At 64.2% G+C, this 111,247-nt stretch carries 107 protein-coding genes, 1 tRNA gene and 1 pseudogene (1 of these 109 cut by a window edge); 59 read left to right on the plus strand and 50 right to left on the minus strand.

The window, feature by feature from the left end; all coding sequences use genetic code 11:
• Positions 1 to 143: 143 nt before the first annotated feature.
• The 3 genes from GBJ34_RS06795 (at position 144) to GBJ34_RS06805 (ending at position 3,929) form a co-directional block, all read left to right on the plus strand.
• Positions 144 to 956: a TIGR00282 family metallophosphoesterase gene (locus GBJ34_RS06795; RefSeq protein WP_151718518.1), complete on the plus strand. Its 813-nt coding sequence runs from the start codon at positions 144 to 146 to the stop codon at positions 954 to 956.
• Between the two features lie 142 nt (positions 957 to 1,098).
• Entirely contained in the window at positions 1,099 to 2,883 is a 1,785-nt protein-coding gene (locus GBJ34_RS06800; RefSeq protein ID WP_151718519.1) for an SLC13 family permease, read from the plus strand.
• 302 nt (positions 2,884 to 3,185) lie between these two features.
• Complete coding sequence (locus GBJ34_RS06805) at positions 3,186 to 3,929, plus strand: YebC/PmpR family DNA-binding transcriptional regulator (protein ID WP_151718520.1); 744 nt, start codon at positions 3,186 to 3,188, stop codon at positions 3,927 to 3,929.
• 196 nt (positions 3,930 to 4,125) lie between these two features.
• Here the strand turns inward: GBJ34_RS06805 and uvrB are convergent, their stop codons facing one another.
• Positions 4,126 to 6,303, minus strand: a complete 2,178-nt coding sequence (gene uvrB, locus GBJ34_RS06810; RefSeq protein WP_151718521.1) for an excinuclease ABC subunit UvrB — start codon at positions 6,301 to 6,303, stop codon at positions 4,126 to 4,128.
• A 336-nt stretch (positions 6,304 to 6,639) separates the two neighbouring features.
• Positions 6,640 to 9,966 carry a carbamoyl-phosphate synthase large subunit gene (gene carB, locus GBJ34_RS06815; RefSeq protein ID WP_151718522.1) on the minus strand — a complete coding sequence of 1,109 codons (3,327 nt, stop codon included), beginning with the start codon at positions 9,964 to 9,966 and terminating at the stop codon, positions 6,640 to 6,642.
• Positions 9,967 to 10,195: 229 nt separating this feature from the next.
• On the opposite strand from carB, the gene GBJ34_RS06820 reads away from it, so the two are divergent.
• The 8 genes from GBJ34_RS06820 to GBJ34_RS06855 all read left to right on the plus strand — a co-directional run bounded on the left by GBJ34_RS06820 (position 10,196) and on the right by GBJ34_RS06855 (position 18,321).
• Positions 10,196 to 11,308: an aminodeoxychorismate synthase component I gene (locus GBJ34_RS06820; protein WP_151718523.1), complete on the plus strand. Its 1,113-nt coding sequence runs from the start codon at positions 10,196 to 10,198 to the stop codon at positions 11,306 to 11,308.
• On the plus strand, positions 11,269 to 11,886 hold the full coding sequence (locus GBJ34_RS06825; protein WP_226341076.1) for an aminotransferase class IV family protein: 618 nt from the start codon (positions 11,269 to 11,271) through the stop codon (positions 11,884 to 11,886). The genes GBJ34_RS06820 and GBJ34_RS06825 overlap by 40 nt, the downstream gene beginning before the upstream one ends.
• Before the next feature lie 136 nt (positions 11,887 to 12,022).
• Complete coding sequence (gene aspS, locus GBJ34_RS06830) at positions 12,023 to 13,804, plus strand: aspartate--tRNA ligase (RefSeq protein WP_151718524.1); 1,782 nt, start codon at positions 12,023 to 12,025, stop codon at positions 13,802 to 13,804.
• A 105-nt stretch (positions 13,805 to 13,909) separates the two neighbouring features.
• Positions 13,910 to 14,419, plus strand: coding sequence for a DUF1993 family protein (locus GBJ34_RS06835; protein WP_192931130.1), 510 nt, complete (start codon positions 13,910 to 13,912; stop codon positions 14,417 to 14,419).
• Between the two features lie 106 nt (positions 14,420 to 14,525).
• Positions 14,526 to 15,911: a DUF1800 domain-containing protein gene (locus GBJ34_RS06840; RefSeq protein WP_151718526.1), complete on the plus strand. Its 1,386-nt coding sequence runs from the start codon at positions 14,526 to 14,528 to the stop codon at positions 15,909 to 15,911.
• Between the two features lie 12 nt (positions 15,912 to 15,923).
• The gene (locus GBJ34_RS06845) at positions 15,924 to 17,198 is read left to right on the plus strand and encodes a DUF1501 domain-containing protein (protein ID WP_151718527.1); all 1,275 of its coding nucleotides are present in this window, start codon (positions 15,924 to 15,926) and stop codon (positions 17,196 to 17,198) included.
• Between the two features lie 62 nt (positions 17,199 to 17,260).
• Positions 17,261 to 17,968 (plus strand): GNAT family N-acetyltransferase, encoded by a 708-nt coding sequence (locus GBJ34_RS06850; protein WP_151718528.1) that lies wholly within the window; start codon positions 17,261 to 17,263, stop codon positions 17,966 to 17,968.
• Positions 17,965 to 18,321 carry an MliC family protein gene (locus GBJ34_RS06855; protein ID WP_151718529.1) on the plus strand — a complete coding sequence of 119 codons (357 nt, stop codon included), beginning with the start codon at positions 17,965 to 17,967 and terminating at the stop codon, positions 18,319 to 18,321. The genes GBJ34_RS06850 and GBJ34_RS06855 overlap by 4 nt, the downstream gene beginning before the upstream one ends.
• A gap of 43 nt (positions 18,322 to 18,364) precedes the next feature.
• Here the strand turns inward: GBJ34_RS06855 and GBJ34_RS06860 are convergent, their stop codons facing one another.
• A complete protein-coding gene (locus GBJ34_RS06860; RefSeq protein WP_151718530.1) occupies positions 18,365 to 19,138 on the minus strand; it encodes a response regulator in 774 nt (257 codons plus the stop codon).
• 231 nt (positions 19,139 to 19,369) lie between these two features.
• On the opposite strand from GBJ34_RS06860, the gene mce reads away from it, so the two are divergent.
• A complete protein-coding gene (gene mce, locus GBJ34_RS06865; protein WP_151718531.1) occupies positions 19,370 to 19,774 on the plus strand; it encodes a methylmalonyl-CoA epimerase in 405 nt (134 codons plus the stop codon).
• A gap of 1 nt (position 19,775) precedes the next feature.
• A complete protein-coding gene (locus GBJ34_RS06870) occupies positions 19,776 to 20,069 on the plus strand; it encodes a DUF1467 family protein (RefSeq protein ID WP_151718532.1) in 294 nt (97 codons plus the stop codon).
• A gap of 19 nt (positions 20,070 to 20,088) precedes the next feature.
• On the opposite strand, the gene GBJ34_RS06875 is transcribed toward GBJ34_RS06870, so the two are convergent.
• Together GBJ34_RS06875 and GBJ34_RS06880 are read right to left on the minus strand one after the other, a co-directional pair.
• Entirely contained in the window at positions 20,089 to 20,823 is a 735-nt protein-coding gene (locus GBJ34_RS06875; protein ID WP_151718687.1) for an EI24 domain-containing protein, read from the minus strand.
• 25 nt (positions 20,824 to 20,848) lie between these two features.
• Positions 20,849 to 21,427 (minus strand): annotated as a pseudogene (locus GBJ34_RS06880) (nitroreductase family protein).
• A gap of 183 nt (positions 21,428 to 21,610) precedes the next feature.
• Here GBJ34_RS06880 and GBJ34_RS06885 point away from each other — a divergent pair.
• From GBJ34_RS06885 to GBJ34_RS06900, 4 genes are all read left to right on the plus strand, one after another.
• Positions 21,611 to 22,078 (plus strand): lytic transglycosylase domain-containing protein, encoded by a 468-nt coding sequence (locus GBJ34_RS06885; RefSeq protein WP_151718533.1) that lies wholly within the window; start codon positions 21,611 to 21,613, stop codon positions 22,076 to 22,078.
• Positions 22,079 to 22,082: 4 nt separating this feature from the next.
• Entirely contained in the window at positions 22,083 to 22,346 is a 264-nt protein-coding gene (locus GBJ34_RS06890; protein ID WP_151718534.1) for a DUF167 domain-containing protein, read from the plus strand.
• A 161-nt stretch (positions 22,347 to 22,507) separates the two neighbouring features.
• A complete protein-coding gene (locus tag GBJ34_RS06895; protein ID WP_151718535.1) occupies positions 22,508 to 23,149 on the plus strand; it encodes a GcrA family cell cycle regulator in 642 nt (213 codons plus the stop codon).
• 70 nt (positions 23,150 to 23,219) lie between these two features.
• On the plus strand, positions 23,220 to 23,666 hold the full coding sequence (locus GBJ34_RS06900; protein ID WP_151718536.1) for a PaaI family thioesterase: 447 nt from the start codon (positions 23,220 to 23,222) through the stop codon (positions 23,664 to 23,666).
• Between the two features lie 10 nt (positions 23,667 to 23,676).
• Here GBJ34_RS06900 and GBJ34_RS06905 read toward each other — a convergent pair whose 3' ends face one another.
• From GBJ34_RS06905 to GBJ34_RS06930, 6 genes are all read right to left on the minus strand, one after another.
• The gene (locus tag GBJ34_RS06905; protein ID WP_151718537.1) at positions 23,677 to 24,630 is read right to left on the minus strand and encodes a sensor histidine kinase; all 954 of its coding nucleotides are present in this window, start codon (positions 24,628 to 24,630) and stop codon (positions 23,677 to 23,679) included.
• Entirely contained in the window at positions 24,630 to 25,301 is a 672-nt protein-coding gene (locus GBJ34_RS06910; protein WP_151718538.1) for a response regulator transcription factor, read from the minus strand. The genes GBJ34_RS06905 and GBJ34_RS06910 overlap by 1 nt, the downstream gene beginning before the upstream one ends.
• Positions 25,298 to 26,752 carry a DUF4153 domain-containing protein gene (locus GBJ34_RS06915; RefSeq protein ID WP_226341088.1) on the minus strand — a complete coding sequence of 485 codons (1,455 nt, stop codon included), beginning with the start codon at positions 26,750 to 26,752 and terminating at the stop codon, positions 25,298 to 25,300. Before GBJ34_RS06915 ends, GBJ34_RS06910 begins: the two co-directional genes overlap by 4 nt.
• Positions 26,753 to 26,905: 153 nt before the next feature.
• On the minus strand, positions 26,906 to 27,871 hold the full coding sequence (gene glpX / locus GBJ34_RS06920; protein ID WP_151718540.1) for a class II fructose-bisphosphatase: 966 nt from the start codon (positions 27,869 to 27,871) through the stop codon (positions 26,906 to 26,908).
• A 376-nt stretch (positions 27,872 to 28,247) separates the two neighbouring features.
• The gene (locus GBJ34_RS06925) at positions 28,248 to 29,543 is read right to left on the minus strand and encodes a homoserine dehydrogenase (RefSeq protein WP_151718541.1); all 1,296 of its coding nucleotides are present in this window, start codon (positions 29,541 to 29,543) and stop codon (positions 28,248 to 28,250) included.
• 113 nt (positions 29,544 to 29,656) lie between these two features.
• Positions 29,657 to 29,935, minus strand: coding sequence for a hypothetical protein (locus GBJ34_RS06930; RefSeq protein ID WP_151718542.1), 279 nt, complete (start codon positions 29,933 to 29,935; stop codon positions 29,657 to 29,659).
• Between the two features lie 237 nt (positions 29,936 to 30,172).
• Between GBJ34_RS06930 and GBJ34_RS06935 the strand changes: the two genes are divergently transcribed.
• Positions 30,173 to 30,766, plus strand: a complete 594-nt coding sequence (locus GBJ34_RS06935; RefSeq protein ID WP_151718543.1) for a TetR/AcrR family transcriptional regulator — start codon at positions 30,173 to 30,175, stop codon at positions 30,764 to 30,766.
• A gap of 38 nt (positions 30,767 to 30,804) precedes the next feature.
• Here the strand turns inward: GBJ34_RS06935 and GBJ34_RS06940 are convergent, their stop codons facing one another.
• From GBJ34_RS06940 to GBJ34_RS06955, 4 genes are all read right to left on the minus strand, one after another.
• Positions 30,805 to 31,725, minus strand: a complete 921-nt coding sequence (locus GBJ34_RS06940) for a pirin family protein (RefSeq protein ID WP_151718544.1) — start codon at positions 31,723 to 31,725, stop codon at positions 30,805 to 30,807.
• Positions 31,726 to 31,897: 172 nt separating this feature from the next.
• Positions 31,898 to 32,482 (minus strand): TadE/TadG family type IV pilus assembly protein, encoded by a 585-nt coding sequence (locus GBJ34_RS06945; protein WP_151718545.1) that lies wholly within the window; start codon positions 32,480 to 32,482, stop codon positions 31,898 to 31,900.
• A gap of 12 nt (positions 32,483 to 32,494) precedes the next feature.
• Positions 32,495 to 33,043, minus strand: a complete 549-nt coding sequence (locus GBJ34_RS06950; protein ID WP_151718546.1) for a TadE/TadG family type IV pilus assembly protein — start codon at positions 33,041 to 33,043, stop codon at positions 32,495 to 32,497.
• Complete coding sequence (locus GBJ34_RS06955; protein WP_192931131.1) at positions 33,040 to 34,620, minus strand: VWA domain-containing protein; 1,581 nt, start codon at positions 34,618 to 34,620, stop codon at positions 33,040 to 33,042. The genes GBJ34_RS06950 and GBJ34_RS06955 overlap by 4 nt, the downstream gene beginning before the upstream one ends.
• Positions 34,621 to 35,026: 406 nt before the next feature.
• Between GBJ34_RS06955 and GBJ34_RS06960 the strand changes: the two genes are divergently transcribed.
• Together GBJ34_RS06960 and GBJ34_RS06965 are read left to right on the plus strand one after the other, a co-directional pair.
• Entirely contained in the window at positions 35,027 to 35,434 is a 408-nt protein-coding gene (locus GBJ34_RS06960; protein ID WP_151718548.1) for a hypothetical protein, read from the plus strand.
• Positions 35,435 to 35,436: 2 nt separating this feature from the next.
• Positions 35,437 to 36,579, plus strand: a complete 1,143-nt coding sequence (locus GBJ34_RS06965) for an amidohydrolase (protein ID WP_151718549.1) — start codon at positions 35,437 to 35,439, stop codon at positions 36,577 to 36,579.
• Between the two features lie 56 nt (positions 36,580 to 36,635).
• Here GBJ34_RS06965 and GBJ34_RS06970 read toward each other — a convergent pair whose 3' ends face one another.
• Complete coding sequence (locus tag GBJ34_RS06970; RefSeq protein WP_151718550.1) at positions 36,636 to 37,520, minus strand: CHAD domain-containing protein; 885 nt, start codon at positions 37,518 to 37,520, stop codon at positions 36,636 to 36,638.
• 241 nt (positions 37,521 to 37,761) lie between these two features.
• Here GBJ34_RS06970 and GBJ34_RS06975 point away from each other — a divergent pair, with 241 nt between their 5' ends.
• A complete protein-coding gene (locus GBJ34_RS06975) occupies positions 37,762 to 40,047 on the plus strand; it encodes a glycosyl hydrolase family 28-related protein (RefSeq protein ID WP_151718551.1) in 2,286 nt (761 codons plus the stop codon).
• Positions 40,048 to 40,098: 51 nt separating this feature from the next.
• Here GBJ34_RS06975 and GBJ34_RS06980 read toward each other — a convergent pair whose 3' ends face one another.
• Complete coding sequence (locus tag GBJ34_RS06980) at positions 40,099 to 40,596, minus strand: HugZ family pyridoxamine 5'-phosphate oxidase (protein WP_226341077.1); 498 nt, start codon at positions 40,594 to 40,596, stop codon at positions 40,099 to 40,101.
• A 504-nt stretch (positions 40,597 to 41,100) separates the two neighbouring features.
• On the opposite strand from GBJ34_RS06980, the gene acs reads away from it, so the two are divergent.
• The 3 genes from acs to GBJ34_RS06995 all read left to right on the plus strand — a co-directional run bounded on the left by acs (position 41,101) and on the right by GBJ34_RS06995 (position 45,665).
• Positions 41,101 to 43,068 (plus strand): acetate--CoA ligase, encoded by a 1,968-nt coding sequence (gene acs, locus GBJ34_RS06985; RefSeq protein ID WP_151718552.1) that lies wholly within the window; start codon positions 41,101 to 41,103, stop codon positions 43,066 to 43,068.
• A gap of 3 nt (positions 43,069 to 43,071) precedes the next feature.
• A complete protein-coding gene (locus tag GBJ34_RS06990) occupies positions 43,072 to 43,761 on the plus strand; it encodes an adenylate kinase (RefSeq protein WP_151718553.1) in 690 nt (229 codons plus the stop codon).
• Positions 43,762 to 43,889: 128 nt separating this feature from the next.
• Positions 43,890 to 45,665, plus strand: coding sequence for an MFS transporter (locus GBJ34_RS06995; protein WP_226341078.1), 1,776 nt, complete (start codon positions 43,890 to 43,892; stop codon positions 45,663 to 45,665).
• 256 nt (positions 45,666 to 45,921) lie between these two features.
• Here the strand turns inward: GBJ34_RS06995 and GBJ34_RS07000 are convergent, their stop codons facing one another.
• Positions 45,922 to 46,200, minus strand: coding sequence for a hypothetical protein (locus GBJ34_RS07000; RefSeq protein WP_151718554.1), 279 nt, complete (start codon positions 46,198 to 46,200; stop codon positions 45,922 to 45,924).
• Positions 46,201 to 46,352: 152 nt separating this feature from the next.
• Between GBJ34_RS07000 and aroA the strand changes: the two genes are divergently transcribed.
• From aroA to GBJ34_RS07020, 4 genes are all read left to right on the plus strand, one after another.
• On the plus strand, positions 46,353 to 47,699 hold the full coding sequence (gene aroA / locus GBJ34_RS07005) for a 3-phosphoshikimate 1-carboxyvinyltransferase (RefSeq protein WP_151718555.1): 1,347 nt from the start codon (positions 46,353 to 46,355) through the stop codon (positions 47,697 to 47,699).
• 196 nt (positions 47,700 to 47,895) lie between these two features.
• Positions 47,896 to 48,522 (plus strand): (d)CMP kinase, encoded by a 627-nt coding sequence (locus GBJ34_RS07010; RefSeq protein ID WP_151718556.1) that lies wholly within the window; start codon positions 47,896 to 47,898, stop codon positions 48,520 to 48,522.
• Positions 48,519 to 49,148 carry a CatA-like O-acetyltransferase gene (locus GBJ34_RS07015; protein ID WP_151718557.1) on the plus strand — a complete coding sequence of 210 codons (630 nt, stop codon included), beginning with the start codon at positions 48,519 to 48,521 and terminating at the stop codon, positions 49,146 to 49,148. The genes GBJ34_RS07010 and GBJ34_RS07015 overlap by 4 nt, the downstream gene beginning before the upstream one ends.
• Positions 49,149 to 49,224: 76 nt before the next feature.
• Positions 49,225 to 49,611 carry a DUF2237 family protein gene (locus GBJ34_RS07020; protein WP_151718558.1) on the plus strand — a complete coding sequence of 129 codons (387 nt, stop codon included), beginning with the start codon at positions 49,225 to 49,227 and terminating at the stop codon, positions 49,609 to 49,611.
• A gap of 26 nt (positions 49,612 to 49,637) precedes the next feature.
• Here the strand turns inward: GBJ34_RS07020 and GBJ34_RS07025 are convergent, their stop codons facing one another.
• From GBJ34_RS07025 to trpB, 4 genes are all read right to left on the minus strand, one after another.
• Positions 49,638 to 50,222 (minus strand): helix-turn-helix transcriptional regulator, encoded by a 585-nt coding sequence (locus GBJ34_RS07025; protein ID WP_151718559.1) that lies wholly within the window; start codon positions 50,220 to 50,222, stop codon positions 49,638 to 49,640.
• Positions 50,222 to 50,623, minus strand: a complete 402-nt coding sequence (locus GBJ34_RS07030) for a hypothetical protein (protein WP_151718560.1) — start codon at positions 50,621 to 50,623, stop codon at positions 50,222 to 50,224. The genes GBJ34_RS07025 and GBJ34_RS07030 overlap by 1 nt, the downstream gene beginning before the upstream one ends.
• A 177-nt stretch (positions 50,624 to 50,800) precedes the next feature.
• A complete protein-coding gene (locus GBJ34_RS07035) occupies positions 50,801 to 51,220 on the minus strand; it encodes a hypothetical protein (protein WP_151718561.1) in 420 nt (139 codons plus the stop codon).
• Positions 51,221 to 51,416: 196 nt separating this feature from the next.
• Complete coding sequence (trpB, locus tag GBJ34_RS07040; protein WP_151718562.1) at positions 51,417 to 52,649, minus strand: tryptophan synthase subunit beta; 1,233 nt, start codon at positions 52,647 to 52,649, stop codon at positions 51,417 to 51,419.
• Positions 52,650 to 52,917: 268 nt separating this feature from the next.
• Between trpB and GBJ34_RS07045 the strand changes: the two genes are divergently transcribed.
• Positions 52,918 to 52,992 (plus strand) — tRNA-Gln (locus tag GBJ34_RS07045).
• 110 nt (positions 52,993 to 53,102) lie between these two features.
• Here the strand turns inward: GBJ34_RS07045 and GBJ34_RS07050 are convergent.
• The 6 genes from GBJ34_RS07050 to GBJ34_RS07075 all read right to left on the minus strand — a co-directional run bounded on the left by GBJ34_RS07050 (position 53,103) and on the right by GBJ34_RS07075 (position 57,706).
• The gene (locus tag GBJ34_RS07050) at positions 53,103 to 53,549 is read right to left on the minus strand and encodes a GNAT family N-acetyltransferase (RefSeq protein ID WP_151718563.1); all 447 of its coding nucleotides are present in this window, start codon (positions 53,547 to 53,549) and stop codon (positions 53,103 to 53,105) included.
• The gene (locus GBJ34_RS07055; RefSeq protein WP_151718564.1) at positions 53,543 to 54,214 is read right to left on the minus strand and encodes a phosphoribosylanthranilate isomerase; all 672 of its coding nucleotides are present in this window, start codon (positions 54,212 to 54,214) and stop codon (positions 53,543 to 53,545) included. The genes GBJ34_RS07050 and GBJ34_RS07055 overlap by 7 nt, the downstream gene beginning before the upstream one ends.
• 4 nt (positions 54,215 to 54,218) lie before the next feature.
• On the minus strand, positions 54,219 to 54,572 hold the full coding sequence (locus tag GBJ34_RS07060; protein ID WP_151718565.1) for a LapA family protein: 354 nt from the start codon (positions 54,570 to 54,572) through the stop codon (positions 54,219 to 54,221).
• Between the two features lie 99 nt (positions 54,573 to 54,671).
• Positions 54,672 to 54,956, minus strand: coding sequence for an integration host factor subunit beta (gene ihfB / locus GBJ34_RS07065; protein ID WP_151718566.1), 285 nt, complete (start codon positions 54,954 to 54,956; stop codon positions 54,672 to 54,674).
• Positions 54,957 to 55,148: 192 nt separating this feature from the next.
• A complete protein-coding gene (rpsA, locus tag GBJ34_RS07070; RefSeq protein WP_151718567.1) occupies positions 55,149 to 56,834 on the minus strand; it encodes a 30S ribosomal protein S1 in 1,686 nt (561 codons plus the stop codon).
• 242 nt (positions 56,835 to 57,076) lie between these two features.
• Positions 57,077 to 57,706 carry an NAD(P)H-dependent oxidoreductase gene (locus GBJ34_RS07075; RefSeq protein ID WP_151718568.1) on the minus strand — a complete coding sequence of 210 codons (630 nt, stop codon included), beginning with the start codon at positions 57,704 to 57,706 and terminating at the stop codon, positions 57,077 to 57,079.
• A 102-nt stretch (positions 57,707 to 57,808) separates the two neighbouring features.
• Here GBJ34_RS07075 and GBJ34_RS07080 point away from each other — a divergent pair, with 102 nt between their 5' ends.
• Positions 57,809 to 58,222 carry a winged helix-turn-helix transcriptional regulator gene (locus GBJ34_RS07080; protein WP_151718569.1) on the plus strand — a complete coding sequence of 138 codons (414 nt, stop codon included), beginning with the start codon at positions 57,809 to 57,811 and terminating at the stop codon, positions 58,220 to 58,222.
• A gap of 19 nt (positions 58,223 to 58,241) precedes the next feature.
• Here the strand turns inward: GBJ34_RS07080 and GBJ34_RS07085 are convergent, their stop codons facing one another.
• From GBJ34_RS07085 to GBJ34_RS07105, 5 genes are all read right to left on the minus strand, one after another.
• Entirely contained in the window at positions 58,242 to 60,425 is a 2,184-nt protein-coding gene (locus tag GBJ34_RS07085) for a 3-hydroxyacyl-CoA dehydrogenase NAD-binding domain-containing protein (protein WP_151718570.1), read from the minus strand.
• Between the two features lie 64 nt (positions 60,426 to 60,489).
• Positions 60,490 to 60,963 carry a cupin domain-containing protein gene (locus GBJ34_RS07090; RefSeq protein ID WP_151718571.1) on the minus strand — a complete coding sequence of 158 codons (474 nt, stop codon included), beginning with the start codon at positions 60,961 to 60,963 and terminating at the stop codon, positions 60,490 to 60,492.
• Positions 60,963 to 62,174 (minus strand): acetyl-CoA C-acetyltransferase, encoded by a 1,212-nt coding sequence (locus GBJ34_RS07095; RefSeq protein ID WP_151718572.1) that lies wholly within the window; start codon positions 62,172 to 62,174, stop codon positions 60,963 to 60,965. The genes GBJ34_RS07090 and GBJ34_RS07095 overlap by 1 nt, the downstream gene beginning before the upstream one ends.
• Before the next feature lie 195 nt (positions 62,175 to 62,369).
• Complete coding sequence (locus tag GBJ34_RS07100; RefSeq protein ID WP_151718573.1) at positions 62,370 to 63,044, minus strand: glutathione S-transferase family protein; 675 nt, start codon at positions 63,042 to 63,044, stop codon at positions 62,370 to 62,372.
• 68 nt (positions 63,045 to 63,112) lie between these two features.
• On the minus strand, positions 63,113 to 64,372 hold the full coding sequence (locus GBJ34_RS07105) for a lytic murein transglycosylase (protein WP_151718690.1): 1,260 nt from the start codon (positions 64,370 to 64,372) through the stop codon (positions 63,113 to 63,115).
• 465 nt (positions 64,373 to 64,837) lie between these two features.
• Between GBJ34_RS07105 and rnr the strand changes: the two genes are divergently transcribed.
• From rnr to GBJ34_RS07145, 8 genes are all read left to right on the plus strand, one after another.
• Entirely contained in the window at positions 64,838 to 67,075 is a 2,238-nt protein-coding gene (gene rnr, locus GBJ34_RS07110; protein WP_151718574.1) for a ribonuclease R, read from the plus strand.
• A 549-nt stretch (positions 67,076 to 67,624) separates the two neighbouring features.
• Positions 67,625 to 68,170 (plus strand): DUF721 domain-containing protein, encoded by a 546-nt coding sequence (locus GBJ34_RS07115; protein WP_226341079.1) that lies wholly within the window; start codon positions 67,625 to 67,627, stop codon positions 68,168 to 68,170.
• Between the two features lie 10 nt (positions 68,171 to 68,180).
• Entirely contained in the window at positions 68,181 to 68,861 is a 681-nt protein-coding gene (locus tag GBJ34_RS07120; protein ID WP_226341080.1) for a DsbA family protein, read from the plus strand.
• Positions 68,862 to 68,874: 13 nt separating this feature from the next.
• Entirely contained in the window at positions 68,875 to 70,008 is a 1,134-nt protein-coding gene (locus GBJ34_RS07125; RefSeq protein ID WP_151718693.1) for a CaiB/BaiF CoA transferase family protein, read from the plus strand.
• A 459-nt stretch (positions 70,009 to 70,467) separates the two neighbouring features.
• The gene (locus GBJ34_RS07130; RefSeq protein ID WP_151718575.1) at positions 70,468 to 70,713 is read left to right on the plus strand and encodes a DUF4170 domain-containing protein; all 246 of its coding nucleotides are present in this window, start codon (positions 70,468 to 70,470) and stop codon (positions 70,711 to 70,713) included.
• Between the two features lie 24 nt (positions 70,714 to 70,737).
• Positions 70,738 to 71,922, plus strand: coding sequence for a 3-deoxy-D-manno-octulosonic acid transferase (locus GBJ34_RS07135; RefSeq protein WP_151718576.1), 1,185 nt, complete (start codon positions 70,738 to 70,740; stop codon positions 71,920 to 71,922).
• Positions 71,922 to 72,884, plus strand: a complete 963-nt coding sequence (lpxK, locus tag GBJ34_RS07140; RefSeq protein ID WP_151718577.1) for a tetraacyldisaccharide 4'-kinase — start codon at positions 71,922 to 71,924, stop codon at positions 72,882 to 72,884. Before GBJ34_RS07135 ends, lpxK begins: the two co-directional genes overlap by 1 nt.
• Before the next feature lie 152 nt (positions 72,885 to 73,036).
• A complete protein-coding gene (locus GBJ34_RS07145) occupies positions 73,037 to 73,378 on the plus strand; it encodes a hypothetical protein (protein WP_151718694.1) in 342 nt (113 codons plus the stop codon).
• Between the two features lie 18 nt (positions 73,379 to 73,396).
• On the opposite strand, the gene GBJ34_RS07150 is transcribed toward GBJ34_RS07145, so the two are convergent.
• Positions 73,397 to 74,383, minus strand: coding sequence for a Hint domain-containing protein (locus tag GBJ34_RS07150; protein WP_151718578.1), 987 nt, complete (start codon positions 74,381 to 74,383; stop codon positions 73,397 to 73,399).
• A gap of 261 nt (positions 74,384 to 74,644) precedes the next feature.
• Here GBJ34_RS07150 and dapE point away from each other — a divergent pair, with 261 nt between their 5' ends.
• The 4 genes from dapE to GBJ34_RS07170 all read left to right on the plus strand — a co-directional run bounded on the left by dapE (position 74,645) and on the right by GBJ34_RS07170 (position 78,049).
• Positions 74,645 to 75,802 carry a succinyl-diaminopimelate desuccinylase gene (dapE, locus tag GBJ34_RS07155; RefSeq protein ID WP_151718579.1) on the plus strand — a complete coding sequence of 386 codons (1,158 nt, stop codon included), beginning with the start codon at positions 74,645 to 74,647 and terminating at the stop codon, positions 75,800 to 75,802.
• Complete coding sequence (locus GBJ34_RS07160) at positions 75,799 to 76,221, plus strand: GNAT family N-acetyltransferase (RefSeq protein ID WP_151718580.1); 423 nt, start codon at positions 75,799 to 75,801, stop codon at positions 76,219 to 76,221. The genes dapE and GBJ34_RS07160 overlap by 4 nt, the downstream gene beginning before the upstream one ends.
• 266 nt (positions 76,222 to 76,487) lie before the next feature.
• Positions 76,488 to 77,426, plus strand: coding sequence for a DMT family transporter (locus GBJ34_RS07165; protein WP_151718581.1), 939 nt, complete (start codon positions 76,488 to 76,490; stop codon positions 77,424 to 77,426).
• Positions 77,426 to 78,049, plus strand: coding sequence for an HAD family hydrolase (locus GBJ34_RS07170; protein WP_151718582.1), 624 nt, complete (start codon positions 77,426 to 77,428; stop codon positions 78,047 to 78,049). The genes GBJ34_RS07165 and GBJ34_RS07170 overlap by 1 nt, the downstream gene beginning before the upstream one ends.
• 119 nt (positions 78,050 to 78,168) lie before the next feature.
• On the opposite strand, the gene GBJ34_RS07175 is transcribed toward GBJ34_RS07170, so the two are convergent.
• The 5 genes from GBJ34_RS07175 to GBJ34_RS07195 form a co-directional block, all read right to left on the minus strand.
• On the minus strand, positions 78,169 to 78,636 hold the full coding sequence (locus GBJ34_RS07175; protein ID WP_151718583.1) for a YaiI/YqxD family protein: 468 nt from the start codon (positions 78,634 to 78,636) through the stop codon (positions 78,169 to 78,171).
• A complete protein-coding gene (gene fghA / locus GBJ34_RS07180; protein WP_151718584.1) occupies positions 78,633 to 79,466 on the minus strand; it encodes an S-formylglutathione hydrolase in 834 nt (277 codons plus the stop codon). Before fghA ends, GBJ34_RS07175 begins: the two co-directional genes overlap by 4 nt.
• Before the next feature lie 10 nt (positions 79,467 to 79,476).
• Complete coding sequence (locus GBJ34_RS07185) at positions 79,477 to 80,403, minus strand: AEC family transporter (RefSeq protein ID WP_151718585.1); 927 nt, start codon at positions 80,401 to 80,403, stop codon at positions 79,477 to 79,479.
• 279 nt (positions 80,404 to 80,682) lie between these two features.
• Entirely contained in the window at positions 80,683 to 81,474 is a 792-nt protein-coding gene (gene trpA, locus GBJ34_RS07190) for a tryptophan synthase subunit alpha (protein ID WP_151718586.1), read from the minus strand.
• 125 nt (positions 81,475 to 81,599) lie between these two features.
• Positions 81,600 to 82,010: a VOC family protein gene (locus tag GBJ34_RS07195; protein WP_151718587.1), complete on the minus strand. Its 411-nt coding sequence runs from the start codon at positions 82,008 to 82,010 to the stop codon at positions 81,600 to 81,602.
• Positions 82,011 to 82,138: 128 nt separating this feature from the next.
• Between GBJ34_RS07195 and ychF the strand changes: the two genes are divergently transcribed.
• Positions 82,139 to 83,236, plus strand: a complete 1,098-nt coding sequence (gene ychF / locus GBJ34_RS07200; protein WP_151718588.1) for a redox-regulated ATPase YchF — start codon at positions 82,139 to 82,141, stop codon at positions 83,234 to 83,236.
• A 261-nt stretch (positions 83,237 to 83,497) separates the two neighbouring features.
• Positions 83,498 to 83,674: a CTP synthetase gene (locus GBJ34_RS07205; RefSeq protein WP_151718589.1), complete on the plus strand. Its 177-nt coding sequence runs from the start codon at positions 83,498 to 83,500 to the stop codon at positions 83,672 to 83,674.
• Between the two features lie 7 nt (positions 83,675 to 83,681).
• Here GBJ34_RS07205 and GBJ34_RS07210 read toward each other — a convergent pair whose 3' ends face one another.
• Positions 83,682 to 84,458 carry an alpha/beta fold hydrolase gene (locus tag GBJ34_RS07210; RefSeq protein WP_151718590.1) on the minus strand — a complete coding sequence of 259 codons (777 nt, stop codon included), beginning with the start codon at positions 84,456 to 84,458 and terminating at the stop codon, positions 83,682 to 83,684.
• Positions 84,459 to 84,584: 126 nt separating this feature from the next.
• Between GBJ34_RS07210 and GBJ34_RS07215 the strand changes: the two genes are divergently transcribed.
• Positions 84,585 to 84,956 carry a hypothetical protein gene (locus GBJ34_RS07215; protein ID WP_151718591.1) on the plus strand — a complete coding sequence of 124 codons (372 nt, stop codon included), beginning with the start codon at positions 84,585 to 84,587 and terminating at the stop codon, positions 84,954 to 84,956.
• Between the two features lie 46 nt (positions 84,957 to 85,002).
• The gene (locus tag GBJ34_RS07220; protein ID WP_151718592.1) at positions 85,003 to 85,542 is read left to right on the plus strand and encodes an isochorismatase family protein; all 540 of its coding nucleotides are present in this window, start codon (positions 85,003 to 85,005) and stop codon (positions 85,540 to 85,542) included.
• Positions 85,543 to 85,641: 99 nt separating this feature from the next.
• Here GBJ34_RS07220 and glyA read toward each other — a convergent pair whose 3' ends face one another.
• Positions 85,642 to 86,934, minus strand: coding sequence for a serine hydroxymethyltransferase (gene glyA, locus GBJ34_RS07225; protein ID WP_151718593.1), 1,293 nt, complete (start codon positions 86,932 to 86,934; stop codon positions 85,642 to 85,644).
• 216 nt (positions 86,935 to 87,150) lie between these two features.
• On the opposite strand from glyA, the gene GBJ34_RS07230 reads away from it, so the two are divergent.
• The gene (locus GBJ34_RS07230; RefSeq protein WP_151718695.1) at positions 87,151 to 87,906 is read left to right on the plus strand and encodes an NAD kinase; all 756 of its coding nucleotides are present in this window, start codon (positions 87,151 to 87,153) and stop codon (positions 87,904 to 87,906) included.
• 493 nt (positions 87,907 to 88,399) lie between these two features.
• Here GBJ34_RS07230 and GBJ34_RS07235 read toward each other — a convergent pair whose 3' ends face one another.
• From GBJ34_RS07235 to GBJ34_RS07255, 5 genes are all read right to left on the minus strand, one after another.
• Entirely contained in the window at positions 88,400 to 88,801 is a 402-nt protein-coding gene (locus GBJ34_RS07235; protein ID WP_151718594.1) for a DUF1398 domain-containing protein, read from the minus strand.
• Positions 88,802 to 88,846: 45 nt separating this feature from the next.
• A complete protein-coding gene (locus GBJ34_RS07240; protein ID WP_151718595.1) occupies positions 88,847 to 89,290 on the minus strand; it encodes a MarR family winged helix-turn-helix transcriptional regulator in 444 nt (147 codons plus the stop codon).
• Positions 89,291 to 89,480: 190 nt separating this feature from the next.
• Entirely contained in the window at positions 89,481 to 91,373 is a 1,893-nt protein-coding gene (gene prpE / locus GBJ34_RS07245; RefSeq protein WP_151718596.1) for a propionate-CoA ligase PrpE, read from the minus strand.
• 228 nt (positions 91,374 to 91,601) lie between these two features.
• Positions 91,602 to 92,345 (minus strand): hypothetical protein, encoded by a 744-nt coding sequence (locus tag GBJ34_RS07250; protein ID WP_151718597.1) that lies wholly within the window; start codon positions 92,343 to 92,345, stop codon positions 91,602 to 91,604.
• A 4-nt stretch (positions 92,346 to 92,349) separates the two neighbouring features.
• Positions 92,350 to 94,638 (minus strand): NADP-dependent malic enzyme, encoded by a 2,289-nt coding sequence (locus tag GBJ34_RS07255; RefSeq protein ID WP_151718598.1) that lies wholly within the window; start codon positions 94,636 to 94,638, stop codon positions 92,350 to 92,352.
• Between the two features lie 240 nt (positions 94,639 to 94,878).
• Between GBJ34_RS07255 and GBJ34_RS07260 the strand changes: the two genes are divergently transcribed.
• The 6 genes from GBJ34_RS07260 (at position 94,879) to GBJ34_RS07285 (ending at position 100,877) form a co-directional block, all read left to right on the plus strand.
• Positions 94,879 to 95,283, plus strand: coding sequence for a cytidine deaminase (locus GBJ34_RS07260; protein ID WP_151718599.1), 405 nt, complete (start codon positions 94,879 to 94,881; stop codon positions 95,281 to 95,283).
• Positions 95,280 to 96,590 carry a thymidine phosphorylase gene (locus tag GBJ34_RS07265; protein ID WP_151718600.1) on the plus strand — a complete coding sequence of 437 codons (1,311 nt, stop codon included), beginning with the start codon at positions 95,280 to 95,282 and terminating at the stop codon, positions 96,588 to 96,590. Before GBJ34_RS07260 ends, GBJ34_RS07265 begins: the two co-directional genes overlap by 4 nt.
• Positions 96,587 to 97,798: a phosphopentomutase gene (locus GBJ34_RS07270; RefSeq protein ID WP_151718601.1), complete on the plus strand. Its 1,212-nt coding sequence runs from the start codon at positions 96,587 to 96,589 to the stop codon at positions 97,796 to 97,798. Before GBJ34_RS07265 ends, GBJ34_RS07270 begins: the two co-directional genes overlap by 4 nt.
• A complete protein-coding gene (locus GBJ34_RS07275) occupies positions 97,795 to 98,784 on the plus strand; it encodes an adenosine deaminase (protein ID WP_151718602.1) in 990 nt (329 codons plus the stop codon). Before GBJ34_RS07270 ends, GBJ34_RS07275 begins: the two co-directional genes overlap by 4 nt.
• Positions 98,781 to 99,413 (plus strand): uracil phosphoribosyltransferase, encoded by a 633-nt coding sequence (gene upp, locus GBJ34_RS07280; RefSeq protein WP_151718603.1) that lies wholly within the window; start codon positions 98,781 to 98,783, stop codon positions 99,411 to 99,413. Before GBJ34_RS07275 ends, upp begins: the two co-directional genes overlap by 4 nt.
• A 66-nt stretch (positions 99,414 to 99,479) precedes the next feature.
• Positions 99,480 to 100,877, plus strand: a complete 1,398-nt coding sequence (locus GBJ34_RS07285; protein WP_192931132.1) for an SPOR domain-containing protein — start codon at positions 99,480 to 99,482, stop codon at positions 100,875 to 100,877.
• Between the two features lie 81 nt (positions 100,878 to 100,958).
• Here GBJ34_RS07285 and GBJ34_RS07290 read toward each other — a convergent pair whose 3' ends face one another.
• From GBJ34_RS07290 to GBJ34_RS07300, 3 genes are all read right to left on the minus strand, one after another.
• Positions 100,959 to 101,984 carry a hypothetical protein gene (locus GBJ34_RS07290; protein ID WP_151718605.1) on the minus strand — a complete coding sequence of 342 codons (1,026 nt, stop codon included), beginning with the start codon at positions 101,982 to 101,984 and terminating at the stop codon, positions 100,959 to 100,961.
• Between the two features lie 88 nt (positions 101,985 to 102,072).
• On the minus strand, positions 102,073 to 102,564 hold the full coding sequence (locus GBJ34_RS07295) for a GNAT family N-acetyltransferase (RefSeq protein WP_151718606.1): 492 nt from the start codon (positions 102,562 to 102,564) through the stop codon (positions 102,073 to 102,075).
• On the minus strand, positions 102,561 to 104,198 hold the full coding sequence (locus GBJ34_RS07300) for an AMP-binding protein (protein ID WP_151718607.1): 1,638 nt from the start codon (positions 104,196 to 104,198) through the stop codon (positions 102,561 to 102,563). Before GBJ34_RS07300 ends, GBJ34_RS07295 begins: the two co-directional genes overlap by 4 nt.
• A gap of 100 nt (positions 104,199 to 104,298) precedes the next feature.
• On the opposite strand from GBJ34_RS07300, the gene GBJ34_RS07305 reads away from it, so the two are divergent.
• Positions 104,299 to 105,231 (plus strand): DMT family transporter, encoded by a 933-nt coding sequence (locus tag GBJ34_RS07305; protein ID WP_226341081.1) that lies wholly within the window; start codon positions 104,299 to 104,301, stop codon positions 105,229 to 105,231.
• 236 nt (positions 105,232 to 105,467) lie between these two features.
• Positions 105,468 to 106,847 (plus strand): DEAD/DEAH box helicase, encoded by a 1,380-nt coding sequence (locus GBJ34_RS07310; RefSeq protein ID WP_151718608.1) that lies wholly within the window; start codon positions 105,468 to 105,470, stop codon positions 106,845 to 106,847.
• A 105-nt stretch (positions 106,848 to 106,952) separates the two neighbouring features.
• Here the strand turns inward: GBJ34_RS07310 and GBJ34_RS07315 are convergent, their stop codons facing one another.
• Positions 106,953 to 107,408 carry a hypothetical protein gene (locus GBJ34_RS07315; protein ID WP_151718609.1) on the minus strand — a complete coding sequence of 152 codons (456 nt, stop codon included), beginning with the start codon at positions 107,406 to 107,408 and terminating at the stop codon, positions 106,953 to 106,955.
• Between the two features lie 344 nt (positions 107,409 to 107,752).
• Here GBJ34_RS07315 and GBJ34_RS07320 point away from each other — a divergent pair, with 344 nt between their 5' ends.
• From GBJ34_RS07320 to sucD, 4 genes are all read left to right on the plus strand, one after another.
• Positions 107,753 to 108,331, plus strand: a complete 579-nt coding sequence (locus GBJ34_RS07320; protein WP_151718610.1) for a thymidine kinase — start codon at positions 107,753 to 107,755, stop codon at positions 108,329 to 108,331.
• 202 nt (positions 108,332 to 108,533) lie between these two features.
• Positions 108,534 to 109,211, plus strand: a complete 678-nt coding sequence (locus tag GBJ34_RS07325; RefSeq protein ID WP_151718611.1) for a class I SAM-dependent methyltransferase — start codon at positions 108,534 to 108,536, stop codon at positions 109,209 to 109,211.
• A 202-nt stretch (positions 109,212 to 109,413) separates the two neighbouring features.
• A complete protein-coding gene (gene sucC / locus GBJ34_RS07330; protein ID WP_151718612.1) occupies positions 109,414 to 110,607 on the plus strand; it encodes an ADP-forming succinate--CoA ligase subunit beta in 1,194 nt (397 codons plus the stop codon).
• Positions 110,608 to 110,611: 4 nt separating this feature from the next.
• Positions 110,612 to 111,247, plus strand: partial view of a succinate--CoA ligase subunit alpha gene (gene sucD, locus GBJ34_RS07335; protein WP_151718613.1) — the 5' portion only. It continues 249 nt past the right edge of the window; the window shows 636 of its 885 coding nt (coding positions 1–636); it begins with the start codon at positions 110,612 to 110,614; the stop codon falls past the right edge of the window.

Genomic DNA, 111,247 nt, shown 5'->3' on the forward strand with positions numbered 1-111,247 from the left:
CCCCCCCCCCCCCGCGGCAAGTGGCAGGCGCGGCTGCCTGGCCCCGGGGCGCTGCCCCGGACCCCGGAGTATTTGGACAATCAGCAAAGGGCAGGTCGGCCAAGGGTCTTGCGCCGCAGGCTTTGCGGTTCTAGTGCAGGGGCATGAAAATCCTGTTTCTTGGCGATGTGATGGGGCGCGCGGGGCGTGCGGCCATCGTGGAGCGGCTTCCCGGACTTCGTGCCGAATGGGGCCTTGATTTCGTGGTGGTCAATGGTGAGAACGCCTCGTCGGGCATGGGGCTGACCGCGGAACATGCCAAGGTCTTGCTGGCGGCAGGGGCGGATTGTCTGACCTTGGGCGATCATGCCTTTGACCAGAAGGATATGCTGCCCTTCATCGAACAGGAAAACCGCATCTTGCGGCCACTGAACTTTTCGAAGGTAGCTCCGGGCAAGGGCGCGCGGCTGTTCAACGATCATCGGGGGCGCAAGGTTCTGGTGGCGCAGGTGCTGGGGCAGGTCTTCATGAAACGCCCCTTTGACGATCCGTTCTCGGCCATCGACGCGGCGCTGAAGACGCATCCGCTTGGGGGCGCGGCACAGGCGATCATTGTCGACATGCATTGCGAGGCGACATCCGAGAAGATGGCGATGGGCCATTGGTGTGATGGCCGCGCCTCGCTGGTGGTGGGCACCCATACCCATGTGCCGACGGGGGATGCGCAGATCCTGACCGGCGGCACCGCCTATCTCACCGATGCCGGGATGTGTGGCGACTATAATTCTGTCATCGGCATGGAGAAGCTGGAGCCGCTGCGCCGCTTCATAACCGGGATGCCGAAGGAGCGATTCACCCCCGCCAATGGCCCCGCCACCCTGTCGGGGGTCTATGTGGAGACCGATGACCGTTCTGGCCTTGCCACCAAGGTGCGGATGATCCGCATCGGCGGCAGGTTGGAGGATGCGCGGCCATAACCCGCCCATCCTGAGGCGGCTGTGGCAGCATGGCAGCAGATTTTTCCGTTTCTGCGCTATGCTGCGGGGCGGTTGGCACGAATCCTTTGCCATAAGGGGAAGGATTATCTAGTGGTTCAGTCGAGTTTGTTCAGGAGAATCCATGCTCGGCTTGCAAATGGCGCAGGACACCCAGGCCTATGTGTCGCTGGGGATCCTGTTCGTGATGTTCGTCCTGTTCGTGCGCGAGACCTTTCCGGTTGAGGTGACGGCGATCATCGGGGCTGCCGTGATGATCCTGATCGGCATCATGCCGGAAAAGGACGCGCTCAAGGTCCTGTCCAACAACGCCCCCTGGACCATTGCGCTGATGTTCATGGTCATGGGCGGGCTGGTGCGCACCGGCGCGGTAGAGATGATCATCGGCATGGCGGAAAAGCATGTGGGTGACCGGCCCAGGACGACGATCGCCGTGCTGTTTCTGGCCGTCGGGGTGCTGTCTTCGGTGATGAACAACACGCCGCTGGTGGCGGTGATGATCCCCGTTGTGATCCAGATGGCAGCGCGGATCGGCCTTGCACCCTCCAAGCTGCTGATCCCGCTCAGCCATATGACGGTGATGGGGGGGATGATCTCGCTCATTGGCACCTCGACCAACCTGTTGGTCGATGGTGCGGCGCATGACGCCGGGATGGCACATTTCGGCCTGTTCGAGATCGCGCCCTTGGGCCTGGCAGTGACGATTGTGGGGGGGCTTTATCTGGCGATCTTCGGAAAATGGCTGCTGCCCGACCGGCAATCCATGGCCTCGCTGCTGGGGGACCGCAAGCGGATGAAATACTTCACCGAAGTGGCGATCCCGGAGGATTCCGTGTTGGTCGGCACGCCGGTGCTGGAAGTGCAGCAGTTCAAACGTTCCGGCGTGCGGGTGATCGACGTGTTGCGGGGCGATCTGTCGCTGCGCCGCGATCTGCAGGCCGCCATCCTGCAAGGTGGGGATCGGGTGGTGCTGCGCACCGAGATGACCGAACTGCTGGACATGCAGAACCGCACCGATATGCGCATCGTCGACAAGCTGTCTTCGGTCGCCACCGAGACGGTGGAGGTTCTGATCACCCCCGGCTGTCGTATGATCGGCCGCACCCTGGGCGAGTTGCGTCTGCGCCGCCGCTATGGCGTCTATGTGCTGGCGGCGCACCGGCGCAGCCAGAATATCGGGCGCCAACTGGATGAGCTGGTGGTGCAGGTCGGCGATACGCTCCTGCTGGAAGGCGCGATTGAAGACATCAAGCGTCTGGCCGATGACATGGATATGGTGGATGTGAGCCATCCCAAACAGCGCGCCTATCGCCGTGACAAGGCACCGATTGCCATCGGGGCGCTGATCTTTGTCGTGCTGTTGTCATCGCTGGATGTGGCACCGATCTATACCCTTGGTTTCCTGGCCGTCGCCGCGATCCTGCTGACCCGCTGCATCGACAGCGACGAGGCGCTGGAATTTGTCGACGGCCGGTTGATGGCGATGATCTTTGCCATGCTGGTGGTGGGCGAGGGGCTGGATCGGTCTGGCGCGGTCGAGATGATCGTGATGGGCGTGAAGCCCTGGATGGAAGGGCTGCCGCCCTTCGCGATGATCCTTGCGATCTATCTTCTGGGCCTGATCCTGACCGAGTTCCTGTCGAATAATGCGGTCGCGGTGATCTATACCCCGATTGCAATCCAGCTGGCGCATCAGTTGGGCGTCGATCCGCGGCCCTTCGTGGTGGCGGTGATGTTCTCGGCCACCTTGGCCTTCGCCACCCCTATCGGTTATCAGACCAATATGATGGTCTATGGCCCGGGCGGCTACAAGTTTACCGATTTCACCAAGGTGGGCGTGCCGCTCAATATCATCACATGGCTGCTCTGCTCGGCGCTGATCCCGCTGATCTGGCCGCTCTATCCGTAAGGAAAATGGCTGAGGCCATCGCCGAGGTCATGCGGCACGGTTTCCGCGTTTGGGCCGGTGGCCCAAAGCCACCGGCCAGCGCCCGCCCTGCGGGGGGCGGGTGCTTCGCACCTACCGGGCGGGCGATGGCCTCTCGGTCTTCGGGTGATGCGGTCTGGCGGGGCGGTTCCCACAGGGCCGGGGAAACGCGATGCGTTTCCTGATCCGGCCTCCCGCGCCTTTCCCCGCAGGGGTTGCCCGCGCCCCCTTGGCTAGTGTAAGGGCCAAGGCATCACCGTAAATCGGACCGGAGTTCAGGGGTCATGGCAGGCCATTCCAAATGGGCGAATATTCAGCATCGCAAGGGCAAGCAGGACAAGCTGCGCTCCAAGATGTTCTCGAAGCTGGCGAAGGAGATCACCGTCGCCGCCAAGATGGGCGACCCTGACCCCGACAAGAACCCGCGTCTGCGTCTGGCGGTAAAAGCCTCCAAGGCGGTGTCGATGCCGAAGGATGTGATCGACCGCGCGATCAAGAAATCGCAGGGCGGCGACGCCGAGAACTATACCGAGATCCGCTATGAGGGTTACGGCGTCGGCGGCATCGCGCTCATCGTGGAGACGATGACGGATAACGTGAACCGTACGGCCTCCAATGTGCGCAGCTATTTCTCCAAATGCGGCGGCAATCTGGGCACCAGTGGTTCGGTCGCGCACAGCTTTGATCGCGTTGGCGAAATCTCTTACCCGGCTTCGGCGGGCGACGCCGATACCGTGATGATGGCAGCCCTTGAGGCTGGTGCGGATGATGTGGAATCCGATGAGGAAGGCCACTGGATCTATTGCCAGGTCGAGGCGCTGTCGGAAGTGACCGAGGCGCTGGAAAAGGCATTGGGCGAATCCGATGAGGCCAAGCTGATCTGGAAGCCGCAATCGCGCACCGAGGTCGATCTGGAGACGGCGCAAAAGCTGATGCGTCTCGTCGATATGCTGGAAGAGGATGACGATGTGCAGACCGTCACCCATAATTTCGACATGTCGGACGAGGTTGCGGCGCAGCTGGGCTGAGCGCGTGGCTTGAGCGGATTTGAAAAACCCCGCCATTGGCGGGGTTTTTCGTTCTACGGCGGTATTCGGGCGGTGATCTTCAGGGAGCGGTCTTGAGTCAGTGCCCTTCGGGCTGTGGTCTTCAGGTGCGGGTAATCTTTGTAGGGCAGGCTGGGGCGTATGTGGACACCGCTTCGCCCCGTTTTCCTGTTCTTGATCAGCGTCGCCGCTTGGTGCCGCCGCGCTGGCCTGCACGACCTGCGGTTGATCGCCCTGCCGATTTTACCGCCACCTCCACCGCCTCGTCGATCTCGGATTGCCGCGCCAGCGGGTCGTCGCCCACAGCCAACTCGACCGCCTCCAGCCGCTTCACCTCATCGCGCAGCCGCGCGGCCTCCTCGAATTCGAGGTTCTCCGCCGCCTTGCGCATCTGTGCCCGCAACGCATCGAGATGGGCGGCAAGGTTCTGGCCGACCAGCGGCTTGTCGACCTTGGCGGTTACCCGGCTCATATCGGTGTCGCCTTGCCACAGGCCCGCCAGCACGTCCTCGACATTCTTCTTCACGGTCTGCGGCGTGATGCCATGGGCCTCGTTGTAGGCCATCTGCTTTTCCCGCCGCCGATTGGTCTCGGCCAGCGCGCGTTCCATGCTGCCGGTGATACGGTCGGCATACATGATGACGCGGCCATCGGCGTTGCGCGCGGCCCGCCCGATGGTCTGGATCAGCGAGGTGGTGGAACGCAGGAACCCTTCCTTGTCGGCATCCAGAATGGCCACCAGCCCACATTCCGGGATGTCGAGGCCCTCGCGCAGCAGGTTGATGCCGACCAGCACGTCAAAGGCACCAAGCCGCAGGTCGCGCAGGATCTCGATCCGTTCAATCGTGTCGATATCGCTGTGCATATAACGGATGCGGATGCCCTGTTCGTGGAAATACTCGGTCAGATCCTCGGCCATGCGTTTGGTCAGGGTGGTGACCAGCACGCGCAAACCCTGCGCCGCCACGCGGCGGATCTCTTCCAGAAGGTCGTCCACCTGCATCTCGACCGGGCGGATCTCCACTGGCGGGTCCAGCAGCCCGGTGGGGCGGATCACCTGTTCGGCAAAGACGCCGCCTGCCTGCTCCATCTCCCATGGGGCAGGGGTGGCCGAGACAAAGATCGATTGCGGGCGCATCGCGTCCCACTCCTCGAATTTCAGTGGTCGGTTGTCCATGCAGGATGGCAGGCGGAAGCCGTGTTCCGCCAGCGTGAACTTGCGACGATAGTCGCCGCGATACATGCCGCCGATCTGCGGCACCGAGACATGGCTTTCATCGGCAAAGACGATCGCATTGTCGGGGATGAATTCGAACAGTGTCGGCGGCGGCTCGCCCGGCGCGCGGCCCGTCAGATAGCGCGAATAGTTTTCGATGCCGTTGCAGACCCCGGTCGCTTCCAGCATTTCCAGATCGAAATTGCAGCGCTGTTCCAGCCGCTGCGCTTCCAGCAGTTTGCCCTCGTCATTGAACTGCTTCAGGCGCTGCGCCAGCTCCAGCCGGATGCCCTTCACCGCCTGCTGCATGGTCGGGCGCGGCGTCACATAATGGCTGTTGGCATAGATGCGGATCTGCTTGAAAACATCGGTCTTCGCCCCGGTCAGCGGGTCGAATTCGACAATGCTTTCCAGCTCAGGTCCGAAAAAGGAAAACCGCCAGGCCCGATCCTCAAGGTGGGCCGGCCAGACCTCCAGACTGTCGCCGCGCACCCGGAAACTGCCGCGGGCAAAGGCCGTGTCATTGCGGCGATATTGCTGCGCCACCAGTTCGGAAATGACCTGCCGCTGTTCATACATCTCTCCCACGATCAGGTCCTGGGTCATTGCCGAATAGGTCTCGACCGAACCGATACCATAGATGCAGCTGACCGAGGCCACGATGATCACATCGTCGCGTTCCAGCAGCGCCCGCGTGGCCGAGTGGCGCATTCGGTCGATCTGTTCGTTGATCTGGCTTTCCTTCTCGATATAGGTGTCCGAGCGCGGGACATAGGCCTCGGGCTGGTAATAGTCGTAATAGCTGACGAAATATTCCACGGCATTCTCGGGGAAGAACCCCTTGAATTCGCCGTATAATTGTGCGGCCAGCGTCTTGTTTGGCGCAAGGATGATCGCCGGGCGCTGCGTCTCCTCGATGATCTTGGCCATGGTGAAGGTCTTGCCGGTGCCGGTCGCGCCGAGCAGCACCTGATCCCGCTCGCCCGACTGCACACCGCCTGCCAGTTCGGCGATCGCCGTGGGCTGGTCGCCCGCGGGCTGGAAGGGCGAGTGCATGACGAAACGCTTGCCGCCCTCCAGCTTGGGGCGGGTCAGCACCTCTGGACGCTCAGAGGGGGCGTTGGTGTTGTTATGCGGCATGACGGAACGCTCTGCTGTGATCTGCCTCCAAGATGGTCTGTTTTTGTTCCGGTGCAAGCCCGTTTGCGCCGCCACCTGCCGGGGAAATGGCTTTCTTTCGAGCTGCAGGCGCGGGCATGGGGATAAAAGATGTATCGGCAACAAATATTTTTGAAAGATCTATCATCTTAAGGTTGAGTTTCTGAAAGTCTGTGGCAAGTTGGTGGGGCAAGTCAGTCCCTGCCGGTCGGCCACCCATACCCCACACCACACCCCAGGGCCGGTCGGCAGGTCTTGCAACGAAAAAGGGCCGGAAATTCCGGCCCTTTTGCATTGGATTGCGGGTTTGGCGCTGCCTTACCCCTGCAACGTCCGCACCCCGTAGCCCTCGCTGCGGGCCTTCATCGCGGCAACGGCGGCGATGGCGGCGGCGGCGGTGGTGAAATAGGGGATCTTGTCCATCAGCGCGACGCGGCGGATATCGCGGCTGTCGGCAATGGCCTGCGTGCCCTCGGTCGTGTTCATGACCAGCGCGATCTCGTTGTTTTTCAACGCATCCACGATGTTCGGACGGCCTTCATAGACCTTGCTTACCAGTTGCGAAGCGACACCTTGGGTGTTGAGCCATGCGGCGGTGCCACGGGTCGCCACGATCTGGAAGCCAAGGCTGATCAGCCCGCGTGCGGCATCCGCCATGGCCTCGGACTTGTCCATATCCTTGATCGACAGGAAGACGCGGCCCCCCTCGGGCAGCAGGGTGCCCGCACCCATCTGTGCCTTGAGGAAGGCCAGCGCGAAGCTGCGATCCCAGCCCATCACCTCGCCGGTGGAGCGCATTTCCGGCCCGAGCAGCGGGTCGACACCGGGGAAGCGGGCGAAGGGCAGCACGGCTTCCTTGACGCTGAACCAGGGCGTGATCGGATTGGCCAGCGTCATCGCATCGGCCAGCGGCAGCGGCGTGTCGGGGCCCGCATCAGCAGCATAGGGCGCGCGGTCGGGGAAGTTCGACAGGGGTTCCCCGGCCATCAGCCGCGCGGCGATGGAGGCAATGGCGCTGTCGGTTGCCTTGGCCACGAAGGGCACGGTGCGCGAGGCCCTCGGGTTGACCTCCAGCACATAGATCACACCATCCTTGATGGCGAATTGCACGTTCATCAGGCCGACAACATGCAGGGCGCGCGCCATCAGCACGGTCTGGCGCTTCAGCTCCTCGACCGTTTCGGCGGTCAGCGAATGCGGCGGCAGGCAGCAGGCGCTGTCACCGGAATGGACGCCGGCCTCTTCGATATGTTCCATAATCCCCGCGACATGGACATTCTCGCCGTCGCTTAGCGCATCGACATCAACCTCGATCGCCCCGGACAGATAGCTGTCCAGCAGCACCGGGTTATCGCCCGAAACCTGCACGGCAGTCGCGATATAGCGTTCCAGCTGTTCGTCCGAGCGCACGATTTCCATCGCGCGGCCGCCCAGCACGAAGGACGGGCGGATGACCAGCGGGTAACCGACATCTGCCGCCACCGCAAAGGCCTCATCGCGCGATCGCGCCGTGCCATTCACCGGCTGTTTCAGGCCCAGATCATGCAGCAGCTTCTGGAACCGTTCGCGGTCTTCGGCCAGATCAATCGCATCCGGGGTGGTGCCAAGGATCGGGATGCCTTCCTCATGCAGCGCATTGGCCAGTTTCAGCGGCGTCTGGCCGCCGAATTGCACGATCACGCCATGCAGCGTGCCGTTCTCCTGCTCAACCCGCAGAATCTCCAGCACATGTTCCAGCGTCAGGGGCTCGAAATACAGCCGGTCCGAAGTGTCGTAATCGGTCGAAACGGTTTCCGGGTTGCAGTTGATCATGATGGTTTCATAGCCCTGCGCGGTCAGCGCGAAGCAGGCATGGCAGCAGCAATAATCGAATTCGATCCCTTGCCCGATCCGGTTCGGGCCACCGCCAAGGATGACGACCTTCTTGGCGTTGGACGGGCGGCTTTCGCATTCCACATCGCCCATCGCAGGGGATTCATAGGTGGAATACATATAGGGGGTCTGCGCCTCGAATTCGGCGGCGCAGGTGTCGATGCGCTTGAAGACGGCGGTGACGCCCAGATTGCGGCGGGCGCGGCGCACCTGGCCTTCATCGCGGCCGGTCAGCTTGGCCAGGCGCGCATCGGTGAAGCCCATCATTTTCAGTGCGCGCAGGCCCTCTTCGGTGACGGGCAGGCCGTTGCTACGGATTTCAGCCTCGGCATCAATGATTTCGCGGATGCGCGACAGGAACCACGGATCAAAGCTGGTGACCTGCTGGATCTCGTCATTGCTCAGGCCGTGACGCATGGCTTGCGCGATCACGCGCAGACGGTCGGGCGTCTGAAGGCCGAGCGCCTTGAAGATCGAGGCCTTGTCGGGCGCGCCGGGGATAGCGATCTCGTCAAAGCCGGACAGCCCGGTTTCCAGGCTGGCCAGTGCCTTTTGCAGACTTTCATGGATGGTGCGGCCGATCGCCATCACCTCACCCACCGATTTCATCGCGGTCGTCAGGAAGGGCTCGGATCCCGGGAATTTCTCGAAGGCGAAGCGCGGAATCTTCGTCACGACATAGTCGATCGAGGGCTCGAACGAGGCGGGCGTGACCTTGGTGATGTCATTGTCCAGCTCGTCGAGCGTGTAGCCCACAGCCAGCTTGGCGGCGATCTTGGCAATCGGGAAGCCGGTAGCCTTGGAGGCCAGCGCCGAGGAGCGGCTGACGCGCGGATTCATCTCGATCACCACCATGCGGCCATCCGCCGGGTTGATCGCCCATTGAACATTGGAGCCGCCGGTTTCCACGCCGATCTCGCGCAGCACGGCGATGGAGCCGTTGCGCATGATCTGATATTCTTTATCGGTCAGGGTCAGGGCAGGGGCCACGGTGATGGAATCGCCGGTATGCACGCCCATCGGGTCGATATTCTCGATGGCGCAGACGATGATCGCGTTATCCTTGCGGTCGCGCACCACCTCCATCTCATATTCTTTCCAGCCGAGCAGGGATTCATCGACCAGAACCTGTGCGACAGGGCTGGCTTCCAGCCCGGATTTCACGATGGCCTCGTAATCGTCGCGGTTATAGGCGACGCCACCGCCGGTGCCGCCAAGGGTGAAGGCGGGGCGGATGATCGCCGGCAGGCCCACATATTCCAGCTGGGTCATCGCCTCGGCCACGCCGGCGGCGATGTCGAACTTGCCGTTCACCTTGGGGGCCGCAATGATGGTGGCCTTGGGGTTTTCAAGGCCGAGACGATCCATTGCCTCACGGAACAGCTTGCGATCTTCTGCCATTTCGATGGCCTGGCGATTGGCGCCGATCAGCTTGACCTTGAACTTTTCCAACACACCCATGTCATCAAGCGCCAGTGTGGTGTTCAAGCCGGTCTGGCCGCCCATGGTGGGCAGGATGGCGTCGGGGCGTTCTTTCTCGATGATCTTGGCCACCACTTCGGGGGTGATCGGCTCGATATAGGTGGCGTCGGCCAGACCCGGATCGGTCATGATCGTCGCGGGGTTGGAGTTCACCAGAATGACCCGGTAGCCCTCTTCGCGCAGCGCCTTGCAGGCCTGTGCGCCGGAATAATCGAACTCGCAGGCCTGCCCGATGACGATGGGCCCGGCACCGATGATCATGATGGAGGAGATATCGGTTCTTTTCGGCATGACGGACCCCGTATGTGCTGGCTGACCGCCAACCCGAAGGGGTTCGCGGTAATCTGGATTCGATGGCGAAGCGCAAATTGTCGGGGGTTATAGACAGGTCAGGCCGGGGCGCAAGGCCTTATGTCATAGCCTGGCAAGGCGATGTCGTGATGTGGCGGCCCCTCGGTCGCTTGCGCACTGGTCCGGGTTCGGACGGGGTGCTAATCCTGCCCGCAAAGGAGATTTGCGCGTGATCTTGCTTGAACACGGACCCCTGGCCCGGCCCGCCGCCTTTGACCGCGCGCGCGAGATCGTGCTGGCATGGCGGGCTGAAGATTTGGCCCCTGCTCTGGCGCGGCTTGATGCGGCGCGGGCGGGCGGGGCGTGGGTTGCGGGCTATCTGTCCTATGAGGCGGGTTACGCGCTGGAACCCAAGCTGGCCGCACTGATGCCCGCAGATCGGGCGCATCCGCTGCTGGCTTTTGGCATTTATGACGGCCCGGAACCCGCGCCAGAGGTCTCGGGCAGCGCCAGCCTTGCGCCCTTGACGCCCTTGGTGGATCGCGCGGGCTATGGCGCGGCTTTTGCCAAGGTTGCCGATTACATCGCTGCGGGCGATTGCTATCAGATCAACCTGACTTTTCCGATGGAAACCCGGCTGAGCGGCACGCCGCTCGGGCTTTATGCCAGCCTGCGTGCGCGGCAGGCGGTGGGCTATGGGGCCTATCTCGACCTTGGCGCAGGGCCTGTCATCATTTCGCGCAGCCCGGAGCTGTTCTTTTCCACCACCGCATCCGGGCGGATCGAAAGCCGCCCGATGAAGGGCACCGCCCCGCGCAGCCCCGACCCGGAAGAGGATGCGGCGCTGGCGGAGGAACTGTGGCGGTCGGACAAGGGGCGCGCCGAAAACCTGATGATCGTGGATCTGCTGCGCAATGATATCTCGCGGCTGGCGCAGGTCGGCAGCGTGAAGGTGCCGGAACTCTTCGCGGTTGAGGCCTTTGCAACCGTGCATCAGATGTCGTCGCGCGTGGTCGGGCAACTGCTGGAGCCGCCCGCGCTGGCCCGGCTGATGCCTGCGCTGTTTCCCTGCGGATCCATCACCGGCGCGCCAAAGATCCGCGCCATGCAGATCATCCGCGAGGTGGAGCCGCATCCGCGTGGCGTCTATTGCGGGGCCATCGGCTGGATGGCACCCGACGGGGCGTCCTGTTTCAACGTGGCAATCCGCACGCTCTCGGTGACGGGCGACCGGGTGAGGCTGAATGTCGGCGGCGGGGTGGTCCATGATTCCACCGCGCAGGGCGAATGGGAGGAGGCACATTGGAAAGCGCGCTACGCATCCGGGTTGAGCCGGGGCTGAAGCTGATCGAGACAATGTTGTGGGATGGCGCGGCCTATCCGCGCCTGGCGCTGCATCTGGCGCGGCTGGAAGCCTCGGCTGCCGTCTTCGGCTTTCCTGTGTCCGCAGATCAGGTGATCGCGGATTTGCCTGCGCCGATCGGGCCGGCGCGTATCCGGCTGACGCTGAATGCGGAAGGCCGGATTGAGATCACCCAGGCCACCCTGCCGCCCGCCGTCCCGCTCTGGCGGCTGGGGCTGGCCGGGATGCGGCTGGATAGCGCGGATCCGTGGTTACGCCACAAGACCACGCAGCGCGCCAGCTATGATGCGGCGCGGGCCGCCCTGCCGGACGGCCTGGACGAGCTGATCTTTGCCAATGAGCGGGGCGAGGTCTGCGAAGGCACGATCACCAACCTTTTCTTTGACCGGGGGCAGGGGCTGCGCACGCCGCCGCTGTCATCCGGTCTGCTGCCCGGTGTCTTGCGGGCGGAACTGGCGGCACCGGAAGAGGTGCTGCTGATTGCCGATCTGCCCAAGGTCCGGCTTTGGGTCGGCAATGCGCTGCGTGGCCTCATCCCGGCGGTCTGGGCGGGATGAGCCAAAATCTTCGACGAAGATTTTTGCCCCGATCCTTCGACGAAGGATCGGTCGCTACACCCTGCCGGGGTTGACTTGGCCCCTTGGGCGGTGTGTATCGGCGCATTGGGACAAAGCCTCGGAAAAGGGGAGCGTGATGCACGCCTATCGCAGCCATACTTGTGCGCAACTGAACAAGGACCATGTCGGCCAGAATATCCGGCTGGCGGGCTGGGTGCATCGCGTGCGCGATCATGGCGGCGTGCTGTTCATCGATCTGCGCGACCATTACGGCATGACGCAGGTGCTGGCCGACAGCGACAGCCCGGCCTTCGCCGAGATCGAGAAGCTGCGCGCCGAATGGGTCATCTCCATTGACGGTGTGGTGAAAGCGCGCGATGCAAGCCTTGTGAACCCGAAACTCGCCACCGGCGAGATCGAGGTCTATGTCAAGGAGGTCCGCGTTCTCGGCCAGGCCGACGAGTTGCCGATGCCGGTTTTCGGCGAGGTGGATTACCCCGAGGAAACCCGCCTGACCTACCGCTTCCTCGATCTGCGCCGCGAGAAGCTGCATCAGAACATGATGCTGCGCTCCAATGTGGTGCGCCATTTGCGCAATGCGATGTGGGATCAGGGCTTCAACGAGTTTCAGACCCCGATCATCACCGCCTCCTCGCCCGAGGGCGCGCGCGACTTCCTTGTGCCGTCACGTCTGCATCCGGGCAAGTTCTACGCGCTGCCGCAGGCCCCGCAGCAATTCAAGCAGCTGATCATGGTGGCGGGGTTTGACCGTTACTTCCAGATCGCGCCCTGCTTCCGCGATGAAGACCCGCGCGCCGACCGCAGCCCGACCGACTTCTATCAGCTGGACGTCGAGATGTCCTTTGTCGAGCAGGCCGATGTCTTTGCCGCCGTGCAGCCGGTCATTCAGGGCCTGTTCGAGAAGTTCCGCCCCGATTGCAAGACCGCAACCGATTGGCCACTGATCGCTTATCGCGACAGCCTGCTGTGGTATGGATCGGACAAGCCTGACCTGCGCAACCCGATCAAGATGCAGGTGGTCTCCGACCATTTCAAAGGCTCGGGCTTTGCGGTCTTTGCCAAACTACTGGAAAATGAGGGCACCGAGATCCGCGCGATCCCTGCACCGACCGGGGGCAGCCGCAAGTTCTGCGACCGCATGAATGCCTATGCCCAGAAAGAGGGCCTGCCGGGGATGGGTTACATCTTCTGGCGCGAGGCCGAGGCGGGTGGCGGCATGGAAGCGGCGGGTCCGCTGGCCAAGAATATCGGCCCCGAACGCACCGAGGCGATCCGCCAGCAGCTGGGCCTTGGCCTTGGCGATGCGGCCTTCTTCCTGGGTGGCAAGCCCGAGCAGTTTGAAAGCTTCGCAGGTCGCGCCCGCAACGAGATCGGCCGCGAGCTGAACCTGTCGGAAACCAACACCTTCCGCTTTGCCTGGATCGTCGACTTCCCGATGTATGAGAAGACCGATGACGGCAAGATCGACTTCAGCCACAACCCCTTCTCGATGCCGCAAGGCGGGATGGAGGCGCTGCAGGGTGATCCGCTGTCGGTCTATGCCTATCAGTATGACCTTGCCTGTAACGGCTATGAGCTGATCTCGGGGGGCATCCGCAACCACAAGCCGGAAATCATGTATAAGGCCTTTGAACTGGCCGGGTATCCGAATTCCGAGGTCGACAAGCGGTTCGGCGGTATGGTCAAGGCCTTCAAATACGGTGCCCCTCCGCATGGTGGTTGTGCCATGGGGATCGACCGCGCCGTGATGCTGCTGGCGGATGAGTTGAACATCCGCGAGGTCATCATGTTCCCGATGAACCAGCGCGCCGAAGACCTGCTGATGGGGGCCCCGTCAGAGCCGATGAACGAACAATTGCGCGAGCTGCGCCTGCGTGTGGTGCCGAAAGACGCCTGAGCAGCGCAGCAGTTTCCCGAGCCTTGGGAAATTGCAGATTTCACACGAAATTTGCCCGCGTCCCTGCCAATGGGGGCGCGGGTATTTTGTTGCCCTGAGGATATGATGGCGCATCATCCGCTTTATGCCGGCTCCGTTCCGGTTTTCGATCATTATCTGGCGCAACTGGCGGCGCTGGTGGACCGCACCGCCGGGCGCGAGCATCTGCTGGCGGCGCGGCTCGCCTCCGACATGTTCTCGGCGGCGCAGCAGGTGGCAACGGCCTCAGGCTTTGCCCTGCGGGTGGCCTATCCGCTGGCCGGGCGCGCGGCACCGCCCGAACCTGCGCAGGATATGGACCGGATCGGTCTTGGCCGCCGGATTGCCGCGGCCCGTCAGGCGCTGGCCGAATTGCAGCCCGCTGATTTTGACGGGGCCGAGGCCCGGCGCATCCGCCATCGCGCGGGCTTTGCCGAGCTGGATCAAAGCACGTCGGAGTTTCTGCATCTGTTCGGGATGCCGAATTTCATGTTCCATGCCAGCATGGCCTTTGCGGTGCTGCGCCGTGAGGGGCTGGAGATCGGCAAAGCCGATTTTGACGGCCAGCATGACTATCCGCACGGCTTCCGCTTCTGAGGTCGGCGGATATTTGCGGGGCTTTTGAGGCTTGCGCCTGCCGGGGGCTGTCAGGCGACCCCTGCACAGCCTATCTTGGGGTGCAAGATCAGCCGAAAGCCCGCATATGCCAGATCCCTCCGATATCCTTGCCTTCCGCTTTGGCTATGGACTGCCCTTGCCTGCCGGATCTCCGGCCGAACCGGACGCAATCCTTGCCCGGCTGATCGGCCCCGATCAGGGAATGGCGCTCTGGCCTGGTCCGACCGAGGCCGAGGTGCAGGCCCTGCTGCTGCGCTGCACCGAGGCGCGGCGCGCGGCGCGCAAAAGCGGGCGCCGGTCGGACGAGCGAAAGATCTTCACCTCGGTCTTGCGGGAAGTGCTGGTGCAGGACGAGCTGTTCATGAGGCTGGCGCTGGCACGCGGACTCGATAGCCCGGACGGCTTTCGCGAGCGGCTTGTGCGGTTCTGGGCCGACCATTTCACCACCATTGCCCGCACCCGCGATCATAAGGCGGTGATGTCGGGTCGCGCCGATCATGTGATCCGCCCCCGCCTGACCGGACGCTTTGCCGATCTCTTGATCGCGATGGAGACCCATCCGGCGATGTTGCTGGCGCTGGACCAGTCCAGCTCGATCGGGCCGAATTCGCCGGTTGGCAGCAAACGCAATCTGGGTCTGAATGAGAACCTTGCCCGCGAAATGATCGAACTGCACACGCTTGGCGTCGGCGCGGGCTATAGTCAGGAGGATGTGCGCCAGCTGGCCGAATTGCTGACCGGGCTGAGTGTGGAGCCAGGCATCGGCACCGCCTTCAACCCACGCTGGGTGGAGCCGGGGCCGGAAACCGTGCTGGGGCGCAGTTATGATGGCGAGGGGCTGGCGCCGATCCGTCATGTGATGGAGGATCTGGCGCATCGGCCCGAAACGGCCTTGCATCTCGCGCGCAAGCTGGTGGTGCATTTCGTCTCTGATCAGCCGGACGCGGATCTGGTTGCGCGCATGGCCAAGACCTATCTGGCCAATGATACCGCCATGATGCCGATGTTGCAGGTGCTGCTTGCTGACCCTGCGGTGCAGCAGGGGCCGCTGCAAAAAGCACGGCAACCCTTTGATTTCATGGTGTCGTCCCTGCGGGCGCTGGGCGTGACCGGGGCCGAGGTGCTGCGCATGGCGCGCAAGCCCTTCCTGCGGATGATCCGCGATCCGCTGATGGTCATGGGGCAGGATTGGGAAAATCCGCGCGGTCCTGACGGCTGGCCCGAAAGCGCCGAAAGCTGGATCACCCCGCAAGGCCTTGCCGCCCGCATCGGCTGGGCGATGGAGACCCCGGGGCGATTGGTCAAGGCCGGGGCCATGCCCGATCCGCAGGTGATGCTGGCGCAAAGCCTTGGATCACTGGCCGATGAAGGGGCGGGCGAGATGCCGCTGTCGCGGTTGGTTGCGCGATCCGAATCGCAACGCGAGGCGGTGGGGCTGATCCTTGCCGCGCCGCAGTTCAACCGTCGCTGAAAAGGGCGCGTCATGGCCGATCTGAACCGTCGTCACTTTTTGCGCGCAGCCTCTGCCTCGATCCTAGGCTGTTCGGCGGCGGCAAGCCCCTGGCTGACCACCGTGACGCTTGCGCAAGCTGCGCCCTCGATGGGGGATCATCGGCTGATCGTTGTCATCCTGCGCGGTGCGATGGATGGCCTGGATGCATTGCGCCCGATGGGCGATCCCGATTTTATGCTGCGCCGGCCCACGCTTGCCGAAAGTGGCGGGCCGGGTCTGCCGCTGGACGGGTTCTTTGCCCTGCACCCGTCGCTTGCCGGCCTCGCCCCGCTGTGGGGCGCCGAGGAATTGGGCTTTGTCCATGCCACCTCCACCCCCTATCGCAACAAGCGCAGCCATTTCGACGGGCAGGATATTCTGGAAGCGGGGACCGGACTTGACGTGCCACAGCCCGAGGTGCGCGACGGCTGGCTGAACCGGATGCTGCATGTGGTGCCGGGGATGCAGGCCGAAACCGCTTATGCCATCGGGCGTGAGGCGATGCCGCTGCTGGCGGGGGCCGCGCCGGTGCGGTCCTGGGTGCCGGACCAGCGGCTGAAACTGTCGCCGCAGGCCCGCAGCCTGCTGGAACAGGTCTATCACGACGATCCGCTGTTCCATGAGGCGGCAATGGAGGCGATGGATCTGGCGGATGATTTGCGTCTGGAAGATGTGGCGCGCGCGCGCGCGGCGCTCGAGGCCGCGGACCCGGATGCTCCGATGGAGGATCCCATGATGGCGCGCCCCTCCGGCTTGCCGGGGCGCAAGCTGGCCGATATCGATGCGCTGGCCAGCTTTGCTGCCGGGCGCCTGCAGGGCGAGACACGGATTGCGGCCTTTTCTCTGTCTGGTTGGGACACCCATCGCCGTCAGGCCGGGGCGCTTGGCGAGAGCCTGTCGGGGCTGGAGCGGATGATCCTGAAGCTGCGGACGGATCTTGGTCCGGTCTGGGACAAGACGGTGATGCTGTGCATGACCGAATTTGGTCGCACGGCGGCGGAAAACGGCTCGCAAGGCACAGATCACGGCACGGGGGGCGCGATGATCATGGCAGGCGGCGCGTTGCGCGGCGGGCGGGTGCTGGGCGATTGGCCCGGCCTGTCGGAAACTGCACTTTATGACCGGCGCGATCTGATGCCGACCTCCGATGTGCGGGCCTGGGCCGCCTGGATCATGCGGTCGATGTATGGGCTGGACCGCACGGTGCTTGAGGGGGCGGTGTTCCCCGGCCTTGAGATGGGCCCCGATCCGCGCCTGTTGCGGTGAGGCGTTGCGCTTTGCAATCGGGCTGCTAACCTGCCGGAAATTCTACGGGTTCGGGGGCTGGTATGGTGGTTGAGGCAACGGGAGACCTGGCGCATTTTGCCCCGGCCCCGCATCCGTCGGGCGTGGTTCTGGAAGGCAGCTATACGCGGCTGGAGCCGCTGGATGGCGAAGCCCATGCCGCTGATCTTTATCGCGCCGTGGCGGGGGAGGATGGTCTTTGGACCTTCATGCCCTATGGCCCCTTTGCCGGGGCGGCGGCCTATCACCGCTGGGTGAAGGATCGTGAAACCAGCCGCGATCCGGTCTTTGTGGCGATCCGCGATCTGGAAACCGGCCATGTCGGGGGCGTGGCCGCTTTCCTGCGCATCGATCAGGCCAATGGCGTAATCGAAGTTGGCCATATTTGCCTGGCGCCGGAATTGCAGAAGACCCGCGCCGCGACCGAGGCGATGTTTCTGATGATGCAATGGGCCTTTGCCATGGGATATCGCCGGTTTGAATGGAAATGTGACGCGCGCAATCTGCCCTCGCGCCGGGCTGCACAGCGGCTGGGTTTCAGTTTCGAGGGCATCTTCCGTCAGCACCTGATCGTGAAGGGGCAAAACCGCGATACAGCGTGGTTTTCGGTGATCGACAGCGAATGGCCGGGCTTGGATGAGGCCTTCCGCGCCTGGCTTGCCCCCGCGAATTTCAGTGATGGCGGGCGTCAGCGCGAAAGGTTGTCGGATCTGACGCAGCTGGTGCGTGCAGCCAGTGATCCCGCGCTATGAGGGGGCTTGATTGCCTTGGCCGGGCCTTGCTCACTGTGGCGCTTATCCTGCCTGCGCGGGCGGTTCCTGCGCAGGAGATCACGTTCAACCCCGAAACCTATCAATGCGATGGCGCGGCGACGGTCTATGCGACCTATTTCGATACCGCGCTGAGGCGCTATGTCGTTCTGGGCTTTGACGGACAGCAGATCGCCTTGGAGGCAGCGGCGCATGATCCTCGCGATCTCCGCTATGAAAGCCCTGATCCGCGGGACAGTCATGTCTGGTGGCTCAGCGGCGATCGCGCCATGTTGTTGCATGGCACGGGCGATGATGAAGCGTTGATCTATGGGGAATGTCTGCCGATGGATTGAGCGTGGCGCAAGGACCCGGCCTTATGGTCACGCTGGGCGGTCATCATGGACGGTCCGGGGCGAGGCTGCGGCCCAGGGGTTGCGCCAGCCTTTGGTCGAGCAGCGCGGCAAGCGGGCCATGGCCATTGTCCCCCTGCCGCAGCGCGTTCTGGGCGGCTTGCGCCAATTCCTCATCCTTGGCGGCCTGCGCCACGCCCGCCAGAAACCCGGCGATATAGCGCAGATGCACCCCGCCGCGGCGGCCAAGCAGCATCGAGGCGGCATAGGACAGATCATCGCGCAGTGCCATTTCATCAGGCAGGGGCAGGGTGGCGGGATCGGATACTGGCCCCGATGCCGGATCGAATTGAGGCGGGCGCGACAACAGGCGCAGGATCAACGCCTGAAATCCGGCGAGCCCGGGCACAGGTTTGGCCTGAAATGCGTTGGCACCGGCTGCTATTGCGGCCGTCTGCCCGTCGGGATCGCCCGACAGGGCAAGGATCGGTGGGTGGTTCGGGCGCAGTCGTAAATCCGCGATCAGCGCGCAGCCATCGCCATCCGGCAGCCCCAGGTCGACCATCACCAGATCGGGGCGGTAGCACCCCAGATGGGCCCGGGCGGTTGCCAGCGATTCTGCCCGCCGCAATCTGGCCCCAGAACGCTGGCACATCAGGCGCAGCGCATCCGAGGCGAGGCGGCTATCCTCGACCGCAAGCAGGGTCAGGCCCTGCAGAGGCAAATCGGCCGCGCCCAGCATCACCGTGCCCGGACGCACCCGACCGGGGGCGGCGGGCCCCGGCAGATGCAAGGGTGGTTCTGGCGTCAGGTCTGGCATCGGCCCCCGTCGTCATTGCGTGCCGATCCGTCGGCGCGTGATACGATCCAAGCAGAAAGCTGCTAATGCGGCGTTAACAGCGCAGGGGCGCGAGGCCAGGCCATAGGGGCGAAACTGTCGCGGCGTCCGACCTTCATCGGTCTTGCGCAAGCTCGGGTGCGCGCCCATAAGCGGGGACAGTTGCGGGGCATGGCCCGCCCCGCCATTGGCCAGCCAAGAGGGAGCGCAGGGATGATCGGACGTTTGAACCATGTGGCAATCGCCGTGCCGGATCTGGAGGCTGCGGTCGCGCAGTATCGCGATACGCTTGGTGCCTCGGTGCGTGCGCCGCAGGACGAACCCGATCACGGGGTGACGGTGGTCTTCATCGATCTGCCCAATACCAAGATCGAACTGCTTTACCCCTTGGGGGAAAACTCTCCCATCGCGGGATTTCTGGAAAAGAACCCGGCAGGCGGCATCCATCACATCTGCTATGAGGTGGAGGATATCCTTGTCGCGCGCGACCGTCTGAAAGCGGCGGGCGCACGGGTTCTGGGCACGGGCGAGCCGAAGATCGGCGCGCATGGCAAGCCGGTGCTGTTCCTGCATCCCAAGGATTTCAACGGCGCGCTTGTCGAGTTGGAGCAGGTCTGACATGTCCATCACCGCCGCACTGATCGTTTATGCCGTGACATGGTTCATGGTGTTCTACATTGTCTTGCCGATCCGGTTTCAAAGCCAGCAGGACAGCGGTGCGGTGGTGCCGGGCACGCCGAAATCGGCACCCTCCAGCGAGAATGTGAAGAAGAAGGCCCTGATCACCACCGGGGTGACTTTCGTGCTCTGGGTCGGGATGGTCTGGTTCATCACCAGCGGCATCGTCACCGTGCGGGATCTGGATTTCCGTGGCACGCTTGGCCCCGCGCCGGTGGAGCAGGAGACGGAGTGAGGCTGTCGTCCCGCGACCCTCAGGGCCGCGGGGCATTTCCGGGCCGCGCGGCGTTTGCAGGGATCTGCGCTGCTGCATTCAGCCGGTGGAACATATGGGTGAAGGTCGCAACACCCAGCACCGGGATCAGCAGGTTCACCAGAGGGATCGACAGCGGGGCCGCCATCAACGTGCCCGCCAGCCAGATCTGCCCGGCATGACGCGCACGCAGGGCCTTGGCGCCCTCGCGGCCCAGCCGGCGCATGGCGACCAGCATGAAATATTCCCGCCCGAGCAGCAGCCCGTTCACCGCCCAGAACACCAATGGGCTGAAGGGGCCTGCGAAGATATAGACGATCAGAGCCAGGGCGTTGGCCGCAACCAGCAAGCCGAACAGGTTCAGCGCGTCGATCAGCGTATCGGCCAGTTTCAGCGGGGTAACGGCGGGCAGGCCAGGGTAGTGCACATCCTCGACCGCTTGGGCCACATCCTCCAGAAACAGGCCGGAGAACAACGCGGCCACCGGGATCATCAGGAAGACCGACAGCCCGATCATCAGCGCCAGCGAACCGATCGACACCAGTGTATCCAGACCGCCGACCGACCCGACCCACGGGATTTCCACCGAGGCGGGCACCAGCCATTCGATGACCGCCAGCATCCCTGCATAGACCCCGACCAGCAGCGCCAGCGACAGGCCAAGGCCAAGCGCCACGACACGCAGAAAGCGCGCATCGCCCAACTGGCCGAGTGCCTTGAGAAAATCCTGAAAGATCAGCATTTTATTCCGTCGTCCCCGATCATGCGGTCATCCACTTGGTGAGGCTGGCCACATCCGGGCGCGGGCGTTCGGGCATCGCATTGGCGGCTGTGCCGATATGGACGATGCCCGCCACGCTTTCGCCGGGGGCAAGGCCGAAGGCCCGTTCGGTAAAGACTGCATCATGGCTGGCCCAGCCAGTCAGCCAGCAGGCACCCTAACCGGCGGCAAGCGCCGCATTCACCAGCTGCAGACAGACGCAGGCCGCCGATGCCGTCTGCTCCGACAGTGGCACCTTGGGATGATCCTTGGGCGAAGATACGACGACAACCGCCAGATTGCCCTGATCGAATTGCCCGCGCCCCTTGGCGATCTTTTCGGGATCGCCCCCCAGTTCCATCGCGCGGGCTTCTGCCAGATCGGCCAGACGCGCCATCGCGGGCTTGGTGACGACGATCAGGCGCCAGGGCTCCAGCTTGCCGTGATCGGGCACGCGCAGCGCGGCCGTCAGCAGCGGGGCCAGTTGATCCGCATCCGGGACAGGCCCGGTCATGACCTTGGCCGGGACGGAGCGGCGGGTCAGCAGGAAATCAAGGGCTGCGGCATTGGGGTTCGGCATCGGGGTCATCCTGTTCTGTCGGGTGCAACATAGGCGCGGGCAGGGGCAGGGGGAAGCCGCCGATGGGCAGAAAACCACCGGCGCTTGCCCGGCGGGGCTTTTCGTGCGCCGGGGCAGTCGCTATCACGCGGGAAGACCCGAATGTTGCACAACTTTCCCATTGTCACCCCGGAGGATCAGGGAATGCAGATCACACGCCGGACCGCCCTGTTTTCGGCGCTTGCCCTGAGTTTGGCGGCTTGTGGCGGTGGACGCCGCAAGGCAAAACCTGCCCCGGAGGCGGCCTCCGGCGGCGGCCCGGCCGAGGTGAACCGGCTGATCTCCAAATATGCACGGGAATATGATGTGCCTGAATCCCTGGTGCATCGCGTGGTGAAGCGGGAAAGCAGCTATAATCCGGCGGCGCGCAACGGGCCCTATTACGGGCTGATGCAGATCCTGCCGCAGACCGCCAAGACGATGGGCCATCGCGGATCGCCCTCGGATCTGCTGGATGCCGAGACCAATCTGAAATACGGCGTCAAATACCTGCGCGGTGCGCATATGGTGGCGCGGGGCAACCCGGATCGGGCGGTGATGTGGTATTCCAAAGGGTATTACTATGAGGCCAAGCGCATGGGTATTCTGAAGGAAACCGGCCTGCGGGGCTAAGATCTTGGCGCGGCCAAAGGGGCCGGATCTTTCGGCATATGCGGTGCCGGGCGCGGAATTTGCCCTGCGGGTGATCCCGCGTGCCGGGCGCAACCAGATCAGTGAAGAGAACGGCATGTTGCGGGTGCAGGTCACCGCCGTGCCTGAAGACGGGCGCGCCAATCGCGCGGTGCAGGATCTGCTGGCCGAGGCGCTTGGCGTGGCGAAGGGGCGGCTGACCCTGATCCGGGGGGCGACGTCACGGGACAAGCTGTTCCGGCTGGATTGACCGTGATCGCGGCACCTTTGCCGCCGCTTTTGCCGCATTTGCGGCCTGCAATCGTGGATTGCCGGGTTTCTGCCGCTTGTATCTGCTGCGCCTGCGGGTAAAATGCAGCCTACCCAACCGGCGGGCTGCCGGAGGATGGGTCTTCCGAACCGGAGTGCAGCATGTCCTGGACCGACGAGCGCGTCGAGACGCTCAAGAAAATGTGGGCTGAGGGCCAGAGCGCCAGCCAGATCGCCAAGGAGCTTGGCGGGGTCACGCGCAATGCGGTGATCGGCAAGGTGCATCGTCTGGGCCTGTCGAACCGCGTGGGCGGCCCGGGCAGCAAGGATGAGGATGAGGGGGTGGCCGAAGCCGCTGCGCCCAAGGCCGAGGCTGCAAAGCCTGCAGCAGAGCCGGTGGCGGCGCAACCTGCAACCCCGCGCCCGGCAGAGCCGCGCGTGGCACCTGCCCAGACCGCAGCCGAGCGCCCCGCCCCCGCGCAACCCGCGCAGGCACCGTCCAATGTGACGCCGATCCCGTTGCGCAAGGCCATTGTGCCGGCTGGTCAGCCGCTGCCGCCGCAACCCTCGATCAATGAGATCAGCCCCGAGACACTGGCTTCGGCTCGTGAAGTCGAGAAGCGCGCGCGCCGGCTGACCCTGATGGAATTGACCGAGCGCACCTGCAAATGGCCGATCGGCGATCCCGCAACCGAAGATTTCTGGTTCTGCGGTCTGCCCTCGCAGCCCGGCAAGCCCTATTGCGACGCGCATGTTGGTGTCGCCTTCCAGCCGATGAGTGCGCGGCGCGATCGCCGCCGCTGAGGCGAAGATTCGATTGCCCATCTTTGGCGCCCGCTGATTTTCAGCGGGCGTTCTGCTGACAGGAGCCCACATGACCGATGATCGTAGCACGGACGCTGCCGCAGCACAGGATCGCCTGGACGCGATTGCAGCGGAACAGCCGCCCTTCGCCCGCATCTTGGGGCTTCGCATCACGCGGGCCGCGGTGGATCGGGTCGAGGCCGAGATGCGGGTGACCGAGGCGCTGACAAATCGCAATGGCAATCTGCATGGTGGCGCGATCATGGCGCTTGCCGATAATCTGGGCGGAACCGCCACCTTTCTGAACCTGGATCCGGGGCAGGGCACGACCACTTTGGAAAGCAAGACCAACTTCTTCCGCCCGATCGATCCGGGCGAGGTGGTCTATACGGTGACCGAACCCTTGCATCGTGGCCGCAAGACGCAAGTGTGGCAGACCAAGCTGCTGAACAAGGACGGCAAGCTGATTGCGCTGGTGACCCAGACGCAGATGGTGCTGCAAAAGGTGCAGGGCTGAGGTTACGGGGTCAATCGGGAAAGCGCAGGCGGAATGCCGCACCCGTGCGCCCGTCCGGCGGGGGGATCACCGCGATCTCGGCACCATGGGCCGCCAGCAGGCTGGCCACGATGGACAGGCCCATGCCGGTGCCGCCCGTGTCGCGCGTAGTGGTGAAAAAGGGCTCGAACACATGGGCGCGATTGCCATCCGAAATGCCGCGACCATCATCCGAGACAATCAGTTGTCCCGGTGCCGCGACCAGCCAGACATGGCGCGCGCCATGGGCCTGCGCATTGCCCAGCAGATGCCCCAGCACCAGCCGCAGCCCCGTGGCTGCAAGGGGCAGGGGCTGCGTCGCGCCCTCGGCCCGGAGGGCAAGCGCGGGGTGATCGCTCACCAGATCGGGCAGCAGATCCGCAAGACAGGTCTGCCCGAAGTGACCGGGCTCGCGTGCAGCGGCCATGGCGCGCAGGCTTTTCAGCTGTGTCTCCATCTGACGGGCGGCGGATTTCATCTGCGCAACCAGCGCCAGATCCTCGGGTGACAATGCCCCATCTTCCAGTAATTCGCTGGCGGCAATCAGCGTGGTGACCGGGGTCTTCAGCTCATGTGTGACGTGATCGGTAAAGCTGCGGATCGTGGCCTCGCGATTGCGCAGAACGCCTGCCATCTCGATCACGCTTTGGCCCATCTGATGCAATTCGCGGGTGCCGAAATGCGCGGGCAGATGGGTATTGCCCTGCCGGGTTGCGGCGGCAAAGCGCGCCAGATCGCGGATCGGGCGCAGCAAAAGCCGCACCAGCAGCCAGAGCAGAAGCAGCGTCAGCGCCCCGATCAGCATGGCCAGCAACAGCGCGGCGAGCCGAAAGCCGATCTCTGGCCCCAGATAGCGCAGCACAACCAGCCCCGCGAGCGATAGCGCCAGCGTGCCGCCCAGCGCACCGCCCAGCACGAACCACAAGGGCGGGCGCCATTTGCGCATCAGGTGGCACCCATGCCGATGCCCACACCATGCACGGTGCGCAGCGCCTCGGATGCGCCGGCAAGGGCCAGCTTGCGGCGCAGGTTGCGCAGATGGCTGTCCAATGTGCGGTCAGAGACCGGGCTTCCCACGCCCCAAAGCGCGTCGGTCAATTGCGACCGGGTCAAGACCCGTTCGGGTGCGCGCATCAGTTCGGACAACAGTCCCATTTCGGTTGCAGTCAGATCCACCGCCGCGTCATCCACCCGACAGCTGTGGCGGCTGCGATCCAGCGTGATGCGGCCATGGCGCAGCGGACGCTCTGATCCGCCACCTGTGCTGCGCTTGAGGATGGCACGCACCCGCGCCACCAGCTCACGCGGCGAGAACGGCTTGGTCACATAGTCGTCGGCCCCCAGTTCCAGCCCCAGAATGCGGTCCACCTCATCGTCGCGGGCGGTCAGGAACAGGATCGGCACCTCGGACACATGGCGGATGCGGCGACAGACCTCCAGCCCGTCCATCTCGGGCAGGCCGATATCGAGCACGATCAGATCGGGCACCTCGCGCGCATTGTGCATCAGCGCCGATTGGCCGTCAGATGCGGTCAGCGTGGTAAAGCCTGCGCGGCCAAGCGCGATGGTCACCACTTCACGCAGGCGCGGATCGTCATCGACCACCAGAACCTTCATCGCCGCACCACCTCCTCAACCGCAATATCGGTGATGTAACGAGAGACCCGCCACGAGCGGAACCCCCAATCGCGCCAGCCCTCGATGGTCGGTGCATCGCCCACGCAGACCTGGCCTTCGGGGTGGCGGGCAATCTCGGCTGCGGCCATCGGGCCCAGGCTGCAGGTGTAGTAGAGATCGACATTGGGATGGGCGAGGTTCCAGCGTGCTATGATGCCTGCGAAATTCACGAAGCAGCAGAGGTAAAGCGTGATCAGGCCAAGGGCCGCGCTGCGGGTCATGAGCCAGAGATTGCTGCGCCCGCGCAGGATCTGCCACAGCGTCAGCGTCAGGCCAAGCGCCACCATCGCCATCCAGATCGCCGCGTAAAGGCGCAGATAGGTCAGGCCATAAAAGCCGACATACTGATCCAGCCGCAGCAGCGCCGAGACGGTCAGCGCCACGTTCTGCGCAAGCCATAGCAGCATCAAGGGCTTCAGACTGCGGCGTTCTGCCAGAAAGGGCCGGGCGGTCAGCGCAAAGACCCCGGCCAGCAGCGCGGTCGCCAGCAGCGGATAGGCGCCGCGATGGGCGTATTGCGCGGCGGTCATGCCGGGTGGCAGCGCGGCCCCTGCCCAGAGATAGGCCGCATCCATCAGGGTTTGCACCGCCAGCAGCGCGTTGAACAGGATCAGCGCGCGATGCACGGCCTGTGCCGTCAGCCCGAACTGCGCCTGTCCGATGCGAGACAACTGGCCGATCTGTGGCAGATGCAGGGCAGGCTGCGGCGTGAGAACCGGCCAGAGGCAAAGCGCAAGACCCCCCCAAAGCAGGATGCGGGCCGGGTTCGGGCTTGGCAGTTCCAGACGGTGCAGCCAGTCGGCCAGAATGGGGTTGGCCTCCAGCAGCAGCGCCATCAGGACCAGTGAGCCGCCGATGGGCAGCGCCCAACCGGCCAGCAGGCTGCGCGGGCGCGGCAGGGTCCGGCCCGCCGCAAGGTCGCGGCTGAGGCCAGGCAGCGCCATGGGCAATGCCACCGGCACATGGGCGATCAGGCCAAGCGCCCGCGACAGGGTGCCCGCACCGGGCAGGGTGCCATCGCTGGGCCAGAGGCAGGCCAGCAGCAGCCCGGCCAGAAGGAACAGCACGGACAGCATCTGCGCGTGCTCGATCACCGGCAGGGACATAAGGGCAAGCATCGTCAAAGGCGCGCGCAACCCATGCAGGCGCAGGGACTGCGCATGAAGGACACGCGTCGCGGCAAAGATGGCAAAGGCATAAATCGCAAGCGACAGGCCCGGCGCGTGGCCGTAGAACAGCAGATCCCCGATCAGCACCAGCCCCGCCAGCAGCGCCAGCAGGCGCGGCAAATGGCGGGTGGCGGGCCGGGCCTGCGCCGCGGGCTCTGGGTCTTCATCCAGCCACCAGGCATCACGGGCAATCGCGCGGGGCAAACCCTGCAAGGTCATCATCTGGGTCACGGGCACTGTCCTCTATCGGTTTTGCCCAAACCATGCCGCCGCACCCCCGCAACCGGGCCGCAGCCCTTGTGCAGATTTCGTGCAGACCCGCAGAAAACGCAAAAGGCCCGCCGGATGGCGGGCCTTTCCAAGCGATTGCGGGTGTCAGCGCATGGGCGAACGATAGGTCATCCGCCGCACCGACCCGGTTTTGGACCGCATCAGCAGCGTTTCGGTGGTGACCCAGCCGGGCTCGCGCTTGATGCCTGCCAGCAGCGAGCCATCGGTCACGCCGGTTGCGGCAAAGATCACATCGCCGCGCACCAGATCGTCACGGGTATAGACGCGGTCGAAGTTCTGGATCCCTGCCTTCTTGGCACGGGCCTTCTCGTCATCGTTCCGGAACAACAGCTTGCCGAAGAACTGACCGCCCATGCATTTCAGCGCGGCAGCTGCCAGCACCCCCTCGGGTGCGCCGCCCGACCCCATATACATGTCGATCCCGGTCACCTCGGGTTCGGCGCAGTGCATGACACCGGCCACATCGCCATCGGTGATCAGACGGATCGACGCGCCGGTGGAACGCAGCTCCGCAATCAGCTCCTCGTGGCGCGGGCGTTCCAGCACACAGACCGTGATATTCTCGGTCGAGACGCCCTTGGCGGCGGCAAGCGCCGAGACGCGCTCCGAGGGCGACATGGTCATGGTCACTGTGCCGGGTTTGTAGCCCGGACCGATGGCCAGCTTTTCCATATAGACGTCGGGGGCGTGCAGGAGCGTGCCGCGCGGTGCCATGGCGATCACGGTCAGCGCGTTCGGCATGTCCTTGGCGGTCAGCGTGGTGCCCTCCAGCGGGTCCAGCGCGATGTCGACGGCCGGGCCTTTGCCGGTGCCGACCTCTTCGCCGATGAACAGCATCGGGGCCTCGTCCCGTTCGCCCTCGCCGATCACCACCACTCCGGCGATATCGAGCAGATTGAGCTGGTCGCGCATCGCGTTGACGGCGGCCTGATCGGCGGCCTTTTCATCGCCGCGCCCGATCAGCGTGGCAGAAGCCAGAGCTGCGGCCTCGGAAACGCGGGCAAGGCCCAGCGAAAGCAAACGGTCCTGGAATTGAGCGGCGTCGGCCATGGGTATCCCTCTGGAGCAGGCAGTTGCCCCGTCCTAGCGGGCGCGGACCCACCGGGCAAGGCTGGTTTCGCTAACGGTCAGGTAATGATGTGGGTTGACGAAAGAAATCGGCGGCTGTGTTCCTGGGCTGCCTGTTCCGGGGGCAAAGCAAATCCGCAGGGGCGGAGGTTCGCTGCGACGAGGGAACGCCGGAAGGCAGGGGGCGCTCGCGCCCCCTCGCCGCTTTGCGGCTCACCCCCGAGGATATTTGGAAACAGGTGAGAATGCCGTCACGCCTTCATCTGTTCTGAAATATCCTCGGGGGGAGCTGCCCGCAGGGCAAGCGTGGGGGGCAGACAGCCCCCCGTGGCACTGGTATTGGCCAGGCGCGCGCGGCTCAGATTTCTTCGATGCGGATCGCGACGGGTTGGCCGACCAGCACGCCGGTTGCGGCAAATTGCGACAGCGCATGGGCCACATCGGCGGGGGTCGCCTTATGGGTGACAAAGATCACCACCGCATCATCGTCTTCCGCATCCGGCATGTTGATCTGGCGCATCTGATCGATGGAAATGCCGGATTCACCCAAGCAGGTCGCGATCTTGGCCAGCGCGCCGGGCTTGTCCAGCAGCGTCATCCGCAGGTAATAGGGCGCGGGCGTTGCCGATTTCGCAGGCACGGCGGGGGCCAGCGTGGTGGCCGGACGGCCGAAGGTCGGCAGGCGCAAGCCGCGCGCGATATCCAGCACATCGGCCATGACGGCGCTTGCGGTCGGGCCTTCGCCCGCACCGGGGCCACGCAGCACGATCTGGCCGACGCTGTCGCCTTCCAGCATCACCATATTGGTGCCGCCCTGCAGCTGGCCGAAGGGGCTGTCGGCCGGAACGAGGCAAGGCGTCATGCGCTGTTCCAGCCCACGGCCCGAAATCTGCGCCACGCCCAGAAGTTTGATGTGATAGCCCATGTCATCGGCGAGGTTGATATCCTCGATCGAGACATTGCCGATGCCCTCAAGCTCCACATGGTCAAAGGCCACTTTGGTGCCGAAGGCGATGGAAGCCAGCAGGCTCAGCTTGTGGCCCGCATCGATCCCTCCGACATCAAGGTTCGGGTCGGCCTCCAGATAGCCCAGCTGCCTTGCTTCCTCGAACACCACCTCATAGGGCAGGCCCGCATTCTGCATCCGGGTCAGGATATAGTTGCAGGTGCCGTTCATCACGCCCATGACGCGGCGGATCTGGTTGCCCGCAAGGCCTTCGGTCAGCGCCTTGATGACCGGAATGCCACCGGCCACGGCGGCCTCGAAGCGGATCACCCGGCCCGCAGCTTCAGCGGCTTCTGCAAGGGCCTGCCCATGATGGGCCAGCAATGCCTTGTTGGCGGTGACCACGTCCTTGCCTGCCGCAATCGCGGCCTCGGTTGCGGCTTTTGCCGGGCCCTCATGGCCGCCCATCACCTCGATAAAGACATCGACATCGTCACGTTTTGCCAGCGCCACAGGATCGGTTTCCCAGGCATAGGCAGACAGATCGGCATCGCGGTTCTTTTTCGGGTCGCGGGCCGAGACGGCGGTAATGGTCACGGGCCGACCCGTGCGCGCAGTGATCAGGTCCGCATGACGCTGGACGATCTTGACCACACCGATGCCGACGGTCCCGAGACCGGCGAGCCCGAGGCGCAGGGGCTGAACCATGATTTGCTCCGTTTTTGACTTGCCCGTATTCCGTATCTTGCCGGTGTGTTAGCCCGTTCGGCGCGGCGGCGCAACGAGGCATGGCCGCGATAGGGGCACCCGCGCTGGCGCGATCAGGGGGTTGGATCGGTGGCGGGCGTGGCCGGCAATGCGGGGCTGCTGAAACCCTGCGCCCGCAAGCCGGCGGCACGGGCGCGCAGGGCGGCGGCGCGGGCGCTGAGATTGGATGGATCGGTGGGAATGACCGCACCAGGGGCAGGCATCGCGGCCACCAGATCCGTCAACGGCAGGATCACAGGCGCGGGGCCTGCGGGCGGCGGCGGTGCCTTCAGCTCGGGCATTTCGGAACAGGCTGCCAGAGCGAGGCAAAGCGGAAGAAGAAGACGCTGCATCGGTGCCGGGGGCCTTGTCTGGAAACGTGTCAGGAGGTTTTTTCTGGAAGCGGTGCCGAAGGCGATCACGCGGGCGACATTAGCGGAGGGCGGGCAGGGCGGCAAGCGGGGCTGCATCGGCAGCAGGTGCCAAAGGCCGCCTGCGGTGGGGGCTGAGGCTGTATCCGCCGCGAATGCCAAGGCCGGCATCTGCGGCGGGCGCTTGAATTGAACCTATGTTCAGTTAATTGTGCGGTCATGGCACGCAAAACTGGTTCCCATTCCGAAATCACCGGCCCGCGCATCCGCGCCGCGGCGGAGCGGCTGTTTGCGCGGCATGGCTATGCTGCGGTCTCGATGCGGCAGATCGCGGCTGAGGTGGGTGTGCAGGCCGGGGCGCTCTATCTTTACACCCCCGACAAGCAGAGCCTGCTGGCCGATATGATGCGCAGCCATCTGGAGGATCTGTTGGAGGCTTTGGCGGCGCTGCCGGCGTTACCCGATCCCGTCGCGCGTCTGGCACAGTTTGCGCGCTTCCATGTCGGCTATCACATCACCCGGCCCGATGCGGTTTTCGTGGCCTATATGGAGTTGCGCAATCTGGAGCCTGCGCATTTCGCCACCGTGGAGGCGCTGCGACGGCGCTATGAGGATGCGCTGGAGGCGATCCTGCAAGCAGGGAAGTCCGCAGGCCTGTTCAGCCTGCCTGACCCGAAACTGGCCACGCTGGCGCTGATTGCCATGCTGACCGGGGTGACCAACTGGTATCGTGAGGGCGGGCGGCTGTCGCGCAGCGATGTCGAGGCCATCTATGCCGATATGGCGCTGAAATCTGTGGGGGCTGCGGTGTGATGCCCCAGGGCCAGATAACCGGCCCCGGGGATATGCGCTCAATGCGCGGGTTTGATGAAGGTGCCGTTGCGCAGATCCTGCATGGCTTGCCGGATTTCGGCGTCGGTGTTCATCACGATCGGGCCGTGCCAGGCGACCGGCTCCTGAATGGGCGCGCCGGAGATCAGCAGGAAGCGGATGCCCTCGGGCCCGGCTTGCACCGTCACCTCATCGCCGGTGCCGAAATGGACCAGGGTGCGGTTGCCCGACAGATCGAGGATATTCACCTCTTCGCCGCGCAGCTCTTTCTCGACCAGCACGCCTTGCGGGCGGCTGGCATCGCGGAAGGTGCCGGAGCCTGCGAAGATATAGGCGAAGGCCCGGCGATAGGTATCGACCTTGAAGCTGCGGCGATGGCCCGGCGGCACCGAGATATCCAGATATTGCGGATCGGCGGCGATGCCGTCGACCGGGCCGCGCTTGCCCCAGAAGCTGCCGGTGATGACCTTCACACTGGTGCCGTCATCATCGGTGACCACCGGGATATCGGCGGCTTTCACATCCTGATAGCGCGGCGCGGTCATCTTCAGCGCCGAGGGCAGGTTGGCCCAAAGCTGAAACCCGTGCATCCGCCCATCGGCATCGCCTTGCGGCATTTCCTGATGCAGAATGCCCGACCCGGCGGTCATCCATTGCACATCGCCGCCTGAAAGGCTGCCGCGATTGCCAAGGCTGTCGCCGTGTTCGACGGTGCCGGCAAGCACATAGGTGATGGTCTCGATGCCGCGATGGGGATGCCAGGGAAAGCCCGCCGCATAGGCGCGGGGATCATCATTGCGGAAATCATCGAACATCAGGAATGGGTCGAAGGTTTCGGGTGCGGTGAAACCGAATGCGCGGTGCAGATGCACGCCTGCGCCCTCCATCGTGGGGCGGGCGCGGCTTTCGGACAGAACCGGACGGGTTGCGGTGACGGACATGCTGGCCTCCTCTGCCAATGGGGTGGGATGAGGCAGAGTTAGGCCCGCATCGGCTGCGCGACAATGCGCAGGCGCGCAGGTTGACTGTGCGCATCTCTGCCGCTTTGCCGAAAAGCAGATCGCCCCGCGCCCAGAGGGCTGCGGGGCGATCAAAAGCTGCGGATCTATGGGATCAGTTGCACGCCGCGGGGTTGGTGAAGGCCGGGGCCTGATAGCGCGGCCGCACCACCACGAATTCACCAAATGTCATCGGCACGATTTTCCCGTTGTTGAAGACCTTGTAATCCAGCTCGGTTTCGATGATCAACTGACTGGCCCCATCCACCGCTTGCGGCAAGCGCGCGCTGAGCAGCTGCAAGCTGGTGGTGGTCAGTTGCGGCAGCGGGATGCGATCCAGCGAGCAGGACCAGTTCACCTCATAGCGTTTTCGCACCGCAGAATAGGTGATGCTGGTCAGGCGCACCCGCGGCTCCTGGTCATTGTCGTTGACCAGATACTGCATCATGTCCTGCAGGCCATTGGCATCGGTCGCGGTCAGGCTTGCCCCCTGCCAGCGCGACAGGATATCGGCGGTGGTATAGGTCGCCTTCTGCAGCCGGTTCATTGTCGAATAGCCATCCCAGAAGGTGACCATCGACAGCGCCGCCCAAATGGTCAGCGGCAGCATGAACACGGATTCGAACACCGCATTGCCGGATTCGTCACGCAGATAGCCAAACAGACGGTGCCGCAGGGCTGAAGTCATGGATGTGAACATCACGGCGTCACCTCACGGTTCGTTCAGGAAGGCGGAGGAGGCGGTCATGTAATAGTCGCCCATTCCATCCTTCATGAGTGCCGCGCCGATCCCCGTGCCGGGGAAAATGGTATGGGCACTGATACAGACACGCAGAACCATCAAAACCTGGCGCGCTTGCGGATTGGAATCCACCGCACCCACCGGGTTGATCGGACGCGACCTGTCCACGCATTCCAGCGTCGAGGTCGGCATCTGCCAGGTCGTGGTCGAAACCCGTTCAATCGCAAGGTTGAGTGTGGCGTTGCAATCGGTCAGCGATGGCGCGTTGTCACAGATCATCTGCTTGATCGCCGCGTGGTTCGGGTTCGGCATCTCGCCCAGCCGGACCGCCCGCGCGGTGATGTCGAGCGCGCGATCCAGAATGGTCTGGCGCACCGAGAACATCCCGATTTCGAACGACATCATGAACAGCGTCAGATAGATCGGCAGCATGAGGGCGAAGCTTACCGCCATGTAGCCGTCTTCCTCGCGCGCCCAGCGGACCAGACCGGCGCGCAGCCTGGAGCGGAGCTGGATCATTGCGTCAGCCTCAAGTCACTGATCTGGTTGGCGATCGACTGGAACACGGTGCTGATTTCCAGCCCCTGCGCATCATAGTAATGCGCGTCAGAACTGGCGCAGCCACGGATCTGGGTCTTGCCGTTGGTGGGGGCCTCGAACGCAATGCCATAGATCACGACGCCCGCATTCTTGGCTGCGGTGCAAACCTGTTGGAGACGGGCGTTTTTGGTCGAGTAGACCGAAGTCATCATTTCGTTGACCTTGGTCGTGTAGCTTGTGCCCATTGGACGCTGATAGAAGGTATATGCGACGTTCTTGACCGAATACAGCTCGAACAGCTGAACCCACGTTTGTTGGGACGACCCCGATGGCGGTGCGGTTTTCCAAGTCGCACTGTCCGGGAAGAAGTAATCAGCGTTGGTGTTCGCCCGATCAAAATAGGCAGCCGTCTGCCCGGAGTTATTACGCCAGACATGGGATTTGCCGGTGCGATAGGGGTCCAGAAGCTTGTACTCGGTCGTGTTCTCGCCATCGGTCATCACGACAAGCACCTTGATGGTTTCTTGCGGATTGAATGCCAGCGGCCGAGGTGCGAATTGCGGCGCGACCTTGCCTTTTGCGATCATCCCGGCGATCACCGGACGGGCATTGGGATCAAGAAGCAGCGCCCCCCACTTCACGCCGAGGTCGATTGAGGTGTTGCCGTCCACGACAAGACCATTGATTTTAGCTTTCAGTTCGGCTGCCGAAGAGCTGATCGGCATCACATAGTTTGACGCAAGAAGCGTGTCAGTATTCCATGTTTTGAACCAAGTGCAGTTCGTGTTCGATGTCAGGCTGGTGGTAGTGCCGAAAGGATCGAAATTGGCGTTATGTTGGAAAGCCCGCGTTGTTGAGAGCGATATCGAGCCGAATACGTCGTCGGGCAACTCCACGCAGGAAGTGCGGTCTTGGGTCGGGATCCTTGTCACATTGAACTGTTCCATAAGATCTGGACCAAGATTGACCTGCGCCGAATAGGGCACGATCGAGATCGACGCCTTGCCGGGTTCGGAATTGGTCAGGATGGTATCGACGAAATTCCGCGCGGCCGGGCGCAGGTTGTTGATCCGCGATCCGCCCATCGAACCCGAGATATCAAGCACAAGCGAGATCTCGACATTGGAAATCCGCTCTTCCGCGGTGCTGTTGGCCAGGATGCGGAACTCGTCAATGCCGAGCATGTTCAGGAAATAGGGATTGGAATCGGCATCGACATTGGCCTGAACCGTGCGAAAGTTCAGGCCCTGGCTGACATCGACGCCCTGCAGATATTGCGACATGCCGGCCTTGGCGAAGTAATCCTCCACCACCAGCTTGGGATCAAGCTGCTGCTTCAGGCTGGCTGCGGCCAGGACGCTGTTGTCGAGGGTCTGCTGCAAGCTCACGCGTTTTTCTTCGTGTCGCATCACATCGACGCCCATGCCGCCGATGGCCAGCATCAGAAAGAGCATCGACACCGTCATCGGGTAGATGGAGCCATCTTCCCCTTTGCCGAATGCCGTCACCCTGTTGCGCAATGATCCGACTGCACGCAGCCCCTTCTTCACATCCATGTCCATTTCCAAAGCCCTTTCCCGGACCGATCACTCGTATGTCCCACGCACACCGTGTCGAAACGGCGGAATGCGTGCTGTCCACTGGTCATCAAGCTTCGCACTTGGGGCAGAAATGTGGCGGCGGCGCGGTGTTCGGGGGCGAAATCCGACATGGCCTGCAACAGCGCGCGGCTGGCGGGTGCCATTGTGCGCGGGCCTGAAACAACAAGCATTAACCGTATGTTAGGATCCGTGTCGGAAGTTGGATCTGTGCCGCAATTCACCGGCCGGGGCGAATCGGTGAATGGCCGGTGAAAACTTGATCCATCCCGGCGGTGGAATGGATCGCTGGCAGGAGGGCCGATTGACTTTGCCGGGGGGTGGGGCGTAACTGCGGCACCCACGGGACCAGACAGGATCTGACATGACCGCCGCCCTTGCCGGAGTGCTTCGTAACCAGTTTCCGGCGCTGATCGGCGCGCATCTGCTGATCTGGTTCGGCATTGCCGGCTTTGCCTATGCGACCGGCGGAACGGTTCTGGTGTCGCTCTGTATTGCCGCAGGTGGTCTGCTTGCCACTTTGCTGGTCTTTGGCCTGCTTGCGTTGAGCGTGGAGAACAGCCGTCTGCTGATGCGGATTGCTGACGCGACCGAGCGGCAGGGACGTGGTGGGGATCGGCCGGTGGATCGCGGGGCCGCTGCGGTGATTGCGCCTGTGCCCACAGCACCGCCATCGCCTCAGGCCCCTGCGATACGCCGGGCGCAGGCCGCTGCCGGGCGGATGGAACCTGTGGTGACGCTGCGCGGTTCCAACGCGCTGCCGGGGCTTTGATCATGGCCGGCGAGGTTGTCCCGGCCGATCTGTTGGATCTGCGCCACCGCCTGCACCGCGCGCCGGAAGTGTCTGGGCAAGAAGCGGGAACGGCCGCAATGGTGCTGGATTTTCTGGCATCGACCAAGCCGGACCAGCTGCTGACCGGGCTTGGCGGGCATGGTCTGGCGCTGGTCTATGACAGCGGCCTGGCCGGGCCGACCGTGATGATCCGGGCAGAGCTGGACGCGCTGCCCATCGCGGAAACCGGCCAGCCGGATTGGCGATCGGGGGTGCCCGGCAAAGGCCATCTTTGTGGTCATGACGGCCATATGACCATCCTTGCCGGTCTGGCACAGGATCTGGCGCAACGCAGACCGGCACAGGGGCGGGCGGTATTGCTGTTCCAACCTGCGGAAGAGGATGGATCTGGGGCCGCCGCCGTGTTGGCCGATCCGCGGTTCGATGCTATCCGGCCGGATCACGCCTTTGCGCTGCACAATCTGCCGGGGCTGCCCCTGGGCGTTGCGGTGCTGGAGCCGGGGGCGGCCAATTGCGCCTCGGTCGGGTTGCGGCTGCGGTTTACCGGGCGCACCGCCCATGCGGCGGAGCCTGACAAGGCGATCAGCCCGGCACGGGCTCTGGCAAATCTGGTGCCTGCACTTTCGGCCCTTGGGCCGGGGGGGGATCTGGGGCCTGATTTCCGGCTGGTGACACTGACCCATATGCGGATGGGCGAGCCAGCGTTTGGCATTACCCCCGGGGCGGGGGAATTGTGGGCAACGCTGCGCTGTCTGTCGGATGAAAACATGGCAGAGCTGAAGTCAGACGCCGTCATGATCGCGCGCGCGGCGGCCGAGGCTGACGGGTTGCAGCTTGAGGTCAGCTGGCACGACGATTTCGCCGCGAGCCGCAACCACCCGCAAGCGACCGAGGTGCTGCGCGCGGCGCTGGCGGCTGAAGGGGTCACGCGGATCCCGGGCCTGCCGATGCGGGCGTCTGAGGATTTCGGGCGGTTTTCCAGCGTGGCACAATCGGCAATGTTCTGGTTCGGCGCGGGCGAAGACCATCCGGTGCTGCACGCGCCCGATTACGACTTTCCCGACAGTCTGATCCCGCCGGGGATCCGTGTCTTCCGCCGCGCCATCGATCTGATCCTGGGCTGAAGGGCGGCGGGGCGGTTCGTGGGCGATGGCCGGCTTTGCGAGGCAGGGCTGGCGGATCAGTCCAGCTGCGCCCGCCATAGCCGCCACCATTTCACCCATAGCTCTGCCATTTCCTCGGGGTCCCCGGCCAGAAGCCGGGCCCCCAGCGGAAAGGCTGCGGCCTCGATCCCGGCCTGCGCATCGGTGATGCGGGCGGCCAGGCTTTCGCGCAGGGATGGCACCGCCACGTCATCGGGCAGGGCGTCGAGATGCAATGCCAGTTCCGCCAGATCGTGATGCAGGCCCAGCGTCTCGCCAAGGCGTCCCGCTTCATCGGCGATGGGTTTCATCATCGCGGGCCAGACCGGCGCGAAGAGGCGAGCCTGATACCAGAGATCCTTCACCCGCTTGCGCAGATCATGCAACGCCTCTGCCGTGCCGTTGTCGCGGGCAAGGCGCAACTGGCGGCGCGCCTTTTCGCGGGTGGTCGCAAGGCCCTCGACCAGCACGCGGCGGTCGCTGCCCTGCACGGACCAGCTTTCGACGCGCAGCACCAGCCCATCGAACAGGTTGCGCAGCCGATCGGGATCGGCGGGCGGGGCCTGGGGCAGCGTTTCGGCCTCGACGGCGAGATGGGCGCGAAGCGCCAGCATCTGCGGGCCGTCCTCGGGCTCGATCAGGCGGTCCAATGTGGCCAGACGCACCACGGCATCGCGCTGCGCGGCCAACAGCCGTGCCGCATCGCGCAGCAGCACAGTCTCGGCTGGTTGCACACGCGGCAGGCCGGATCGCATCAGCCGCAACAGCGCGCGCAGCTTCTTGACCCGTTTGCGGATATCATGGATCCCGGCGGGGTCGGGCGTATCGGCAAGGGTCGTGCGGATGGGCGCGATCTGGCTTTGGGCAATGCGGTGCAGGGCATCGCTGAGCGAGCCGTCCCGCAGATCGAAACGATAGGACATACAGCCTCCGGGGCCAATTTTGTCTTGGGCCTATCACGGCGCGGGTAACGTCGGGATGAAGTTTTTGCGAAGGAAATATGACGTGACTGGCCGGGGCCGTTGCAGTCTGCCCCGCGGCCCGTGCGCTGGTCTGACAGGCGCTTAACCCCTGCTTGCTACCCCTTGGGTCTGGATGCGGGCACCCGTTCGGTGCCCTGCGGGACCGGGCAAGCATTGGGCACAGCAACGAGGGCCGGACAAGATGAACAAGGCGATTACCGATGGTCTGGTATTGATGCCGCCACCGTTTTCGGCGGGGCTGGCGCAATGGTCGCGCGAGAATGGCACGCCGGGATCGGCCACCTATGCCGGCGCGGCCAATGCGGCGCTGGTGCCATCAGATCAGGATTTTGGGGCCTGTCTGGAATTGCAGAAGACCGAAGCCACGCAGCGCCTGCGCTATATGGGCCAGACCCCAATCGAGCCGGGGCTTTACCTCCGCATCTCGGTCCGGGTGAAGGCGGTGGCGGGCAATCTGCCTGCGGTGCGGATCGCGGCCTATGCCGCGCGCGCCAATGGCACACAGGTCAGCGTGCCAAGCACCTCTGCCTCTGTGGATCTGACCAGCTATGGCGAGATCGTCACCATCTCGGCCATTGTTGGCTCTGGCAGCCGTCAGGGCGTAACGCTGCCCTGGGGGATCGAGCCGGTCTATGGCCATTTCGGCATTGACCTGACCGGGCCGAATGGCGGCACGCTGCGCATCGACAATGTGATGATCGAGGATGTAACCGAAATCTTTCACCGCAAGATGATCGATGTGGTCGATGTCCGCGACTATGGCGCGGTCGGCAATGGCAGCACCAATGATGTCGCAGCCTTTGCCGCCGCCGATGCGGCCGCCAATGGCCGCACGGTGCTGATTTCAGCCGGGAATTACCGGCTGAATTCCAGCTTTACCTTCAACAATGCGGTGCGGTTCGAGGGGCGGATCTCGATGCCTGCCTCCGCGCGGCTGACCTGCACCCGCAATTACGATCTGGATACCTATGCGGCGGCTTTCGAGAATGAGCTGGAGGGGTTCAAGCGCGGGCTGCAGACCCTGTTCTATTTCACCGATCACGTCGTTTTCAACCTGTCGGGGCGCAAGGTCGACCTGACCGAGCCGCTGGATGTGGCGGCGCTGACCGGGCTGACCAGCCTGACCAGCCGCCGGGTGTTGACCAATGGCCAGATCGGTGCGGCCTCGTCTTCCGCATGGAACAATGACAGCGTGACCTCGACCGCGACCTATAGCACCGGCACGCCGACGCGGCTCAGCGGGGTGACCAATGTCGCGGCGATCCCCATTGGCGCGCGTGTCAGCGGCACGGGCGTGGGGCGCGAGGTCTATGTGGTGGGCAAAAGCGTCGGCGCCCAGACCGTGACGCTGAGCCAGCCGCTTTGGGGCGGGGCGGGCACCCGCACCTATACATTCACCCGTTACAAATACCTGCTGGACTTCTCGGGCTTCGACAATCTGGCACGGTTCGAGATCACCGATATCGACTTCAACTGTGCAGGGCGCGCAAGCGGCATCATGCTGGCCACCGCCGGGCTGACCTTCCGGGTGGCCGATTGCGTCTTTACCGGGCCAAAGGATCGCGCGATCACCTCCATCGGACTGGGCTGTGCGGGGATGATCATCGATCAGTGCCAGTTCCTGTCGAACGAGCAGGCCATCGCGGCCCAGAACCGCAGCACGATTGCCATCAATGCCAATGCCAACGATCTGAAACTGCGCGACAACCGGGTGGTGCGCTTTGCGCATTTCGCCGTGCTGGCGGGCGGCGGCAATATGGTGATCGGCAATCACTTCTTTCAGGGCGATGACGAGACCGACGGGCTGCGTCAGGCCGGGATCGTCTTCACCAATACCAACGGGCGTTCGATTGTCTCGGACAACTATGTCGACAATTGCTGGCTGGAAGTATCCAACGAACACGAACCTGCGCCGGGCTTTTCTTCCGGGTTTTCGTTTGGCGGGCTGTCGATCACTTCGAACCACTTCATGTGCACCAATGTGGCACCCTCGTTCCGCTGGCTGGTGATGCGACCGCGCGGGCCGGGACATTTTCTCAACGGGCTTTCGGTCACGGGCAATGTCTTCCGCGCCGTGAATGGGGCCGTTGATCGGGCGGAAAAGGTCGATACCACCCAGGCGGGGCTGGACCATGACCGGGCCCGCAACGTGATCTTTCAGGGCAATATCTTTCATGGGGTGAGCACGATCTGCCAGAACCCGCTGACGGTCAGCCATACCCAGAACACCGCATCGGCGACGTGGACGGTTGATGCGGCGGACCTGCTGCCCTTTGGTGGCAAGCCGCTGAGCGCGGTTTCGGTGCTGCCCAAGGGGGCCTTGCGCAACAGCGGCAACAATATCGTCTATCCGGGTCTCTATGCGATCGCGGCCACCGGAAGTTCCGACAAGATGGTTGAGCTCAAGTGGCAGGAGAGTGTGCGCGGCGTGGCGCTGGTCACCCTGCGCAGCGATACGCCGCAATAGGCGGCACAGATCGTTGATCCATCGGGGCGTCCGGCAACGGGCGCCCTTTTGTCATTTCACCTGCTCGGGCGTCAGGCGGAAGGCGCGGGCAAAGCCGCCATTGAGCAGGATCGACACCGGATCAAGCCGCATGAAGGCGAAATCGGCAAAGTCGATATAGAGTTTGGCCTTGGGATGGGTCGTCAGCCAGTGGTCGCGCAGATCGGCATGGACGGCGCTGTCACGCGCGACCAGTGCGGCGCGCACCCGCAGCATGAGGCGCGGATGTGTCAGCGGATCGCCCTTTGCCCCTGGCTCTCCCAGCATCAGCGCCGCATCGGGATGGGCCACCAATGCTGCGCGATGGGGCGCAAGCGACGAGACCAGCGTATGCGGCACCCCCGTGCCATCAAGGCCAAAGGCAATCCGGCTGATCCCGGGCGTGCCGGTCTCCGGGTCGGTCCAGGCAAGCGCCGCATGGCGTGCGGTTTGCAGGATTTCGCGCGCAAGCGCCACCGCCTCGGCATCGGCGGGTTGCACCGGGTCGCGGGGCATCGGGGTGTCGGTCATGGCAGGCCTTTGTTCGGTGGGCACTGCGATTGACACTGGCCGACGCAGCCCTTTGCTCATGAGGCAATCGCTACAGGTGCGAGATGGCCGAAACAAGATCGCGCTTTGCAGCAGCCGCCAAAGCCGTGATGCGGCAAAGCCTGTTTCTGCCCAAGCTCGAGACCGTCTTGCGCGCGCGCAGCGCTGGTGCTGATTCGCCGCGGCATCTTCATCCGGTGGTTGTGTCTTCGCCCCGCGGCCGCCCGGATAGCGCGACGGGCCCCGGCTTTACCTGCCCGGCCCAAGGGGCATATCGGCTAGCGCATTGAAAACGCTTGTCATCCTGATCACAAAGTTTTCACAATTTACTAATTTCCATATTCTCCAGTCAATGAATTTACAGAAAAAATCAATCAACATAAGGGGTTACGCAAACTGTAAGAAATAGTTTACAGTGATCTCAGGGATGGAGCGTCCCCGCCCTGTGACGGCGGGGGCCGAGACTGTATGAGGGGGAGAGAGATCATGACCCAGCAGCCCGCCGAAACGGCACCGACCGTGCGTGATGTGCCGGAAGGATATGGCAAGGCCCATGCGGATACCGCCAAATATCGCGCGATGTATAATGAGTCGATTGATGACCCTGATGCGTTCTGGGCGCGCGAAGGGCAGCGGCTGGATTGGATCAAACCCTATAGCCGGGTGAAGAACACCGACTTCACCTATGGCAAGGTTTCGATCAAATGGTTTGAAGATGGCGTGCTGAACGCCAGCGTGAACTGCATCGACCGCCATCTGAAGGATCGCGCATTGCAGACCGCGATCATCTTTGAGCCCGATGATCCGAAGACCCCGGCGCAGCACATCACCTATAAGGAACTGTCCGAAAAGGTGAACCGCTTCGCCAACGTCCTGCTCAGCCAGGGTGTGATGCGCGGCGACCGCGTGGTGATCTATCTGCCGATGATCCCCGAAGCCGCCTATGCCATGCTGGCCTGCGCCCGGATCGGCGCGATCCATTCCATCGTCTTTGCGGGCTTCTCGCCCGATGCGCTGGCGAACCGCATCAATGATTGCGGCGCGAAGCTGGTGATTACTGCCGATAGCGCCCCGCGTGGTGGCAAGCGCACGCCGCTGAAATCCAACACCGATGCGGCGCTGCTGCATTGCTCCGACAAGGTGCGCTGCCTTGTGGTGAAGCATACCGGCGATCAGACCAGCTGGATCGATGGCCGCGATGTCGATGTGAAGCTGCTGATGGATATGGTCAGCCCGGAATGCCCGCCGCGCCCGATGAATGCGGAAGATCCGCTGTTCATCCTTTATACCTCCGGCTCCACCGGCAAGCCGAAGGGCGTGGTCCATACAACCGGCGGCTATCTGGTCTATGCCGCGATGACGCATCAATACACTTTCGACTATCAGGATGGCGATGTCTTCTGGTGCACGGCGGATGTGGGTTGGGTCACCGGCCACAGCTATATCGTCTATGGCCCGCTGGCCAATGGCGCGACGACCATCATGTTCGAGGGCGTGCCGACCTTCCCCGATGCGGGCCGCTTCTGGGAAGTTTGCGAAAAGCATGGCGTGACCCAGTTCTACACCGCGCCGACCGCGATCCGCAGCCTGATGGGCATGGGCGCCGAGTGGGTCGAGAAATACGATCTCAGCAAGTTGCGCATCCTGGGTTCGGTCGGCGAGCCGATCAACCCCGAGGCCTGGACCTGGTATGACAAGCATGTCGGCAAGGGCAAATGCCCCATCGTCGACACCTTCTGGCAGACCGAAACCGGCGGTCATATGATCACGCCGCTGCCCTATGCCACCCCCACCAAACCCGGATCGGCCACGCTGCCCTTCTTCGGTGTGAAGCCGGTCGTGCTGGACCCATCCAGCGCCAAGCGCCAGGATGAGGTGGAAACGGAAGGCGTGCTCTGCATCTCCGACAGCTGGCCGGGGCAGATGCGCACCCTTTGGGGCGATCATGACCGCTTCCAGGAAGCCTATTTCTCGCAATATCGCGGCTATTACTTCACCGGCGACGGCTGCCGCCGCGACAAGGACGGCTATCTGTGGATCACGGGCCGCGTCGATGACGTGATCAACGTTTCGGGCCATCGCATGGGCACGGCCGAAGTGGAATCGGCGTTGGTGGCTCATGCTTCGGTCGCCGAGGCCGCAGTGGTGGGCTTCCCGCATGACATCAAGGGGCAGGGCATCTACGCCTATGTCACCCTGATGAACGGGATCGAGCCCTCGGAAGAGCTGCGCAAGGATCTGGTGAAATGGGTCCGCACCGAGATCGGCCCGATTGCCAGCCCCGATGTCATCCAGTGGTCGCCCGGCTTGCCGAAAACCCGCTCGGGCAAGATCATGCGCCGCATCCTGCGCAAGATCGCCGAGAATGACTTTGGCAGCCTTGGCGATACCTCGACCCTTGCCGATCCTTCGGTGGTCGATGACCTGATCGCCAACCGCGCGATCAAGGGGTGAGCCATGCATGACACGGCCGCATCTGCGCAGACCAAACCCGCCGTCCTGATCCTGCTTGGCCCCCCTGGGGCCGGCAAGGGCACCCAGGCCCGGATGCTGGAAGAGGATTTCGGTCTGGTCCAGCTGTCGACGGGTGACCTGCTGCGCGCGGCCGTGGCGGCGGGCACCGAGGCAGGCAAACAAGCCAAGGCGGTGATGGAGGCGGGGCAGCTGGTCTCTGACGAGATCGTGCTGGCCATCCTGAAGGACCGCATGGCCGAGCCCGATGTGGCGCGCGGCATCATCCTGGACGGCTTTCCCCGCACGGCGGGGCAGGCGGCGGCGCTGGATCTGCTGCTGGCCGAGGCCGGGCAGGGCGTCACCGCCGCCATCAGCCTTGAGGTTGATGACGAGGCGATGGTGGGCCGGGTGTCGGGCCGCTACACCTGCGCCTGCGGCGAAGGCTATCACGACACGTTCAAGAAACCCGCTGTGGCGGGGGTTTGTGACAAATGCGGCGGCACCGGCTTCAAGCGGCGTGCCGACGACAATGCCGAAACGGTGCGCGAACGGCTTGGTGCCTATCACGCCCAGACGGCGCCGCTGATTGCGCATTATGACGGCCTGGGGGTTCTGCAACGGATCGATGCGATGGGGGCCATCGCCGATATCCGCGCAGGGCTTGCCGTCATCGTGGGGCGCGTCACGGCATGAGGGGAGGCCACGCCCGGCCCCGGACAGAGGGGCTGGGCGCGGTTGCTTGGAAGGGGAGCGGCCCGCAGCCAGCGGGTCGATAAAAACGCCGGCAGGCAATGCCGGTCGAACACGGAGGAGGAGGCCACATGGCTTATACGACCCCCGACGCGGCGGCACGTTCGCGTCCAATGACGGCAGAGGAAAAGAAGGTCATCATGGCCTCCTCGGCCGGCACGATCTTCGAATGGTATGACTTCTACCTTTACGGCTCGCTGGCCGCGATCATCGGCGCGCAGTTCTTCACGCCCTTCCCCGAAGCCACCCGCAACGTGTTTGCGCTGCTGGCCTTCGCGGCAGGCTTCATCGTGCGCCCGTTCGGCGCGCTGGTCTTCGGGGCCCTGGGCGACCTGGTCGGCCGGAAATACACCTTCCTGATGACCATCCTCATCATGGGCTTTTCGACCTTCATCGTCGGCATCCTGCCCAGCTATCACAGCTGGGGTGTCGCGGCTCCGATCATCCTGATCGTTCTGCGCATGTTGCAGGGTCTGGCGCTTGGCGGCGAATATGGCGGTGCGGCGGTCTATGTGGCCGAACATGCGCCGCAAAATCAGCGCGGCTATTTCACCGCCTTCATCCAGACCACGGCGACGCTGGGCCTTCTGCTCTCGCTCATCGTGATCCTGCTGGTACAGGGCTATGTGAACGGCAACTACCCGGAACAGCCGGTGCTTGACGCGGCCAGCCAGCCGGTCATGAATCCCGATGGCACCGCCGCGATGATGAAGGCCTTCAACGCCTGGGGCTGGCGGATCCCGTTCATCGGCTCGATCGCGCTGCTGCTCGTGTCGCTTTACATCCGTCTGACCATGAATGAATCCCCCGCCTTCAAGAAGATGAAGGAAGAGGGTTCGGCCTCCAAGGCGCCGCTGCGTGAAGCCTTCGGCAACTGGAAAAACGGCAAGATCGCCCTGATCGCGCTGTTCGGCCTCACCGCCGGTCAGGCCGTGGTCTGGTATTCGGGCCAGTTCTACGCGCTGTTCTATGTGCAGAACGTGATCAAGGTCGACAGCTTCTCGGCCAACGTGTTTGTGGCCTGGTCGCTGATCCTCGGCACCTATGGCTTCATCTTCTTCGGCCGCCTGTCGGACCGTATCGGCCGCAAGCCGATCATCCTGGGCGGCTGCCTGATCGCGGCGCTGACCTACTTCCCGGTGTTCGGCTTCCTCACCAAAACCGCGAACCCGATGCTCTATCATGCGCATCAGACCGCGATCACCGTGACCGCCGATCCGGCTGACTGCTCGTTCCAGTTCAACCCGGTGGGCACCGCGAAGTTCACCAATTCCTGCGACATCATCAAAGCCGGTCTGACCGCACGTTCCGCAAATTCGGAAACGGTCGAGGCTGCTGCCGGCACCCTGGCTTCGGTCAAGGTCGGCGAGACGGTGATCCAGGGCTATTCCGGCACCGCAGCTGATGCGGCTGACCAGAAGAAGCGTTTCGACACCGAGCTGAACGACGCGCTGAGCGCCGCGGGCTACCCGGTTGCCGGTCAGCCGAACGAAACCGTGGCGGTGGCGCAGAACTTCTTCGACATCTTCACGGCGCAGAAACTGACCATCATCCTCACGCTGACCTATCTCATCGTGCTGGTGACCATGGTTTACGGTCCGATCGCCGCGATGCTGGTCGAGTTGTATCCGACCCGGATCCGCTATTCCGGCCTGTCGCTGCCCTACCATATCGGCAATGGCTGGTTCGGTGGCCTGCTGCCCGCGACCGCCTTCGCGATCTCGGCCCAGTCCGGCAATATCTATGCGGGTCTGTGGTATGCGATCGTTGTCGCCCTGATGACGGTGGTGATCGGGACGCTGTTTGTGCCGGGCAACACCCACAAGAAAGACATCTTCGCGGATTGATCTGCACGATGTCCTGACATGCGACGGGCCGGGGGAAACCCCGGCCCGTTTGCTTTGTGTCTTGGATGTGTAAGCCTGCCTGCCTGCCTGCCTGCCTGACTGCCTGGCTGACCGCCCGTATGATTGGCGGCGCGACAACCTCGCTGGTCTCGGCCCGGCACCAAGCTAAACCGCCTACAGCCTTGCGCCGGGGCGTTCCCCCTGCCCGCAGTGATCCGGGGTGCCTGATCCCCGGATCGATCCGCCCTTGCGCGCTTTACCCCCTGAGACGCAGATAAAGCGTCCAGACCCCCAGCACGATGCCGGTCAGGATCGCGGTGGAAACAAGGCCAAGCCCGATCTCGGTGGCCATCGGCAGCCCGCTTTGCCCCTGACGCGTCACCGGCAGGATGACGGCGATGAAGACGATCCCGGCCAGCAGCGGGATCAGCGCCCCGGTCGCGGCGCGCTGGCGCTGCATCGTATAGACAAGCCCGATCACCAGACCGATGCGGAACACGTCGGTCAATTGTCCGAACAGGATATCTGCGCTCATTCCGTCCCTCCTTTGTTGTGTTTCGGCATAGCTTGGCCGGCGTCTGCGGTCCAGCAATCTGGCCACCTGCGCCGCCAGATTGCGCCCCGCAGGGCTGGACCCGGCCGCCCGCTTGCGCTAACGCGGAAGCGACAGAATTTCAGGGGGATCGCATGTCCGGACATGGTGAAGCGCAACCGATGACGGCCCGCAAATCCGGGCCTCTCTCCGGCACGGCGGCGGTGCCCGGCGACAAGTCGATCAGCCACCGGGCGTTGATCTTCGGGGCCATGGCGGTCGGGGAAACCAGGATTACCGGCCTGCTGGAAGGTCAGGATGTGCTGGACACCGCAAAGGCCATGCGTGCCTTCGGAGCCGAGGTCACCCAGCATGGCCCGGGCCAGTGGTCGGTGCATGGCGTGGGCGTGGGCGGCTTCCGTGAACCTGCCGATGTCATTGACTGCGGCAATTCCGGCACCGGCGTGCGCCTCATCATGGGCACGATGGCCACCACTGCAATGACCGCCACCTTCACCGGCGACGCCTCGCTGCGCAAACGCCCGATGGGGCGGGTGACCGATCCGCTCAGCCTGTTCGGCACGCAGGCCTATGGCCGCCATGGCGGGCGGCTGCCGATGACCGTGGTGGGGGCGGCCAACCCGGTGCCGGTGCGCTATGCGCTGCCGGTGGCCTCGGCGCAGGTGAAATCGGCGGTGCTGCTGGCGGGGTTGAACGCGCCAGGCGAGACCGTGGTGATCGAACGCGAACCGACCCGCGACCATTCCGAGCGGATGCTGCTGGGTTTTGGTGCCGAGCTGCACGTCGAAAAGGGCACAGAGGGGCATGTCATCACCCTGAAAGGGCGCCCCGAATTGCGCCCGCAAAGCGTGGCGGTGCCGCGTGATCCCAGCTCTGCCGCATTTCCGGTTTGCGCGGCGTTGATCGTCGAAGGTTCGGATATTCTGGTGCCCGGCGTCAGCCAGAACCTGACCCGCAACGGCCTTTACATCACCCTGGTCGAGATGGGCGCGGAAATCGAATTCCAGAACCCGCGCGAAGAGGGCGGCGAGCCGGTCGCCAATCTCCGTGTGCGCTTCTCGGACCGGATGCAGGGCATCGAGGTGCCGCCCGAACGCGCGCCGTCGATGATCGACGAATATCCGATCCTTTCGGTTGTCGCCTCTTTTGCACATGGCAAGACCGTGATGCGCGGCGTGAAAGAGCTGCGCGTGAAGGAAAGCGACCGGATCGACGCCATGGCGCGCGGGCTTGAGGCCTGCGGTATCCGCGTCGAAGAAGACGAGGATACCCTGATCGTGCATGGTATGGGGCCGGGCGGGATGCCGGGCGGGGCCACCGCCGCGACCCATCTCGACCATCGCATCGCGATGAGCTTCCTTGTTGCCGGCATGGCCGCGCAAAAGCCGGTCTCGGTCGATGATGCCTCGCCGATCCTGACGTCGTTCCCGATCTTCGAGGGGCTGATGCAAAGGCTCGGCGCGACCCTCGAGCGGGACTGACACACCCCACTGTCGCCGGGGGGCGCTCGCGCCCCCCGCGGCCCTGACGGGCCTCCCCCCGAGGATATTTTTGAACAGATGAAAGCCAGCGCAGGTCTCCCTCTTCATCTGTTTCCAAATATCCTCAGGGGGTGAATGGCCGAAGGCCAGAGGGGGCGCGAGCGCCCCTTGCATCGCCAGATACCGGAGCCTGACCATGACCCGCATTTTCACCGTCGCCATTGATGGCCCCGCCGCCGCCGGCAAGGGCACGATCAGCCGCGCGGTGGCTGCCCATTTCGGCTTTGCCCATCTGGATACCGGGGCGCTTTACCGCGCGGTTGGCGTGAAGGGGGGCGATCCGGTGGCGGCGGCACAAAGCCTCACGACCGAGGATCTGGCGCGCGACGACCTGCGCACGCTGGAGGCAGGGCAGGCCGCCAGCCAGGTTGCCGTGATCCCCGAGGTGCGGGCGGCGCTTCTGGATTTTCAGAAACGCTTCGCCCGTCGCCCTGGCGGCGCGGTGCTGGACGGGCGTGATATCGGCACGGTGATCTGCCCCGAGGCTGAGGTGAAGATCTATGTCACCGCCAGCGCCGCCGTGCGCGCGCGCCGACGCTGGCTGGAACTGGGCGGCGATGCAGCGCCCAAGGCCTATGACACGGTGTTGGCCGAGGTCGAGGAGCGCGATGCCCGCGACATGGGCCGCGCCGACGCGCCTTTGCGCGCAGCAGCGGATGCGGTGACACTGGATACTTCCGATCTGTCGCAGGATGCGGCGGTGGCCGCAGCGATTGCGCTGGTTGCGCGCGCCCTTGCACGGCGGGATGCACCCGGCGCATGAGTGGCACGCCGATTGACATGGCAAACTGGCCCCGGCGCGAGACCTTCGCGCTATTTCGGCGCTTTGCGCAGCCGCAATATGGGTTGAGCGCACGGCTTGATGTCAGTGCGATCCTGAGACGGGACGCGCCGGGCTTTTCTCCCTATCTTGCCTGCCTGCATATTTTCGGCACGGCGCTGCACGCGGTGCCGGAGTTTTGCACCCGGATCCGGGGCGCGGGGGCGGTGCAGCATGACCGATTGAAGCTGTCGACCACGCTGCGTTTCGAGGATGGGCGGCTTGGCTTTTCCTATCTCGACTGGCAGCCTGATTTTGCGGCTTTCGCCCCGCAGGCCCGCGCGGCGCTGGATGCTGCGCAAGCCTCGGGCGCGCAGGTGCCGGGGGTCGAGGGCGATGATGCGGTGGCCTTCCTGTCCTGCCTGCCCTGGACCGATTTCACGGGCTGCGACCACCCGTTCTTCAATGCCGATGACTGTATCCCGCGGATCAACTGGGGCCGCTTCGTGCCCGATGCTGAGGGGCGCAGCAGTATGGCGGTTTCGGTTCATGCGCATCACGCCTTGGTCGATGGGGCCCATATCAGCGCCTTTCTGGCAGCGGCGCAGGCGGCGGCAGATCGATTCTGACGCCTTGCCTTGCGATCACGCCCCTGTTGACGCAAGATCACCCGCAACAAGTGGCCCTGCGGAGGGAGAGACGAGCATGGCAAAAGAGGCCGGCCTGAACGTGTTGGGAACGGCGCTGGAGGAATGTTCCATGGATCCGCTGACCGGATTCTGGCGCGATGGCTGCTGCCATACCGGGCCGGAGGATCTTGGACGCCACACCGTTTGCGCGGTGATGACCGACGAGTTTCTGGCCATGTCGAAATATCTTGGCAATGACCTGTCGACGCCCCGCCCGGAATTTGGCTTTGCCGGGCTGAAGGCGGGCGACCAATGGTGCCTTTGCGCCGGGCGGTTTCTCCAGGCCCATGATGAGGGGGCGGCACCTCGGCTGCGGCTGGCGGCCACCCATTTGCGCACCCTCGATATCGTGCCGATGGCGGTGCTGCTGGAATATGCGCTGGATGCGCCTGCGACCGAATAGCGCCGCAGCCCACACCAGGTATCCTCTCACGCAGCCTCTTCCTGTCGGCCGGAGGACGCAGATTTTGCCTGTGCGCGCGCCGGTCGATCGCCTTGATCCTGCATCAATTCCTCGATGAACAGGCTCAACAGTTGCGGGCGTCCCGTCACCCCCGCCTTGCGATAGATCGCATTGGTCTGCGCCTTGACCGTGCCCTCGGATGTGGCGCGGAGCGCCGCGATCTCGGCGGTGGAAAGCCCCTTGATCGCGAACATCGCGACATCGCGTTCGGCCGGGGTCAGGCCCCATTCATCCAGCCTTTCAGCAAGAATGGTCTGGAAATCGCCCGCCGCGCGACGCAGCCGGGCCTCTGCCTCGTTGCGTTGGCGGATGGCATGGCGCAGCGCCAGACTGCCCAGCACCAGCCCGACCAGCAGGCCCATGGCTGCGCCAAGTTCTACCATTTCGCGCAGCTGCCACGAGATCGGGGTGGAACGCAGCCCGATGATCGAGGACAGGATATCCAGCAGGAAGACCAGCGTGCAGATCAGTTGTCCGGCCACAAGCAGCGCGATGCCAAGGGTGCCCCGGCTGAGTGCGCCGCGCAAACGGGTTCGGAATGCGAAGGCCATCAGGGCCGCGACTTTCGCGAACCACTGGCATCACTGCCAGTATCAACTGGCGAGGAGACATCCACCCCGGATTTGTCGACCGAGTTTCGGGTGTCGGACAGGCTGCCGGTGGTGGTGGTGGTCCGCGCGCCGCCGCCATTGCCCGCATTGGTGTAGATCGGCAGGCGTTCCTGATAGTCGCGCAGAATCTCGCCGGTATTCGGATTGATGACGATCTCGCGCTGATGTCCGCTGCGCCGGGCCATGACCTGCAGGCGGCCAAGCCAGGTGTAGCGCGTCTCGATCTGGGTATAGCCCTGCGCCGACAGCTGGTTGCGGATCGACTCCGCCATCGGCTCGGCGAATGCCGGGGTATTGGCAAGCACCAGGGAAAGGGCGAGGCCGGAAAGCAGAGCGCGCATGATCGCCTCGTTGGGGTTGGATTTCAGGCAGTAACTGACGTTTCGGCAGGGACTGGGCGTTCAAGCAAGCAAGGGGGCAGGCAAGGCGTGCCGCATTGGACGCGGCGCGCGCATGAGGTGGCGTGCCTGCACAGTAACACAGCCCCGGCCACCTTGGCGACCGGGGCAGGGAAGATGTTACTGTTTGCAGACATGCGCCTTGGGGAATCCCACGCAGGCGCTGCGGCCATCGCCGCCATCAAGGCTTTTCACCGCACCGGATTGCGCGGCTGTGGTGCGGATATCGCCATCCAGACCATCATCGCCGCCACCAAAACCCAAGCCGCCGTCATCCAGCATACCGCCGTCATCCACCATGCCGTCGTCACTTACGGCACCGTCATCCTCGGTGGTGGTGGAGAAGTCTCCGTCATCTTCGACGGCTTCGCCGCTTTCGGCGGCCTCGGAATCATCGGTCACGCCTTCGTCAGCGCCGCCAGCGTTGCCGCCATCCTGTTCGCTGAAATCGCTTTCATCGCCCTCGGCCATGGCTTGCCCGGTCACCGTGAAACCAAGGGTCAACGCCAATACCGCAAGGCGCAAGGCCCAAATCGTCATGCTCTGTCTCCTGATCGTCCCGACCTGATGGATCGGGCTTCTTGTTCACCGAAGACCTGCATACCCGCACCGATATGCAGCCCGGCAGGATCAGCAGAACGCAATCGCACGGATCTGGCTATTGCCGCCCGGTTTAGCGGCGGGGGGCTTTTGGGGATCGATGCGCCCTAAACCGAAGTTTAGGACGCATTCAGTCTCAAACCTTCATGTCAAAGCCAAGATGTTTGGCGACGGTAAAGATGTCCTTGTCGCCCCGGCCCGAAAGATTGACCACGATGATATGGTCTTTCGGCAGGGTGGGGGCAAGTTTGGTCACATGTGCCAGCGCATGGCTGGGTTCCAGCGCGGGGATGATTCCCTCCAGCTTGCACAGCAGCTGGAACGCCTCCAATGCCTCGGTATCGGTGACCGAGACATATTCGGCCCGGCCGACATCGTGCAGCCAGGCGTGTTCCGGCCCGATGCCCGGATAGTCGAGCCCGGCCGAGATCGAGAACCCTTCAAGGATCTGGCCATCCGCGTCCTGCAACAGATAGGTGCGATTCCCGTGCAGCACGCCGGGGCGGCCGCCGGTCAGGCTGGCGCAATGCTCCATCCGCTCATCCACGCCCTTGCCGCCGGCCTCGACGCCGATGATGCGCACGGATGGATCATCAAGGAAGGGATGGAATAGCCCCATCGCGTTCGAGCCGCCACCGATGGCCGCGATCAGGGTATCGGGCAAACGGCCCGGGCCCTCTTGCTCTTGCAATTGCGCGCGGGTCTCGCGGCCGATGATCGACTGGAAATCGCGCACCATGCCGGGATAGGGATGCGGGCCCGCCACCGTGCCGATGCAATAGAAGGTGTCGCGCACATTGGTCACCCAGTCGCGCAGCGCGTCGTTCATCGCATCCTTCAGCGTGCCACGGCCCGAGGTGACAGGCACCACTTCGGCACCCAACAGCCGCATGCGGAACACGTTGGGGGCCTGACGCTCCACATCATGGGCACCCATATAGACCACGCATTGCAGGCCGAAGCGCGCGCAAACGGTGGCGGTTGCCACGCCGTGCTGGCCTGCGCCGGTCTCGGCGATGATGCGGGTCTTGCCCATGCGGCGCGCCAGCAGGATCTGGCCCAGCACATTGTTGATCTTGTGGCTGCCGGTGTGGTTCAGTTCTTCGCGCTTGAGATAGACCTTGGCACCGCCCAGATGCTCGGTCAGGCGGGGCGCGAAGTAAAGCGGCGAGGGGCGGCCGACATAATGCTTCCACAGGTCATCCATTTCGGCCCAGAAGCTCGGGTCGGTCTTGGCATGTTCGTATTCGGCTTCCAGATCAAGGATCAGCGGCATCAGCGTCTCGGAGACGAAGCGCCCGCCAAAGATTCCGAAACGGCCCTGTTCATCCGGCCCGGTCATGAAGCTGTTGATGCCATCCTCGGCCATTGCTCTTCCCCTGTCTGTGCAAGCCCCGGTGTAGCGCGAAAGGGGGGGCGGGAAAAGGGGCGGGCTGCGATGATCCTGCGGTGAAGCCTCATCTTTTCCCTGACAAACAAGGCGCAAGGGGGGCGGATCGGGCCGCGATCCTTCACGACGGGATCGTGGCAGCCGGCCAGATGCGTGCGGCCTGGCCAAGCCGTGGAAAGCTGTCGGAATTTTTCGTGCAAACACCCTTGCGGCGGGCGCGCGGCTCGGCTAGATACCGCCGCACGGTTGGGGCGTCGCCAAGTGGTAAGGCAGCGGTTTTTGGTACCGCCATACCTAGGTTCGAATCCTAGCGCCCCAGCCAATCATTCCCAAAATATGCGACCTGATGGTGACGCCCGGCAAGTATCGTCCGCCGCAAAGATCGTGTCTGTCGAAAGACGGGGGCAGACGGCAGATGCTGTCCGGTGATGCTCAGAGCATCTTCTTGTAGCCAAGATGGCTTGGCGCATAGCCCAGCCGGTCATAGAAGGCATGGGCGCGAAGGCGGCTTTTGTCTGTGGTCAGCTGGATCATCCCGGCACCTGCGGCGCGGGCGCGCGCCTCGGCTTCGGCCATCAAGGCGGCCCCCAGGCCCTGACTGCGCAGGTCGGGGGCCACCCGCACCGCCTCGATCAAGGCGCGCGTCATGCCCTGTCGCGAGAGCCCGTGCAGGATCGTCAGTTGGCAGGTGGCGACGATCCGCCCCTCCATTTCACCCACGATCAACTGATGCGCCGGATTGGCGCGGATCGCGGCAAAGGCCGCCTTGTAGGGGGCGGGGTCATCGCTTTCGCGGCTTGCGCCCAATGGGTCATCGGTCAGCATCGCCACAAGGGCGGGCAGGTCTGCCTCTGTCGCATCGCGAAAACGGATCACCATCGCGGGATGCCGTCATTGGCGGCCAGCAGATGGGCCGCATCGCTGAAGGCCTTGATCTTGGCGTGATCCTTCACCCCCGGCGCGCTTTCCACGCCAGAGGAGACATCGACCTGCCGCGCATTGGTCAGCCGGATCGCCTGCGCCACATTCTCGGGCGTCAGGCCGCCTGCCAGCATCCAGGGCCGCAGCCAGCGCCGCTGCGCCACCAGCCGCCAGTCGAAGCTGAGGCCGTTGCCGCCGGGCAGGGCGGCGGTCTTGGGCGGCTTGGCGTCGATCAGCAACTGATCGGCCACGGTGGAATAATCGAAGATCGCGGCCAGATCGCCCTCATCGGCGACGCCCACGGCCTTCATCACTGGCAGGCCATAGCGGGCGCGGATCTCGGCCACACGGTCGGGGCTTTCATGGCCGTGAAGCTGCAACATATCCAGCGGCACGGCCTCGGTGATGCTGTCAAGCAAGGCATCATCGGCATCGACCACCAGCGCCACCTTGGCCAGACCGACGGGGGCGGCGAAGGCCATCTCGCGCGCCTGATCCAGCGTCACATGGCGCGGGCTTTTGGGAAAGAACACGAAACCGGCATAGACCGCCCCGGCTGCCGCTGCGGCGATCACATCAGCCGGGCTGCGCAGCCCGCAGATCTTGACGCGGATATCCGCCATGGTCTCAGGTCTTCTTCTGCAACAGGGCCAGAACGTCGTCCTGCACCTCGCCCTTGGCATCGCGCATCGCGGCCAGTTCGCGTTGCAGGCGCTGTGCCTCGCGCGTCTTCGACGATGCTGTCGCGCGGTGGCGATGTTCGCGCAGCCATTCCCAGACAAAGCCGATCATCAGGCCCACAGCGATGCCCCCAAAGATCACCACGAACAGCGGCAGTTCGATCTGCCAGTTCAGCGCGGCCAGCGCGCCCAGATCTTCCGGCAGCAGCTTGACGGTGACCGGCGCACGATTGGCCATGGCCACGGTCAGCAGGCAAAGGGCGATCAGCAGCAGGACAGCATAGCGCAAATAACGAAACATGGCCGCTACGGCCTCCTTTTATCTTCTTCCGCTGCGGGCCAGTCGGTCCAACCCGTCAGGCGGGCCATTCATATAGGCCGGCCTGACAGGGAAGTGTAGTCAGGCCTTGCCGTTCAGCCGGTCGCGCAGCAGCTTGCCGGTCTTGAAGAAAGGCACCTTCTTGTCATCCACCTCAACGGCTTCGCCGGTGCGCGGGTTCCGCCCGGTGCGGGCATCGCGTTCCTTGACGGAGAACGCCCCGAAGCCGCGAAGCTCCACCCGGTCGCCGCGCGACAGCGCCTCGATGATTTCCTCGAAGACCGTGTTCACGATCCGCTCAACGTGGCGTTGCGTGAGATGCGGATTGGCATCCGCGATTTTCTGAATGAGTTCCGAACGGATCATCCGCGCTGTCCCCCCGGGCGATGGCAGCTGCCCATGCATTTGTCCCTTGGACTATAGACATGATTTTTCCTGGCACAAAAGAAAAACCCTGCAATCATGCGGGCTTGGCGCGTCAGCGTGGCGGAATCCCGCCCTAAAACGCACAGGCCCCGCCAAAAGGCGGGGCCTGCGTAAACAATCGGGGGGCTGAAATCAGCCGCGATCGGAGCCTTTCAGCGCCGCGCTGAGGATATCACCCAGCGATGCACCCGAATCGGAGGAGCCGTATTGTTCCACGGCTTCTTTCTCTTCGGCGATCTCGCGGGCCTTGATCGACAGGCCCAGACGACGGGTCTTGCTGTCAACGTTGGTCACGCGGACGTCGATCTTGTCACCAACTTGGAAGCGCTCGGGGCGCTGGTCGGCACGGTCACGCGCCAGATCCGAACGACGGATGAACGACTTCATGCTGTTGTATTCGACTTCAACGCCGCCATCTTCGATGGCCGTCACGACCACGGTGATGATCGAGCCGCGCTTCACGCCGTCAACCGCATCGGTGAAGGTGTCGTCGCCCAGAGCCTTGATCGAGAGCGAGATACGCTCTTTCTCGATGTCCACTTCGGTGACAGCGGCCTTGACCACGTCGCCCTTGCGGTAGTTTTGGATGGCTTCTTCGCCGCGCTGGTCCCACGACAGGTCGGACAGGTGAACCATGCCGTCGATGTCGTTTTCCAGGCCGATGAACAGACCGAATTCGGTGATGTTCTTGACTTCGCCTTCGATGGCGCTGCCGACCGGGTTGTTCTCAGCGAAGACTTCCCACGGATTGCGTTGGGTCTGCTTGAGGCCCAGCGACACGCGGCGCTTGGCGCTGTCGATTTCCAGCACCATGACGTCGACTTCTTGCGAGGTCGAAACGATCTTGCCGGGGTGCACGTTCTTCTTGGTCCAGGACATTTCCGAGACGTGAACCAGACCTTCGACACCGGCTTCCAGCTCCACGAAGGCGCCGTAATCGGTGATGTTGGTGACGCGGCCCTTGTGCACCGAACCCAGCGGGTAGGCGCGCTCGACGGCATCCCACGGATCCGATTGCAGCTGCTTCATGCCGAGGCTGATGCGGTGGGTGTCCTTGTTGATCTTGATGACCTGGACCTTGACGGTCTCGCCGATCGACAGGATCTCGGACGGGTGGTTGACGCGGCGCCATGCCATGTCGGTGACGTGCAGCAGGCCGTCCACGCCGCCCAGATCAACGAACGCACCGTATTCGGTGATGTTCTTGACCACGCCATCCACCGTCTGACCTTCGGTCAGGTTGGAGATGACTTCGGCGCGCTGTTCGGCACGCGATTCTTCCAGGATCGCGCGACGCGAGACAACGATGTTGCCGCGACGACGGTCCATTTTCAGGATCTGGAAGGGTTGCTTGATGCCCATCAGCGGGCCGGCGTCGCGCACGGGGCGCACGTCGACTTGCGAGCCAGGCAGGAAAGCCACAGCGCCGCCCAGATCGACGGTGAAACCGCCTTTGACGCGGCCGAAGATCGCGCCTTCGACGCGGGTCTCGTTGGCGTATGCTTTTTCCAGACGGTCCCACGCTTCTTCGCGGCGGGCCTTGTCACGCGAGATGACAGCTTCGCCACGGGCGTTTTCGACGCGGTCCAGATAGACCTCGACTTCGTCGCCCACGTTGATCGACGGGGCTTCGCCGGGGTTTGCGAATTCTTTCAGGTCAACGCGGCCTTCCATCTTGTAGCCGACGTCGATGATGGCCTGGCCCGCTTCGATCGCGATGACCTTGCCTTTGACAACCGTGCCCTCTTCGGGGGTGTCAATCTCGAAGCTCTCTTTCAAGAGGGCTTCAAATTCGTCCATGGATGCTTTTGCGCACATGCGTCAGAGTGTCCTTTATCATGGTTTACTGGCCATGCGGTTGGCTCCGCCGGTCTTTGGTGGCCCCAATGGCAAACACCCGGATAGGCCATAATTCTGGCCGGGCGACTCCTTCAGGATGGGCGGGCTATAGAGGGATTGCGCCGCGAGGGCAAGCGAAAGCCCCGCAGGTTGCAGGGATTTCGGCCTGTTTTTGCTGGGGTGACGCCGCGTTTTCGGGGCGGCGTCCCGGGCGCGACGGGTCAGGCGATCTCGCGCACCAGACCCGCGCGCGGCTTGCGCACCTTCTTGCGGCCCAGAAGCCAGTCGCCCTCTGCCGCGCGGTAACCCAGTGGCAGCAGCGTGACCGATCGCAGGCCCTGTTCGCGCAGGCCAAGGATCGCATCGACCTGATCGGGGTCGAAACCTTCCATCGGCGTCGCATCGACCTGTTCAAAGGCGGCGGCCGTCAGGGCAAGGCCGAAGGCGATATAGGCCTGCCGCGCGGCATGTTCGTAATTCACTTGCGCATCACGGGGCAGATACATGCCCTTCAGCTGTTCGTAATAGGCCGACAGGCGCTCGGACGGGCCGCGCTCATCGGCGGTGCGCTTCACCACCTCGTCGATACGTTCAGCGGTGTAATTGTCCCAGGCTGCAAAAACCAGCAGATGCGAGCCATCGGTGATCTGCGCCTGATCCCAGGCCACAGCGCGGATCTGCGCACGGATTTCGGGGTTGGTGACGACCAGCACCTCGAAGGGCTGCAACCCGCTGGAGGTGGGGGCCAGATTCACCGCCTCCAGGATCCGGTCGACCTTTTCTTGCGGCACCGTTTTCGACGGGTCCATTTTCTTGGTGGCATAGCGCCAGTTCAGGGCATCGGCCAGCATGGTGGCATTCCTTGTGGTATGAATTCGATACTGGTATAAATAGGGAACTGGAAATTTGCCGCAAGAAGGCACATTTTCGATACCAGTCACAGCGAGGGAACCATGGGCGATCCAAAGGTCACGAAGGCGCGAAGCCCGTGCGAATGCGGCCGCATCAGCGAGGTTCTGTCGCGGGTGGGGGATCGCTGGAGCACGCTGGTGATTTACCGTCTAAGTGACGGGCGGATGCGGTTCAATGAGCTGAAACGCCAGCTGGGCATTTCACAGCGGATGTTGAGCCTGACTCTGCGCGAGCTGGAACGTGACGGGCTGGTGCGGCGCGAGGCCTTTCCCACCGTGCCGCCGCGCGTGGATTATGAGCTGACGCCCTTGGGCGAAAGCCTGCGGGTGCCGATCCGCGCGCTTGGCAAATGGGCGCTGGACAACCTTGACCATATCGATGCCGCCCGTGCCAGTTATGACGCGGGGAGTGACCGCCGCGACGGCGGGGCGGGCGAGGAGCGCGGTGCCGCTTGAAGCCCCGCGCCCCGACAGATCACGCGGCCTTGCGGGCTGTGCTGCCGTAGAAGGTTTGGCCCTTTGCGGCCATCTCGCGCAGCAGGGCGGGGGCTTCAAACCGCGTCCCGAAGGCGGGTGCCAGCGTATCGCAGATTTCCACCGCGCGGGCCGCCCCGATGATATCGAGCCAGCCGAACGGCCCGCCTGACCATGGCGCAAAGCCCCAGCCAAGAATCGCGCCGACATCGCCTTCGCGGATATCGGTCAGCACACCTTCCTCCAGCGCGCGGACGGCCTCCAGCACCTGCGCCATCAGCAGACGGTGCTGCACCTCTGCCAGATCGGGCTGGCCATCCCGCACCGGCCATTCGGCTTGCAGCCCGTCCCAGAGGCCAAGTCGCCCGCCCTTGTCATCATAGGCATAGAAGCCCGCATTGGCCTTGCGACCCAGCCGCCCCAGATCGGCCATGCGAAAGATCACGTCATCGACCGCGCCGTCCGGGTAGGCCTCACCCATCGCCGCCTTGGTCGCCTTGGCGATCTTCACCCCAAGATCGATCGATGTTTCATCGACCAGTTGCAGCGGTCCCAGCGGCATCCCGACCAGCTTCGCCGCATTCTCGACCAGCGCGGGGGCCACGCCTTCAGCCACCATGCGGATACCTTCGTTGATATAAGGGATGATGCAGCGATTGGCGTAGAAGAACCGGGCATCATTCACCACGATGGGTGTCTTGCGGATCTGGCGCACGAAATCCAGCGCCTTGGCCACGGCACGGTCGCCTGTGGCTTTACCCTTGATGATCTCCACCAGGTTCATCTTGTCGACCGGGCTGAAGAAATGGATGCCGATGAACTGATCCGGTCGGGCGCTGGCCTTCGCCAGCGCGGTGATCGGCAGGGTGGAGGTATTGGTGGCAAAGATGCAGTCTGGCCCCACCGCCGCCTCGACCTTCGCGGTGACCTCGGCCTTCACCTTCGGGTCTTCAAACACGGCCTCCACGATCAGATCGCAACCGGCAAGGGTCGCATAATCCGTGGTCGCGGTGATGCGCGCCAAGACCTCGGCCTTCTTGTCGGAGGTGACCTTGCCGCGTTTCATGCCCTTGTCGAGCAGGCTTTCCGAATGCGCCTTTCCGCGATCGGCGGCGTCTTGTGCGGCGTCGATCAACACGACCTCGATCCCGGCATTTGCGCTGACATAGGCGATGCCCGCCCCCATCATGCCCGCGCCGATCACGCCCAGACGCTTCACCGCCTGATCCGGTTCCGCCGGGCGGTTCGCGCCTTTTTCCAGCGCCTCCTTGTTGATGAACAGGCTGCGGATCATCGCGGTTGAAGACGGGTTCATCAGAACCGAGGTGAATTGCCGCGCCTCGATCTTCAGCGCGGTGTCAAAGGGCACAAGCGCGCCCTCATACACCGCGGAAAGCAGGGCTTTTGCCGCAGGGTAAACCCCTTGGGTCTTGCCATTCACCATGGCCGATGCCCCGACAAAGGTCATGAACCCCGCCGGATGATAGGGCGCACCGCCCGGCATCTTGTAGCCCTTGGCATCCCAGGGCTTCACCAGATCGGCGTCTTTGGCGGCCAATACCCATTCCTTGGCGCGGGTTAGCAGGTCTTCGGGTGCCACCACCTCATCAATCAGCCCGGCATTCCTTGCGGATTTCGGGTCTGACAGCTTGCCTTCCAGCAGGAAGGGCGCTGCCATCATCGCGCCCAGCTTGCGCACCAGCCGCGTGGTGCCGCCCGCACCGGGGAAGATGCCGACCATGATCTCCGGCAGGCCGATCTTGGCCTTCGGATTGTCGGCGGCGATGATGCGATGGCAAGACAGTGGCAGTTCCAGCCCGATGCCAAGCGCCGTGCCGGGCAGGGCGGCCACGATGGGCTTGCCCCCTTTCAGGGTCTTCGGGTCCATGCCGGCGCGTTCGATCTTGCGCAAGACGCCATGCATCTGCATCACGCCATCAAAGATTGCCTGTGCGCCGCCGGTCCGCATCTGGGCAATCACGTTCAGATCCATCCCACCCGCGAAATCCTTCTTGCCCGAGGTGATGATCACCCCCTTCACGCCCGCGTCGGCAAGGGCCGCGTCGATATGGGCGCTCAGTTCGGCAAAGCCTGCCATCGACATGACATTCATGCTTTTGGGGACAACATCCCAGGTGATGGTGGCCACGCCATCGCCATCAACGACATAGGTGAAATCGGTCATCGTGGATCCTCCTCTGCGCCTTTGCCGGGGGCGCGCCCGTTATGCGGTAGGGGCTGGCAGGCGGTCAGCGCGGCCCGTTCCAGTCGGTTCCGTCCTTGTAGGTGAAGCGGGCGGTGCCCCCGTCGATCTCGGCCACCAGGTCAACGTCGGAATAGGTTGCCGTCTCGCGCGTGGCCTTTGATCCGATCACAAGAAAGCGTGCCTCGCGGTCGCTGCGATTGATGAAATGGTGCCCGTCACCCTCATTCGCCGGGAATGCCGCGCAATCGCCGGGGCGCATCACTTCCTCGCCTGCATCGGTCACCATCACGCATTCGCCTTCGGTCACCATGACGAACTCGTCCTCGGCCCGGTGCCAGTGGCGCAGCGACGACATAGCGCCGGGCTGCAGGACCACCAGATTGACGCCGAACTGTGTCAGCCCCCCGGCCTGACCCAGCCGCAGCGAATGCCGTCCTTCCATCATCGCGGCATAGGGCTCGGGATAGATCGATCCCGCCTTGATCGGGACATTCGCCAGATCGAGCTTTTTCGCCATCACACCCTCTCAATGATCGTGGCGGCCCCCATGCCCGAGGCGATGCAGAGCGTGGCAAGGCCCACCGATTTGCCGCTGCGTTCCAGCTCGTCCAGCAAGGTGCCGATGATGATCGCGCCGGTTGCCCCCAGCGGATGCCCCATCGCGATGGAGCCTCCATTGGGGTTCACCCTGGCCGGATCGACATCGAAGGCCTGCATGAAGCGCAGCACGACTGAGGCGAAGGCCTCGTTCACCTCAAACAGATCAATGTCGGAGATCGCCATGCCGCTGTCGCGCAGGATCTTTTCCGTTACCGGCACCGGGCCGGTCAGCATGATGGTCGGATCGGTGCCGATTTTCGCGGTGGCACGGATGCGCGCGCGCGGCTTCAACCCATGGGCGCGGCCGAAATCGGCATTGCCGATCAGCACGGCGGCCGCGCCATCGACGATGCCCGAGGAATTGCCGGCATGGTGGATATGGTTGATCCGTTCCAGATGCGGGTATTTCATCAGCGCGATCTTGTCGAAGCCGGGCATGACCTCGCCCATATCCTTGAAACTGGCCTTCAAGGCACCAAGCGCCTCAACGCTGGTGCCGGGGCGCATATATTCGTCATGGTCCAGAATGGTCAGCCCGTTGCGGTCCAGCACTGGCACAACCGATTTCGCGAAACGGTGGTCGGCCCAGGCCATCGCGGCGCGGGCCTGGCTTTCCACCGCCAGCGCATCGGCCTGTTCACGCGAGAAGCCGTATTCGGTGGCGATGATATCGGCGGCAATGCCCTGCGGCACGAAATCGGTGCCGAAGGTCAGCGACGGGTCCACCGCAATCGCCGCGCCATCGCTGCCCATGGCGACCCGGCTCATCATCTCGACCCCGCCCGCGATATAGGCCGCGCCCGCGCCGCCCTTCACCTGATTGGCGGCGAGGTTCACGGCCTCCATCCCGGAGGCACAGAAACGGTTGATCGCAAGCCCGGGGATCGCCTGATCCAGACCGGAGGCCAGCACGGCGGAACGCGCAAGGCAGCCGCCCTGTTCGCCGACCTGCGTGACATTGCCCCAGATCACATCCTCGACCGCGTGGCCCGACAGCCCGTTGCGCGAGCGGATGGCATCCAGCATCTGCGCCGACAGCGCGACCGAAGTCACCTCATGCAGCGCGCCGTCCGGGCGGCCCTTGCCGCGCGGGCTGCGGATCGCATCATAGATGAAGGCATCAGTCATGGTCATCTCCTCCGGTCGTGTCTTGGCGGGCGTCCTGTGGGCGGCAGCCTTCGGGCAGCCGTCTTTTGGGCGTTCCTCTTGCCGCCAGACTAGCAGGCGCTTTGCCCCAATGTGCAAATGCCGTGGCGTCGTGAAAAGAGTGACGTGGCAATCACGTCACGTCACTTTGTCATCGCAGCGGGAAGGGGGCAGGCGTCAGACGCCTGCGCGGTCTGACGGGTTGCCAGGCATCAGGTCATAGGGATGCGCCCAGCCGGGCAGGGCGGCGATCCGGTCAAGCCAGCGGGCGATATGGGGCCAGTCGGCGCGATCAAACCCGAAGGGTTCGGGATAGTAGAGGTAAGAACACAGCGAGAGGTCGGCGATGGTCGGGCCGTCACCCGCCACCCAGTCGCGGGCAGCAAGGTGGTCATTCAACGTGGCATAGGCCGCTTTCAAGCGGGCCTGAACAAAACCGATCACCTCGCCTGGGCGTTTTTCCGGCGGCAGGAAATTCATCAGGAAGCGGCAGGTGCCGATCTGGGCAGAAAACTTGTGATTGTCCCACAGCATCCAGCGCAGCACCTCGGCCTCGGCCGCCGTATTGTCGCCACCGAACCGCCCGGTGCGGCGGGAAAGATCGAACAGGATCACGCCCGATTGCGTCAGCACGCGGTCGCCCTCGGGGGTGGCCTCGACCAGAACCGGGCATTCGCCCATCGGGTTCAGGGCGCGGAACTCCGGGCTGCGGGCGGCACCGCCAAAGAAATCGACAAAGCGTGGCTGCCAGTCCAGCCCGCAAAGCCGCAGCATGAGCGCCACCTTGTAACTATGGCCGCTTTCGCCAAAGCAATGCAGGGTCAGGGGACCAAAGGTTTGGGTGTCGGGCATCACAGGCTCCATGATAGCAAACCGGGGAAAGCAAACCGGGGGCGCAAGGCCCCCGGATCATCCTGATATCAGCGGCGCAGCGCGTCCAGCAGATCGCGGTCGGGATAGCCATCGGGCACCAGCCCGCGCGCGGTCTGGAAGGATTTGATCGCGGCATAGGTCTTGGGGCCGACATTGCCATCGGTGCCGCCGGTGTCAAAGCCAAGCGCGGTCAGACGTTCCTGCACCTCGATCCGCTCCGACAGGCGCAGGGTCGCATCGCCCGCAGGCCAGGGCGTGACCAGTGCCCCGCCGCCCTTCAGGCGGTCGGACAGATGGCCCACCCCGATCACATAGCTGTCGGCCTGATTATACCGCTCGATCGCGTGGAAGTTGCGATAGATCAGGAAGGCTGCGCCCTTGACGCCTGAGGGCAGCAGCAGCGCCGCCTGTCCGTCGGGCACCTGCCCACCCGCCGCGCGGGTGATGCCCATGGCGCGCCAATCGGCACCCGACCGCTTGGCGGTCTTGCCCGAAATCCCGGAATAGCCCGCAGGCAGCTTGACCTCGACCCCCCAGGGCTGGCCGCGCTGCCAGCCGGATTTCGCGAGATATGCAGCGGTTGAGGCCAGCGCATCGGTCGGATCACCCGACCAGATGTCGCGCTTGCCATCGCCGGTGAAATCGACCGCGAAGGCAAGGTAGGATGTCGGGATGAACTGGGTATGGCCCATGGCCCCGGCCCAGCTGCCGATCATGTGGCGCGCATCGGTATCGCCCGCCTGCAGGATCTTCAGCGCCGCGATCAGCTGTTGCTGGAAGAACTCTTGCCGCCGCCCGTCAAAGGACAGCGTCGCCAGTGATTCAATCAGCGGCAGGTCGCCGCGTTTCTCGCCATAGCTCGATTCCATGCCCCAGACCGCCACGACGACCTCTTTGTCGACGCCATAAGTGGCCTCGATCTGGGCGAGCTGCCCGGCATAGCGCGCCAGCATGGCGCGGCCATTGGCCACGCGTTTGTCGGACACCGCCGTCTCCAGATATTCCCAGAGCGATTTGGTGAATTCCGCCTGGTTCTGCGAACGCTGGATGACGGTCGGGTTATAGACCACGTCGCGGAAGGCCGCGTCATAGGTGGCGGTGCTGACGCCCGCGGCCAGTGCGCGGGGGCGGAAGGCTTCGATCCAGGCGTTGAGGCCCGCGACCTTGGCCGGGTCGGGGTTCTGGTCACGACCATATTTGATCACGGTGGGGCTTGATCCTGACTGGGAGACAGCGCCGCCGCCGCCGATACAGGCGGAGAGGGCGGCGACCAAGGCGAGGGAAAGGAAATTCTTGGAAATACGCATCATTCTGCCCTTTGCGGTCATGTCTGGTTCTGCTCAACGGGCAGTCTAGCGGCAAGCGGCCAAGGGGGGAAGCAGTCTTGGCAGGGCCATGGCGCGGGCGGGCGGATCTGCGCCCCAAGGCGCGAAGACCAGGGCACCGCAGCCAGAACATGGGCAGGGGCGCAGTATGGCGCGGGCAGGCGGCGGGCACCGTCAATGCACGCGGACAGGGGGGCAGGGTCAGCGAGGACGGATCGCAGCCAACTGGGCGAGCACGGACTGTAGCACGGACTGTGTGCACGGATTGCGAACCAGGATTGCTGGCAGGCGCAGCCGTCGCAGACCGCAGATGCGGACCGCAGGGCAGGACAAGGATATGGGCCGAGACTTGGGGCAGGGCCGCGCGCGGGAGCAGCACGGCGCGGGCCGCGCGCCTGTGTCGCAAAGGTGCTTTCGGGTGCCCCCCGCGCATGATAGGCAAGGGCCATGAACCAATTGCCCAGCCTTGACCAGATCCGCCAATGGATCACCGACAATCCGACCCTTGCCTCGAAACGCGATATCGCCAAGGCCTTTGGCATCAAGGGCGGGCCGGAGCGGATAGAGCTCAAGCGCATGTTGCGCGAACTGGAGGCCGAGGGCGGCATCCAGAAGCGCAAGCGCCAGTATCACGAGGCGGGCGCCCTGCCGCCGGTATCGATCCTGCGGGTGCTGGCCCCGGATGCGGCCGGCGATCTTTGGGCGGTGCCGAATGAATGGGTCGGCGAGGATGCACCGCGCATCCAGATCATCACCCGCAAGGGCGATGTCGCGCTTGGGGCGGGCGACCGCATTCTGGGGCGGCTGGAAAAGACCGCTGCCGGCTATGAAGGGCGGCTGATCCGCAAACTTGGCACATCGGCCATCCATGTGCTGGGGGTGTTCCGCAAAAGCCATGAGGGCGGGCGGATCGTCGCGGTCGACAAGGGCAGCGACAAGGAATGGCGGGTGCTGTCCGGCCAGACCATGGATGCCGAGGATGGTGAACTGGTCGAGGGCGAACAGGCCGGGCCAAAGCGCATGGGCCTGCCCACCGCGCGCATCACCGCGCGCCTGGGGGATCCGTCCGGGCCCAAGGCCGTCAGCCTGATCGCGATCCATCAGCATGGCATTCCCGACCAGTTCCCGGCCGAGGTGCTTGCGCAGGCAGACCGCGCCGAACCCGCGCCCTTGGGCGATCGCGAGGATCTGCGCCATCTCGATCTGGTCACCATCGACCCGGTTGATGCGCGCGACCGTGATGATGCGGTGCTGGCGATCCCGGATGACGATCCAGGCAATCCGGGCGGCTTCATCCTCTGGGTCGCGATTGCCGATGTGGCGCATTATGTGACGCCGGGATCGCCCCTGGACCGCGAGGCGCGCAAGCGTGGAAATTCGACCTATTTCCCCGACCGTGTTGTGCCGATGCTGCCGGACGTGCTGTCGGGCGATCTGTGTTCGCTGCATGAAAATGTGGATCGCGCCTGTATGGCGGTGCGCATCCAGATCGACGCGCAGGGGGCCAAGCGCGGCCATCGCTTCACGCGCGGCCTGATGCGCTCGCGCGCGTCGCTGCATTATGGTCAGGTGCAGGCCGCAATCGACGGCGCGGTGGAGCCGAAGCTGGAACCGCTGCTGGATCCGGTGATCCGCCCGCTTTACGCCGCCTATGCCGCGCTGAAAAAGGCGCGCGCGCTGCGCCAGCCGCTGGATCTGGATCTGCCGGAACGCAAGATCATCCTCAGCGATGAGGGCAAGGTGCTGTCGGTTGCCTTCCGCGAACGCTTTGACGCGCATAAGCTGATCGAAGAGGCGATGGTGCTGGCCAATGTCTGCGCCGCCGAAGAACTGATCCGGCTGAAACGTCCGCTGCTGTTCCGAGTGCACGAGGAACCCAGCCCCGAAAAGCTGGAGGCGCTGCGCGAAGTGGCGCAGGCCTCGGGCTTTACGCTGGCCAAGGGGCAGGTGTTGAAGACCGAACACCTGAACCGGCTGCTGGCGCAGGCCGAGGGCACCGAACAGGACGAGCTGATCAATATCACCACGCTGCGCTCCATGACGCAGGCCTATTACAGCCCGCAGAACTTTGGCCATTTCGGGCTGGCCCTGCGCAATTACGCCCATTTCACCTCGCCGATCCGGCGCTATTCCGACCTGATCGTGCATCGCGCGCTGATCGCGGGCCATGGCTGGGGCAAGGATGGCCTCAGCGCCTGGGATATCGAGAATCTCGACGACACCGCCAAGCAGATCTCGGATACCGAGCGGCGCTCGATGGTGGCCGAACGTGATACCAATGACCGCTATCTTGCCGCCTATCTGTCGGACCGGGTCGGGCAGACCTTCACCGGCCGGGTGTCGGGCGTGCAGAAGTTCGGGCTTTTCGTGAAGTTGGACGAGACCGGGGCGGATGGGCTGGTGCCGATCCGCGAGGTCGGGCGCGAGTATTTCTTCTATGATGGCGACAACCAGACCCTGACCGGGGCGGATACCGGGCTGACCATCGGCGCGGGCGCGCGGGTGACCGTGCGGCTGGCTGAGGCGGTGCCGGTGACCGGCGGGCTGACGCTGGAGCTGTTGGAGATCGAGGGCGGCGCGCTGCCCGGCCCGAAACCGGGCAAGGGCAAGGCCGGACGCTATGCACCGCGCAAGCCGGTGCAGGCCGCGATTGCCAAACGCAAGCTGGTGCGCAAGCGTCGGTAAGGCGGTAAGGCGGTAAGGCGGTAAGGCGGTAAGGCGGTAAGGCGGTAAGGCGTGACGCTGTTAGGTGGGGCCTTGGTGTCGCCCAATCGTTTCTGAAGGGGTGACCGAAGCCATGACCGAGGTCATGGGTGTCCTCATCCGCTGCGCCGCTCTGGCTCGCAGGGCACCGGCAAGCCGCCCGCCCCGCCATCGGCGGGCGCTGTCCTTTGTTCCAAACAGGCATGGGGTCTGGCCCGGACCAGACACGCGGGCGTGGAAACGCGATGCGTTTCCTGATCCGCCCGCGATTGGCTTAACAGCTTTGTCACCCCGGCGGGGGCGAAGCGCCCGCCGATGGCGGGGTGGGCACTGGCCGAGGCCTTTGTCGCCCCGGCTCTTCCGTTAGCCTCGTCTGCCCGTGCCCTCGGCAATGGCCAAGGTCAGATGGCTGCGTTCCGGCCTACCTCCCGTCACCTTCCATCCTTTCATCCCTCCGTCACGCATTCTTTATGCGCCCCCGCTGGCCCCGCCGAACGGCAGCGGCTATCGTGCCCACAATCAGGAGTGGCCATGGCCGACGAAACGCCCCTTGAAGAGACACCGCGCTGGTCCGCCAAGGGCCGGCGGATGCGTGGTTTCGAGGCGACCTCGGGCCTGCTGAAAGACCGCATCCGCGCCGCAGGCGAAAGCCGGGGCTTTGCCGTCACCCGCCTGTTGACCCATTGGCCGGATGTGGTGGGCGCCGATCTGGCCCGCGTCACAAGGCCGGTGAAGGTGGGCTATGCCAAGGGGGCCTTCGGCGCCACGCTGACGCTTCTGGTCAAGCCGACTGACGCGCCCATCGTCCAGATGCAACTGCCGCGCATCAAGGATCGGGTGAATGCCTGTTACGGCTATGCCGCCATCGGCCGCGTCACCCTGACCCAGACCGCGCCCATGGGCTTTGCCGAGGGTCAGGCCCAGTTCGGCCCCGCGCCGACCCCGCCCGAGAAACCAGCCCCTTCGCCAGAGATCGCAGCCCTTGCGCGCGAGACAGCCGGGGATGTCCATGACGAGGGGCTGCGCAAGGCGCTTGAAACCCTCGCGCAGAATATCTTAACTCGCCGCAGAACCTGAGAGGCTGAATATGATCAAACTGACCCGTCGCGATGTGGTGACCCTCGCCGGGGGCGCAGCCTTCCTGGCGGCCATGGGCCTTCCGGCCTTTGCCGAGGGCGAAGCTGCCGCCACAACCGATGCGCCGGCTGCCGATGCCCCGGCCACCGCCGATGCCGCCCCCGTCGAGGTGCCGGACCTGGTGCTTGGCAACCCCGATGCCAAGGTGACGCTGACCGAATACGCCTCTTATACCTGCCCGCATTGCGCCAATTTCCATGACGCGGTCTTCAAGCCGCTGAAGGCGGAATATATCGACACCGGCAAGGTGAAGTTCGTCTTCCGTGAGGTCTATTTTGACCGTTACGGCCTCTGGGCCTCGCTGGTGGCGCGCTGCGGCGGTGATATGCGCTATTTCGGCCTCAGCTCCATCCTGTTCGAGAAACAGCGCGAATGGGCGGCCTCGGAGGATCCGATGGTCGTGGTCGAGAATCTGAAGACCATCGGCCGCACCGCTGGCCTGTCGAACGAGCAGCTTGACGCCTGTATGCAGGATGAAAAGATGGTCGAGGCGATGATTGCCAAGTTCCAGAAGGATATGGAGGCCGACGAGGTGCAGGGCACGCCGACGCTTTTCCTCAATGGCACCAAGCATTCCAACATGGCTTATGCCGACCTCAAGGCGCTGATCGACGCGGAGCTTGCGAAGTAACATGACCGGCCAACTGCCCCGCCCGCTTGAGGGGATCCGCGTGATCGAACTGGCCCGCATCCTTGCCGGGCCTTGGGCGGGACAGACCCTGGCCGATCTTGGCGCCGATGTGATCAAGGTGGAGGCCCCCGAGGGCGACGATACCCGTCGCTGGGGGCCGCCCTTCATCGACAATGGCGATGATCGCTCTGCCGCCTATTTCCACGCCACTAACCGGGGCAAGCGTGGTATCACCTGCGATTTCCGCACGCCCGAGGGGCAGGAGACCGTCCGCCGTCTGATCGCCGATGCCGATGTGGTGATCGAGAATTTCAAGCTGGGCGGTCTTGCGAAATACGGGCTGGATTATGACAGCCTGCGCCAGCTGAACCCGCGGCTGATCTATTGCTCGATCACCGGCTTTGGCCAGACCGGGCCTTATGCGCATCGCGCCGGCTATGATTTCATCATTCAGGGCATGGCCGGGCTGATGAGCGTGACTGGCGAGCCTGAAGGCCAGCCGCAAAAGGTGGGCGTGGCGGTGACCGATGTGTTCACCGGCGTCTATGCCGCGACCGCCATTCTGGCAGCGATCATCCAGCGTGGCCGCACTGGCATGGGCCAGCATATCGATATGGCGCTGATGGATGTGGCGACCGCCATCATGGCGAACCAGTCGATGAATTACCTCGCGACAGGCATCGCGCCGCAGAAGATGGGCAATGCCCATCCGAACCTTGCGCCCTATGCGGTGTTTGATTGTGCCGATGGCTGGATCATCCTCGCGACCGGCAATGACAGCCAGTATCGCAAACTGTGTGGCGTTTTGGGCCTGCCCGATCTGGCCGAGGATCCGCGTTTCCTGACCAATGCCGACCGGGTGGCGAACCGGGTCGAGATGACCGCGCTGTTGACCGCTGCGACCAGACGATTCAGCAAGGCCGATCTGCTGGCGGCCTGCGAGGGGGCGGGCGTGCCAGCCGGGCCGATCAATGATATGGCAGGGGTTTTTGCCGATCCGCAGACGCAGGCGCGCGGGATGCAGATCGCGCCGGGCGGCATTCCGGGGGTGCGGGCACCAATGACCTTCTCGGGGGCCGAACTGGCGCTGGACCAGCCCGCGCCGCGCTTGGGGCAGCATCAGGACGAAGTTCTGGGGAAAATCTGAGACTTTCCTGGAAACGGTCCTCGGGTGCAGATGCCGCAATCATGGCCGTGCCTGGAAAGGCCACCGACCAGCGTCGGGGCCGACAACGGATGGATCAGGAACAGAAAAGCTGTTCTCCATCCGCGTCATTGGATCGCAGCACGGCCCGACCTGCGGGCAATGGCTGCCCCGCGCAGGTGCCGATCGGGGGGGCACGATGAGGTGATGGGGCGCTTGTCGGCGCTGCCCCCGCGTGGGCGCTGGCCGCAGGCCTTTGGGCTGCGGCGGTCTTTGGGCTGCGGCGGTCTGGCGACCCCTTCTGGGCCTGACCTGGGCCATGGCCTTCGGTCAGGACAAATCCGCCCCGTACCGCCCAAAGGCCGGGCAATGGCGGCTTTGCTTGCGGGCAGATTGCCGGGCACCGCTTTTCCTTTTCCCTGCCATCGGCTAGGGTCCGGCCAGACCGGATGGAGAGATCCCATGACCCAACGCCTGCACCTCGTTTTTGGCGGCGAGCTTGTCAGCCCTGCAAAGAACGTGTTCAAGGATGTGAAGAACATCCATATCGTCGGGATGTTCCCCGATTATGCCAGCGCCTTCAGCGCCTGGAAGGCCGAGGCACAGCGCACCGTCGATGATGCGCATATGCGTTATTTCATCGCCCATATCCACCGCCTGCGCGATGAGGCCCAGCCCGGCTCCGCCACCGAGGAACTTGGCGTCTAAGGTCTGGTGGCATCCGCATAGACCATGACCCCGCTTGGCCTGTCTCTTTACCATTTCGCTCAGCGGCGCGGGGCCGGATCGGCCGAGATATGGCCGGAACGTCCTTCCGGGCGGTTGATCTGGCTGCACGCGCAAGGGGCCGAGCAGGCCCTTGCCATGGCCGAACTGGCGCGCCATCTGCGGCAGGAAGACGGCCATATCGTGCTGCTGACCGCGCCGGAACGCCCGCCCGGGATTCCCGATGATGTGCTTTGGGCCCCCCCGCCTGCAGAGCGCCCAGAGGCAGTGCGCGCCGCGATGAACCATTGGCGACCCGACGCCCTGCTGTTTTCCGGCGGGGAACTGCGTCCTGCCCTTGTGCATGAGGCGGCGGCGCGTCATCTGCCTATGGCGCTGGTCGAGGCGCGGGCCCCGCATCTGCCTTCGGGCCGCGAAGGCTGGTATCCCGGCCTGCTGAAATCCACGCTGGCGCAGATGCAGGCGGTCTTTGCCGTTGATGATGCGGCCCTGAAGGCGCTGCGCAAGGCGGCGGCCCCGGGCCTAGTGCTTACGGGGCGGATGGAACGTCCCTCGCAGGTTCTGCCCGGCAATGAGGCAGAGCGTGAGGCATTGGCCGCCCTGATGAATACGCGCCCGATCTGGCTGGCGGCTTCTGTGCCCGCCAGCGAGGAGGCGGCGATCATCGAGGCGCATCGCGCGGGCCTCAGGCTTGCGCATCGTCTGTTGCTGATCCTGATGCCGGATGATCCGGCGCGCATCCCGGATCTGGCGGCGCGGCTGGCCGAACGGGAAGGCTGGCAGGTGGCGCAGCGCCCCGCAGATGAGGAACCGGACGCGGAAACCGAGGTGTTCCTGGTCGATAGCAGCGAGATCGGTCTGTGGTATCGGTTGTCGCCGATCACCTTTCTGGGCGGATCACTGGCAGGCGAGGGCTGCCTGCGCGACCCGATGGAGGCAGCAGCCCTTGGGTCTTCGCTGATCCATGGGCCAAGGCCGGGGGCATTCGGCTCGGTGATGGGGCGGCTTGGCGCGGCGCGCGCCGCGCGCTCGGTCGGATCCCCCGTCGATCTGGCTGACGCCCTGGCAGAGCTGCTGTCACCCGACCGCGCCGCGAAACTGGCGCAGGCCGCCTGGGCTATCGCATCGGACGGGGTGGAGGCGACAGTGCGGGTTCATCAGTTGATCCGCAAGATGTTGGGGGAAGACTGATGCAGGCGCCCGATTTCTGGTATCGTGACCAGCGCACGCCAATCGCCCGCCTGCTGTCCCCCCTTGGCTGGGCCTATGGCCGTGCGACGGCAAAGCGGGTGGCGCAGCCGGGCTATCGCGCCGGGGTGCCGGTGATCTGCGTGGGCAATCTGTCGGTCGGTGGCACCGGCAAGACCCCCACCGCGATTGCGCTGATCGAACAGTTGCCGGGCGTTCATATCGTGACGCGCGGCCATGGCGGCAGTCTGGCCGGGCCGGTGCAGGTCGCGCCGCGCCATCTGGCGGCGGAGGTCGGTGACGAGCCGTTGCTGCTTGCGGCCTTTGCCCCGACATGGGTCGCGAAAGATCGCGCCGCAGGCGTGCGCGCGGCAGAAGCGGCCGGCGCACGGGTGATCTTGCTTGATGATGGGTTCCAGAATCCGGCGGTGGTCAAGGATCTGTCCATCGTGGTGGTCGATGCCGCGCGCGGCTTCGGCAACGGGCTGTGCCTGCCCGCAGGACCCTTGCGCGAGCCGGTGGCCGAGGGGATGAAACGCGCCGATCTGCTGCTGTCGATCGGTTCGGATGCGGCGCAGGATGCCTTTGCCGCGCAATATGCCAGCCCGGTGCCGCATCTGCGCGGCCGGCTGGAGCCGCTGGCCATGGGCATGGATTGGACGGGTGAACGGGTTCTGGCCTTTGCCGGTATCGGCAACCCCGAGAAATTCTTCACCACCCTGCGCGAACAGGGGGCCGAGGTGGTGCGCGGCGTGGCGTTGGATGACCATCAGCCGCTGGCCCCCGCGTTGCTGACCCGGCTGGAGGCCGAGGCGATGGCGCTTGGTGCCCAGCTTGTCACCACCGAAAAGGATGCAGTGCGTTTGCCTGCGGCCTTCCGTCCCCGGGTGCTGACCCTGCCGGTGCGCTTGCGGCTGCTGGACCGGGCCCCGCTGGACGATGCGCTGGCGGGCCTCGGTCTCTGATACCGCCCGCCCGCAAAGGCCGTCCCCCTGCACAGGCCGCTTGCCCGCAATGCCCGTTCCAGCATAGGAGAGGCGGGCATAGCGTGGAGACGATCATGGCCAGCGACGAGACCCAGCCCGATACCGGCCCGGAGAATGGCCCTGAGACCGTGATGGACGGCGGAACAGAACCCGCAAAGCCCAAACGTCGCCAGCAGGTCTATACGCTTGTGGTCGAGGTTGGCCGCAAGGCGGGTGACGGCCTGCCGGACAAGGCCACGGGTGCTGCCCTGATGATCTATGCCAGCGGCGTCGACGAGGCCGAGGCGGTGCGCGAGACCGTGGCGATTTTGAAACAGGCCGATCTGGCACCGCTTGATGTATCGGGCTATGGCGCGTTGGAAGAACGTGAGGCGGCGGGCGATGAGATCGACACCGAGGAACGCGCCCTGATGCAGCGTGCGCTGGATGAGAACTCGGTCATCGTGGCGCAGATGACGCCGTTCTTCGATTGATCGCTTCAGCCAGTTGTTTCATTCCTGCCGGTTGCCGCTGACCCGACCGAGCATCAGCAAAAGCGGCATCGTCTCGTAGCGGGCCAGAACGGGGCGCGTGGCGGGGGCTGCGCGATCATCATGCACGGCGGTCAGGAAGGCGATGCCCTCGCCTGCGATCAGGTTCGCGCCGCCGATATCAAGTGAAACGGTCTGCGTCAGCAAGCGGCGGCTGTCGAAATGCGCGGCGCGCCCGTCGGCCATGTCGCGGGCGCGGGCCAACACTTCCTCATGGTCGAACAGATGCTCGATCTCCGCACCATCCAGCAGGATCTGCTGATCAGCGCTGACCAGCATGTCGCGCTGATCGCCAAAATAGGGTGCGCGCAGCAGGACCGGCGCGTGGCTGCCCCGGCTCGGCAGATCCAGATGCCGGACCGAAAGCAGCGGAACTGCGCGCCCGTCATGCGTCATCACCATCTCGCCGCGCTGCAACAGTCCGGCGGCGCGCAAGCCGGTGGGCGTGACGATGGGCGTGCGTGGCCCGATCCAGGGCGCGTGGCGGGGCAGAGCGTCGTGATGGGTGACCCCGAACCACAACAGACCCGGATGCCGCAACGTCTGGGGGCCATTGTGGCAGAGCGCCTCCAGATCATGCAGCCGCAGCGGCAGCGCGCCGCGGCCTTCCACCTGCGCCGTGCCGGGCTCGCCGGGGCGTTCATAACGCAGTGACCACAGATCCGCGCGGCAATTCCAGTGAAAGGTGATGCGCGCCACGCCGACACCCGCGGCCAAGGGGCCGGGAAGCCGCGCGCGCAAGACCCGTTCCCCGTCGCGCATCAGCAGGCCTATTCCGCTGCCGCCGTCGAAAAACAGCGAGAAGATGCGCGATCCCTCGCAATGATCCAGCACGATGCCGCCCTGTTGCAGCGGCAGCGGCAATTCGCAGATCAGCGCCCCGCGCGCCAGGGCTTGCGTCTCGCCGGGGCGGCGGCCCGCAATCTCGGTCGGTTGATCGGACAGCACGATCCAGCCGCTGCCCGATGGCTGCGCTAGGGGATGCTCTGCCCTAAGGCGATGCTGGCTCTGGCCTGCCGCCAATTGCCCCAACCTTCTTTTTCGCCGGTTTTGCACAGGCTTGCCCGATGCTCATCACAAAATGTCGACGCAAGGCAAGTCTTTCGGTTATCGATTGCGCGGGTTCCGGGCCAGTGCGGCGCATTTGCCCCGGCTTGCGCCCAAAGGGGGCAACCTTTATCCCGGTGACACATGCCTGAGGAGCCCGCCATGACCCTGTCCCACCCGCCCGTCGATCCGGTTCAGCTGACCGCCGATCTGATCCGATGCGCCTCGGTCACGCCGGTGGAGGGCGGGGCGCTGCAACTGCTGGAGGGGCTGCTGTCCGGCGCGGGCTTCACCTGCACGCGCGTGGATCGTGGCGGGGTGGCCAATCTTTACGCCCGCTGGGGCGCGCGGGGCGCGAACCGCAGCTTTGGCTTCAACGGCCATACCGATGTGGTGCCGGTGGGGGATGCCAGCGCCTGGACGCATGACCCCTTTGGCGGCGAGATCATCGACGGCGTGCTGTGGGGGCGCGGTGCCACCGATATGAAATCGGGTGTTGCGGCCTTTGCGGCGGCGGCGGTGGATTTCGTCCGCGAGACCCCGCCCGATGGCGCGGTGATCCTGGCGATCACCGGTGATGAGGAGGGCGACGCCGAGCACGGCACTGTGGCGCTGCTGGACTGGATGGCTGCACAGGGCGAGCGGATGACCGATTGCCTTGTCGGCGAGCCGACCTGCCCGAACGAGATGGGCGAGATGATGAAGATCGGGCGGCGCGGCTCGATGACCTGCTGGTTCACCGCACATGGTGTGCAGGGTCACAGCGCCTATCCGCACCGGGCGAAGAACCCGATGAGCGCGCTGGTGCGGCTGATGACGCGGCTGGAGGCCGCGCCGCTGGATGCAGGAACCGAACATTTTGATGCCTCGACCTTGGCAATCACCACCATCGATTGTGGAAATCCTGCCAATAACGTCATTCCGGCGCGCGGCACGGCCACGGTGAACATTCGCTTCAACGATGCCCATTCCGGCGAAAGCCTGACCGCATGGCTGACCGGCCATGCGCAGGCGGTGGAGGCCGAGACCGGCGTGCGGATCGAGATGCGGGTGCAGATTTCGGGTGAAAGTTTCCTGACGCCGCCGGGGGATCTGTCGGGGCTGATCGCCGATGCGGTCGAGGCCGAGCTTGGTCGGCGACCGGAATATTCAACCTCGGGCGGCACATCGGATGCACGTTTCGTGAAGAACCATTGCCCGGTCGTCGAATTCGGTCTTGTCGGCAAGACCATGCATCAGGTGGATGAGCGGGTGGAGGTGGCGCAGATCGTGCAGCTGAAATCGATCTATAGCCGCATCCTGCGCGATTACTTCGCATGATCTGGCAGATCGCGGAAACCGCCGATATCGCCGCCTGTGTCGCGCTGCGCCGCGCGGTGTTCATCGAGGAACAGGGGATCAGCGAAGCGGATGAACTGGATGATCTGGACGGGCAGGCGGTGCATCTGCTGGCGGTGATGAGCGGCGAGAGCGTCGGCACTGCACGGCTGCTGCAAAAGGGGACGACTGGCAAGATCGGCCGGGTCTGTGTGCTGCCGCAGGCGCGCGGCACCGGACTGGGGGCGGCACTGATCCGGGCCGGGATCGCCCATTTCGAGGCCCGACCGGGCTTTGCGCGCGTCTATCTCAGCGCGCAGACCCATGCGCTCGGGTTTTATGAAAAGCTCGGCTTCGTGGCGGAAGGCGAGGCTTATGATGACGCGGGCATCCCACACCGGGACATGTTTCGGCCCTTGTGACGGAGGGCGGCGCTTTCCTCTGCCCAGAGGTCCCCAAGACGGGAGCCTGCGGCCCCAGATCCCCGCACAGACCAGGGGCTTGATCTGCCAAGTTCATGCTTTGCCTGGCGGCCTTCTGTCCCCGGCCTGCCGTTTGGACGGGGGGCTTTCCGCCCCCCGGACCCCCCGAGGATATTTGTGAACAGATGAGAGGGGGGTGCTTGCCAGCGGCATGGCATGTCGGGGGCGGGACAGCGGGCCACAGGCATCCGGCCTAGGAATTGCGGATGACCGCGCTCGGCTCGCCCGCACAGACCACTCTGATCGGCATCCTTTGTGCCGTGGCGGGGCCTGTGATCCTGTCGGTCAATGATGTGGCGATCAAATCGTTGTCGGGCTCATACGCGCTGCATCAGGTGGTCCTGACCCGCTCGTTGATCTCGATCCTGTTTCTTCTGGGCTTCATGGGGCTGGCGGGCGGATATCGCCAGATCCTGACCAGGCGGCCGCTGGCGCATCTGCTGCGGGTCAGTTTCGTCATGCTGTCGAACATCACCTATTTTCTGGGTCTTGCGGCGCTGCCGCTGGCCGATGCGGTGGCGATTGCCTTTGTCAGCCCGCTGGTGGTTACCCTGCTGTCGGTATTGGTGCTGGGCGAGACGGTCGGGCCGCGCCGCTGGGCGGCGGTCATTGTCGGCATGATCGGCGTCATGGTGATGATGCGGCCGGGAAGTGGTGCATTGCAGCCAGCGGCGATCCTCGTCTTCGTGTCGGCCTTCACCTATGCCTCGACCCATATGATGACGCGTCGGTTGCGCGATACCGAAAGCGCGGCCACGCTGAGTTTCTATGTGCAATGCGGCTTCATTCTGGTCTGCACCGGCATGGGGCTGACAGTGGGCGACGGCCATCTGGCGGGGTCCGAAAACCCGTTGCTGGCCTTTCTGTTTCGCGGCTGGGTCTGGCCTGCCATGGCGGATTGGCCGGCCTTTCTGGCCACCGGACTATCGGTCGCGATTGGTGGGCTGCTGGTCAGTCAGGCTTACCGGCTCTGTGAGGCGGCGGTGGTCGCGCCCTTTGAATATTCTGCGATGCCGCTCGCGATATTGTGGGGCGTGGTGTTTTTCGGGCAAAGCCCGGACCGGACCGCATGGATCGGGATTGCGCTGATCTGCGGTGCGGGCCTTTATGTACTCTGGCGGGAAACCCGATTGGGGAGAAGGTGATGACGGTTGCGGCGGTGGTCTTCGACATCGGCAATGTGTTGATCGAATGGAACCCGGAGCGGTTCTATGATTGGCAGATCGGGCGCGCCAATCGCGAGGCGATGTTTGCCGAGGTCGACCTGCATCGCATGAACGACCTGATCGATGGCGGCGCGCTGTTCAAGGAAACCATCTATGAATGGGCCGATATCTATCCCGACTGGTCGGACGAGATCCGCATGTGGTTCGACAACTGGATCGACATGGCCTCCCCCCGGATCGAGGGCTCCATCGCGCTCATGCGGGCCCTGCGGGCCAAGGGGGTGCCGGTCTTCGCGCTGACGAATTTCGGCACCCATTCCTACGATTATGCCCGCACGCAATATGAGTTTCTGACGGAATTTGACCGTGAATATGTCTCGGGCCGGATGGGGGTGACCAAGCCCGATCCGCGTATCTTTGCGCTGGTCGAGGCCGATTGCGGCGTTGCACCCGAACGCCTGCTCTTTGTCGATGATCGCCCGGATAATATCGCCGCCGCCGAGGCGCGCGGCTGGCAATGCCACCGCTTCGAGACTTGGCAGGGCTGGGCGCGGCGTCTGGTGGCAGAGGGCCTGCTGACCGAGGCCGAGGCGGGTCTTTGACGGAGCTGTCGGGCGGATCATCATCCGATCCCACGCCGGACAACCGCAATTTTCTGTCTAAAAAATATCCTCAGGGGGGAGGGCTGAAGGCCTGAGGGGGCGCGAGCGCCCCCGACAGCTCAGCCCTCAATCGCCCGGCCCGCCGCGCGCACCGCGCGTTCCAGTGCCTCCAGAAAGCGCGAGCGGTCGGCTTTGCCGAACGGTTTGCCGCCGCCCTGCCGGAAGGGATCGGCGCTGCGCAGATCCTGCATCAGATCGCGCGTGGCCAAGGCCATGCCGATATTGGCCGTCGTCAGCGCCTCGCCATTATGTTTGACGACCAGCGCGCCCGCAGCCACGCATTTCGCGGCCAGCGGGATATCCCCGGTCACCACCACATCGCCCGTCTTCGCGTGATCGGCGATCCATTTATCGGCCTCATCCGGGCCTTCGCTGACAAAGACGCTTTCGACCAGCGGATTGGCGGAAGGCCGGATGCCGCCATTGGAGACCAGCACCATGCGCAGACGGTGGCGGGTGGCCACCGTCTCGGCCTCGGCCTTTACCGGGCAGGCATCGGCATCGATATAGATCGCGCGCCCTGTCATCGGTCGTAAAGCGCCGCGGCATGGAAGCCGATATGGTCTTCGATGAAGGTCGAGACGAAGAAATAGCTGTGGTCATAGCCCTTCTGCATCCGGAAGATGCCGCCCTGACGGCGTGCCGCCATGGCCTCTGCCAAGGCCTCGGGCTTGAGCAGATCAAGGAACTGGTCGGATGCGCCCTGATCGATCAGGATCGGACCGTCAAAGCCGCGCTTCTTCATCAGAAGGGTCGCGTCATGGGGTGCCCATTTCGTCTCATCCGCGCCGAGATAGGCGGTGAACTGCTTGCGGCCCCAGTCGCTGGCCGAAGGGTTGGCGATGGGCGAAAAGGCCGAGACCGAGCGGAAGCGGCCCGGAAAGCTCATCGCGATGGTCAGCGCGCCATGCCCGCCCATGGAATGGCCGGTGATCGCCTGCCGCCCCTCGGCCAGCGGGAAGGCCTTGAAGACCAGATCGGGCAGCTCTTCGGTCACATAATCCCACATGCGGAAATGTTGTGCCCAGGGGGCTTCGGTCGCATTGACATAGAAGCCCGCGCCCTGGCCCAGATCATAGGCATCATCATTGGCGACCCCCTCGCCGCGCGGGCTGGTATCGGGGAAGATCAGGCCGATCCCGGCCTCGGCCGCCCATTTCTGGGCACCTGCCTTCACCATGGCATTCTCATGCGTGCAGGTCAGGCCCGACAGATACCACAGGACCGGCACTGGGCCACTTTCGGCCTCTTCCGGCAGGAACAGGCCGAAGGTCATGTCGACGCCGCAGGCATCAGAAGCATGGCTGTAGACGCCCTGGACGCCCCCGAAACAACGGTTCTCGGAAATGGTCTTCATCGGTTCTCCCTCAGCCCGTGATCCAGGCGATGATGGTCGTGACGGTCAGGATGCTGAACGCCGTGGAAATCAGAATGGCGGTGGAAACGCGCTGTGGTGCCACGCCGTAATGCTGAGCCAGAATATAGACATTCCCGGCAACCGGAAGGCTGGCCGCAGCGACCATGACGCCCGCGGCCCCCGGCTCTACCGGGAAGATCCAGAAGGCGGCAATGGCGACAAGGGCCGGGTGCAGCACAAGCTTCGCGAAGCTGAGCCATGCGGCATCCGCCAGCCGCGTGACGCCCCGCCCGGCAAGGGACGCCCCGATGGCAAACAGCGCGCCGGGCGTGGCCGCCGCCCCCAGTAGCGCCAGATAGTCATTGACCGGCCCCGGAACCGGCAAATGCAGCCCCGACCAGATCAGCCCCAGCACGATCGAGACGACCATCGGGTTCTTCACCCAGCCAAGGGCCAGCGTCTTCACCGTGGCAAGGCCGGGGCTGCCGCCGCGCGCGCCCGCGATGATCAGCGTGATCAGCGAGGAAAACACCACCATGTCGACTGTCAGCACCATCAAGACCGGCCCGGCTGCCTGCGGCCCCAGCAGCACGACCAGCATCGGCACGCCCAGAAAGCCGGTATTGCCGGATTGGGCGCATTGCGCCTCCATCGCGGCCACTTCGATGCTGCGCCCCCGCATCCGCGATACCGCCATGACGCCCGCATAAAGCAGGCTGGAGGCCGCCAGATAGGCAAGAACGAAGGGAAGATCGAAGATCTCGCCAAGGCTCAGATTGGCGGCAAAGCGAAACAGCATCGCCGAAAGCGCGAAGAAAAAGACGAATTTCGTGATCCATGCCACGCCCTCGGGCGGGATCATGCGGATGCGTCCGGCCAGATATCCGGTGCCGATCAGGGCGAAGAATGGCAAGGTTTTCAGGAGGATCGGCAGCATGTCCAGCGTTGCGAAGCGAGGGGGCGGGCAGGTTGGCGGTCGCAGAGTTCCACGCAGGCCCCCGGGATGCAACCGCTTTGACGACAAAAGACCTGCGCTGCGTGGCCTGTGCCAAGCGCGACCAGGCCTGGGCCAGCCTGGCGCTGCACCCCATTGTCGCATCAGGCGGCAAACGAGGCGGGGCGTGGTGGTCCCGTCTCCGCCCGCGCAACGCCCCATGCGCGATCGTCAGGCCAAATGCTCGGGCCAGAAAGAACAGACCCGGATCCGGCCAAAGCCTCAGGCGCTATGCGCGCCAGAGGCCAGATCGGCGACGCGGGCCAGAATCTCGGCCAGCGGTTTGCCTGCGCCGATTTCCTTCACGATGGCAGACCCTACCACGCAGCCATCTGCGATGCTGGCAATGTCGCGGGCGTTTTCAGCGGTGTTGATGCCAAAGCCCACGATGACCGGCAGATCGGTCGATTGCTTGATGCGTGCCACTTCCGGGCCGACAGCAGCGGCTTGCGCCGCGGCGGCCCCGGTGATGCCGGTGACCGAGACGTAATAGACAAAGCCCGATGTGTTCTTCAGAACGGCCGGCAGGCGTTTTGCGTCCGTCGTCGGCGTGGCCAGCCGGATGAAGTTGATGCCCGCAGCCTGGGCTGGCAGGCACAGCTCGCTGTCTTCCTCGGGCGGCAGGTCGACCACGATCAGCCCGTCAATCCCGGCCTCTCTGGCCTCGGCCAGAAAACGATCCACGCCGCGCGCATAGATCGGGTTGTAATAGCCCATCAGCACGATCGGGGTTTCAGAGTCGCCCGTCCTGAAGGCGCGGACCATATCCAGAACCTTGTCCATGGTCATGCCGCCATCCAGCGCCCGCTGGCCCGCAAGCTGGATCGTCGGTCCATCGGCCATCGGATCGGTGAAGGGCATACCCAGTTCGATCACGTCGACGCCCGCCCCCGGCAGGCCCTTCATCACCGCAAGCGACGTGTCCAGGTCCGGGTCGCCCCCCATGATATAGGCGACAAAGGCCTTTTTGCCTTCGGCCTTGAGCTTGGCGAATTTGGCGTCGATCCGGGTCATCGGGCGTCCTCTTGTCTGATCCGTCCGATGTGCAGAAAAGCGCCAGGAAAGGCAAGGGAAACAAGGCAGGGGGCGTTGGGCGAGGCGAACAGCGGGGGAAGCGGGGCGCGAGGGGCCCTGAACCTTCAGTCCGCGCGTGGCGTGGCGGCGATCATCCAATGCGTGCCGAAACGGTCTTTCAGCATCCCATAGCCATTGGACCAGAAGGTCTGGCCGAAGGGCAGCATGATCTCGGCCCCGTCGGATAGGGCCGCGAAGATGCGGGCCGCATCGTCGATATCGGCAGCGAAGTGGCTGATTGACACGGCTTTTTGCGGATCTGGCACCATGCCGGGCGGGAAATCCCCGGCCATCATGATACGCCCGCCAACCGCAAGCGTGCTGTGCATCACCAGATCCGACCCCGCATATTCGGGCGGCGCATCGGGCATATCGGCGTAGCGCATCATTTGCAGGTCTCCCCCGAAGACAGATTGATAAAACGCCATCGCCTGCGCGCAGGTGCCGGGGAAGTGGATATAGGGATCGAAGGACATGGGCGCGCTCCGGCAGGGGTGTGGGGGGCCCAGATTGCCACGCGGGCCCCCGGTTTTCAAAGGCCTGCTTGCGATTTTGCGCCCGCGCCCCTAGAAGCCGGGGCGCAGATTGCCAAAGGGGATGGGCCATGGGCTTCAAGATGGGTATCGTCGGGTTGCCGAATGTCGGCAAGTCCACGCTCTTCAACGCGCTGACGCGCACGGCGGCGGCGCAGGCCGCGAACTTCCCCTTCTGCACCATCGAGCCGAATGTCGGCGAGGTGGCGGTGCCCGATCCGCGTCTGGACAGGCTGGCCGAGATCGCCGGATCGAAACAGATCATCCCGACCCGGATGACCTTCGTCGATATTGCGGGCCTTGTGCGCGGCGCTTCCAAGGGCGAGGGGCTTGGCAACCAGTTTCTGGCCAATATCCGCGAATGCGATGCCATCGCGCATGTGCTGCGTTGTTTTGAAGATGGCGACATCACCCATGTTGAAGGCCGGATCGACCCGGTCGCCGATGCCGAAACCATCGAGACCGAGCTGATGCTGGCCGATCTGGAATCGGTGGAGCGCCGTCTGGCCAGCCTTGCGAAAAAGCTGCGTGGCGGCGATCAGGAAGTGCTGGATCAGGATCGCTTGCTGCGCCTGGCGCTGGCCGCGCTGAACGAGGGCAAGCCTGCCCGCACCGTGACTGTGGCGGAAGACGATCAGAAGCAATGGCGGATGCTGCAATTGCTGACCGCCAAGCCGGTGCTTTATGTCTGCAATGTCGAGGAATCGAAAGCCGCCGAAGGCAACAGCCAATCCGCCCGCGTGGCCGAGATGGCCGCGAAGCAGGGCGCGGCCTCGGTCGTGATCTCTGCCAAGATCGAAGAAGAGATCAGCCAGCTGGCCGATGACGAAGCGGCGATGTTCCTTGAGGAAATGGGCCTGACCGAGGCCGGTCTCGACCGGCTGATCCGCGCGGGTTACCAGTTGCTGGGTCTGCGCACCTACTTCACCGTCGGCCCGAAAGAGGCCCGCGCCTGGACCATCACCAAGGGGATGCTGGCACCGCAGGCGGCCGGTGTCATCCATGGCGATTTCGAAAAGGGCTTCATCCGCGCCGAGACCGTGGCCTATGATGATTACATCGCCGGCAAGGGCGAGGCGGGTGCCAAGGAGGCTGGCAAGTTCCGCGTCGAGGGCAAGACCTATGAGGTCAAGGACGGCGACGTGCTGCATTTCCTGTTCAACGGCTGACCGGCTGTTGAAAGGATTGAAAAGGGCCGCCCGAAAGGCGGCCTTTTGCATTTCCGCGCGGCCTGTGGTGCGGGCGGCCCTGCGAGGAAGGGGTGCGCTTTCGGACGTTTGAATGGGATCGCGTGCCCCAATCGTGCGCGATCCTTTGGCGACGGATCGCAATCCGTGCGAAACGGCCGGGTTTGACGCATATCAAGGTGCGCGTTGGCGTTCCGGGGCAGGGTGCAAATGCAACGCGCCCCCACGACCCGGAAACCCGCCATGACACGCCTGACGCTGCTGCTGTTCTCCATCATTTCCACCGCGCTCATGGGGGCGTTGATCATAGCGGCTCTGGTCAGTGGGCATGACACCTTGCAGCCGATCCTGATCGCGGCTGCCATCGGCTTTGTCGCGGCGGGTCCGGTCAGTTGGCTGGTGGCACGCCAGATCTTTTGATCGCGGCTCAGGCGTCGAAAAACACCTTCAGCGTATCCTCAAATTCGCGCGGCTTGTCGGCGTGAAGCCAATGCCCGGCCCCGGCCAGCTTGGCGAAATGGGCATTGGGGAAATGCGCCCGGATGGTGGGGCGGTTCTCTGGCCGCACATAGCCGCTCTCGGCGCCGGTCAGAAACAGGGTCGGGCCGTCAAATTGCCCCTCGGGGTCGTGCCAGCCGACGATCTTGGGCATTTCGCGTTCCAGCGCGTCGAAATTCAGCCGCCAGCGCGGCCCGCCCTCGGCCTTGAGGTCCAGCGATTGCAGAAAGAAGGCGCGCAAGGGGGCTTCAGGCACGGTCTGGGCCAGACGGCGATCGGCCTCGGCCCGGGTGGTCAGATCGCGCAGGTCCATGCCGCGCATCGCGTGGATATATTGCGTCTGGTCATGCGGATAGGCGACCGGCGCGATATCGGCGACCACCAGCCGCCGCACCAGCGGAGGATACGCAAGGGCCAGCGTCATCGAGGCCTTGCCGCCCATGGAATGGCCCAGAAGATCGACCTGTCCGCCATTGGCGCGGATCACCTCGGCCAGATCTTCGGCCAGTTCGGGGTAGCTGTGGCCGGGGAAATGCGGGCTGAAACCATGGTTGCGCATATCCACCGCCATGACATCGCGGCGTTCCGACAGGCGCTTGGCGATGACATTCCAGTTGCGGGCCGACCCATAGAGGCCATGCGCGATCAGGATCGGCGGCAGGTCAGTGGAAGGGGTTTGGGCGGGATGGCGCAGGATGTTCAGCATGAGGCCAATCTAGCGCCGCGTCGCGCGGCTTGCCAGAGCCGTTGCGACCACCCTGCCAGAGCCGTTGCGCAATCAAGGGTTGCCCCGTAAGGTGGCGCAAACATTGGCACAACCAAGAGCAGGGCTATGGGCGCAATCACCATCCAGCAGATGGCGGATCGGGTGGCGGGTCTGATGGAAGACCGGCTGCGCGCCCGTGGCGACGGGCTGACCGCCAAGCTGCGCAGCGCCGGGCGGCGTCTGCCGCGCCGGGTGCGCAAGGCGGCCGAGGAACTGGCCGAAGCCGCGCATCTGTCGCAAAACCCCAAGCTGCTGCTACAGATCGATGAGGGCCGTGTGGCCGAGGCCTATGACATCTGTGTGCGCCATCTGGCCCCCATGGGGGCCGGCGCGCGCCGCAAGGGCCTACTTGGCTCCGTCATGGCACAGGTGGCTTTCGGGCTGATCGTGGTCGCGGTGCTGGCCTATGTGCTGGTACGGGCACGGGGATCGATGTGACTTGCGGCCCGTGAAGGGCTTAAGGAACGCACGGTAGGTGAAGAATATGGGACAGGCCTTGCTGATCATCGACATGCAGCAAGAGATGCAGCGCCGCATCGATGCGGGCTATGATCTGGTGAATCCAGAGGCCCCGGCACAGATCGCAGCGCTTGCCGCTCGGTTTCGGGCGCAGGGCAGGGCGGTTGTGCATGTGCGCCACCGCGCGCAAGATCCCGCAGCCCCCTTCCATGTCGATGCGCCGGGCTATGCGCCCATGCCCTGCGCCGAGGCGGAGCCGGGCGAGGCGGTTTTTGTCAAACAGACCTCATCCGCCTTCGCCTCCACTGATTTGGCGGCACATCTGCGCGGGCAGGGGATCACCGATCTGGTGGTGACGGGGGCCGTGGCCGGGTTTTGCGTCAATTCGACGGTGCGGGCGGGGGCCGATCTCGGCTTTCGCATGATCGTGGTGCGCGATGCCGTGCTGGGCTTCGGTCTGCCACAGGACGGGCTGTCGGCGCGGGCGATTTTCGACGTGACGATGGGTCTTCTGGCGGCCGATTTCGCGGAAATGACGGAAAGCGCCGCGATCCTGTCGGCCTGAACGGGCAGCACCAAGAAGGACAATCGCCCAAGACCTGCGCTGTCAAAGCAAAAGGCCCCGGTTTCCCGGGGCCTTTGCATATCCATATCCTGACGCGGATCAGAGCGTCGGGTAAAGCGGGAACTTCTCGCAGAGTGCTTCGACCTTGGCGCGCACGGCGGCCTCGACGGCACCATTGCCCTCTTCGCCATTGGCGGCCAGACCGTCGACCACTTCGACGATCCAGTCGGCGATCATGCGGAACTCGGCCTCACGGAAGCCGCGGGTAGTGCCTGCCGGCGTGCCAAGACGGACGCCGCTGGTGACGGTCGGCTTTTCCGGGTCGAACGGGATGCCGTTCTTGTTGCAGGTGATATGCGCGCGGCCAAGGGCCTTGTCTGTCGCATTGCCCTTCACGCCTTTCGGGCGCAGGTCGACCAGCAGCACATGGGTGTCGGTGCCGCCGGTAACGATATCCAGGCCACCCTTCATCAGCTGATCGGCCAGGGCCTGCGCATTGGTCACGACCTGGGCTGCGTATTCCTTGAATTCCGGGCGCAGCGCCTCGCCAAAGGCCACGGCCTTGGCCGCGATCACATGCATCAGCGGACCACCCTGAATGCCCGGGAAAATCGCCGAGTTCACCTTTTTGGCGATCTCTTCGTTATTGGTCAGGATCATGCCGCCGCGCGGGCCGCGCAGGGTTTTATGCGTCGTGGTGGTCGCCACATCGGCATAGGGGAAGGGCGAGGGGTGCTGGCCGCCTGCGACCAGACCGGCAAAATGTGCCATATCGACCATCAGGTAAGCACCGACCTTGTCGGCAATGGCGCGGAACTTGGCAAAATCGATCTGGCGCGGAATGGCAGAGCCACCGGCGATGATCATCTTCGGCTTGTGCTCGACCGCCAGAGCCTCCAGCTCGTCATAATCGATGCGGCTGTCTTGCTTGCGCACGCCATATTGCACGGCGTTGAACCATTTGCCCGACTGGTTCGGGGCCGCGCCATGGGTCAGGTGACCGCCCGAGGCAAGGTTCATGCCAAGGATGGTGTCACCCGGCTTCAGCAGCGCGTTGAACACGCCCTGGTTGGCCTGGCTGCCCGAGTTCGGCTGGACATTGGCGAAGGTGCAGCCGAACAGCTTGCAGGCGCGCTCGATCGCGAGGTTTTCCGCGACATCGACAAATTCGCAGCCGCCATAGTAGCGCTTGCCCGGATAGCCTTCGGCATATTTGTTGGTCATGACGGAGCCCTGCGCCTCCATCACGGCGCGGGAGACGATGTTCTCGCTGGCGATCAGCTCGATCTCATGGCGCTGACGGCCAAGTTCGTTCTTGATGGAGCCGAAGATTTCCGGATCGCGCGAGGCGAGGTCTTCGGTGAAGAAACCGGGGTCGCGGTTGGCGCTCATGTGGCGTCTCCTGTCATGCGGGGCCTTTGCGCGACCTTTAGACCATGGGGTGGCCTCGTGTGAAGGGAAGAAAACGACATGGGGCAATTCCGCCGCGCCGCTTGCGGTGCTGCCCCGCTGTTGCGCCCGCGCCCCTTGCCTTCGCCGTCTACCCGGCCCAAGACTGGCGGCGGGGTGTCGCAAGGCGTCGCCCGAGACGAGGGGGAGGCCCGTTCGATGCGCATCAGCTTTCGCGCCAGCACCAGCCCGGCGGCGCTTGCGGCCTATACGGCGCTATCGACCCGCTATGGCGATGCGCCGGTGAAAACGGCTGATATCATCGTGGCGCTTGGTGGTGACGGCTTCATGCTGCAGACCCTGCACGAGACGCAGAGCCTTGATCTGCCGGTCTATGGCATGAATTGCGGCACCATCGGTTTCCTGATGAACGCCTATGCCGAGGATGCGCTGGAGGCGCGGCTGCGCGCGGCTGAGGAAACCGTGATCAACCCGCTGGCCATGCACGCGATTTCGGCCAATGGCCGCGACCATCACGCGCTGGCGATCAATGAGGTCAGCCTGTTGCGCGCAGGCCCGCAGGCCGCGAAGCTGCGCATCAGCGTCGATGGGCGTGAACGGATGCCGGAACTGGTCTGTGACGGGGCGCTGCTCTGCACCCCCGCCGGATCCACCGCCTATAATTATTCGGCGCATGGTCCGATCCTGCCGATGGGGTCGGATGTGCTGGCGCTGACGGCGATGGCCGCTTTCCGCCCGCGGCGTTGGCGTGGCGCGTTGCTGCCCAAGACTGCGCTGGTGCGCTTTGATGTGCTGGAGGCGGCGAAACGTCCGGTGATGGCCGATGCGGATGGAAGGTCGTTCCGTGACGTGATCAGCGTGGAGATCCGTTCAGAACCCAGCATCCGCCACCGCATCCTGTTCGATCCGGGTCACGGTCTGGAAGAACGCCTGACGCATGAGCAGTTCATGTGACAGGGTGGGGGCCTGAACGGCGTTGAGTTCATGGCCGCCGGTCATCCCTTGCCTTTCAACTGTGCCAGAGCGATCACTATTGGCCCGCGCAGATCAGCGCCGTTTCCGGCGTCACAAATGCAGGTGCAGATCACGCCATTCGGAAGAAGGGTGATGGCCCCGACCAGCCCCGCCACCAGCGCATGGCCATCAGCCCGTGGCGCGCCCGCGGAAACAGGGGGGCAACGCCATGCCCCAGGCCATGCAGAGAATGGCGCGGGCCCGGTTCACCCCATGGCCAGCGCATAGCCTATAGCCGGAAATCCGGGCAGCGCCGTGTCTTTCAGGAAACCTGCATTCCTGCCCGGAACTGCCATCGTGTTGGCCACAAGCGCCAGATACACCGGGATTGGAGCACCGCAGTCGATGCGCGCGCGCATCAGCCCGTGCCCAGCCCCAGGCAGGCGACAGCGAACGCCCCGCCAAAGAAGGATCCTGCGGATGTCACGTCGGCTCAGCGCGTGAAATGCTCGACATGGGTCTCCGCCGTCCGTCCGAAATAGACCACGCGCCGGCCAAGGAACGAGACGAAATACCCCGCGCAACCGGCCGCCCGGGCCTTTTCGCTGAAGACGGCATAGCTGTAATCGGCAGGATTGGCCTGCGCCCAGCGGACAAGGCGTTCGATCTCGCCCGCGTCGAACTTGGCCCCAACGGACCCCGCCGCCTGCGGTATGTCGCAGACCAGGCTTTCGCCGTCAGGCAGATAGAAAGTCTGGGTGTTGCGGCGATAATCGACCGAATAGCCCTCGAAGTCGGCAGCGATCAGCTTGCCCACGATCTCGGGAAAGCTGAGGCTGCCGTCATGGGCGGCCTGCAAGCAGATTTCGGCGATAGAAGTCCGTTCCGCGTCCATGGCGGTTCCTTTCGTGGTTGCAGATATCAGGTTAGGCCCAGCGGATCAGTCTAACGGGGTCTCGGTCAGCCCCCGCCGCTCGACGAGGGTCCGCAGAATCCGGCTCAGAGCCTCACGGTCGTCGCCAGACAATACGCTGAAATATTCGGCATCATTCAGGTCGGCCATCGCCGCCAATGCAGGAACCTTCGCCCGGCCCTCAAGCGTCAGCGACAGAATCTGCCCTCGTCCGCCGGTCTCGGCACGGGCGACCAGCCTCTTGGCCACCAGCCGATCGGCCAGTTTGCTGATTGCACCGCGGGTCATCCCCATCCGGCTGGCCAGCAAGGTGGGCGCAGTGCCATCCTCATCGAACAGCACCCGCATGAAGGACCATTCAGCGACCGTTACATCTTCCGCGGCGACCTTGCGGGCGAAATCCTGCGATACGGCGTTCGACACCATGCGCAGCCAGTATCCGGTGTGATCGGTCAGGTCGGAGATGGGCATGACGGCTCGCTTGCTCAATGTTGACTAGGAAACTACGCGAGATTTGTTTCCTAGTCAACATTGAGCAAGCCGATTATTTGCACGGCCGCTCCGTCCCGTAAAACCGACGAAATGTATCTAATCCGATACCCCGCCGGTTTCCCGGCGGGGTGCCTGATCTGACTGGGACAGATCAGGCTTGTTGCGGCGATTAGGCTTTGGCCAGGCCAATGCCTTGCAGCGCCGCCTTGATCTCGTCCAGAATCGCCGGATCGTCGATGGTGGCGGGCATCTTGTAGGCCTCGGCATCGGCGATTTTCACCATGGTGGCGCGCAGGATCTTGCCAGATCGGGTCTTGGGCAGGCGGTCCACCACCAGCGCGCGCTTAAAATCGGCAACGGGGCCGATCTTTTCGCGCATCAGCCTCACACAATCGGCCACCACCTCATCATGGCTGCGGGCTGCACCGCGCTTGAGGCACAGGAAGCCAAGGGGCGACTGGCCCTTCAACTGATCCGCAACCCCGATCACCGCGCATTCGGCGACATCCGGGTGCGAGGCCAGAACCTCTTCCATTGCGCCGGTGGACAGGCGATGGCCCGCGACGTTGATCACATCATCGGTGCGCGCCATGATGTAAAGATAGCCGTCCTCGTCGATATAGCCCGCATCGCCCGTCTCGTAATAGCCGGGGAACTGCGTGAGGTAGGATTTGCGGAAACGGTCTTCTGCATTCCACAGCGTGGGCAGGGTGCCGGGCGGCAGCGGCAGCTTCACCGCAATAGCGCCCAGCGTGCCGGGCGAGACGGGATGGCCGCCCTCATCCAGCACCTGCACATCATAGCCCGGCATCGGCACCGAGGGGCTGCCCAGTTTCACCGGCAATTCCTCGATCCCGAGCGGGTTCGCGGCAATGGCCCAGCCGGTTTCGGTCTGCCACCAATGGTCGATGACCGGGATGTTCAGGTGCTTTTGCGCCCATTGGATCGTATCCGGGTCGGCGCGTTCACCGGCCAGATAGAGGGCCTTCAGGTGCTTGAGGTTGTATTCCTTGATGAACTCGCCCTCTGGGTCGTCGCGGCGGATGGCGCGCAGCGCGGTCGGTGCGGTGAAGAAGCTGTTCACCTTGTTCTCGGCGATCACGCGCCAGAACGTTCCCGCATCCGGGGTGCCGACCGGCTTGCCCTCGAAGACCACGGTGGTGCAACCGGCGATCAGCGGGCCATAGGTGATGTAGCTATGCCCAACGACCCAGCCCACATCCGAGGCCGCCCAGAACACGTCTCCGACGCCCACATTATAGATCGCCCGCATCGACCAGTTCAGCGCCACCAGATGGCCCGCAGTTGCCCGCACCACACCCTTGGGCGCGCCGGTCGTGCCCGACGTATAGAGGATATAGGCCGGATGATCGCCCGAAACCGGCACGCATTCGGCGGGCTCCACCCCATATTGAAAGGTGTGCCAGGCGACATCGCGGCCTTCGATCAGCTTGGCAACCTCTTGTTCGCGCTGAAAGATCACGCAGAAATTGGGCTTGTGCGCGGCCAGATCAATCGCGCCATCCAGGAGCGGCTTGTAATGCACGATGCGGTTCGGCTCGATCCCGCAGGAGGCGGCGATGATCGCGCGGGGCTTGCAATCGTCGATCCGCACGGCCAGTTCATTGGCCGCAAATCCGCCGAACACCACCGAATGCACCGCGCCAAGGCGGGCGCAGGCCAGCATGGCCTCCAGCGCCTCGGGGATCATCGGCATATAGATGATGACACGGTCGCCCTTTTCCACGCCCTTGGCGCGCAATGCACCGGCAAGGCTGGCGACACGGGCTTGCAATTCCTTATAGGTGATGCCCTTGCGCAGATGGGTCACCGGGCTGTCATGGATGATCGCCAGCTGATTGCCGCGCCCGGCCTGGACATGGCGGTCCACGGCGTTCCAGCAGGCATTCACCTCGGCATCGGTGAACCATTCGTAAAGGGGGGCACGGTCCGCATTGAGGGCTTTGCTTGGCGGTTTGACCCAGTCGATCGCACCCGCCGCCTTCATCCAGAAGCCCTCCGGGTCAGCTTTCCAGCTGTCATAGATCTCTTTGTATGCCATCGTATGCACCTCCCACGGTTTGGGTATTTTGTTACGCGACCGCCCGGTCAGCGCGCAACGCTGTTACCGATCACGCGGAGCTCCTCCATCAAAAAATTTGCAGAATATTGCTGAGAAGGATCGCAAATTTTTGCAAAGTCATTTGATCTGCCAAGTTCCACAAGACGCGGCGAAAAATTTGCAAAGTTTTCCAGAATCGCAGTTTGCGACCGCTGTGAAGTGAGTCGGCTAAAGCTGGATATGGATGTGATCGTCATGCCGGGCGGCGCGGCAGCCCTGAAAGCGCAGACGCGGGTCGGAAAGGCCAAGGTGCGTGGCCAAAGCAGGCTCGATGAACATCCGGCCCAAGCGGGGATCGGTCAGCAGCGCCCGCGCCAGGGCCGTGGTGCGGGCTGGCTCCATCGGGCGGACGGGATAGAGGTGTTGCAACCAGCGCAGATCCCATCGCAGCGTCGGAAAGGAGGGCGGGCAGGTGTTGTGCGCCAAGGCTTCAAAGGCGAAGTAGCCCAAGGGCGCGCGGGTCTGGCCGGGAAGATATGTGCCCGTCGGGGACTGGTAGTAGAAGGCAAGATCCAGCTTGTCGCCATCATCATGCGACAGATGCGGCAAAAGCGGCATTCCCTTCAGGAAGGGAAAGCCGCCATCCAGCGCCAGCGTGACCGTGCCGGGATAATCATCCGCCACCCGCTGCGCCGCATCCCGCGCCAGATCGGCCAAGTCTGGTGCGACGAAGTTGCGCATGGCCACGCAATAGAAGGCAGATTGCATGTGCAACACATCGCCCTGACAGGGCAGGGGCTCACGACCCAATAGCGGGGCCGCAACCTGCGCCACGCCCCAAAACAGCAGATAGATCAGCAGAAACACCCGCCAGCGCCAGCGGGTGACAAGGGCAAGTGCCCATGCCAGCCCGCCAAGCTGGGTCAGCAGCGTCAGCGCCAGAATGACCAGCGCATGGAGCGCCAGTTTCATCGCCTTAGCTGGAATGGGCGTAATGTGCGACCGGGGTGCCTGCGATGGCCGAGACGTTCAGCAAGCCGCGCGCGGTAATCGAGGGTGTCACGATATGCGCCTTGTTGCCCATGCCCATCAGGATCGGCCCGACCTCCAGCCCGCCTGCCTTCATCCGCAGGATGTTGCGTGCGGCGTTGGCGGCATCGGAATAGGCAAAGACCAGAATATTCGCGGCCTTTTCCAGCCGTGAAGACGGCAGCATCCGCGCCCGCAGCTCCGGGTCGAGGGCGGCATCAAGGCTCATTTCGCCTTCATAAAGGAAGCTGCGCGTCTCGCTATCAAGGATCTCCAGCGCCGCGCGCATCCGCCGTCCGCTATCGGTATCCAGGTTGCCGAAGTTGGAATGGCTGCACAAAGCCACTTTCGGCGTCACGCCAAAGCGCTTGGCATGGCGCACCGCCCCCAGCACGGTTTGGGCGATCTGTTCCGGGGTCGGCACCGGGTTCACCTGCGTATCGGCGATGAACAGTGGCCCGTCCTCCATGATCATCAAGGACAGCGCGCCATGGGCCGACAGGCCGCAGCGCCCCAGCACCTCGGTCACATATTTCAGGTGCCACAGATATTGCCCGAAGGTGCCGCAGATCAGGCTTTCCGCATCGCCGCGATGCACGGCAATCGCGCCGATGGCGGTGGAATTGGTGCGCATGATGGCGCGCGCCAGATCCGGGGTGACGCCCTGGCGCGCCATCAGCTCGTGATAGCTTTGCCAGTAGTCGCGGTAGCGGGCATCGCTTTCGGGGTTCACGATCTCGAAATCGCGATCTGGCCGGATCGACAGGCCCGCCCGTTCGGCGCGGCGCGCGATGACCTCGGGGCGGCCGATCAGGATCGGCTTGTCGGTCATCTCTTCCAGCATGGCGTTGGCCGCGCGCAAGACGCGCTCATCCTCGCCTTCGGCAAAGATGATACGGCGTTCGGCCTGCCGCGCGGCTTCAAAAACCGGGCGCATGATCAGGGCGGATTTGAAGACCGAGCCGTTCAGCTTGTCGCGGTAAGCATCCAGATCGGCGATCGGGCGGGTAGCGACCCCCGTGTCCATCGCGGCCTTGGCGACCGCACTGGCCACCACGCCGATCAGACGCGGATCGAACGGTTTGGGGATCAGGTAATCCGGGCCGAAGCTCAGCTTTTCGCCCTGATAGGCGGCGGCGGCCTCGGCGCTGGTGGTGGCGCGGGCAAGCGCCGCGATGCCCTCGATACAGGCCAGTTGCATCGCATCATTGATCTGGGTCGCGCCCACATCAAGTGCGCCCCGGAAGATGAAGGGGAAGCACAGCACGTTATTGACCTGATTGGGAAAATCAGACCGGCCGGTGGCGATGATCGCCCCCGGTGCCACGGCGCGGACCGCATCGGGCAGGATTTCGGGCGTGGGGTTGGCCAGGGCGAAGATGATCGGGTTCGGCGCCATGCGCGCGACCATTTCAGGTTTCAGCACACCCGGCCCGGACAGGCCAAGGAACAGATCCGCGCCTTCGATCACCTCATCCAGCGTCCGCTTGTCGGAGGCCTGCGCATAGGCCGCTTTCTGCGGGTTCATGTCGATCTCGCGGCCCTCATGGACCAGACCGTGAATGTCGCAAAGCCAGACATTCTCGCGCTTCACGCCCAGCTTCAGCAGCATGTTCAGGCAGGCAATGCCCGCAGCCCCGCCGCCGGTCGAGACGATCTTGATCTGGTCAAAGGCCTTGCCTGCCACATGCAGCGCATTGGTCGCGGCAGCCCCTACCACGATGGCCGTGCCATGCTGGTCGTCATGGAAGACCGGGATGTTCATCTTCTCACGGCAGAGCTTTTCGACGATGAAGCAATCGGGGGCCTTGATGTCTTCAAGGTTGATTGCGCCAAAGGTCGGCTCCAGCGCGCAGACGATTTCCGCCAGCTTCACCGGGTCTGGCTCATTTAGTTCAATGTCAAAACAATCGATATTGGCGAATTTCTTGAAGAGGACCGCCTTGCCCTCCATCACCGGCTTTGAGGCCAGCGCACCAATATTGCCAAGACCCAGCACGGCGGTGCCATTGGTGACCACGGCAACCAGATTTCCCCTTGCGGTGTAGCGGCTGGCGGTTGCGGGATCGGCCTTGATCTCCAGGCAGGCTTCGGCCACGCCGGGGCTATAGGCGCGGCTCAGGTCGCGGCCATTGGCCAGCGGCTTGGTCGCACGGATCTCCAGCTTTCCGGGTTTGGGAAACTCGTGATAATCCAGTGCCGCCTGGCGGATCGCGTCGTGCCGTGCCTCGTCCATGATACCCTCCCGAAATTTGGTTTGGCCTTAAACCATCCGGTTTGCGATGCAAGCCGGAAGGCACGCTGGGCCGCTCCTCCGCGCGCAGTGTGGCGGTTTTCCACCGATCCGCAATGGTGGAAAACCACAGGTCTGTTTCAGTTTTTTGGCAAGGGCCGGGGCGCGCACGCTGGCACCGCTTGCCACCGCCGGGGCGGCAGCGCACAATCGTGACCAATTGGTCAAACCCCGGAGAGCCAGATGTCGCTGTTGCAGGCCGCCACTGATGTGCGCGAAAATGCCTATGTGCCCTATTCCCGCTTCAAGGTGGGGGCGGCGTTGCGCACGGCGGGTGGCGCGGTGCATGTCGGCTGCAATGTGGAAAACGTGGCTTACCCAGAAGGCACCTGCGCCGAGGCGGGCGCAATTGCCGCCATGTGCGCGGCAGGTGATCGCGAGATTGTCGAGATGCTGGTGATCGCCGACAGCCCCTCGCCGGTGCCGCCCTGTGGCGGCTGCCGCCAGAAGATTGCGGAATTTGCGGGGCAGGACGTTGTCGTCACGCTCTGCACCACCGATGGCCAGTCGCGCCAGATGACGGTGGCTGAATTGCTGCCCGGGCAGTTCACCCAGGCCCATATGGCGAAAACCGCCGAGGCAGAATGACCGAGGCGCGCCGCATCATCGCGCAGATCCGGGATGGGCTTGTGCCGTCTGTGGAGGATTTGAGATGGTTCTCGCAAGGCCTTGCTTCGGGCGCGGTGACCGATGCGCAGGCCGGGGCCTTTGCCATGGCGGTGCTGCTGAAGGGCTTGGGCGAGGCTGGATGCGTCGCGCTGACCCGCGCCATGCGCGACAGTGGCGATGTGCTGCATTGGGATCTGCCCGGCCCGGTGATCGACAAGCATTCGACCGGCGGCATTGGCGACAGTGTCTCGCTGCTGCTGGCACCGGCGCTTGCGGTTTGCGGGGCCTTCGTGCCAATGGTGTCTGGCCGGGGCCTTGGCCATACCGGCGGCACACTGGACAAGCTGGAGGCGATCCCCGGTTTTCGCACCGCGCTGCCTGAGGATGCGCTGCGCCGCCAGATCGCGGATCTGCGCTGCGCTATCGTGGCGGCCAGCGCGCAGATCGCCCCGGCGGATCGCCGTCTTTACGCCGTGCGCGATGTGACCGCGACCGTGGAAAGCGTTGATCTGATCACCGCCTCCATCCTGTCGAAGAAACTCGCCGCCGGGTTGGAGGCGCTGGTTCTGGATGTGAAGATGGGCTCTGGCGCCTTCATGCCTGACATGGACCGGGCCGAGGCCTTGGCGCAGGCGCTGGTGCGCACCGCCAATGGTGCGGGCTGCAAGACCGCGGCGCTGATCACCGATATGTCCCAGCCGCTGGCGTCCACCGCCGGGAACGCGTTGGAGGTGATCGAGGTGATGGAGACCTTGACCGGCGGCGCGGTGAATGCGCGGCTTTGGGATCTGACCTGCGCCCTTGGCGGCGAGGCGCTGGCGCTGGCGGGCATGGTGACCGATGCCGAAGAGGGCGAGGGGATGATTGCCGAGGCGCTGGACAGCGGTGCCGCTGCCGAACGGTTCGGTCAGATGGTGGCGGCGCAGGGCGGACCGCATGATTTCGTGGATTGCTATGCCGACCGCCTGCCGGGCGCGCCGGTGCTTCGCGAGGTGCCGTGCCCCGATGCGGGGGTGGTGGTGGCGATTGACGGCTTTGCTCTGGGCCAAGTGGTGGTCGGGCTGGGCGGCGGGCGGCTGCGCGAGGGCGACCGGATCAACCCGACCGTCGGTCTGTCGGATATGGTCGGGCTTGGCGCGGTGATGCATCGCGGCGTGCCGCTGGCCCGCATCCATGCCGCAACCGATGCGGATGCGGATCGCGCGGTGGCGCAGGTGCTTGCGGCCTATCAATTGGGTGAGGCGGCCCCTTTGCCGCCTTTGGTGTTCAAAAGGGTGGGGCCATGAGCCGGGCATTTCTGATCGTGCTGGATTCCGTGGGCATTGGCGGCGCGCCGGATGCTGCCGATTTTGCCTCGGGCGGGGTGCCCGATACCGGGGCGAACACCCTTGGCCATATTGCCCGCGAATGCGCGGCGGGCCGGGCCGAGGATGGGCGTTCCGGCCCGTTGCGCCTGCCGGTGCTGGATGGTCTGGGGCTTGGGGCCGCGCTGCGGCTGGCCTCCGGCGCGCCGTCACCGGGCCTTGAGGCCACGCCCATCGGGCTTTGGGGGGCGGCGACCGAGGTGTCGAAGGGCAAGGACACGCCTTCGGGGCATTGGGAACTGGCCGGGGTGCCGGTGCCGTGGGACTGGACCTATTTCCCTGACGCGCAGCCCGCCTTTCCGGCGGATGTGGTGGCAGAGGTCTGCCGTCTGGCGGGCGTCGAGGGCATCCTTGGCAATTGCCATGACAGCGGCACCGCCATCATCGACCGTCTTGGGGCAGAGCATCTGACGACCGGCTGGCCGATCTGCTATACTTCCGCCGATAGCGTGTTCCAGATCGCCGCGCATGAAGAGGTCTTCGGGCTGGAGCGTCTGGTGAACCTGTGTCGCGATCTGTCGCCCCTGTTGCATGGGCGTCGGGTGGGACGTGTGATCGCGCGGCCTTTCCTTGGTGCGCCGGGGGCGTTTGCCCGCACACCGAACCGGCGCGATTTCGCCATTGCGCCGCCCGCGCCGACGCTGCTGGATTGGGCCTCCGGGGCCGGACGGCAGACCCATGCCATCGGCAAGATCGGCGATATCTTCTCGCATCGCGGCATCGGCAAGCTGCATAAGGGCAAGGATGACGCTGCACTTTTCGATCATCTGGACCGCCTTGCAAGCGATGCTGAGCCAGGCAGTTTTACATTTGCGAACTTTGTGGAGTTTGACAGCAATTTCGGCCATCGCCGTGACGTGTCGGGCTATGCCCGCGCGCTGGAATGGTTCGATGCGCGTGTGGGGCACTTCCTGACGCTGCTGCAACCCGGTGACATGGCCGTCTTCACCGCCGATCACGGCAATGATCCGACATGGTTCGGCACCGAACACACCCGTGAAAGGGTGCCGGTTCTGGTGGCAGGTAAGGGTCCGGGCACGCTTGACCTTTGCGCCTTTGCCGATGTGGCGGCCAGCATCGCACATCACCTGCAGATCCCGGCGCAAGGGCCGGGGCGGAGCTTTCTATGAGTTTGACATCACAGCCGAAACTGGAACTGCACCTGCATCTGGAAGGGGCGGCACCGCCCGCCTTCATTCGCGGATTGGCGGCAGAAAAGCACGAGGATATCTCGGGCATCTTCAACGAGACGGGGGGCTATGCCTATCGCGATTTCTGGCATTTCCTGAAGGTTTATGAGGCCGCGACCTCGGTCCTGACCAGCCCGGAGGATTACCGCCGCCTGACCCTTGCGGTGCTTGAGGAAAGTGCCGCAAGTGGCGTGATCTACAGTGAAACCTTCATCTCGCCCGATTTCTGTGGCGGGCGCGATCTGGTCGCCTGGCGCGAATATCTGGCGGCCATCGAGGAGGCCGCCGCCGAGGCCGAGGCGAAGATGGGCGTAACGCTGCGCGCCATCATCACACCGATCCGCCATTTCGGCCCCGACAAGGCGCGCGAGGTCGCGATCTGCGCGGCCGAGACGGCCGGTCGTTTCGTAACCGGATTTGGCATTGGCGGCGACGAGAAATCGGGCGAGCCTGCCGATTTTCTCTGGGCGTTCGATTGCGCGCGCGAGGCCGGGCTCGGCATCACCGCCCATGCCGGGGAATGGCGCGGGCCCGACCATATCCGCGATACGTTGCGGGCGCTGAACCCGTCGCGCATCGGTCATGGCGTCCGCGCCATCGAGGATCTGGCGCTGGTCGATGAGCTGGCCGAACGTGGCACCGTGCTGGAGGTCTGCCCGGGGTCGAATATCGCGCTCGGGATCTATCCGGACTGGCGCAAGCATCCCATCGGCCAGCTCTATGACCGGGGTGTAAAGGTCACCGTCTCCACCGATGATCCGCCGTTTTTCCACACCACCATGGCCCGCGAATGGGATCGGCTGGCAGATGCCCTTGACTGGGATCAGGGCGTGTTCGACACGCTGAACCGGACAGCCCTTGACGCCGCCTTCTGCGACGCCGACACCAAAGCCAAGATCGCCAAGCAACTGGAGCCCCGCGCATGACCGAACATCTGACCGTCGTGAACCACCCGCTGGTTCAGCACAAGCTGACCATCATGCGCGACAAGGAGACCTCGACGGCCGGCTTTCGGCGTCTGCTGAAAGAGATCAGCCTGCTGCTGGCCTATGAGGTCACGCGCGAGCTGGACATGACCACGACGCGGATCGAAACCCCGATGCAGCCGATGGATGCGCCGACGTTGGACGGCAAGAAGCTGGCGCTGATTTCCATCCTGCGGGCGGGCAACGGATTGCTCGACGGCATTCTGGAACTGATCCCGGCGGCGCGTGTGGGTTTTGTCGGATTGTATCGCGACCCGGAAACGCTGAAACCCGTTCAATACTATTGCAAAGTTCCCGATCATCTGGATGAGCGCATCTGCATCGTCGTCGATCCGATGCTTGCCACCGGCAATTCTTCGGTGGCGGCGATCGATCTTCTGAAACAATCGGGCGCGAAAAATCTGCGCTTCCTGTGCCTTCTGGCGGCACCGGAAGGGGTGGCGCGCATGAAAGAGGCCCATCCTGACGTGCCGATTGTCACGGCATCGTTGGACAGCCACCTCAATGACCATGGATATATTGTTCCGGGGCTAGGGGATGCGGGCGACAGGATGTTTGGCACAAAATAAGGGATAACCCCTTTACTCGGCAACAATCCTGAGCCAGAATCACCCCCACGCTACATGGGGGTAGTCATGCTTCGCAAGTTTATGACGGCTGCGGTTCTCGCGGCCGTATCAGGGATTACTGTTTCTAACGCCCAGACGGTTGGCCAGATCGGCGGACCGAAAGAGCTGCCCCCTGCCGGGTTCAAAGGCCAGATGTATGTCGATAGCCGCGGCTGCGTGTTTCTGCGCGCCGGTCTGAACGGCAGCACCAACTGGGTGCCGCGTGTCAGCCGGAACCGCAAGGCGCTGTGTGGCTATCCGCCGACGCTGGCCGCCATGGCCGCGCCGGTCGAGATTGCGACACCTGCCGAGATGGCCGCCGCTGTGGCAAGCGCCGCACCGACACCGGCACCCGCGCCGCGCGCCACCGGCAAGCCGCTGAACACCGTGGCCACGCTGACCACGCCCCCTGCCATTCGCGCAACCGGCACGCAGCGCCCGGTCGATCCGGCGCTGGCACGCGCGCTGCCCGCCCCGATCATGCCGCCCGCTGCCGTGATGATGGCGCAGGCCCCCGTCGCCTCGCGGATTGCACCGCCGGTCGCACAGGTCGCGCCGCCCTCGCAGGGTGTGGAATATCGTCAGGCCGGCCCCGGGCCGGGCCAGATCGGCTGTTATGCCTCCGCGCCGGTGCCAAAGGTGGTGGCGCTGTCCAATGGTGGCTCGGCTGTGCTTTGCACCAAGGGGGATGGCACGCTGAACGGCTTGCGCGCGCCGATCTATGGCAAGGTCGCCATGGGCGAGGGGCAGCGTGTCGGGGCAGGGCTTTACCCGCCTGCCGGGCAGAAAGTGGCCCGCGGCAATGTCAGCGCCGATCAGGCTGGCGTGTCGGGCCGGGCGACAGTCGTGTCGCGTGGCACAAATGTCGTGACCTATGTCGAGCCCCGCGTGGTGGTGGCCCAGGATGTCGTCGTGGTGCCGCAGGGCTACAAGCGCGCCTGGACCGATGACCGGCTGAACCCCTATCGCGGGCTTGGCACGGCGCAGGGCCAATATGACCAGGATCAGGTCTGGACCCGCGATGTTCCGGCCCAGCTGGTGCCGCAGGGCCAGCCGCGTGTCGTGGTCTCGACCAAAGGCCAGCCCACTGGTCGTGTGCGCGTCTCCTCGGGGGGCAGCAACCTGCATGTCTCGTCGAAATCAGAGCCGCGCGTGCAGCTTGCCCCGGCACCGCAAGTGCAGGTCCAGGTCGCGCCGCGCGGTGGCTATTATGTTCAGGTCGGCACCTTTGGCGTTCCTGCCAATGCCGAGGGGGCCAAAGCCCGTCTGCGGGCCGCCGGGCTGCCCGTCGGCTCCGCCAAGGCGGTGAAGGGCGGCAAGGCGCTGCAAATGGTCATGGCCGGTCCCTTCGCGGATGCGGGTTCGGCGCAATCGGCACTGTCCATGGCGCGTTCTGCCGGGTTCGGCGACGCCTATATCCGCTGATTTCCGAGAATATCTTTCGTAAGGGCCCCTGCATCCGCTGCGGGGGCCTTTTGTGTTAGGGCGTTTGCGTTGGGGAAGGGGTCAGTCGGCGCAGATCGCTTGCAGGCCCAGCCATTCGGCATCGGGCATCAAGGGCAGCACCTCACGACGCGCCATCGGGTCGCCCTCGATCAGCGGCAGGGTGGTTTCTCCGCTGGCATCCAGCGCCCGTGCATAGGGCGTGGAGGGGAGTTGCGCCGCGCCAAAGCGCCGCAGAACCGCGTCATTGGCAACCGGGGCAGGGCTGGCCAGCAGCAGCACCTGCCCATAGCCATCCAGCGCCTCGGGTGCGAGCTTGCCACTGGTCAACAGTTTCAGGGTGGCAAAGAACCCGGCATGGCGCAGCAGCGGCAGCATCGGGTCATCGGCCTCGTTGCGCAGGCTTTCGACCAAGGCAAAACCCGCCGCCACATCGGGGCCTGCCGCCGTCTCGATCAGGCTGCGGTTCAAGGTGATGATATTGCCGGGCAGGTGCAGCGCCTTGGCCTGCCCGTCGCGCAGCACCAGAAGCTGCGGGGCTGTCGCCCCGAAAAGGCGCGCCGACAGCCGGTCCAGCACAGCCTGGCCCGTCGGATCGCTGCAAGGTGCCCCCGCAACGCGTGACAGATCGGCCAGCGCCATGCGCCCGATCTCCAGCCGCGTCGCGGGCGGCAGGACCGAGGCCGTATGCTTGACCAGTGCACCGGGCAGCAGCGCCCCCATGGTCAGTGCGATCGCGCTGCTGATCACCAGAACGATGGTGCCGCGCAGTCGACCGGGGCGGGGCCGGCTGTCATCCAGCGCATGGCGCACCTTTTCCAGCGCCTCGATCATCAGATTGTCGTCGATTTCCAAGGTTTCCAGCGCATCGACGCCAGGGGCATAAAGCGCCGGATGCTCGCCGGGGTTGAGGCGCTCCACCGCAGGCAGCGACCAATGCGACAGCGCGCTTTCATTGCGCGGGTCCGAGATCGTCAGGCTGCTTTCGCCAAAGGCCACGATGACTTCGCGCCGTTGCAATTCGGGCGCTTCCCGCCAAAGGCCGGTGGCTTCTAGTTTGGAGAATTGCTTTAGCGCCGTGCTGCGCATCGCTGGCCTTTTTTGCCCCTTTTGAACAGCTTACAGGGTGGACAGCACCGGCACAACTGTATCGGCGGGAAGCCGCCTGCGGTGCCCATCATGCCATGCCGAAGGCCGGGTGAAAGCCAACGTCGCCCGGCGGATCGGTGGTCAGCACATGCGACAGGACATAGTCCTGCGGCACGCCTGCGATACGTCGCCTGCCATCGGCGACAAAGCCGAAGCGGCGGTAGTAATCCGGGTCACCAAGGATGACGCCGCCGCCTGTGCCAAGGGCTTGCAGCCGGGCCATGGCAGCGGTCATCAACGCAGACCCCACGCCACGCCGCTGCGCCGCAGGCGCGACGGAGACCGGCGCGATGCAGGCCCAGCCCGGCTCTCCGCCCACCGTGACGGCAGAGGCCGCGATATGACCGAGCAATGCCCCCGTATCCTCGGCCAGCAGCGACAGCAGCAAGCCATTGCCGGCCCGCAGGTCTGCGACAATCGCCGCCTCATTGCCGTCGGAATGTTCCGCATCCGTGAAAGCCGCCGTCACCAGCGCCGCAATGGCATCGACATCGGCGGCAGTTTCATCGCGCAGGATCATTGTGGCTCTGCCATCAGCTTGGCCACCGCGCGCAGCTCGAATTTCTGGATCTTGCCGGTCGACGTCTTGGGCAATTCGCAGAACACCACCGCCTTGGGCGTGGCAAAGCCTGCCAGCCGGGCGCGGCAATGCGCGATCAGCTCGGCCTCTGTCACCTCATGTCCGGGTTTCAGCTCCACAAAGGCGCAGGGCACCTCGCCCCATTTCTCATCGGGTTTGGCGACCACGGCGCAGAGGCTGACGGCAGGGTGGTGCATCAAGGCCCCCTCGACCTCGACGGATGAGACATTCTCGCCGCCCGAGATGATGATATCCTTGGCGCGGTCGGTGATCTTAAGATAGCCGTCCGGCGTCTGGTAGGCGATATCGCCGGATCGGAACCAGCCGCCCTTGAAGGCCTCGGCCGTGGCCTGCGGGTTCTTGTAATAGCCCTTCATCACCATATTGCCGCGCAGGGCGATCTCGCCCAGATGGGCGGCATCGCGCGCCACGGGCTGGCCCTTGGTGTCATGCACCTCGGCCGCCTCCATCATCGCCATGGCGACGCCGGTGCGGGCCTTGATGGCGGCGCGGTCCTCGCCGGTCTTGTCCGCCCATTCCGGTTTCCACAGGCATTCGGTGGCAGGGCCATAGGTCTCGGTCAACCCGTAGACCTGCGTCACGTTGAAGCCCAGCGGCTCGATCGCGGCCAGGGTCGCGGCGGGCGGTGGGGCACCTGCGGTGAACACCTCGACCACATGATCGAATGGGCGGCGGTCCTCGGGTTTCGCATTGATCAGGGTGTTCAAGACGATGGGGGCCCCGCCGAAATGGGTGACGCCTTCATCGGCGATGGCATCAAAGATCGCCTTTGCGGTGACATCGCGGCAGCAGACCAGCGTGCCGCCCATCATTGGCAAAAGCCAGGGCTGCACCCAGGCGTTGCAATGGAACAGTGGCACGATGGTCAGCACTTTCGGGAACAGCTGCATCCGCCAGGCAATCACATTGGCCATGGTCGCAAGATAGGCGCCGCGATGGTGATAGACCACACCCTTGGGCCGCCCGGTGGTGCCGGACGTATAGTTGATGGCAAGGCTTTCCCATTCATCTTCGGGAAGCGCCCATGCGAAATCCGGATCGCCCTCGGCCAGCAGATCCTCATATTCCAGATAATGCCCGCCGGGGGTAAAGCCCGCCGCGCGGTCGCAGACCTCGATGATCTGCGGGGCGGGGCCTTGCATTTTTTTGATGGCGCTTTCTGCCAGTGGCAGCAGAGCGGTGTCGACAAGTGCAATCTTCGCCCCGGCATGGCCGAAGATATAGCCGATGGTATCGGCATCAAGCCTTGTGTTGATCGTGTTGATCACCGCGCCACAGGCGGGGATGCCGAAATGCGCCTCGGCCTGTTGCGGAATATTGGGCAGCAGGGTTGCAACCACATCGCCGGGCTGCACACCGCGCCCGCGCAGGGCTGATCCCATCTGGCTGACCCGCCGCGCGTAATCGGCATAGCTGGTGCGGGTGGTCTTCCAGACCAGCGCGATTCGGTCGGCATGGATATCTGCGGCACGCTTGAGATGTGAAAGCGGTGTCAGTGGCACATAGTTGGCTGCGGTTTTTTCAAGCCCACGTTCATCGGCAAGCCATCCCATGGCAGTCCCCTCCCTCATATGGCAGAAAGTGTCGCTTTTCGACGCGCAGAATGAGCAGGTCTTGCGGCAATGAAAAGGGCAGACGAAAGGAAATTGCGCTATGTCATCCGCTAACATGCCAATCGCTGCGCCGGACCGCCCGATGGCTGCGGCAGGTCTGGTGCTGATCTATGCCATGGTGATCGGCTTCACCGACAATTATGTCCAGGTGATCGCGGCAGAGGCGGGGCTGTGGCAGTTCCATGCGACGCGCGGCGCCTTTGCCTGGGCGATCTTGCTGGCGCTTGCGGTGCCGCTGGGCCTGAAGCTGCGACCGCGCAACATGAAGGCGGTGGTGGCGCGGTCGATGATCCATGCCGGGGCGATGCTGATCTATTTCGGCGCGCTGGCCTTTCTGCCGGTCGCATTGGTGGCGGCAGGGCTTTTCACTGCACCGATCTTCGTGTTGCTGATTTCGCGGCTGGCCTATGGCCATCATATCGGCCCGGTGCGGATCGTGGCGGTGGCGGTGGGCTTTGCCGGGGTGCTGCTGGTGCTTGGCCCCGAGGCGCGGGGCGAGGCGAGCCTTGCCGCGCTGTTGCCGGTCTTGGCGGGGGCGCTTTACGCGCTCGGCAATATCGCGACACGGGAATGGTGTGGCGGCGAAACCGCCGAGACGCTGCTGGGCGGGTTCTTTGCGGCCCTGGGCGTCGCGGGTTGCCTTGGCATGATCGTGCTGGGCATCTGGCCACTGAACCCGGCCCCCGGGGCGGAGGGTTTTGTCGCGCGCGGCGCGGTCTGGCCCAGCAATACCTTCCTGTTCTGGACCAGCATTCAGGCGGCGGGGTCTTTGCTGGGGGTCGGCATGATGATCAAGGCCTATCAGCTGGCCGATGCCAGCCGGGTTTCGGTCATCGAATATCTCATCCTGCCCGCCGCCGCCCTGTGGGGCTGGCTGCTTTGGGGACAGACCCTGGGCATGACCGCGATCCTTGGCATGGGCCTGATCGTGGCGGCGGGCATGATGATTGCACTGCGCCGGCCGCAGGTCTGACGGGGGGGATCTGCCCTGCCGCTTGACAACCGGGGCGATTGCGCCCATCTGCTGTCGATCCGTCGCCCGGCCGCGTGAGCCTTCTTCGGCCCGGATATTTCAGGTTCCCACCTTCACGCAGGGGTGCCGCGGATCGACGGCCTTCGGGGATGCGCCCTGATGGCGAGGCGACGCCGCCCCTTATTGTGGTGCCGATCCGGCACCCGAACGGCCATTGTGCCGTGAAGGATGAACATATGACGACCTTTGCCGAACTCGGCCTCTCCCCCAAATTGCTGGCAGCCCTTCCGGCTGCGGGCTTTACTGAACCGACCCCCATTCAGGCCCAAGCCATTCCGCATGTGGTGCGCGGGCGCGACCTGATGGGGCTGGCGCAGACCGGCACCGGCAAGACCGCGGCCTTTGGCCTGCCGCTGCTGACCCGCCTGCTGGACGTGACCCATCCCGCCGGGCCGCGCAATGTGCGCTCGCTGATCCTTGCCCCCACGCGCGAGCTGGTGCAGCAGATCTATGAACACCTTTATGCCTTCACCCGGGGCACCCCGGTGAAGCTGACCATGGTGGTTGGCGGTGCCTCGATCAACCGGCAGTCGGATCGGCTGGCCAAGGGCACCGATTGTCTGATCGCCACGCCGGGCCGTCTGATCGATCTGTTGGAACGCGGTGATGTCAGCCTTGAGCGCTGCTCTTACCTCGTGCTGGACGAGGCCGATCACATGCTGGATATGGGCTTCATCCATGCGCTGCGCACCATCGCGCGCCACCTGCCGCACAAGCGCCAGACCCTGCTGTTCAGCGCGACCATGCCCAAGGATATCGAGGAAATCGCCGCGACCTATCTGCGCGAGCCGGTCCGCGTGCAGGTGAACCCGCCGGGCAAACCTGCTGAAAAGATCATTCAGGGCGTCCATTTCACCCCACAGGGGGATAAGGGGCGGCTGCTGGAAAGCTATCTGCAAAAGCATCCGGGCGAGGCGGCGATTGTCTTTTCGCGCACCAAACACGGGGCTGACAAGATTGCGAAATTCCTTGTTGGCTGGGGCTTCAACGCGATCGCCATCCACGGAAATCGCAGCCAGAACCAACGCGAGCGCGCCCTGGCCGATTTCCGGGCAGGGCAGGTCGATGTGCTGGTCGCCACTGATGTGGCGGCGCGCGGCATCGACATTCCGCTGGTGCGCCATGTTTATAATTACGACATGCCGAATGTGCCGGAAAACTACGTCCACCGCATTGGCCGCACGGCGCGGGCCGGGGCCGATGGCGCGGCGGTCAGCTTCTGCGCCCCCGCCGAGATGGAAGAGCTGCGCGCCGTTGAAAAGGTGCTGAACAAGCCGGTGCCGGTGATCGGTGGCGCGCCTTGGGCGATGGAGGCGGTGGCTGCCGCCCCGAAACCCGGCCAGAACCGTGGCCAGCGTCCGCCGCGTGGCGGCCGCCCGCAAGGCGGCAAGCCGCAGGGGGCCAAACCGCAAGGCGCGAAACCGGCCGGTGCCAAGCCCGCAGGCGCGGCACGTCCCAAAGCCGCGCGGCCCGAAGGGGGCGCACAGGCCCCGCGCCGTGCGGTTGGGGCCAAGCCTGCACCCACCTCGCAGGGGCGCAGCGGCCCGCGCCGCTGATCTGCGCAGCATCAAGACGACAAACGCCGCCGGATGTCCGGCGGCGTTTGTCGTTCATGGGGCCGGACCAGCAACGCAGGCCATAAGCCCGGTCGGGCAGGGGGATCAGTTCCCCGCCTCTTCCTCAAGGCTCAGCTTCATTTCCAGCAGCACCTGCTGGATCGCCAGCGTCTCGCGCAGCAGGCGCTTGGCCTCATTGATCGAGATCTTGCCATCGCTGATCGCCTGATTGTATTCGCCCATCAGCATTCCGAAACGCTGCGCCAGCGCCACCACATCGGAATTGATCCCGCCGGACTGCGCATTGCGGCGCTCGGCGTCATAGCTCAGCGTGATGCCGCGCAGATCGGCCAAGGCCGAGGTCACATGCGGAAAGCGCGCGGCCCCCTCAAGCTGGGCCACCACATCAATCGGCATGAAGCGGTCGCCATGTTCATCCTGATCCGAATAGTAGCGCCCGATGGTCGCCTTGGACTTGCCGGTCAGCTCACAGGCGGCCTCGATCCCCACATCCTTCACCAAGGCTTCGGTGTGTTTCTTGAGATAGGAGGCAATCGACATACTTTTCATCCCGCAATCGAAACTCTCCCCGCCAGATGCATCCGGGGGAAAAGCCATTTTGTTTTCCCATTAAGCGGATGGCAGGGATTTGTCATGCAGATTCAGGCTTCGGACCGTCCGGAGCGGTAGCGAGTGACCGACGTCCCCAGCGTCGGTATGCGTGGGGAGGCAGTCGCACGCACCTTGATGGGCATCGCCCGAAAAGGGATGGCCGGACGTGCCGGGCATCGTGCGGCCACTCTTCGGGCTGCGGCCCATAGGCAAACCTGCGCCGGCCATATGCAAGCCAGTGCCGGGGGGACACGGGCTTGGCCCCGAACAGGATTTGCGCTAGGCGGGCGCGCATGGCCAAGCTCTATTTCCATTACTCCACGATGAATGCGGGCAAATCGACCGCGTTGCTGCAAGCCTCGCACAATTACCGCGAGGGGGGGATGCAGACCTATCTGCTGACCGCGCGGCTGGATGATCGCGCCGGCAAGGGCCGCATCGCCAGCCGCATCGGCATCGGCGAGGAGGCGGACACCTTCGCGCCCGGCACCGATATGTTCGCGCGGCTTGCGACGCGCTTTGCGGAGGGGCCGGTGGCCTGCGTGTTCATCGACGAGGCGCAGTTCCTGACACAAGATCAGGTCTGGCAACTGGCGCGGGCGGTCGATGATCTGGGTGTGCCGGTGATGTGCTATGGCTTGCGGGTCGATTTCCAGGGCCATCTGTTCCCCGGCTCGGCCGCACTGCTGGCCTGGGCCGACGAAATGCGCGAGGTGCGCACCATCTGCCATTGCGGCAAGAAGGCCACGATGGTGATCCGGCGCGGCCCGGATGGCAAAGCCTTGAAAGAGGGCGAGCAAGTCCAGATCGGCGGCAACGAGACCTATGTCAGCCTCTGCCGCCGCCACTGGCGCGAGGCGGTCGGCGACTGAAAGAGCGGCGCGCGCTGCTTCCGCTCCACTCAGGGTGTCGCGCCCGAAGATCCCTGGAAAGACGATGCAGGGACCTGCTTCTGCGACCAAATGTCTTCGGGGAAAGGGCGCGCTTTGTGCGTCCTGTGCGGGCGGGCTGCCCCCGAAGCCCGGCCTGCCACGGGCGTTCCGTTTTCGGCGCGACTGCGCTAGAAGGCGCGGCATGAGCCGCTTCATCTCGCCCTATCATGCCCCTGATTTCATCCCTGACGCGCTGACGCGCGGCCAGCACCGCGCCATCATCGGGGGCCGGTGGGAGGAAACTGGCTGGCAGCAGATGCGCCTTCTGATGGCCGAGGGGCTGCGCCCGAAACACAGCCTCCTCGATATCGGGGCAGGGCCCCTGCGCACCGGCTGTCGCGCGGTGCCCTATCTCAATCCGGGCAATTACTGGGCTACCGATATTTCCGGCGATCTGATGCGGCAGGGCTATGCACGCGAACTGACCGAGGGCGACCGTTTCCGCCTGCCGCGCGACCAGTTGATCGAGGATGGCGCTTTTGATCTGCCGGGTATCCCGCGCGAGATCGATTTTATCCTGTGCTTTGCCGTGTTCACCCATCTGCCGATGAACCATCTGCGGCGGGGGCTGCTGCGGGTGGCAAGCCATGTGACACGGTTCGAGAAATTCCTGTTCACGGTGTTTCTGGCCCCCGATGCGGCTGCAAGCCTGGTCCCGGTGCGCCAGCCCGACGGGGTGGTGACGCATGATATCCGCCCGCCCTATCACCTGTTGGCGACGGACGTGCAGGCCTTTGCCGCGCAGGCCGGGCTGCGGCTGGAGATCCGGCCAGACCGGCTGCCGCGGGGTCAGGTGCTTTGCGTCGCGACTCAGGCCTGAGACGGGTGGCAAGACCTGCCCATTCCATGCGGCAATGCAGCGTTTGCGGAAACAGCAGAGGCTTTGTGATCACACGATTTCAAGGTGTGATCACAAAGCCGATTTTTATGCGCCAAAAGCCGCCTGTCGCCGAAATGTCGTTTTGAAACCGCCTGTTTCTGTGGCATCACCCGCCCAAATCAGCAGAGATGGGACATGATCCATGAACATCCATGAATATCAGGCCAAGGCGCTTCTGCGCAGCTATGGCGCCCCGGTTTCGGACGGTCGCGTCGTTCTGAAGGCGGATGAAGCCAAAACGGCCGCGAGCGAAATGGAAGGCCCGCTCTGGGTCGTGAAGGCGCAGATCCATGCCGGCGGTCGCGGCAAGGGCAAGTTCGTTGAAGCCGAAGCTGGCGAAAAGGGCGGTGTCCGTCTGGCCAAATCGGTAGAAGAAGCCGAGGCGATGGCCAAGCAGATGCTGGGCCGCACCCTTGTGACCCACCAGACCGGCCCGGCCGGCAAGCAGGTGAACCGCATCTATATCGAAGCGGGTTCGGACATCGCGCGCGAGCTGTATCTTGCGCTGCTGGTCGATCGTCAGACCTCGCGCATCTCCTTCGTCGTCTCGACCGAAGGCGGCATGGATATCGAGGAAGTTGCAGCCTCGACCCCCGAAAAGATCCTGTCCTTCTCGGTGGATCCGGCCTCCGGCCTGTCCGATTTCCATGGCCGTCGTCTGGCTTTCAGCCTCGGGCTGGAAGGCGCGCAGGTCAAGCAGATGGTCGCGCTCGCCAAGGTGCTCTATAAGGCCTTCGTCGAGAAGGACATGGAGATGCTGGAGATCAACCCGCTGATCGTGACCCCCGAGGGCCAGATCAAGGTGCTGGATGCCAAAGTGTCCTTCGACGGCAATGCGATCTATCGCCACGCCGATATCGCCGCCCTGCGCGACGAGACCGAAGAAGACCCGAAAGAACTGGCGGCGTCGAAGTTCGACTTGAACTACATCGCGCTGGATGGCGAGATCGGCTGCATGGTGAACGGCGCGGGCCTTGCCATGGCCACGATGGACATCATCAAGCTGTATGGTGCCGAACCCGCCAACTTCCTTGACGTGGGCGGTGGCGCCACCAAGGAAAAGGTGACCGAGGCCTTCAAGATCATCACCTCTGACCCGAACGTCAAAGGCATTCTGGTCAATATCTTCGGCGGCATCATGCGCTGCGATGTGATCGCGGAAGGCGTGCTGGCTGCGGTGAAAGAGGTCGGTCTGCAGGTTCCGCTGGTCGTCCGTCTGGAAGGCACCAATGTGGAACTCGGCAAAGAGATCATCCGCAATTCCGGTCTGAACGTCATCGCAGGCGACAATCTGTCGGATGCAGCACAGAAAATCGTGAAAGCGGTGAAAGGCTAAGAAAATGGCAGTCCTCGTCAACGAAAATACCAAAGTCATCTGCCAGGGCTTCACCGGCTCGCAGGGCACGTTCCACTCGGAACAGGCGATTGCCTATGGCACCAAGATGGTTGGCGGCGTGACCCCCGGCAAGGGCGGCACCACGCATCTCGACCTGCCGGTGTTCAACTCGGTGCATGAGGCGCGCGAGCGCACTGGCGCCAATGCGACCGCGATCTATGTGCCGCCGCCCTTCGCGGCCGACTCGATCCTCGAGGCGATCGACGCCGAGATGGAGCTGATCGTCTGCATCACCGAAGGCATCCCGGTGCTGGACATGATGAAGGTCAAGCGCGCGCTGGAAGGCTCCAAATCGCGCCTCATCGGGCCGAACTGCCCGGGCGTCATCACCCCCGGCGCCTGCAAGATCGGCATCATGCCGGGCCATATCCACCAGCGCGGTTCTGTCGGTGTGGTGTCGCGTTCGGGCACGCTGACCTATGAAGCGGTGAAGCAGACCTCCGATCTGGGCCTTGGCCAATCCTCGGCCGTGGGCATCGGCGGCGACCCGATCAAGGGCACCGAGCATATCGACGTGCTGGAAATGTTCCTGGCAGACCCGGAAACCACCTCGATCATCATGATCGGTGAAATCGGTGGG

Origin of the sequence: Gemmobacter serpentinus (assembly GCF_008973825.1) — a bacterium.
In the GTDB taxonomy this organism is placed as follows: domain Bacteria; phylum Pseudomonadota; class Alphaproteobacteria; order Rhodobacterales; family Rhodobacteraceae; genus Gemmobacter; species Gemmobacter serpentinus.

Bases quoted from the DNA above. Each gene is read 5' to 3' on its own strand.
- GBJ34_RS06795 (WP_151718518.1), top strand. From the start codon at position 144: ATGAAAATCCTGTTTCTTGGCGATGTGATGGGGCGCGCGGGGCGTGCG.
- GBJ34_RS06800 (WP_151718519.1), top strand. From the start codon at position 1,099: ATGCTCGGCTTGCAAATGGCGCAGGACACCCAGGCCTATGTGTCGCTG.
- GBJ34_RS06805 (WP_151718520.1), top strand. From the start codon at position 3,186: ATGGCAGGCCATTCCAAATGGGCGAATATTCAGCATCGCAAGGGCAAG.
- uvrB (WP_151718521.1), bottom strand. From the start codon at position 6,303: ATGCCGCATAACAACACCAACGCCCCCTCTGAGCGTCCAGAGGTGCTG.
- carB (WP_151718522.1), bottom strand. From the start codon at position 9,966: ATGCCGAAAAGAACCGATATCTCCTCCATCATGATCATCGGTGCCGGG.
- aspS (WP_151718524.1), top strand. From the start codon at position 12,023: ATGCACGCCTATCGCAGCCATACTTGTGCGCAACTGAACAAGGACCAT.
- GBJ34_RS06835 (WP_192931130.1), top strand. From the start codon at position 13,910: ATGGCGCATCATCCGCTTTATGCCGGCTCCGTTCCGGTTTTCGATCAT.
- GBJ34_RS06840 (WP_151718526.1), top strand. From the start codon at position 14,526: ATGCCAGATCCCTCCGATATCCTTGCCTTCCGCTTTGGCTATGGACTG.
- GBJ34_RS06845 (WP_151718527.1), top strand. From the start codon at position 15,924: ATGGCCGATCTGAACCGTCGTCACTTTTTGCGCGCAGCCTCTGCCTCG.
- GBJ34_RS06850 (WP_151718528.1), top strand. From the start codon at position 17,261: ATGGTGGTTGAGGCAACGGGAGACCTGGCGCATTTTGCCCCGGCCCCG.
- GBJ34_RS06855 (WP_151718529.1), top strand. From the start codon at position 17,965: ATGAGGGGGCTTGATTGCCTTGGCCGGGCCTTGCTCACTGTGGCGCTT.
- GBJ34_RS06860 (WP_151718530.1), bottom strand. From the start codon at position 19,138: ATGCCAGACCTGACGCCAGAACCACCCTTGCATCTGCCGGGGCCCGCC.
- mce (WP_151718531.1), top strand. From the start codon at position 19,370: ATGATCGGACGTTTGAACCATGTGGCAATCGCCGTGCCGGATCTGGAG.
- GBJ34_RS06870 (WP_151718532.1), top strand. From the start codon at position 19,776: ATGTCCATCACCGCCGCACTGATCGTTTATGCCGTGACATGGTTCATG.
- GBJ34_RS06885 (WP_151718533.1), top strand. From the start codon at position 21,611: ATGCAGATCACACGCCGGACCGCCCTGTTTTCGGCGCTTGCCCTGAGT.
- GBJ34_RS06895 (WP_151718535.1), top strand. From the start codon at position 22,508: ATGTCCTGGACCGACGAGCGCGTCGAGACGCTCAAGAAAATGTGGGCT.
- GBJ34_RS06900 (WP_151718536.1), top strand. From the start codon at position 23,220: ATGACCGATGATCGTAGCACGGACGCTGCCGCAGCACAGGATCGCCTG.
- GBJ34_RS06905 (WP_151718537.1), bottom strand. From the start codon at position 24,630: ATGCGCAAATGGCGCCCGCCCTTGTGGTTCGTGCTGGGCGGTGCGCTG.
- GBJ34_RS06910 (WP_151718538.1), bottom strand. From the start codon at position 25,301: ATGAAGGTTCTGGTGGTCGATGACGATCCGCGCCTGCGTGAAGTGGTG.
- GBJ34_RS06915 (WP_226341088.1), bottom strand. From the start codon at position 26,752: ATGATGACCTTGCAGGGTTTGCCCCGCGCGATTGCCCGTGATGCCTGG.
- glpX (WP_151718540.1), bottom strand. From the start codon at position 27,871: ATGGCCGACGCCGCTCAATTCCAGGACCGTTTGCTTTCGCTGGGCCTT.
- GBJ34_RS06925 (WP_151718541.1), bottom strand. From the start codon at position 29,543: ATGGTTCAGCCCCTGCGCCTCGGGCTCGCCGGTCTCGGGACCGTCGGC.
- GBJ34_RS06930 (WP_151718542.1), bottom strand. From the start codon at position 29,935: ATGCAGCGTCTTCTTCTTCCGCTTTGCCTCGCTCTGGCAGCCTGTTCC.
- GBJ34_RS06935 (WP_151718543.1), top strand. From the start codon at position 30,173: ATGGCACGCAAAACTGGTTCCCATTCCGAAATCACCGGCCCGCGCATC.
- GBJ34_RS06940 (WP_151718544.1), bottom strand. From the start codon at position 31,725: ATGTCCGTCACCGCAACCCGTCCGGTTCTGTCCGAAAGCCGCGCCCGC.
- GBJ34_RS06945 (WP_151718545.1), bottom strand. From the start codon at position 32,482: ATGTTCACATCCATGACTTCAGCCCTGCGGCACCGTCTGTTTGGCTAT.
- GBJ34_RS06950 (WP_151718546.1), bottom strand. From the start codon at position 33,043: ATGATCCAGCTCCGCTCCAGGCTGCGCGCCGGTCTGGTCCGCTGGGCG.
- GBJ34_RS06955 (WP_192931131.1), bottom strand. From the start codon at position 34,620: ATGGATGTGAAGAAGGGGCTGCGTGCAGTCGGATCATTGCGCAACAGG.
- GBJ34_RS06960 (WP_151718548.1), top strand. From the start codon at position 35,027: ATGACCGCCGCCCTTGCCGGAGTGCTTCGTAACCAGTTTCCGGCGCTG.
- GBJ34_RS06965 (WP_151718549.1), top strand. From the start codon at position 35,437: ATGGCCGGCGAGGTTGTCCCGGCCGATCTGTTGGATCTGCGCCACCGC.
- GBJ34_RS06970 (WP_151718550.1), bottom strand. From the start codon at position 37,520: ATGTCCTATCGTTTCGATCTGCGGGACGGCTCGCTCAGCGATGCCCTG.
- GBJ34_RS06975 (WP_151718551.1), top strand. From the start codon at position 37,762: ATGAACAAGGCGATTACCGATGGTCTGGTATTGATGCCGCCACCGTTT.
- GBJ34_RS06980 (WP_226341077.1), bottom strand. From the start codon at position 40,596: ATGACCGACACCCCGATGCCCCGCGACCCGGTGCAACCCGCCGATGCC.
- acs (WP_151718552.1), top strand. From the start codon at position 41,101: ATGACCCAGCAGCCCGCCGAAACGGCACCGACCGTGCGTGATGTGCCG.
- GBJ34_RS06990 (WP_151718553.1), top strand. From the start codon at position 43,072: ATGCATGACACGGCCGCATCTGCGCAGACCAAACCCGCCGTCCTGATC.
- GBJ34_RS06995 (WP_226341078.1), top strand. From the start codon at position 43,890: ATGGCTTATACGACCCCCGACGCGGCGGCACGTTCGCGTCCAATGACG.
- GBJ34_RS07000 (WP_151718554.1), bottom strand. From the start codon at position 46,200: ATGAGCGCAGATATCCTGTTCGGACAATTGACCGACGTGTTCCGCATC.
- aroA (WP_151718555.1), top strand. From the start codon at position 46,353: ATGTCCGGACATGGTGAAGCGCAACCGATGACGGCCCGCAAATCCGGG.
- GBJ34_RS07010 (WP_151718556.1), top strand. From the start codon at position 47,896: ATGACCCGCATTTTCACCGTCGCCATTGATGGCCCCGCCGCCGCCGGC.
- GBJ34_RS07015 (WP_151718557.1), top strand. From the start codon at position 48,519: ATGAGTGGCACGCCGATTGACATGGCAAACTGGCCCCGGCGCGAGACC.
- GBJ34_RS07020 (WP_151718558.1), top strand. From the start codon at position 49,225: ATGGCAAAAGAGGCCGGCCTGAACGTGTTGGGAACGGCGCTGGAGGAA.
- GBJ34_RS07025 (WP_151718559.1), bottom strand. From the start codon at position 50,222: ATGGCCTTCGCATTCCGAACCCGTTTGCGCGGCGCACTCAGCCGGGGC.
- GBJ34_RS07030 (WP_151718560.1), bottom strand. From the start codon at position 50,623: ATGCGCGCTCTGCTTTCCGGCCTCGCCCTTTCCCTGGTGCTTGCCAAT.
- GBJ34_RS07035 (WP_151718561.1), bottom strand. From the start codon at position 51,220: ATGACGATTTGGGCCTTGCGCCTTGCGGTATTGGCGTTGACCCTTGGT.
- trpB (WP_151718562.1), bottom strand. From the start codon at position 52,649: ATGGCCGAGGATGGCATCAACAGCTTCATGACCGGGCCGGATGAACAG.
- GBJ34_RS07050 (WP_151718563.1), bottom strand. From the start codon at position 53,549: ATGGTGATCCGTTTTCGCGATGCGACAGAGGCAGACCTGCCCGCCCTT.
- GBJ34_RS07055 (WP_151718564.1), bottom strand. From the start codon at position 54,214: ATGGCGGATATCCGCGTCAAGATCTGCGGGCTGCGCAGCCCGGCTGAT.
- GBJ34_RS07060 (WP_151718565.1), bottom strand. From the start codon at position 54,572: ATGTTTCGTTATTTGCGCTATGCTGTCCTGCTGCTGATCGCCCTTTGC.
- ihfB (WP_151718566.1), bottom strand. From the start codon at position 54,956: ATGATCCGTTCGGAACTCATTCAGAAAATCGCGGATGCCAATCCGCAT.
- rpsA (WP_151718567.1), bottom strand. From the start codon at position 56,834: ATGTGCGCAAAAGCATCCATGGACGAATTTGAAGCCCTCTTGAAAGAG.
- GBJ34_RS07075 (WP_151718568.1), bottom strand. From the start codon at position 57,706: ATGCTGGCCGATGCCCTGAACTGGCGCTATGCCACCAAGAAAATGGAC.
- GBJ34_RS07080 (WP_151718569.1), top strand. From the start codon at position 57,809: ATGGGCGATCCAAAGGTCACGAAGGCGCGAAGCCCGTGCGAATGCGGC.
- GBJ34_RS07085 (WP_151718570.1), bottom strand. From the start codon at position 60,425: ATGACCGATTTCACCTATGTCGTTGATGGCGATGGCGTGGCCACCATC.
- GBJ34_RS07090 (WP_151718571.1), bottom strand. From the start codon at position 60,963: ATGGCGAAAAAGCTCGATCTGGCGAATGTCCCGATCAAGGCGGGATCG.
- GBJ34_RS07095 (WP_151718572.1), bottom strand. From the start codon at position 62,174: ATGACTGATGCCTTCATCTATGATGCGATCCGCAGCCCGCGCGGCAAG.
- GBJ34_RS07100 (WP_151718573.1), bottom strand. From the start codon at position 63,044: ATGCCCGACACCCAAACCTTTGGTCCCCTGACCCTGCATTGCTTTGGC.
- GBJ34_RS07105 (WP_151718690.1), bottom strand. From the start codon at position 64,372: ATGCGTATTTCCAAGAATTTCCTTTCCCTCGCCTTGGTCGCCGCCCTC.
- rnr (WP_151718574.1), top strand. From the start codon at position 64,838: ATGAACCAATTGCCCAGCCTTGACCAGATCCGCCAATGGATCACCGAC.
- GBJ34_RS07115 (WP_226341079.1), top strand. From the start codon at position 67,625: ATGGCCGACGAAACGCCCCTTGAAGAGACACCGCGCTGGTCCGCCAAG.
- GBJ34_RS07120 (WP_226341080.1), top strand. From the start codon at position 68,181: ATGATCAAACTGACCCGTCGCGATGTGGTGACCCTCGCCGGGGGCGCA.
- GBJ34_RS07130 (WP_151718575.1), top strand. From the start codon at position 70,468: ATGACCCAACGCCTGCACCTCGTTTTTGGCGGCGAGCTTGTCAGCCCT.
- GBJ34_RS07135 (WP_151718576.1), top strand. From the start codon at position 70,738: ATGACCCCGCTTGGCCTGTCTCTTTACCATTTCGCTCAGCGGCGCGGG.
- lpxK (WP_151718577.1), top strand. From the start codon at position 71,922: ATGCAGGCGCCCGATTTCTGGTATCGTGACCAGCGCACGCCAATCGCC.
- GBJ34_RS07145 (WP_151718694.1), top strand. From the start codon at position 73,037: ATGGACGGCGGAACAGAACCCGCAAAGCCCAAACGTCGCCAGCAGGTC.
- dapE (WP_151718579.1), top strand. From the start codon at position 74,645: ATGACCCTGTCCCACCCGCCCGTCGATCCGGTTCAGCTGACCGCCGAT.
- GBJ34_RS07160 (WP_151718580.1), top strand. From the start codon at position 75,799: ATGATCTGGCAGATCGCGGAAACCGCCGATATCGCCGCCTGTGTCGCG.
- GBJ34_RS07165 (WP_151718581.1), top strand. From the start codon at position 76,488: ATGACCGCGCTCGGCTCGCCCGCACAGACCACTCTGATCGGCATCCTT.
- GBJ34_RS07170 (WP_151718582.1), top strand. From the start codon at position 77,426: ATGACGGTTGCGGCGGTGGTCTTCGACATCGGCAATGTGTTGATCGAA.
- GBJ34_RS07175 (WP_151718583.1), bottom strand. From the start codon at position 78,636: ATGACAGGGCGCGCGATCTATATCGATGCCGATGCCTGCCCGGTAAAG.
- fghA (WP_151718584.1), bottom strand. From the start codon at position 79,466: ATGAAGACCATTTCCGAGAACCGTTGTTTCGGGGGCGTCCAGGGCGTC.
- GBJ34_RS07185 (WP_151718585.1), bottom strand. From the start codon at position 80,403: ATGCTGCCGATCCTCCTGAAAACCTTGCCATTCTTCGCCCTGATCGGC.
- trpA (WP_151718586.1), bottom strand. From the start codon at position 81,474: ATGACCCGGATCGACGCCAAATTCGCCAAGCTCAAGGCCGAAGGCAAA.
- GBJ34_RS07195 (WP_151718587.1), bottom strand. From the start codon at position 82,010: ATGTCCTTCGATCCCTATATCCACTTCCCCGGCACCTGCGCGCAGGCG.
- ychF (WP_151718588.1), top strand. From the start codon at position 82,139: ATGGGCTTCAAGATGGGTATCGTCGGGTTGCCGAATGTCGGCAAGTCC.
- GBJ34_RS07205 (WP_151718589.1), top strand. From the start codon at position 83,498: ATGACACGCCTGACGCTGCTGCTGTTCTCCATCATTTCCACCGCGCTC.
- GBJ34_RS07210 (WP_151718590.1), bottom strand. From the start codon at position 84,458: ATGCTGAACATCCTGCGCCATCCCGCCCAAACCCCTTCCACTGACCTG.
- GBJ34_RS07215 (WP_151718591.1), top strand. From the start codon at position 84,585: ATGGGCGCAATCACCATCCAGCAGATGGCGGATCGGGTGGCGGGTCTG.
- GBJ34_RS07220 (WP_151718592.1), top strand. From the start codon at position 85,003: ATGGGACAGGCCTTGCTGATCATCGACATGCAGCAAGAGATGCAGCGC.
- glyA (WP_151718593.1), bottom strand. From the start codon at position 86,934: ATGAGCGCCAACCGCGACCCCGGTTTCTTCACCGAAGACCTCGCCTCG.
- GBJ34_RS07230 (WP_151718695.1), top strand. From the start codon at position 87,151: ATGCGCATCAGCTTTCGCGCCAGCACCAGCCCGGCGGCGCTTGCGGCC.
- GBJ34_RS07235 (WP_151718594.1), bottom strand. From the start codon at position 88,801: ATGGACGCGGAACGGACTTCTATCGCCGAAATCTGCTTGCAGGCCGCC.
- GBJ34_RS07240 (WP_151718595.1), bottom strand. From the start codon at position 89,290: ATGCCCATCTCCGACCTGACCGATCACACCGGATACTGGCTGCGCATG.
- prpE (WP_151718596.1), bottom strand. From the start codon at position 91,373: ATGGCATACAAAGAGATCTATGACAGCTGGAAAGCTGACCCGGAGGGC.
- GBJ34_RS07250 (WP_151718597.1), bottom strand. From the start codon at position 92,345: ATGAAACTGGCGCTCCATGCGCTGGTCATTCTGGCGCTGACGCTGCTG.
- GBJ34_RS07255 (WP_151718598.1), bottom strand. From the start codon at position 94,638: ATGGACGAGGCACGGCACGACGCGATCCGCCAGGCGGCACTGGATTAT.
- GBJ34_RS07260 (WP_151718599.1), top strand. From the start codon at position 94,879: ATGTCGCTGTTGCAGGCCGCCACTGATGTGCGCGAAAATGCCTATGTG.
- GBJ34_RS07265 (WP_151718600.1), top strand. From the start codon at position 95,280: ATGACCGAGGCGCGCCGCATCATCGCGCAGATCCGGGATGGGCTTGTG.
- GBJ34_RS07270 (WP_151718601.1), top strand. From the start codon at position 96,587: ATGAGCCGGGCATTTCTGATCGTGCTGGATTCCGTGGGCATTGGCGGC.
- GBJ34_RS07275 (WP_151718602.1), top strand. From the start codon at position 97,795: ATGAGTTTGACATCACAGCCGAAACTGGAACTGCACCTGCATCTGGAA.
- upp (WP_151718603.1), top strand. From the start codon at position 98,781: ATGACCGAACATCTGACCGTCGTGAACCACCCGCTGGTTCAGCACAAG.
- GBJ34_RS07285 (WP_192931132.1), top strand. From the start codon at position 99,480: ATGCTTCGCAAGTTTATGACGGCTGCGGTTCTCGCGGCCGTATCAGGG.
- GBJ34_RS07290 (WP_151718605.1), bottom strand. From the start codon at position 101,984: ATGCGCAGCACGGCGCTAAAGCAATTCTCCAAACTAGAAGCCACCGGC.
- GBJ34_RS07295 (WP_151718606.1), bottom strand. From the start codon at position 102,564: ATGATCCTGCGCGATGAAACTGCCGCCGATGTCGATGCCATTGCGGCG.
- GBJ34_RS07300 (WP_151718607.1), bottom strand. From the start codon at position 104,198: ATGGGATGGCTTGCCGATGAACGTGGGCTTGAAAAAACCGCAGCCAAC.
- GBJ34_RS07305 (WP_226341081.1), top strand. From the start codon at position 104,299: ATGTCATCCGCTAACATGCCAATCGCTGCGCCGGACCGCCCGATGGCT.
- GBJ34_RS07310 (WP_151718608.1), top strand. From the start codon at position 105,468: ATGACGACCTTTGCCGAACTCGGCCTCTCCCCCAAATTGCTGGCAGCC.
- GBJ34_RS07315 (WP_151718609.1), bottom strand. From the start codon at position 107,408: ATGTCGATTGCCTCCTATCTCAAGAAACACACCGAAGCCTTGGTGAAG.
- GBJ34_RS07320 (WP_151718610.1), top strand. From the start codon at position 107,753: ATGGCCAAGCTCTATTTCCATTACTCCACGATGAATGCGGGCAAATCG.
- GBJ34_RS07325 (WP_151718611.1), top strand. From the start codon at position 108,534: ATGAGCCGCTTCATCTCGCCCTATCATGCCCCTGATTTCATCCCTGAC.
- sucC (WP_151718612.1), top strand. From the start codon at position 109,414: ATGAACATCCATGAATATCAGGCCAAGGCGCTTCTGCGCAGCTATGGC.